Origin of the sequence: Methanolinea sp., from assembly GCA_030055515.1 — an archaeon.
Taxonomy (GTDB): Archaea; Halobacteriota; Methanomicrobia; order Methanomicrobiales; family Methanospirillaceae; genus Methanolinea_A.
In genome coordinates, this window is sequence record JASFYI010000004.1 from 92,442 (window position 1) to 196,321 (window position 103,880).

The 103,880-nt window shown below is 62.7% G+C and carries 94 protein-coding genes and 2 tRNA genes; 47 read left to right on the plus strand and 49 right to left on the minus strand.

Features of this window, described 5'->3' with window-relative positions:
* Nucleotides 1–2: 2 nt before the first annotated feature.
* Nucleotides 3–2,435 (minus strand): SBBP repeat-containing protein, encoded by a 2,433-nt coding sequence (locus QFX32_08000; protein ID MDI9633977.1) that lies wholly within the window; start codon nt 2,433–2,435, stop codon nt 3–5.
* 356 nt (nt 2,436–2,791) lie between these two features.
* Here QFX32_08000 and QFX32_08005 point away from each other — a divergent pair, with 356 nt between their 5' ends.
* The 5 genes from QFX32_08005 (at nt 2,792) to QFX32_08025 (ending at nt 9,084) form a co-directional block, all read left to right on the plus strand.
* Complete coding sequence (locus tag QFX32_08005) at nt 2,792–3,559, plus strand: hypothetical protein (protein ID MDI9633978.1); 768 nt, start codon at nt 2,792–2,794, stop codon at nt 3,557–3,559.
* Nucleotides 3,556–4,323 (plus strand): metallophosphoesterase, encoded by a 768-nt coding sequence (locus QFX32_08010; GenBank protein ID MDI9633979.1) that lies wholly within the window; start codon nt 3,556–3,558, stop codon nt 4,321–4,323. The genes QFX32_08005 and QFX32_08010 overlap by 4 nt, the downstream gene beginning before the upstream one ends.
* A complete protein-coding gene (locus QFX32_08015) occupies nt 4,301–6,991 on the plus strand; it encodes a DEAD/DEAH box helicase (GenBank protein ID MDI9633980.1) in 2,691 nt (896 codons plus the stop codon). The genes QFX32_08010 and QFX32_08015 overlap by 23 nt, the downstream gene beginning before the upstream one ends.
* Before the next feature lie 249 nt (nt 6,992–7,240).
* Nucleotides 7,241–8,941, plus strand: a complete 1,701-nt coding sequence (locus QFX32_08020) for an AMP-binding protein (protein MDI9633981.1) — start codon at nt 7,241–7,243, stop codon at nt 8,939–8,941.
* Nucleotides 8,942–8,999: 58 nt separating this feature from the next.
* A tRNA-Leu gene (locus QFX32_08025) sits at nt 9,000–9,084 on the plus strand.
* 25 nt (nt 9,085–9,109) lie between these two features.
* Here the strand turns inward: QFX32_08025 and QFX32_08030 are convergent.
* A complete protein-coding gene (locus tag QFX32_08030) occupies nt 9,110–10,447 on the minus strand; it encodes a PEGA domain-containing protein (protein MDI9633982.1) in 1,338 nt (445 codons plus the stop codon).
* Between the two features lie 160 nt (nt 10,448–10,607).
* Here QFX32_08030 and pyrC point away from each other — a divergent pair, with 160 nt between their 5' ends.
* From pyrC to QFX32_08050, 4 genes are all read left to right on the plus strand, one after another.
* Entirely contained in the window at nt 10,608–11,915 is a 1,308-nt protein-coding gene (gene pyrC, locus QFX32_08035; protein MDI9633983.1) for a dihydroorotase, read from the plus strand.
* Nucleotides 11,916–12,078: 163 nt separating this feature from the next.
* Nucleotides 12,079–12,402 (plus strand): DUF167 domain-containing protein, encoded by a 324-nt coding sequence (locus tag QFX32_08040; GenBank protein MDI9633984.1) that lies wholly within the window; start codon nt 12,079–12,081, stop codon nt 12,400–12,402.
* A 160-nt stretch (nt 12,403–12,562) separates the two neighbouring features.
* The gene (gene dnaG / locus QFX32_08045) at nt 12,563–13,801 is read left to right on the plus strand and encodes a DNA primase DnaG (GenBank protein ID MDI9633985.1); all 1,239 of its coding nucleotides are present in this window, start codon (nt 12,563–12,565) and stop codon (nt 13,799–13,801) included.
* Nucleotides 13,802–13,863: 62 nt separating this feature from the next.
* Nucleotides 13,864–14,148, plus strand: a complete 285-nt coding sequence (locus QFX32_08050; GenBank protein ID MDI9633986.1) for a UPF0058 family protein — start codon at nt 13,864–13,866, stop codon at nt 14,146–14,148.
* A 36-nt stretch (nt 14,149–14,184) separates the two neighbouring features.
* Here the strand turns inward: QFX32_08050 and QFX32_08055 are convergent, their stop codons facing one another.
* A complete protein-coding gene (locus QFX32_08055; protein ID MDI9633987.1) occupies nt 14,185–14,979 on the minus strand; it encodes an ATP-grasp domain-containing protein in 795 nt (264 codons plus the stop codon).
* 132 nt (nt 14,980–15,111) lie between these two features.
* Between QFX32_08055 and QFX32_08060 the strand changes: the two genes are divergently transcribed.
* On the plus strand, nt 15,112–16,047 hold the full coding sequence (locus tag QFX32_08060) for an ornithine cyclodeaminase family protein (protein ID MDI9633988.1): 936 nt from the start codon (nt 15,112–15,114) through the stop codon (nt 16,045–16,047).
* 103 nt (nt 16,048–16,150) lie between these two features.
* Here QFX32_08060 and QFX32_08065 read toward each other — a convergent pair whose 3' ends face one another.
* Nucleotides 16,151–17,629 (minus strand): radical SAM protein, encoded by a 1,479-nt coding sequence (locus tag QFX32_08065; protein MDI9633989.1) that lies wholly within the window; start codon nt 17,627–17,629, stop codon nt 16,151–16,153.
* A gap of 134 nt (nt 17,630–17,763) precedes the next feature.
* Between QFX32_08065 and QFX32_08070 the strand changes: the two genes are divergently transcribed.
* From QFX32_08070 to argF, 4 genes are read left to right on the plus strand one after another with little or no spacing between them, the layout of a single operon-like run.
* Nucleotides 17,764–18,264 carry a CDP-2,3-bis-(O-geranylgeranyl)-sn-glycerol synthase gene (locus QFX32_08070; protein ID MDI9633990.1) on the plus strand — a complete coding sequence of 167 codons (501 nt, stop codon included), beginning with the start codon at nt 17,764–17,766 and terminating at the stop codon, nt 18,262–18,264.
* Nucleotides 18,258–18,791 (plus strand): orotate phosphoribosyltransferase, encoded by a 534-nt coding sequence (gene pyrE / locus QFX32_08075; GenBank protein ID MDI9633991.1) that lies wholly within the window; start codon nt 18,258–18,260, stop codon nt 18,789–18,791. The genes QFX32_08070 and pyrE overlap by 7 nt, the downstream gene beginning before the upstream one ends.
* Before the next feature lie 19 nt (nt 18,792–18,810).
* The gene (gene purD, locus QFX32_08080) at nt 18,811–20,100 is read left to right on the plus strand and encodes a phosphoribosylamine--glycine ligase (GenBank protein ID MDI9633992.1); all 1,290 of its coding nucleotides are present in this window, start codon (nt 18,811–18,813) and stop codon (nt 20,098–20,100) included.
* The gene (gene argF, locus QFX32_08085) at nt 20,101–21,045 is read left to right on the plus strand and encodes an ornithine carbamoyltransferase (GenBank protein MDI9633993.1); all 945 of its coding nucleotides are present in this window, start codon (nt 20,101–20,103) and stop codon (nt 21,043–21,045) included.
* Here the strand turns inward: argF and QFX32_08090 are convergent.
* Both QFX32_08090 and QFX32_08095 read right to left on the minus strand, forming a co-directional pair.
* Nucleotides 21,032–21,319 (minus strand): hypothetical protein, encoded by a 288-nt coding sequence (locus tag QFX32_08090; GenBank protein MDI9633994.1) that lies wholly within the window; start codon nt 21,317–21,319, stop codon nt 21,032–21,034. The two genes, argF and QFX32_08090, sit on opposite strands and share 14 nt — an antisense overlap.
* 13 nt (nt 21,320–21,332) lie before the next feature.
* Nucleotides 21,333–22,832 (minus strand): methanogenesis marker 14 protein, encoded by a 1,500-nt coding sequence (locus QFX32_08095; protein ID MDI9633995.1) that lies wholly within the window; start codon nt 22,830–22,832, stop codon nt 21,333–21,335.
* Between the two features lie 237 nt (nt 22,833–23,069).
* Between QFX32_08095 and QFX32_08100 the strand changes: the two genes are divergently transcribed.
* From QFX32_08100 to QFX32_08120, 5 genes are all read left to right on the plus strand, one after another.
* Complete coding sequence (locus tag QFX32_08100) at nt 23,070–23,264, plus strand: hypothetical protein (GenBank protein MDI9633996.1); 195 nt, start codon at nt 23,070–23,072, stop codon at nt 23,262–23,264.
* Nucleotides 23,265–23,340: 76 nt separating this feature from the next.
* Nucleotides 23,341–23,586, plus strand: a complete 246-nt coding sequence (locus QFX32_08105) for a hypothetical protein (GenBank protein MDI9633997.1) — start codon at nt 23,341–23,343, stop codon at nt 23,584–23,586.
* Nucleotides 23,587–23,805: 219 nt separating this feature from the next.
* The gene (locus QFX32_08110; GenBank protein MDI9633998.1) at nt 23,806–24,078 is read left to right on the plus strand and encodes a glutaredoxin family protein; all 273 of its coding nucleotides are present in this window, start codon (nt 23,806–23,808) and stop codon (nt 24,076–24,078) included.
* Nucleotides 24,075–24,581, plus strand: a complete 507-nt coding sequence (locus tag QFX32_08115) for a ferredoxin-thioredoxin reductase catalytic domain-containing protein (GenBank protein MDI9633999.1) — start codon at nt 24,075–24,077, stop codon at nt 24,579–24,581. The genes QFX32_08110 and QFX32_08115 overlap by 4 nt, the downstream gene beginning before the upstream one ends.
* 85 nt (nt 24,582–24,666) lie before the next feature.
* Nucleotides 24,667–25,026, plus strand: a complete 360-nt coding sequence (locus tag QFX32_08120; protein ID MDI9634000.1) for a hypothetical protein — start codon at nt 24,667–24,669, stop codon at nt 25,024–25,026.
* Here the strand turns inward: QFX32_08120 and QFX32_08125 are convergent.
* Complete coding sequence (locus tag QFX32_08125) at nt 25,010–25,591, minus strand: carbonic anhydrase (GenBank protein ID MDI9634001.1); 582 nt, start codon at nt 25,589–25,591, stop codon at nt 25,010–25,012. The genes QFX32_08120 and QFX32_08125 overlap by 17 nt on opposite strands.
* Nucleotides 25,592–25,783: 192 nt before the next feature.
* Between QFX32_08125 and QFX32_08130 the strand changes: the two genes are divergently transcribed.
* A complete protein-coding gene (locus QFX32_08130; GenBank protein ID MDI9634002.1) occupies nt 25,784–26,530 on the plus strand; it encodes a heparan-alpha-glucosaminide N-acetyltransferase in 747 nt (248 codons plus the stop codon).
* A 26-nt stretch (nt 26,531–26,556) separates the two neighbouring features.
* Here the strand turns inward: QFX32_08130 and QFX32_08135 are convergent, their stop codons facing one another.
* The 3 genes from QFX32_08135 to ade all read right to left on the minus strand — a co-directional run bounded on the left by QFX32_08135 (nt 26,557) and on the right by ade (nt 31,655).
* Complete coding sequence (locus tag QFX32_08135; GenBank protein ID MDI9634003.1) at nt 26,557–28,374, minus strand: ATP-binding protein; 1,818 nt, start codon at nt 28,372–28,374, stop codon at nt 26,557–26,559.
* A 120-nt stretch (nt 28,375–28,494) separates the two neighbouring features.
* Nucleotides 28,495–29,847, minus strand: a complete 1,353-nt coding sequence (locus QFX32_08140; GenBank protein ID MDI9634004.1) for a tetratricopeptide repeat protein — start codon at nt 29,845–29,847, stop codon at nt 28,495–28,497.
* A gap of 125 nt (nt 29,848–29,972) precedes the next feature.
* Nucleotides 29,973–31,655 (minus strand): adenine deaminase, encoded by a 1,683-nt coding sequence (gene ade, locus QFX32_08145; GenBank protein MDI9634005.1) that lies wholly within the window; start codon nt 31,653–31,655, stop codon nt 29,973–29,975.
* Nucleotides 31,656–31,811: 156 nt separating this feature from the next.
* On the opposite strand from ade, the gene QFX32_08150 reads away from it, so the two are divergent.
* Nucleotides 31,812–32,306 carry a hypothetical protein gene (locus tag QFX32_08150; protein ID MDI9634006.1) on the plus strand — a complete coding sequence of 165 codons (495 nt, stop codon included), beginning with the start codon at nt 31,812–31,814 and terminating at the stop codon, nt 32,304–32,306.
* Nucleotides 32,307–32,409: 103 nt separating this feature from the next.
* Here QFX32_08150 and QFX32_08155 read toward each other — a convergent pair whose 3' ends face one another.
* The 13 genes from QFX32_08155 to QFX32_08215 form a co-directional block, all read right to left on the minus strand.
* Complete coding sequence (locus tag QFX32_08155; GenBank protein MDI9634007.1) at nt 32,410–33,624, minus strand: phosphoglycerate kinase; 1,215 nt, start codon at nt 33,622–33,624, stop codon at nt 32,410–32,412.
* Between the two features lie 19 nt (nt 33,625–33,643).
* Nucleotides 33,644–34,270, minus strand: coding sequence for a V-type ATP synthase subunit D (locus QFX32_08160; GenBank protein ID MDI9634008.1), 627 nt, complete (start codon nt 34,268–34,270; stop codon nt 33,644–33,646).
* A gap of 6 nt (nt 34,271–34,276) precedes the next feature.
* Entirely contained in the window at nt 34,277–35,668 is a 1,392-nt protein-coding gene (locus tag QFX32_08165) for an ATP synthase subunit B (protein MDI9634009.1), read from the minus strand.
* Complete coding sequence (locus tag QFX32_08170) at nt 35,665–37,431, minus strand: ATP synthase subunit A (protein MDI9634010.1); 1,767 nt, start codon at nt 37,429–37,431, stop codon at nt 35,665–35,667. Before QFX32_08170 ends, QFX32_08165 begins: the two co-directional genes overlap by 4 nt.
* On the minus strand, nt 37,422–37,724 hold the full coding sequence (locus QFX32_08175) for a V-type ATP synthase subunit F (GenBank protein MDI9634011.1): 303 nt from the start codon (nt 37,722–37,724) through the stop codon (nt 37,422–37,424). Before QFX32_08175 ends, QFX32_08170 begins: the two co-directional genes overlap by 10 nt.
* A complete protein-coding gene (locus QFX32_08180; GenBank protein ID MDI9634012.1) occupies nt 37,724–38,779 on the minus strand; it encodes a V-type ATP synthase subunit C in 1,056 nt (351 codons plus the stop codon). Before QFX32_08180 ends, QFX32_08175 begins: the two co-directional genes overlap by 1 nt.
* 12 nt (nt 38,780–38,791) lie before the next feature.
* A complete protein-coding gene (locus tag QFX32_08185; protein ID MDI9634013.1) occupies nt 38,792–39,370 on the minus strand; it encodes a V-type ATP synthase subunit E family protein in 579 nt (192 codons plus the stop codon).
* Nucleotides 39,371–39,380: 10 nt separating this feature from the next.
* Complete coding sequence (locus QFX32_08190) at nt 39,381–39,647, minus strand: ATPase (protein ID MDI9634014.1); 267 nt, start codon at nt 39,645–39,647, stop codon at nt 39,381–39,383.
* Nucleotides 39,648–39,649: 2 nt separating this feature from the next.
* Nucleotides 39,650–41,623: a V-type ATP synthase subunit I gene (locus tag QFX32_08195; GenBank protein MDI9634015.1), complete on the minus strand. Its 1,974-nt coding sequence runs from the start codon at nt 41,621–41,623 to the stop codon at nt 39,650–39,652.
* On the minus strand, nt 41,610–41,939 hold the full coding sequence (locus tag QFX32_08200) for an ATPase (protein ID MDI9634016.1): 330 nt from the start codon (nt 41,937–41,939) through the stop codon (nt 41,610–41,612). Before QFX32_08200 ends, QFX32_08195 begins: the two co-directional genes overlap by 14 nt.
* A 137-nt stretch (nt 41,940–42,076) precedes the next feature.
* Nucleotides 42,077–42,634, minus strand: coding sequence for an alpha/beta hydrolase (locus QFX32_08205; protein ID MDI9634017.1), 558 nt, complete (start codon nt 42,632–42,634; stop codon nt 42,077–42,079).
* 9 nt (nt 42,635–42,643) lie between these two features.
* Nucleotides 42,644–44,578: a type II secretion system F family protein gene (locus tag QFX32_08210; protein ID MDI9634018.1), complete on the minus strand. Its 1,935-nt coding sequence runs from the start codon at nt 44,576–44,578 to the stop codon at nt 42,644–42,646.
* On the minus strand, nt 44,575–46,170 hold the full coding sequence (locus QFX32_08215) for a type II/IV secretion system ATPase subunit (GenBank protein MDI9634019.1): 1,596 nt from the start codon (nt 46,168–46,170) through the stop codon (nt 44,575–44,577). The genes QFX32_08210 and QFX32_08215 overlap by 4 nt, the downstream gene beginning before the upstream one ends.
* 242 nt (nt 46,171–46,412) lie before the next feature.
* Here QFX32_08215 and QFX32_08220 point away from each other — a divergent pair, with 242 nt between their 5' ends.
* Both QFX32_08220 and QFX32_08225 read left to right on the plus strand, forming a co-directional pair.
* On the plus strand, nt 46,413–47,270 hold the full coding sequence (locus tag QFX32_08220) for an ATPase domain-containing protein (protein ID MDI9634020.1): 858 nt from the start codon (nt 46,413–46,415) through the stop codon (nt 47,268–47,270).
* The gene (locus tag QFX32_08225; GenBank protein ID MDI9634021.1) at nt 47,267–47,968 is read left to right on the plus strand and encodes a KaiC domain-containing protein; all 702 of its coding nucleotides are present in this window, start codon (nt 47,267–47,269) and stop codon (nt 47,966–47,968) included. The genes QFX32_08220 and QFX32_08225 overlap by 4 nt, the downstream gene beginning before the upstream one ends.
* A gap of 33 nt (nt 47,969–48,001) precedes the next feature.
* Here QFX32_08225 and QFX32_08230 read toward each other — a convergent pair whose 3' ends face one another.
* The 4 genes from QFX32_08230 to lonB are packed head-to-tail and all read right to left on the minus strand — an operon-like array spanning nt 48,002 to nt 52,791.
* Nucleotides 48,002–48,268, minus strand: a complete 267-nt coding sequence (locus tag QFX32_08230) for a pro-sigmaK processing inhibitor BofA family protein (GenBank protein ID MDI9634022.1) — start codon at nt 48,266–48,268, stop codon at nt 48,002–48,004.
* Nucleotides 48,265–49,551: a metallopeptidase TldD-related protein gene (locus QFX32_08235; GenBank protein MDI9634023.1), complete on the minus strand. Its 1,287-nt coding sequence runs from the start codon at nt 49,549–49,551 to the stop codon at nt 48,265–48,267. Before QFX32_08235 ends, QFX32_08230 begins: the two co-directional genes overlap by 4 nt.
* Nucleotides 49,538–50,878, minus strand: coding sequence for a TldD/PmbA family protein (locus tag QFX32_08240; protein ID MDI9634024.1), 1,341 nt, complete (start codon nt 50,876–50,878; stop codon nt 49,538–49,540). The genes QFX32_08235 and QFX32_08240 overlap by 14 nt, the downstream gene beginning before the upstream one ends.
* Nucleotides 50,875–52,791, minus strand: coding sequence for an ATP-dependent protease LonB (lonB, locus tag QFX32_08245; protein ID MDI9634025.1), 1,917 nt, complete (start codon nt 52,789–52,791; stop codon nt 50,875–50,877). The genes QFX32_08240 and lonB overlap by 4 nt, the downstream gene beginning before the upstream one ends.
* A gap of 88 nt (nt 52,792–52,879) precedes the next feature.
* On the opposite strand from lonB, the gene QFX32_08250 reads away from it, so the two are divergent.
* From QFX32_08250 to thsA, 5 genes are all read left to right on the plus strand, one after another.
* Nucleotides 52,880–53,734: a ribose-phosphate diphosphokinase gene (locus tag QFX32_08250; GenBank protein MDI9634026.1), complete on the plus strand. Its 855-nt coding sequence runs from the start codon at nt 52,880–52,882 to the stop codon at nt 53,732–53,734.
* Nucleotides 53,722–54,723 (plus strand): RNA 3'-terminal phosphate cyclase, encoded by a 1,002-nt coding sequence (gene rtcA / locus QFX32_08255; GenBank protein ID MDI9634027.1) that lies wholly within the window; start codon nt 53,722–53,724, stop codon nt 54,721–54,723. The genes QFX32_08250 and rtcA overlap by 13 nt, the downstream gene beginning before the upstream one ends.
* The gene (locus QFX32_08260) at nt 54,698–55,162 is read left to right on the plus strand and encodes a nucleotide-binding protein (protein ID MDI9634028.1); all 465 of its coding nucleotides are present in this window, start codon (nt 54,698–54,700) and stop codon (nt 55,160–55,162) included. The genes rtcA and QFX32_08260 overlap by 26 nt, the downstream gene beginning before the upstream one ends.
* Before the next feature lie 21 nt (nt 55,163–55,183).
* Complete coding sequence (locus QFX32_08265; protein ID MDI9634029.1) at nt 55,184–55,807, plus strand: orotate phosphoribosyltransferase-like protein; 624 nt, start codon at nt 55,184–55,186, stop codon at nt 55,805–55,807.
* An 83-nt stretch (nt 55,808–55,890) separates the two neighbouring features.
* Complete coding sequence (gene thsA / locus QFX32_08270; GenBank protein MDI9634030.1) at nt 55,891–57,498, plus strand: thermosome subunit alpha; 1,608 nt, start codon at nt 55,891–55,893, stop codon at nt 57,496–57,498.
* 90 nt (nt 57,499–57,588) lie between these two features.
* Here the strand turns inward: thsA and QFX32_08275 are convergent, their stop codons facing one another.
* From QFX32_08275 to QFX32_08285, 3 genes are all read right to left on the minus strand, one after another.
* On the minus strand, nt 57,589–58,161 hold the full coding sequence (locus QFX32_08275; GenBank protein MDI9634031.1) for an archaemetzincin family Zn-dependent metalloprotease: 573 nt from the start codon (nt 58,159–58,161) through the stop codon (nt 57,589–57,591).
* A gap of 69 nt (nt 58,162–58,230) precedes the next feature.
* The gene (locus tag QFX32_08280) at nt 58,231–59,028 is read right to left on the minus strand and encodes an EFR1 family ferrodoxin (protein ID MDI9634032.1); all 798 of its coding nucleotides are present in this window, start codon (nt 59,026–59,028) and stop codon (nt 58,231–58,233) included.
* 76 nt (nt 59,029–59,104) lie between these two features.
* Complete coding sequence (locus QFX32_08285; protein ID MDI9634033.1) at nt 59,105–59,314, minus strand: thiamine S protein; 210 nt, start codon at nt 59,312–59,314, stop codon at nt 59,105–59,107.
* 43 nt (nt 59,315–59,357) lie between these two features.
* On the opposite strand from QFX32_08285, the gene QFX32_08290 reads away from it, so the two are divergent.
* From QFX32_08290 to QFX32_08300, 3 genes are all read left to right on the plus strand, one after another.
* Nucleotides 59,358–59,442: transfer RNA gene (locus tag QFX32_08290), tRNA-Ser, on the plus strand.
* Between the two features lie 216 nt (nt 59,443–59,658).
* Entirely contained in the window at nt 59,659–60,345 is a 687-nt protein-coding gene (locus QFX32_08295) for an Ltp family lipoprotein (GenBank protein ID MDI9634034.1), read from the plus strand.
* An 85-nt stretch (nt 60,346–60,430) separates the two neighbouring features.
* Complete coding sequence (locus QFX32_08300) at nt 60,431–60,922, plus strand: hypothetical protein (protein ID MDI9634035.1); 492 nt, start codon at nt 60,431–60,433, stop codon at nt 60,920–60,922.
* 106 nt (nt 60,923–61,028) lie between these two features.
* Here QFX32_08300 and QFX32_08305 read toward each other — a convergent pair whose 3' ends face one another.
* Genes QFX32_08305 through QFX32_08315 form a run of 3 tightly spaced genes read right to left on the minus strand, consistent with a single transcriptional unit; the run spans nt 61,029 to nt 64,011 of the window.
* Entirely contained in the window at nt 61,029–61,733 is a 705-nt protein-coding gene (locus tag QFX32_08305) for a glycosyltransferase (protein ID MDI9634036.1), read from the minus strand.
* Nucleotides 61,730–62,704 (minus strand): glycosyltransferase family 4 protein, encoded by a 975-nt coding sequence (locus QFX32_08310; protein MDI9634037.1) that lies wholly within the window; start codon nt 62,702–62,704, stop codon nt 61,730–61,732. Before QFX32_08310 ends, QFX32_08305 begins: the two co-directional genes overlap by 4 nt.
* Nucleotides 62,701–64,011 carry an FAD-dependent oxidoreductase gene (locus QFX32_08315; GenBank protein MDI9634038.1) on the minus strand — a complete coding sequence of 437 codons (1,311 nt, stop codon included), beginning with the start codon at nt 64,009–64,011 and terminating at the stop codon, nt 62,701–62,703. The genes QFX32_08310 and QFX32_08315 overlap by 4 nt, the downstream gene beginning before the upstream one ends.
* Before the next feature lie 167 nt (nt 64,012–64,178).
* On the opposite strand from QFX32_08315, the gene QFX32_08320 reads away from it, so the two are divergent.
* Nucleotides 64,179–64,580: a DNA polymerase ligase N-terminal domain-containing protein gene (locus QFX32_08320; protein MDI9634039.1), complete on the plus strand. Its 402-nt coding sequence runs from the start codon at nt 64,179–64,181 to the stop codon at nt 64,578–64,580.
* A 17-nt stretch (nt 64,581–64,597) separates the two neighbouring features.
* Here QFX32_08320 and ilvN read toward each other — a convergent pair whose 3' ends face one another.
* From ilvN to purH, 5 genes are all read right to left on the minus strand, one after another.
* Entirely contained in the window at nt 64,598–65,101 is a 504-nt protein-coding gene (gene ilvN / locus QFX32_08325) for an acetolactate synthase small subunit (GenBank protein ID MDI9634040.1), read from the minus strand.
* Nucleotides 65,098–66,774 carry a biosynthetic-type acetolactate synthase large subunit gene (gene ilvB, locus QFX32_08330; GenBank protein ID MDI9634041.1) on the minus strand — a complete coding sequence of 559 codons (1,677 nt, stop codon included), beginning with the start codon at nt 66,772–66,774 and terminating at the stop codon, nt 65,098–65,100. Before ilvB ends, ilvN begins: the two co-directional genes overlap by 4 nt.
* Nucleotides 66,771–68,255, minus strand: coding sequence for a 2-isopropylmalate synthase (locus QFX32_08335; protein MDI9634042.1), 1,485 nt, complete (start codon nt 68,253–68,255; stop codon nt 66,771–66,773). Before QFX32_08335 ends, ilvB begins: the two co-directional genes overlap by 4 nt.
* Before the next feature lie 198 nt (nt 68,256–68,453).
* Nucleotides 68,454–69,155 (minus strand): DUF4013 domain-containing protein, encoded by a 702-nt coding sequence (locus QFX32_08340; protein ID MDI9634043.1) that lies wholly within the window; start codon nt 69,153–69,155, stop codon nt 68,454–68,456.
* Nucleotides 69,156–69,253: 98 nt separating this feature from the next.
* A complete protein-coding gene (gene purH, locus QFX32_08345; protein ID MDI9634044.1) occupies nt 69,254–70,738 on the minus strand; it encodes a bifunctional phosphoribosylaminoimidazolecarboxamide formyltransferase/IMP cyclohydrolase in 1,485 nt (494 codons plus the stop codon).
* Between the two features lie 289 nt (nt 70,739–71,027).
* On the opposite strand from purH, the gene QFX32_08350 reads away from it, so the two are divergent.
* The 5 genes from QFX32_08350 (at nt 71,028) to QFX32_08370 (ending at nt 76,431) form a co-directional block, all read left to right on the plus strand.
* Nucleotides 71,028–71,576, plus strand: coding sequence for a nucleotide exchange factor GrpE (locus tag QFX32_08350; GenBank protein ID MDI9634045.1), 549 nt, complete (start codon nt 71,028–71,030; stop codon nt 71,574–71,576).
* Between the two features lies 1 nt (nt 71,577).
* Nucleotides 71,578–73,434, plus strand: a complete 1,857-nt coding sequence (gene dnaK, locus QFX32_08355) for a molecular chaperone DnaK (protein ID MDI9634046.1) — start codon at nt 71,578–71,580, stop codon at nt 73,432–73,434.
* A gap of 5 nt (nt 73,435–73,439) precedes the next feature.
* A complete protein-coding gene (gene dnaJ / locus QFX32_08360; GenBank protein MDI9634047.1) occupies nt 73,440–74,570 on the plus strand; it encodes a molecular chaperone DnaJ in 1,131 nt (376 codons plus the stop codon).
* 36 nt (nt 74,571–74,606) lie between these two features.
* Nucleotides 74,607–75,566 (plus strand): methyltransferase domain-containing protein, encoded by a 960-nt coding sequence (locus QFX32_08365; GenBank protein ID MDI9634048.1) that lies wholly within the window; start codon nt 74,607–74,609, stop codon nt 75,564–75,566.
* A 97-nt stretch (nt 75,567–75,663) separates the two neighbouring features.
* Nucleotides 75,664–76,431 (plus strand): protein phosphatase 2C domain-containing protein, encoded by a 768-nt coding sequence (locus QFX32_08370; GenBank protein MDI9634049.1) that lies wholly within the window; start codon nt 75,664–75,666, stop codon nt 76,429–76,431.
* A 177-nt stretch (nt 76,432–76,608) separates the two neighbouring features.
* On the opposite strand, the gene QFX32_08375 is transcribed toward QFX32_08370, so the two are convergent.
* The 3 genes from QFX32_08375 to QFX32_08385 form a co-directional block, all read right to left on the minus strand.
* The gene (locus QFX32_08375; GenBank protein MDI9634050.1) at nt 76,609–77,325 is read right to left on the minus strand and encodes a DUF169 domain-containing protein; all 717 of its coding nucleotides are present in this window, start codon (nt 77,323–77,325) and stop codon (nt 76,609–76,611) included.
* Nucleotides 77,326–77,402: 77 nt separating this feature from the next.
* Nucleotides 77,403–78,215 carry an NAD(+)/NADH kinase gene (locus tag QFX32_08380; protein ID MDI9634051.1) on the minus strand — a complete coding sequence of 271 codons (813 nt, stop codon included), beginning with the start codon at nt 78,213–78,215 and terminating at the stop codon, nt 77,403–77,405.
* Between the two features lie 19 nt (nt 78,216–78,234).
* Entirely contained in the window at nt 78,235–79,011 is a 777-nt protein-coding gene (locus QFX32_08385; protein MDI9634052.1) for a bifunctional fructose-bisphosphatase/inositol-phosphate phosphatase, read from the minus strand.
* Between the two features lie 89 nt (nt 79,012–79,100).
* Here QFX32_08385 and QFX32_08390 point away from each other — a divergent pair, with 89 nt between their 5' ends.
* Nucleotides 79,101–79,484 (plus strand): translation initiation factor IF-5A, encoded by a 384-nt coding sequence (locus QFX32_08390; protein ID MDI9634053.1) that lies wholly within the window; start codon nt 79,101–79,103, stop codon nt 79,482–79,484.
* Between the two features lie 77 nt (nt 79,485–79,561).
* Here QFX32_08390 and QFX32_08395 read toward each other — a convergent pair whose 3' ends face one another.
* The gene (locus QFX32_08395; GenBank protein ID MDI9634054.1) at nt 79,562–80,308 is read right to left on the minus strand and encodes a hypothetical protein; all 747 of its coding nucleotides are present in this window, start codon (nt 80,306–80,308) and stop codon (nt 79,562–79,564) included.
* A gap of 170 nt (nt 80,309–80,478) precedes the next feature.
* Here QFX32_08395 and QFX32_08400 point away from each other — a divergent pair, with 170 nt between their 5' ends.
* From QFX32_08400 to QFX32_08435, 8 genes are all read left to right on the plus strand, one after another.
* Nucleotides 80,479–80,910, plus strand: a complete 432-nt coding sequence (locus QFX32_08400) for a ribonuclease HI family protein (protein MDI9634055.1) — start codon at nt 80,479–80,481, stop codon at nt 80,908–80,910.
* 82 nt (nt 80,911–80,992) lie between these two features.
* The gene (locus tag QFX32_08405; GenBank protein ID MDI9634056.1) at nt 80,993–81,877 is read left to right on the plus strand and encodes an Mrp/NBP35 family ATP-binding protein; all 885 of its coding nucleotides are present in this window, start codon (nt 80,993–80,995) and stop codon (nt 81,875–81,877) included.
* Nucleotides 81,878–82,186: a hypothetical protein gene (locus QFX32_08410; GenBank protein MDI9634057.1), complete on the plus strand. Its 309-nt coding sequence runs from the start codon at nt 81,878–81,880 to the stop codon at nt 82,184–82,186.
* A 158-nt stretch (nt 82,187–82,344) separates the two neighbouring features.
* Nucleotides 82,345–83,877, plus strand: a complete 1,533-nt coding sequence (locus QFX32_08415) for an MBL fold metallo-hydrolase (protein ID MDI9634058.1) — start codon at nt 82,345–82,347, stop codon at nt 83,875–83,877.
* Nucleotides 83,878–83,999: 122 nt separating this feature from the next.
* Complete coding sequence (hxlB, locus tag QFX32_08420) at nt 84,000–84,599, plus strand: 6-phospho-3-hexuloisomerase (GenBank protein MDI9634059.1); 600 nt, start codon at nt 84,000–84,002, stop codon at nt 84,597–84,599.
* Nucleotides 84,600–84,612: 13 nt separating this feature from the next.
* On the plus strand, nt 84,613–85,722 hold the full coding sequence (locus QFX32_08425) for a pyridoxal phosphate-dependent aminotransferase (protein MDI9634060.1): 1,110 nt from the start codon (nt 84,613–84,615) through the stop codon (nt 85,720–85,722).
* 5 nt (nt 85,723–85,727) lie between these two features.
* Complete coding sequence (locus tag QFX32_08430; protein MDI9634061.1) at nt 85,728–86,765, plus strand: M42 family metallopeptidase; 1,038 nt, start codon at nt 85,728–85,730, stop codon at nt 86,763–86,765.
* Between the two features lie 390 nt (nt 86,766–87,155).
* Nucleotides 87,156–91,322, plus strand: coding sequence for a PKD domain-containing protein (locus tag QFX32_08435; GenBank protein MDI9634062.1), 4,167 nt, complete (start codon nt 87,156–87,158; stop codon nt 91,320–91,322).
* 145 nt (nt 91,323–91,467) lie between these two features.
* Here QFX32_08435 and uvrB read toward each other — a convergent pair whose 3' ends face one another.
* Genes uvrB through uvrA form a run of 3 tightly spaced genes read right to left on the minus strand, consistent with a single transcriptional unit; the run spans nt 91,468 to nt 97,750 of the window.
* On the minus strand, nt 91,468–93,399 hold the full coding sequence (gene uvrB, locus QFX32_08440) for an excinuclease ABC subunit UvrB (protein MDI9634063.1): 1,932 nt from the start codon (nt 93,397–93,399) through the stop codon (nt 91,468–91,470).
* Nucleotides 93,396–94,946 (minus strand): excinuclease ABC subunit UvrC, encoded by a 1,551-nt coding sequence (gene uvrC / locus QFX32_08445; GenBank protein MDI9634064.1) that lies wholly within the window; start codon nt 94,944–94,946, stop codon nt 93,396–93,398. The genes uvrB and uvrC overlap by 4 nt, the downstream gene beginning before the upstream one ends.
* Nucleotides 94,943–97,750, minus strand: coding sequence for an excinuclease ABC subunit UvrA (uvrA, locus tag QFX32_08450; protein ID MDI9634065.1), 2,808 nt, complete (start codon nt 97,748–97,750; stop codon nt 94,943–94,945). Before uvrA ends, uvrC begins: the two co-directional genes overlap by 4 nt.
* A 292-nt stretch (nt 97,751–98,042) precedes the next feature.
* Between uvrA and QFX32_08455 the strand changes: the two genes are divergently transcribed.
* Complete coding sequence (locus QFX32_08455) at nt 98,043–99,668, plus strand: putative manganese-dependent inorganic diphosphatase (protein MDI9634066.1); 1,626 nt, start codon at nt 98,043–98,045, stop codon at nt 99,666–99,668.
* Nucleotides 99,669–99,674: 6 nt separating this feature from the next.
* Here the strand turns inward: QFX32_08455 and QFX32_08460 are convergent, their stop codons facing one another.
* The 4 genes from QFX32_08460 to QFX32_08475 all read right to left on the minus strand — a co-directional run bounded on the left by QFX32_08460 (nt 99,675) and on the right by QFX32_08475 (nt 103,845).
* A complete protein-coding gene (locus tag QFX32_08460) occupies nt 99,675–99,959 on the minus strand; it encodes a hypothetical protein (protein ID MDI9634067.1) in 285 nt (94 codons plus the stop codon).
* A 182-nt stretch (nt 99,960–100,141) separates the two neighbouring features.
* Nucleotides 100,142–100,948 (minus strand): hypothetical protein, encoded by an 807-nt coding sequence (locus tag QFX32_08465; GenBank protein ID MDI9634068.1) that lies wholly within the window; start codon nt 100,946–100,948, stop codon nt 100,142–100,144.
* 215 nt (nt 100,949–101,163) lie between these two features.
* On the minus strand, nt 101,164–103,329 hold the full coding sequence (locus QFX32_08470; GenBank protein ID MDI9634069.1) for a kelch repeat-containing protein: 2,166 nt from the start codon (nt 103,327–103,329) through the stop codon (nt 101,164–101,166).
* 312 nt (nt 103,330–103,641) lie between these two features.
* Nucleotides 103,642–103,845 carry a transposase gene (locus tag QFX32_08475; protein ID MDI9634070.1) on the minus strand — a complete coding sequence of 68 codons (204 nt, stop codon included), beginning with the start codon at nt 103,843–103,845 and terminating at the stop codon, nt 103,642–103,644.
* Between the last annotated feature and the right edge of the window lie 35 nt (nt 103,846–103,880).

The window sequence follows — 103,880 nt, forward strand, 5'->3', positions numbered from 1 at the left end:
CGTTACCCCGAGGTGACGTTCGCGGAGAAGTCAGCGGTGGGCGGGGTGCAGGGCGGTCTCACGAGGACGTACGCGGTCTTCGTCTCGGTATCCTCGCCGCAGTCGTTTGCGACCGTGAGGGAGACCGTGTAATTCCCGGGCTCGGTGTAGGTGTGGGTGGGGTCTTTCTCCGCGGAAGTGGTGTTGTCGCCGAAGGACCAGGAGTAGGAGAACGGCTCTGTTCCCGTCACGGTGCTTTCGAACGCGATGGTGAGGGGTGCGTACCCCGAGGTGACGTTCGCGGAGAAGTCAGCGGTGGGCGGGACGCAGGGCAGGCAGGAATCGTCCTTCAGGACGAACAGGAACCCCCCCGTACCCTTCGGCTCGAACGCGGGGGGGTACGGGTCGGAGAAGGGGAAGTCACTCGAATCGGAAAAGCCTGTGAGGTAAGCGTTCCCGCGGCCGTCGGTCGCAACCGCGGTGCCGGTATCCATCCCGCTCCCCCCGACGTACGTCGCGTAATCGGGTCGTCTCTCGCCCGGGCAGAATTTCACGAGGAACGCGTCGGTATACTTGTGGTCCCAGTTCCCGAGGTAGGGCTGGAACGGGTCGACGACGGGGAAGTTGATCGACCCGGTGGTACCGGCAATGAAGACTGTGTCAGTTTGGTCCACGACGACGCTGGTCCCCCAGTCATTGCAGAACCCGCCGAGGTATGTGGAATAGGCGAGTTCGCGCCCGCTGGGCGAGAGGACACTGTAGAAGGCGTCTATCGCGCCGCCGGACGATGACTGGAACGCGTCCTTCACCGGGAATACCGAGAGGAACGTCGATCCCGTGACGTGTGCCCGGTTCTGGGAATCGACGGCGATCGAGTATGCCGCGTCCATCGAGGGACCACCGAGGTAGGTCGAGTAAACGAACCTCTCGCCACCGGGTGCCACCTTGGTGACGAACGCGTCGCTCCACTGCCCCCCTCCCAGGGTGGACTGGTACGCGTTCGCGACAGGGAAATCGGCCGAGAAGGTCTCGCCCGTCACGTAGGCATTGCCATCGCGGTCGACTGCCACTCCTTTCCCGGAATCCTTCTGCCTCCCCCCGATGTATTCTGCATAGAGAATCTCACTCCCGTCTCCTGTCAACTTGAGGACGAAGGCATCCTGGTTCCCGCGGTACTCCGTGTGGGTCGGGTGGTCCACGTCGGGCATCCTGAACGACGAGGTGTCGCCGGCGATAACGATGTTCCCTGTGGGGTCGAGGGCTATTGCATTCCCGGAGTCCGCGCCGGTCCCGCCGAGGTACGTGGAGAAGAGGAGGTCCGAGCCGTCGGGCGAGAGCCGGAGCGCGAATGCATCCGTGTTCCCCGCGAGGTAGCCCTGGACCGCTCCCGCGAGCGGGAAGTCAACGGACTCCGTGGTTCCCGTGAGGACAGCCTCGCCGGATGGATCGATGGCGATTGCGAGCGGGGTCTCGTTCCCGCTCCCGCCGATGTACACGACGTAGACGGGGGACGTCCCGCCGGGATTGACCTTCGCGACGACGATGTCGGTCCCGCCGCCGAGGGGACCGAGTATTTTACCCTGCGGGGAATAGAGACCTGCGAAGGTTTCGCCCGTCACGTACGCGGACCCGTCCCGCGACGCGGCGACACTCCTCCCGTGCGCAAGCCCGAGACCTCGCAGGGAGACCCCGTACTTCATGACGGGGTCGATGACGAGCGTGTGGCGTGGATCGTGGGGGCCGATGGAGAAGCCGACCCTGTTCCTGCCAAGGAGCGCGAAGGACGCGCGGACGGGGACTGTCGTGCCGTCAATCACCTGGTACGAGACGGGAGGGGACTCGGTAATCGTCCCCGCGGGCGTGTGGATCTCGAGGGACCCGTCCTCTGCGAGGGAGAGGCCGGATATCCCCGAGTACTCGATGGCGATGGACTCTGCCCTCGCCCCGGGGGACACGAGGAACGTGCTCTTCAGGCCGTCGGGCGTCCCGGAGTACTCGAGGTCGATCCCGGGGTAGAGGTCCCCGTAGACGATTGCCCGGTAGGCGGGCACGCCCGTGTACCACGAGGAGGGATCATTCCCGAGGAGGAAATTCACGGTCGTTTGTGCGGGTTCAAGACCGGAGATCTCCGGGCAGGGATTCGCGCCGGGGAAGCGGTACCCAAGCCCCGTCACCGTGTGTCCCCCCTCACCCAGTGCGGCGAGTTTCACCGATACGCCCGCGGGTGCAAAGGAGAGGGATCCCCCGTCCGTGAGGGCGACGAATCTCGTTCCGTCGCCGGCCTGCCCCGCGTTCTCGACGAAGAGGAGGGGGAGTGCCTGCAGGCTCCCCGGTGCCCCCCCTCCCCCGGGAACAGCGGCCGGGTCGCCGTCCACGGATGGAACGGGCAGGGCGGAGACCCCGCATGCGATGACAATGACTATGAAAATGATCCAAGCGAGCCTTTCTGTCCTCATATAAACCCTGTACACTCACTGGAGGAAGTCACACTATATAAATCTATGCGTAAAAATGACAGATACTGACTCCATTTTCCGATCCGTCTCTGTAAAAAGTTCCATGTGCCCGGGGAATTCATCGTTCGCGCGTGGATCTTCCCGACCCCCGATCCCCTCAGTCCCTCCCCCCCGGGACCATTCCTCCACCGTTTCACGCGGTGCGTTTCCCGAAATACGGCGGGGAGACCGCGTGGGGGGACCGGGTCGTTTGCGGTCCATTCTCCGATGAATACGGATATGTGGAATGCACGCACACATGATGTGCACAGGACCGGGAAAAGGAGGCGGCTGGCCGCCTGTTCCCGCAGGGCGTGATGTTCCAGAGGGTTTTTGCCGCGGAGTTCAACTCGGCATCGATACACTATCCCCCGGGGTCATCCCACGCGGAGGCCCCCGTGCTCACACCGGGAGGTGCCCTCCTCTCGCTCGTCTACTTCGCGGGAGCCCTCCTCGAGGCCCACGGGTGCGGGGGCGGGACGGTCCACGCCCGCGTGGCGGACCCGACCGGTGCGATCTCGCTGCAGGCCGATTCCCGGTCTCCGGACGTGTGCACCCTCCTCTGTTCCCTCGCCCCGCCCTGTTTCATCTCCGTGGTCGGCAGGCCGGTCCTCGCGGGCACGGGGCAGTCGGCCCGCTGCATCCTCCGCGTCCTCGACGCGAGGGTCGTCGACCGGTACGTGAGGGACGCCTGGGTCCTGCGGACGGCAGAGGACACTCTCGAGAGGATCGCGAGGCTGGAGGAGTCCCTCCGGTCCGGCGGCGGGGATCCCGTCGCCCGTGCAGTGGCAGATGCGTACGGCCGGGATCCCGAACGCCTGCGCTCCCTCCTCGGGGCCGTGAGGGGCGCCCTCCTGAAGGTGGAGAGACCGCGTCCCGCAGGAGCGCCCAGTGCCAGTCCCGAGGAGATCGTCCTCTCCATCATGAGGGAGCACGGCGGCAAGACGGGGATATCCCTCGAGGAGATCGCGAGGAGGGCCGCTGCGCTTGGGCTCTCCGCGCGGGACGTCGCCGCGGCGGTCGAGACCCTCTGCAGGGAGGACGAGTGCTACCAGCCGAGCAAGGGAGTTTTCAAGCTCTTATGAGGCTCGACTTCATCGAGGAGGGACCTGCACTGGTCGTGGAAAACGAGAGGAGGATCCTCGTCGCGGGAGACCTCCACTTCGGGATCGAGGCGTCGCTCTCCGGCCAGGGAATCCACATAAGGAGCAAGAGCAGGGAGAGGATGGACCGCCTTCTCGCCTGCATCGAGAACGCGGGCCCAGACCTCCTCCTCCTCCTCGGGGACATCAAGCACAGTGTCCCCTACACCACGAGGCTGGAGATGAGGGAGGTGAGAAAGTTCTTCGAGGAAGTGAGGGGGAAAGTCGACCTCCTCGTGGTGCCCGGGAACCACGACCCCGGGATCGAGGATTTCCTCGCGCCCGGGGAACTTGCCCCCCGCGACGGGATCGTCCTCGACGGTGCAGGGTACCTCCACGGCCACACGTACCCGAACCCGGCGCTGCGGGGGCACCTCATCGTCGCGGGGCACCACCACGTGATGCTCTCGGTGAGGGACGAGGTGGGGTGCGCGTTGCGGGCACCCGGGTACCTCCTCGCGGCACTCGACGAGGCATGCATCCAGTTCCCGGGGGAAAGGCGGGAAGGAGAGTCCCCCACGAGGGTCCTCTTCATCCCGGCCTTCTGCGAGCTCGCGGGGTATGACATCGTCTCCATGGGACGCGACCCGATCAGCCCGCTCTCCCGCTGCATCGACCTCTCGACGTCGGAAGTTTTCCTCTCCGACGGGACATTCCTCGGCCCGTACTCTCTCCTGGAGGAGAATGGATCCCACAGAGGACCTTGACCCGCGCGTGAGGCAGCTCATCCGGGACCGGGGTTTTTCCCGGATGTCCCCCATCCAGCAGGCCGCGATCCCCCTCGCGAGGGAGGGCAAGAACCTCCTCGTCATCGCCCCGACCGGGACGGGGAAGACGGAGAGCGCGATGATACCCGTCTTCGACGGGATGCTCCGCGTGAAGGGCGGGGGAATCACTGCCCTCTACGTGACGCCGCTGCGCGCCCTCAACAGGGACATGCTCTCGCGCCTCTCGTGGTGGTGCGAGAACCTCGGTCTCTCGGTGGGGGTCAGGCACGGCGACACGCCCGCATCGGAGCGGCGGAAGCAGGCCCTCTCCCCGCCCGACCTCCTCATCACGACCCCCGAGACGCTGCAGGCACTCCTGATGGGCAAAGTAGTGAGGAAGCACCTCTCGACGGTGCGGTACGTGGTCGTCGACGAGATCCACGAGCTCGCGGGGAGCAAGCGGGGAACCCAGCTCGCCGTGGCCCTCGAGAGGATCGTCGAGTACGCGGGAGAGTTCCAGCGCATCGGTCTCTCGGCAACCGTCGGGAACCCCGGCGAGGTGGGGAAGTTCCTCTGCGGCGCGAGGGATTTCTCCGTCGTCTCCGTCCCTGTCGCAGAAAGGCTCGACGTGACCGTCGAGTACGCGGGGGACTCGTTCGAGTCGCAGTGCAGGTGGATATCCAGTGCGATTGACAGGCACCCTTCGACCCTCGTCTTCGTGAACACGCGGGTGACGGCGGAAGCCCTCGGCCACTGCCTCTACCAGAGGGGCGACGTCGAGGTCCACCACGGGTCCCTCTCGAAGGAGGTGCGTGTGGAGGCCGAGGAGAGGTTCAGGAGGGGGGACGTCCGGTGCCTCATCGCGACGTCGTCCATGGAACTCGGGATCGACATCGGGAGGATCGAGCACGTCATCCAGTTCGGGTCGCCGCGCGAGGTGATGCGGCTGGTCCAGCGCGTGGGGAGGGCAGGGCACCAGCTCGACACGGTCTCGAGGGGGACCGTGCTCGCGACATCTTTCGACGACCTGCTCGAGTCGGCCGTGATCGCGCGGCGGGCGCACGCGGGCCAGATCGAGGAGGTGGCCATCCACACGCGTGCCGCCGACGTCCTCGCGAACCAGATCGCGGCACTCGCCGTCGAGTACAGGGAGATCTCCCGGAAGAAGGTGAAGGAAATCACCTGCAGGAGCTACCCGTTCCTCGGCGCGGAATCACTCGTCGACGAGGTGTGCGCCCAGATGGCGGAGCACCGCCTGATCAGGCTCGACGGCGACCTTGTGCGGGCGGCCGCGCGGTCGCGCCGGTACCTCGCGGGGAACCTCTCCATGATCCCGGACGAGAGGAAGGTCGTTGTCTTCGACATGGTCTCGCGCAGGTCAGTGGGGACGCTGGACGAGTCCTTCGTCGCGGGTTTCATCCACACGGGGGTCGTCTTCGTGACGAAGGGACAGCTCTGGAGGGTCCTTGACATCGGGGACGGGCAGGTCACGGTCGAGCCGGCCCGGAAGGCGAAGGGGGAGATCCCGTCGTGGGAAGGGGAACAGATCCCGGTCCCCTTCTCCATCGCCCGCGAGGTCGGTGCCCTCCGGCGGACGAGGGACTTCTCGTCGTACATGCTCGGGGACGGCCCGGCCGGGTACGCGAGGAAGTTCCTCGAGGAGGTGGAGAAGAACCGGACCCCCGTCCCCGACGACACGCTGATCACGCTCGAGAACGTCCCGGAAGGGGTCGTCTGCAACGTGTGTGCCGGCCACAGGGCAAATGAGGCGCTCGCGCGCGTCCTCTCCATCCTCATCTCGGCGCGGTTCGGGACGACCGTCGGGATCGAGATCGATGCGTACCGCATATTCCTCCGCCTCCCGCCGGCGGTGAGGGCAGCCGACGTGAGGGAGATCCTCCTCTCGCTCGAGCCGTCCCACCTCGAGGTCATCCTGCAGCTCGCGATGAAGAGGACGGCCCTCTTCCGGTGGAAGATAGTGCAGGTGGCAAAGAAGTTCGGCGCGATCGACCCGGACGCGGACTACGAGAAGATCCCCCTCTCCCGCCTCGTGGAGACGTTCGAGGGGACGGTCGTCCAGAAAGAGGCGTACCGCGAGCTCTTCTCGGTCTACATGGACGTCCCTTCCGCCGCCCGGATCGTCTCGCTCGTGCGGGAGGGTGCCATCCGCGTCGTGATCTCGCCGCCGAGCATGATCGGGGCGGCGGGTCTCTTCTCCTCCCGCGACACGGTCCCCCCGCCCGCCGCGGACCAGGCCGTGATCGCGACGCTCCGCCGCCGCCTCGACCAGCAGGAGGTGATCCTCTTCTGCATGAACTGCAGGAACTGGAAGTCGAGGACCGTGGTGGGCCGCGTGCCCGACCGGCCCGCGTGCCCGCGGTGCAACGCGAGGTTGATCGCCGTCCTGAAGCCGTGGGAGGAACCGCTCATCGGGAGGATCGCCGGGAAGGCGAAGACCGAGGAGGACCGCGCGGTGGAGGCGAGGCTGCTGCGGAACGCAAACCTCGTCCTCTCGAGCGGGAAGAAGGCGGTCATCGCGCTCGCGGCAAGGGGCGTGGGACCGGAGAATGCCTCGCGGATCCTCTCCACGCTCGCGGACGGAAACGCGTTCTACGCCGAGATAATCAGGGCAGAACGCAATTACATCCGGACGAGGAAGTTCTGGTGAGCCGGGGGGGCCGGGACACTCGTGAAAACCCCGGGTACGCGGCGGTCGGCAACCTCCCTCCCCCGGGGATGACCTGCCGGGTGGGGGACGGGGGGGAGGGCACCTTCTGGGGGATCTAGGGACCGGGCCGGGAGCGTGGGATCGTGCCGGCAGACGGGTTGCATTTTCGTGGATGGTGGGAAGGGCGGGTGGTTTCCCAGGATGAAAAAGACACCTTAATGAATCGGCTCCCCCCATTATCTGATTCATATGGCTGTTTCAGGACACAACATGCGGGACTACCGGGAAGTCTACGATACGTTCTCGCTGGAAGTGCCGGAATACTATAATTTTGGATTCGACGTCATCGACAAGATCGGGGAGAGGGACCGGAACCGGCTGGCGATGATATGGGTGAACCAGGAGGGGAAGGAGAGGACCTTCACGTTCCGCCAGCTCTCCAACCTCTCCAATTCCGCGGCCAACATGCTCCTCAAGTACGGGATCGTGAAGGGGGACCGCGTCATCATCATGCTTCCCCGCGTCCCGGAGTGGTGGATATTCGCACTCGCCTGCATCAAGCTCGGCGCGGTCTTCTGCCCCTGCCCGACGATGCTCACCCCAAAGGACCTCAAGTACCGGATAAACGCGGCGAAGATTCGGATGGTCATCACCGACAGGGAGAATTCGGGGAAGATCGAGGAGATCTGCAGCGAGTGCCCGACGCTCCAGTCGCGGCTCGTCGTGGACGCCGAGCTCCCGGGGTGGATCAGCTACCCCGTCGAGCAGGAGTACCCCGCGCCCGTCTCGCGGACGCTCGTCTCGATCGCGGGCATGGAGAGGACGAAGTCGACGGATCCCCTCGTCATGTACTTCACCTCGGGTACAACGGGCGAGCCTAAGATGGTCCTCCACACGCACGCCCTCCCCCTCGGCCACGTGACGACGGGCAGGTTCTGGCTCGACCTCACGGAGAACGACCTCCACTTCACGCTCGCGGACACGGGGTGGGCGAAGTCCTCGTGGGGCAAGTTCTTCGGCCCGTGGATCCAGGGGGCGTGCATCCTCGTATACGACATCAGGGGCAAGTTCAAGGCGACGGAGCTCCTCCCGATTCTCGAGAAGTACGAGGTGACGGTCTTCTGTGCCCCGCCCACGGTGTACCGCATGCTCATCCTCGCGGACCTCAAGAAGTACGACTTCAAGGAACTGCGCCACTGCACGAGCGCGGGGGAACCTCTCAACCCGGAGGTCATAAGGGTGTGGAAGGAGGGGACGGGTCTCACCATCCACGAGGGGTATGGCCAGACCGAGACCGTGCTCATCATCGGGACGTTCCCCTGCATGGAGGTGAAACCGGGTTCCATGGGCAAGCCGGCCCCCGGGTGGCAGATCGAGCTCCACGACGACGAGGGCAAGCCGGTCCCCAGGGGAGAGGTCGGCAGGATCGCGGTGAAGGTGAAGCCCCGCCGGCCTGTGGGGCTTTTTGAGGGCTACCTTTACGACGAGGAGGCGAATTCCGCCGTTTTCGTGGGCGATTACTACTACACGGGTGACAAGGCGTACGTGGACGAGGACGGGTACTTCTGGTTCGTCGGGAGGGACGACGACGTCATAAAGAGCTCTGGCTACCGGATCGGCCCGTTCGAGGTGGAATCCGCCCTCCTCGAGCACCCCGCGGTGAGGGAGGCCGCGGTCGTGGGGTCGCCGGACGTCATCCGCGGCATGATCGTGAAGGCGTTCATCGTCCTGAAGGAGGGCTACGAGCCCACGGACCAGCTCGCAAAGGACATCCAGAAGTTCGTGAAGAAGATCACGGCGCCGTACAAGTACCCGAGGGCGATCGAGTTCGTCGAGGACCTGCCAAAGACGATCTCGGGGAAGATCAAGAGGAACGTCCTGCGCGAGAGGGAACTGAAAGGAAAATCAGGCCACGAGTACAGGTCGGCAGGGAGAGAGGAAGAGGTGTGAACGCCGGCGTGCGGTCTCGCACACTTTTATTTTCCCTGCCACCCAAAGATGTTGGAGAGCGAGGGTAGCCAAGCCAGGTCAAAGGCGACAGATTCAGGGTCTGTTCCCGAAGGGGTTCTTGGGTTCAAATCCCATCCCTCGCATCCCACCAAAAAGGGGGGAATTTCTTCAATCTCTTTTCCACCGCGCGAGGAAGAGCCCGGCGGCGAGTGCTCCCGCTGCAACGACGGGCGAGAGCGGTGTCTTCGTGGGGGTCGGGGTGGGGAGGAGCGAGAGGGTCCCGCTCACCGACGTGGTCTGTCCGCCGGCCACGTCCACCGCGATCTGGAAGTCGCTGTAACCCTTCATCCGGAGCAGGACCGCGTGGGAGCCCGGCGGGACGTCGTGGAGGATGACGGGGGAAAAGCCCTTGAACGCGTTGTCGAGGTACACCTCTGCTCCCGACGGCGTGGACCCGACGGAGATCTCGCCGTTCGCCGGCGGGACCGGGGCCGGCGAGAGAACCGCGGAGACCGTCGTCGTGCTCCCCGCGGCCACGTTCACCTCGGCGGCGTAATCCCGGTAGCCGGCCTTCACGAGGACTACCCGGTGCGACCCGGGAGCGACTCCCGTGATGTCGAAGGGATTGTTCGCGGTCGTCCTCCCGCGGTAGTTCCCGTCGATGTAGATGGCGGCCCCGTCGGGGAGGGAGGTCACGACGATGTCGCCCGTCGAGGGCCGGGAGACCGGCGTGAGCGAGACGGTGACGACTGACTCGCTCCCCTCACTTATGTCAACGCCCCGCGTGTAGTCCTGGTATCCCGAGAGGTGGAGGCGGACCGCGTGCCTCCCGGTGGAGAGAGACCCGACGGTGAGAGGGGTGTGGCCCCTGTAGATCTCGTCGACGTAGACCTCGGCTGACGACGGCGAGGACGAGACGAAGAGCGAGCCCGTCGTTTGCACCGGCGTGAGGGACGCGCTCACGCTCGAGGTTCCCCCCGCGGTGACGTTCACCGAGGTGCTGAACGGGTAGTAACCGGCGAGCGCGATCTCCACGGTGTGGGTGCCGGGGACGACGTTCTGGAACGTGCCGGGAGTCACGAGGGTCTGGCCCCCGTCGAGGCGGGCGACCGCGCCGGCCGGGGACGAGCTCACCCGGATGGAGCCGGTCTGCGCGACGGGCTCGAGCTCCGCCGTCACGAATATCGTCTCGCCCTTCCCCGGGTTCCCCGTGTAACTCCTGGCCCACGTCCTGTAGCCGTACATACGCACCGAGATGGTGTGCGAGGGTGGCGCGGTCGTGTAGACCTTCACCATGACCGGCGTCTCCCCGACGAACGTCCCGTCGAGCTCGACTTCGGCTCCCTGCGGGACAGAATCGATGGCGAAGTAGCCGACGTCCCCCCCGATGACGGGGCCGGGTATTTCGGGAGTCTCGATGGTCGGTACCGGTTCGTCTCCTGCCACGGGCATGACCGCGAGGAGCGCGAGGGCAGAAACGAGAATCGCGAGTCGTTTTGAATCCATGCGGTAACCTTCTTTGATGGGGTAAGAATGAGGGGCGACCATTCTTAATACTTTCAAGTGCCGTTCCGCCGGGTGCCGGGGAGAGGGACACCCCGGCCGCGTGACGCGGGGGACCGGGAATGTAAAACCTCATCATCCCGGCAACAGTATCTCTCCAGTCATGGAGACTCCGTCCCGCCGGTGCGACCTCGTCCTCCGCGACGTCCTCCTCCCGGGGGGGAGGGTCGCGGACATCTCCGTGAGGTCCGGGAGGGTCTGCCACGTCGGGGAGGGGTACCCCGCGGAGGAGAGGATCGAGTGCCGGGGCAGGACGGTCCTCCCCGCGGCGATCGACATGCACGTCCACATGAGGGGGTGGGCACAGAGGGAGAAGGAGGACTGGGAGAGCGGGAGCAAGAGTGCACTCGCCGGGGGCGTGACGCTCGTCGTGGACCAGCCGAACACCGTCCCCCCGATCGTCACTCCCGGCGTCCTCTCCCGGCGCGTCGCGGAGGCGCAGGAGGCCTCGCTCTGCCACTTCGCCGTCAACGCCGGTGTCGTCCCGGGAGTGGACCTCGAATCCCTCTATGCCGCGGGGGCGATGGCGTTCGGCGAGATATTCACCGCGGAATCCAGCTACGGCCACGGCGTTCCCCTCCACGAACTCGGCAGGGTATTTCGAACAGCCCGGGAACTTGGCGCCCTCTGCACGGTCCACGCCGAGGAGGTGGTGGGTGTGCCGGGCACCGACCTTGCCGCCCACCACGCCGCGAGGTCACCCGCCGGCGAGGCCCGCGCGGTGCGGCGGGTCCTCGAACTGAACGGCCCGGGCTGCAGGCTCCACTTCTGCCACTTGAGCTCTGCATCCGCGGTGGCGAGCGCGGGTGGGGCGACGGTGGAGGTAACCCCCCACCACCTCCTCCTCTCCATCGATGGATTCTCCCCGGGGGATGCCCGGGGGAAGGTCAATCCCCCCCTCAGGCCGGAAGCGCTCCGGAAGGAACTGTGGTCGGCCTGGGACAGGATCGACGTCATCGCCTCGGACCACGCCCCCCACACGGCCGCCGACAAGGACCGGACGTTTTCGGACGCGCCGGCGGGGATCCCCGGCGTGGAGACGATGGTGCCGCTCTTCCTTGCGGCCTGCAGGAGGAGGAAGATCCCGATCACTTCCCTCGTGGAAAAGACGATGACGAATCCCGCGCGGATCCTCGGGATTCCGCCGGCAGGCTTCTCCGTGGGTGACAGGGCAGACTTCGCGGTGTACCCGGGCAGCGAGTCCCCGGTGAGCGCGGACCTGCTCCACTCGAGGGCCGGCTGGACGCCGTTCGAGGGGATGCCCGCGGTGTTCCCGGAGGTCGTCGTGATGGCAGGCGACATCGTCTACGCCGGGGGGGATTTTATGAGGGGCAGGCCACGGTGGTTCCATGGGAGAGGTTATATGCCGGGGGTACAGACAGGAAATGGTGCCGATACTGCGCGGCCATAGGTCCCCGGGAGACTGTCTGGCGGGATGCCTGGGGATGACCCACGGGACAACCCGGTCGCGCGACAGGCACCGCCCGGCAATGGGATCAGACGCGGGAGGGACGGCAGCATGCCACCGGTGACCGGCCGTCGTTAATGCCGGGCGACACGTTCCTCTTCCCCGTATGGACGAGTACAGGAATGCCATAACCCCGTCACGGGACGGGACCATCATCGCCCTCGAGGTGACCCCGGGTGCCCGGGAGACCTCTTTTCCCGCGGGTTACAATGCGTGGCGCAAGAGCATAGGGTTCCACGTGCGGGAACCCCCGGAAGGGGGGAGGGCGAACGCGGAGATAGTGAGGTACCTCTCGAAATTTTTCTCTGTTCCACCGGCGAGTATCAGGATCCTGTCGGGGCAGTCCTCGTCCCACAAGAGAATCCTCGTGCGGGGCGTGGACCCGGATGTTGCCCTCGCCCTCGTTTCCACGCGAAGTAACCCTCGCTGAAGTCCAAACGGCTCTATGCGCCAATTTGAGAATTTTCCCGCCGTTCTGAAAAAATATATTCATATCATATAAAATGCAACATATATTTGTCACATGACTGATGCGTCACCCCGAAATGGCACACGTTGCGTGACACTTCATGATCCACGGAGAGGAGTAGATGTACTCCAGCGATACCACGAAGTACCTGATTCACATTCACCTCGAGGCGGAGGGGGTGGTCGAGAAACCTGACGTCGTGGGGGCGATCTTTGGCCAGACAGAAGGGTTGCTCGGCGACGACCTCGACCTGCGTGACTTACAGAGGACTGGGCGGCTCGGGCGGATAGACGTCCAGATCACGAGTAAAAAAGGAGAGACGAAGGGCGATATATACATAGCCTCGTCCCTCGACAGGGCCGAGACTGCAATCCTCGCGGCATCCTTCGAGACGATCGACAGGGTGGGCCCCTGCGCGGCGAAAGTCCGCGTCGAATCCATCGAGGACATCCGGGTGAGCAAGAGGAAACAGGTGGTCGCCCGGGCAAAGGAACTCCTCATGGACGCGTTCGAGGACGGTTCTATCGACAGCACCCAGCTGATCGAGGAGGTGCGCGAGGCCATGAGGATGGAGAAGATCGTGTCCGTGGGCGAGGAGAAGCTCCCCGCCGGGCCGAACGTGCTCGACTCGGACGCGATCATCGTCGTGGAAGGGAGGGCCGACGTCCTCAACCTCCTGCGGTACGGGATAAAGAACGCGGTGGCGGTCGAGGGATCCCGCATCCCGAAGACGATCATCGACCTCTGCGAGAAGAAGACCGCGACGGCGTTCTTCGACGGCGACAGGGGGGGAGACCTCATCCTCCGCGAGCTCCTCCAGGTGGCAGAGATTGACTTCGTCGCGTACGCGCCGCGGGGAAAGAGCGTGGAAGACCTCTCCCGCAAGGAGATCGTGAAGGCACTCAGGAACAAGATCCCCGCCGAGTACTTAAGAGAGGAGGAAACCGCCGAGGAGGAAGGGGAGAAGCCCGCGGCAGCAATCCCGGCGGCGCCCCGCGAGGAGACCGGGCAGGGGGAGGGAGAGACCGGGACGCGCAGGAAGACTGGCACGCGCCGCCACGCCGGGACACCGGGGGCAGGTCCCCGTACCCTCCCGGAACACCTCGCCGAGGTGAAGGGCCAGCGCATGGCAAGATTCCTCTCCGGGGACTACGCCATCCTCCGGGAGGTGAAGCTCGAGGACGTCGAGCGGGCGCTCGAGGAGCTGAACGGGGATGCACGGGGTCTCGTCACCGACGGCGAAGTGACCCAGCGGATGCTCGACCGCATGGCGGGCAAGGGCTTCGAGTACGTCGCGGCACGGGAGTACAGGGGCATTACCAAGCGCCCTCTCTCGATGCGGCTCATCAAAATCTCCTGATTTTTCACCGGGGTTACCTATTTATCCCAGACCCGCATACTCTCCTTTCCTGAGGTGGGTGTATGCACAAGGAGGAACTGATCGCTCTGCACCAGATGCTCTACGAGATCAAGGATTACTTCGAGGCCATAAACTCCGACCTGAAATTCACCAATTACTATTCCCTCAAGATCAACCCCTCGCAGATGCACAAGAGCAAGATGGAGCACAAGTACGCCATCTTCGTCCTTGGGAACGAGCTCGCGGACGCGATGAAGGACGTGGAGTTCTCGGCGTCCGGCCGGATATCCGCCCGGATGAAGGAACTCGCCGCGAGGACCCTCAGGGAAATGGAATACGCCCAGTAACCCCTTTTCTCACCCCGGCACGGGAGGACGGGAACGTCACCGCCGGGTCGCCCTCTCCTGCTCGAGGAGGTACATCGCGAGGAGCGCCGGGATGTTGACCCCCATGCAGTGCCAGTTCGGCGTCCCGTTCACCTCGAGGACGCAGTAATCGTCGCCCCTGCGCAGGAGGTCGACACCGCCGTAGTCCACGCCCACCGCGCGGGCAGCGGCCACGGCGCGGTCTGCCATGAGGGGGTCTATCTCGACCGGCCTCCCGATACCCCCCTGGTGGATGTTGTGGGCCAGCGTGTCAGAGACCCTCTCGATCGCGCCCACGGCCTCCCCGTCGATGACGAACACCCGGAAGTCCCTGTCGTTGGGGACGTACTCCTGGAGGTAGTACGGCGGGGAACCCAGCTCCCCGGGCGACTCGACGAGGACGACCCCGTGCCCGTCGTAGCCGTACACGGGTTTTGAGACGACGCGCCCGTGCCGGGAGATGAAAGCCGCGGCGATATCCCCCGACTGGGTGAAACACGTCTCGGGCGTGGGAATGCCGTTCTTCACGAGGAGCGAACTCGTGAGGACCTTGCTCGCGCAGGTGTAGATGGAGAGGGGAGAGTTGATGACCCTGTTCTCCACGGCGAGTGCATTGATGACCTCGAACTGGACCTCGTCCTGGGCAATCCCGCACACCCAGATCAGGGAGCCCGAGATCCCGGTCGAGAAGGGATCGATCTCCGCGGGATCGATGAGGGTGTACTCTCCCCCCATCCTCGCGATCTCGCGCGCGACCATCGCCGTCGAGTTGTCGTCGGGCGTATCGGTGGGTTTCGGGACGATGTAGATCATATCAAGACCGGACCCTGCAGTGGGTGGATATCTGAGCCCGCATGGGTATTAAGGGTGCTTTTGCATCACCGGCATCCCGGCGACCCGCGTGCAGGTAGATTCATCTCTCCGGCAGCTGCATACCCTCCCTTCATGCGGTACTATCCGGATCCCGGGAGGAACATCGACATCTCGCGCGCGAACAGGGTCATAGAGGAAGCATTCGCCGAGCACGGGCACGGGCGGGTGCAGATGCCCCCGAAGATCTACGTGACCCTCGAGAAGGGGGATTTCCGGACGATGCCCGGGTACATCCCCTCGCTTAGAATCGCCGGCGTCAAGATCGTCAACGTCCACCCGGGGAACCCCGCCCTCGGCCTTCCCACCGTGATGGCGCTTACCATCATCCTCGACCTCGAGACAGGCCGCCCCGTCTCCATATTCAACGCGACCGAGCTCACGGATATCCGGACGGGGGCGGCGGGTGCCGTGGCCGCGAAGTACCTCTCCCCGAGGAGGAAGGTTCGCCTCGGCCTCGTGGGGGCTGGCCGCCAGGCCCGGGCGCAGGCAATCGCGATCTCAAGGGAGCTCGAAGTCACCGAGATCCTCGTGTGGAGCAGGAACAGGGCAAATGCCGAGAGATTCTGCGAGGCGCTCGGCCTGCCGGGCTGCAGGAGCGAGGACTTGAAGACCGTGTGCGACTGCGACGTCCTCGTCACGACGACCCCCTCGCGCGAACCCCTCGTCATGGACGCGTGGGTCCACGAGGGGACACATATCAACGCGATAGGTGCGGATGCGCCCGGCAAGCAGGAACTCGACCCCGCGATCCTCCGGAGGGCATCTGTCTTCGTGGACGACCCTGCCCAGGCCATCCACTCCGGGGAGATCAACGTGCCGATCGCGAAAGGTCTCTACTCCCCGGGGAGCATCGCGGGGACACTCGGCGAGGTCGTGATCGGCCGCAAGGGCAGGAGAGATCCATCAGAGATCACGGTCTTTGACTCGACGGGCCTTGCCATCCAGGACCTCGCGATCGCCGCGATCGCGGCGGAATCGGCAGAGGGGATCGACCTGCCCTTCCCCTGAACGTCGCGAGAATATGGCGGCGAGTAACGGGGAAATTGCGGCGGCAGAAGGGGAGGGAACATGAAAACCGTGGATTGCTTGGCCGGCGAAGGGAGAAGAGAATTCACCGGGGATTTCCGGGCGGACGGCTCCACTTCTTCCAGACCACTTCCCGGTAGACGGGGCCGCTATTGTAGGTGCAGAACGGGATGAGCGTCCCGTCTGGTGTCGCGTAGTGGATGCAACAGCGCTGGACGCGGGAGAGGTCGTAGTTGTACCTGTCCATGAAGTGCATCGTTCCCACGAAGAGCGCGTTCCAGTGGAACTCGCGGAGTGCATCGAAGTTGTGGAATACGAGCGTCTTGCCGAGGAGCTTCCACAGTTCCCTCCCGGTCTTGTGCCCGTCCTTCTTCACGGACTGGTTGAGCTCCGAGATGATCGAGAGCAGGGCGCGGTACTTCATCAGGAACCCCCCGCTCTTCAGCTTCTCCGCGGTCTCGGAGAGGGCCGAGAGGAAGTGCTCGACGTCGACCATCCTGTTGACGGGCGTCATGCCATCGTCGTTGACGAAGACGTACGTGGCCGCCCCGCAGTGCTGGTGCGCGGTGAAACGGATCTGCGGCTGGCCCGTGAAAGCCTCGACGAACTCGGAGATGGGGACGACGCAGGGGACAGGGTAGAAATCGTCCCTCTTGATGATCCCGCCGGTCTGCTCCTCGATGGCCTGGAGGAGCTCGGGGATAGTGATCCTCTCGCGCGCGACGTCTTCCTGTTTTGCAGCGCCCGTGAACGCGATGGGCTGGAAATTGACCCCTCTCACCGCCCGGATGTGGTCCGCGGCGAACCTGATGATCGCACCCACCTCGTGGTCGTTCCGCCCCTTAATGACGGTGGGAACGAGGACGACGCCGACGCCGAGTTCCTCGCAGTTCTCCACGACCTTCAAGTCCGTCGCGATCTTGAAGTTCGTCTCCCTCGTGACCCCGTCGAAGTGGAGGTAGAGCGTGGAGAGCCCTGCCTCCCGGAGCTCGCGGAGGTACCCTATGTCCCTTGCGAGGGAGATGCCATTCGTCGCGACCTGTACCTGCGGGAACCCCATCTCCTTTGCCGCCGCGATGATACGGGGCAGGTCCTCGCGCATCGTGGGTTCGCCGCCGGAGAACTGGACGGCGGGGGTCGGGACGGGTTTCTCCTCGCGCAGGAGCCGCAGCATCGCGATGACCTGCTCGTAAGTGGGTTCATACACGTACCCGCACGCCCGCGCGTTCGCGAAGCAGAAATCGCAGTTGAGGTTGCACCTGTTCGTCAGGTCGATGTTAGCAAGGAGCGTCGCGGACTTGTGGTTGGTGCAGATCCCGCAGTACGAGGGACACCCGTCCGGCGGGGCAGTCCGGTGCGGGTTCTCGATGCCCTTCCCCACCGACTCGAACCGCTCGAATTTCTTCCAGAGGTCCACGTCTGACCAGTACAGGTCACGGAAGTGACCGTGCTCCGGGCAGGTGCGTTCGAGCCAGACTTTGCCCCCGTCCTCGAGGATTGCCGCATCTAGCACCGCGTTGCACTCCGGGCATATGCTCCTCGTCTTCTTCAGTATTGCCGGCATGACACCAATCCACCGTCAGGTTGATAATTTCTGGGATATCTTAATGCTTATAATTACGCCTCATTACAGTGACCGGGGAGCATATTATTAGTCTCGATGCACTCGCTGTACCGCTGGCGGCAGCCCTCTGGTGCATGCTGCCGGCATACGTTCCAAACTCCGTGGCCGCGTGCTTCGGGGGCGGGAGACCGATCGACGGGGGAAGGGTCCTCTCCGACGGGGAGAGGATCCTCGGGGACGGGAAGACATACCGTGGCCTCTTTTCCGGCATCGCGGGGGGTATCCTCGTCGGCCTTGCCCAGCTGTGGCTGCAGGGGACCGTCGAATCGTTTCCCCTCCCCGCCCACACCCTCTCCTCGGTCGTCCTCTTCTCCGTGGGAGCACTGGCAGGGGACCTCGCGAAGAGCTTCCTCAAGCGCAGGCTGGGGAAACCGAGCGGTGAGAGGTGGCCGGTCGCGGACCAGTACGACCTTGTGGCGGGGGCTTTCCTCCTCGCCGGCATCTTCGACCCGGCGTGGCTCCTCTCGGCCGTCACCCTCCCCGTGCTCCTCTGGATCCTCGTCCTCACCCCCCTGCTCCACAGGGCGGCAAATGTCATCGGGTACCTCGCCGGAGTGAAGGATGTCCCATGGTAAACGAGGTCGTAGAACTCCTAAAGGAGCACGGCGCACTCGAATTCGGGGATTTCGTCCTCTCATCGGGTGAAAGGAGCCCCTACTACCTCGACGTGAAGAAGGTCGTGACGAACCCCGTCGCGCTCCAGAGGATAGGGGCGATCATCGCGGGTGCCCACGAGTTCGACGTGGTGGCAGGCGTCGCGGTCGGCGGGATCCCTCTCGCCGTGGCCGTCGCCCTCGCGAAGCAGAGGCCTTTTGCGATCGTGAGGAAGGAGGAGAAGGGCCACGGGAAGGCGGGGAAGATCATCGGCGACGTGGGGGGCAGGCGCGTCCTCCTCGTCGAGGACGTGACGACGTCGGGGGGATCCGCCCTCGACGCGGTGAGGGCCCTGCGGGCAGCGGGGGGGACCGTCGAGCTCGCGGTCACCGTCGTCGACCGAGAGGCGGGTGCGGCAGCGAGACTCGCAAAGGAGGGGGTCCGGCTGGAAGCCCTCGCGAGGGCCTCGGAGATTCTCAGGGCCGTGGAGGAGAACAGCAACCGTTAACAGACGGAAATTCCGATACATGACTATGAAGATCCTTGTTGTGGGGAGTGGTGGCAGGGAACACGCCATTGCCATGGCTCTGTCCCGCAACACCGACGCGGAGATCTACGCGGCGATGGCGCACGAGAACCCGGGCATCGCGCGACTCTGCCGCAAGTTCCACGTCGGGAAGGAGACCGACGTCAGGGCAGTCACGCAGTTTTCACGGGAGAACTCCATTGATTACGCGATAATCGGGCCCGAGGCCCCCCTCGAGGCAGGTATCGTCGACGCCCTCGAGTCAGCCGGGATCCCCTGCGTCGGGCCGACGAGGGCGGCAGCCCGCCTCGAGACGGACAAGGCCTTCTGCAGGGAGATGATGGAGAGCCACGGCATCCGCGGCTGCCCCCGCTACAGGGTCTTCCGCGACCCGGACGACGCGGTCGCTTTCCTCCGGGATTACCCCGGCGACCTCGCCATCAAGCCCATCGGCCTCACGGGCGGCAAGGGTGTCAAGATCGTGGGCGAACACCTCGACAGGGAGGGCGCGGCAGAGTACATAAGGAGCCTCTCGGGGGGCGTGGTCCTCGAGGAGAGGCTGCACGGCGAGGAATTCACGCTCCAGGCGTTCTCCGACGGGAAAGATGTCGTCCCCATGCCCCTTGTACAGGACCACAAGAGGGCCTATGAGGGGGACAAGGGTCCCAACACGGGGGGGATGGGTTCCTATTCCCTCCCCGACCACGGTCTCCCCTTCGTCTCCCCGGCCGACAGGGAGGAGGCACTCGGGATCATGCGGTCCGCGATACGGGCGATGGAAAAGATCGGGACACCCTACCGCGGGATCCTGTACGGCCAGTTCATGAACACGCGGAACGGCCCTATGGTCGTCGAGTTCAATGCCCGGTTCGGCGACCCGGAGGCGATGAACGTCCTATCCATCCTCGAGACGGACCTCCTCTCCATCGTGGAGGGCATCGTTGGAGGTACCCTCGCCCGGCTCCCCGTCTCGTTCTCGAGGAAGGCAACCGTCTGCAAGTACGTCGTCCCCGAGGGGTACCCGGAATCGCCGCTCCGCGGCGAGAGGATCACCCTTGGCCCGTACGAACCTGCCTTCCTCTACTACGCGAACGTCACGGAGAGGGACGGCGCTCTCTACACGGGGTCTTCGCGGACGCTCGCGTTCGTCGGCGTGGGCGAGACCCTCGCCGATGCCGAGAGGATCGCCGAGGCCGCGGCATCGGGCGTGAGGGGGAGGGTGAGGCACAGGAGGGACATCGGCACCCCCGCGCTCCTCGAGCGACGGATTGCACACATGAGGGAACTGTAGATGAAGCGCGACATCGTCTCTATCCTCGACATCACCGCGGGGGAACTGGACCGCCTCCTCGAGGAGGCCGGCCGCCTCAAGAGAATGCGCAGGGAGGGAAAGCCCCACCCCTACCTCGAGGGCAAGTCCCTCGCCATGATCTTCGAGAAATCATCGACCCGCACCCGAATCTCCTTCGAGGTGGGGATGGCCGAGCTCGGGGGGACCGCACTGTTCCTGAATGCACAGGACCTGCAGATCGGGAGGGGGGAGGAGATACGCGACACGGCGCGCGTCGCATCCCGGTACGTCTCCGCGGTGATGATCCGGGCGTACAGGCACTCCACGATCGAGGAGTTCGCGCGGTACGCGACCGTTCCCGTCATTAACGGCCTCTCGGACCTGGAACACCCGTGCCAGATCCTCGCCGACATAATGACGATAAGGGAGAGGTTCCACAGGACGGAGGGGATCAGGGTCGGCTGGGTGGGCGACGGTGACAACGTGTGCAATTCCCTCATCCTCTCCTCTGTCCTGACGGGGATGGACATCACCGTCGCGACACCGGAGGGATACTCGCCCCCGCCGCGGATACTCGAGGTCGCCCGGGGCCGCGGGGGCAAGGTGAGGGTTGTCAGGGACCCGAGGGAAGCGGTGAGGGATGCCCACGTGGTCGTGACCGACACGTGGGTCTCCATGGGAACCGAGGCCGAGCGCGACGCGAGGCTCCGGGCATTCTCCGGGTACACCATCACGGAAGAGCTCATGGAGACCGCGGCGCCCGACGCGATCTTCATGCACTGCCTGCCCGCCCACAGGGGACAGGAGGTCACGGACGGGGTGATCGAGGGTCCCCGGAGCGCCGTCTTCGACGAGGCGGAAAACCGCCTCCATGCCCAGAAGGCCCTCCTCGTCTTCCTTATGCGCGGGTGGGAGGGGGGGGAAGGGCCCCTCACTCCCCGATGAACTTCTTCAGCTCGTAGTAGAGGTAGTCCTGGACCTCTTCCATCGTCTTCTTCTTCCCCCTGAACGCGAGCAGCTCCCTCTCGTCGCCATCCATGTTCGCGAAGTACAACCGCTGTTTCCTCTCCACGAGCTGGACGTCGAATTTCCGGATGATTTCCGCGATGATCGAGCGCGGGACACCGGGAGGGATGAGGAGGTCGTAGAGCTGTTCTTCCCCGCCGGGTTCTTCCCGCGGCCCGGTATGTTCGTTATCCTCTCTCTTTTCTTCTGTCATGGTGCACCATTCTTCACTTCCCCGCCTTTATCCTGCGGGACATGATACAGGGTCCCCCGCGGACACCCCCGATGGGATTCTTCGGTTTTCCAAGGGAATTCATGCACCGCCCCATGAGCGCTGCACCCCTCGCGAGGCCGTCGTCCACGAAGACCACGTGGTCGTTCGGGTTCGGGAAGAGGCGCCTCTCCGCGATTCCCTCGAGGATGTACTCGGGTTTCCGCCCTGAGATCGCTGCCCTCCCGGTAAAGCCGATGCTCGACCTTGGGTAGACGAGGCCGAGCTCGTGCGCGACGTCCACGAGCCGCAGGGCCATGCGTGCGCACACCCTGTCGATCACCTCGTTGAGGAAACCAAGGCCGTGCTTCTCGTAGATCTCCCTCCCAAGTTCCGAGAGTTCGGGGAGCGTGCTCCCGTTCACGCCCGCATCGCAGCCGATCAGGGCGATTCCGGACTCCTTCGCGACGTCGGCGAACACGGGGACCCTCCCGAACCTCCGCCTGTCGGGAGGGACGAGCCGGATGTCGATCAGCTCGTGGGCACGGTCGACGTACTTCCGGACGGCCTCGCTCTGCCCCCTCCGTACGAAATCGCCCACCACGCTCCTGTCGCCGAAGACCTCGAGCGCCGTCCCCGTCCGCGGGTCGACGAGCCCCGTCCCCTTGATGATCGCGTCGGGGATCGCGCCCGCGAGCCCGCAGAAGTTCCCGATGGTCTTCGCGAAGGGGTTGGGATCATCCGGGGCGACGTCGCTCGTGATCCTCCCGTCGAGCGTTGTACCGAAATCGATGGATATGCAGGGATTCCTGAAGTCGACAGGGGTCCACTTCGCGCCCTCCTTGATCCCTGCCATGGCGAGCTCGCCCTCCATCTCGTTTGCGACCATCTCGACCCCGGTGCTCCCGACGGGGGGAATCACGCCCGCGACAGCGCCCACGAAGACGACCTTGTCGGCGAAGCTGTAGGGCTGGAGTTTGGGGGCCTGGTTCGCCTTCGACATGGGGGGAGTCATCTTGCGCGGGGGAACCCCCGCCATGAGGCAGCCGTTCGCGAGCGCGAGGACGAATTCTCCCACCTGGTCAGGGGAGTCCATCGCGGCGACGACCCCGGTGCTCCGCACCACGAAATCGAGGTCTTTCTGGATGTCGAGGTGTGCCTCCCTGTGGCACTGGATCAGCGTGTCCCTGACGAGTTCGGTCACGGATTCGCGCGTGAGTTTCGTGCCATCGAGGGTCTCCCCGAAGATCTCCTCGCCGGGCTTGGGTTTCCGCACGTCCCTGCTCATCCGGACGGTCTTGTGGATGACGTAGCTCATCCCCGTCTCGAGGTTTACCCCCGTGAGGATGCACTTCGTCGTCGTGTTTCCCATCTCCACGGACGCCACGATGAAGTAAGGCTTTACCCTGAATTCGGGGACGTACACGCCCGGTCCGTGTGCGATGGACGGTGGAGGAGGACTTTCCACGATGTGTGGCCTGGGTTTAAAAAATCGTTCAAAAAAACGCGCACACATGTATATCGAATGAGAAGCTCGGGTGGAATATATCTTTCGATTTGCATTAAAGGCCTGCTAATTCGGTTTTTTTCCCGCGGCTGTGCCCGCGGATGCTTTGGGAAATGGGGGAGATATCCCCCTCAATCCGGTACCGCACGCGGGCGGGGATCCGAAGGGATGGGCCCCATGGTGGCGGGCCCCCGTCTGGCCCGTGGAACGCAACATTTTTAAGAGGACACTGTGAAAGGGCATAACATGGATTTAAATGACCCCCGGGGGTGGGTCTTCTACTACCTGATCTGCTTCGTGGCCCTGCTCTGGGTCGGTTTCCTCTCCGCGCAGGGAGTCATGCTCTTCGTGAGCCTTTTCCTCACCCTCATCGTCCTCGGATTCTCTGTCATCCTCTGCGTGATGCTGATCCTCGAACTGAAGAAGGAGAGGTCGGGTTGAATGGCTCGCGGGGAATGGGAAATTTGAGGGCAATCGATTAAATAATCCAAGGTGCGATCCATTCGTGGGGGGTGCAATGCGGGCGAGTTCGGCAACGATGCTGCTGATTGCGGTCCTGATGATCATCATCATCCTTGCCCTGATCGTGATCATAGGGCTCACCGTCAGGCTCCAGGCCGGCTGCGGGACAGGCCAGGGAGATGGGGCGATCATGCAGTTCGTCTCGTTCTCGCAGGATCAGGTCGTCTGCCTCTTCGACGCACTCAGGCAGTGGTTCGAGTTCCTGATGGCCCAGATCCAGAAGGTCTCCGAGCACCTCTGAAAATTCGAAGTACCATCCCGAAGACCGCCGGGTGACGATCCCGTGGTCATCCGGTTCTCAACCACCGGCGTGGGCGATCTTCCCCGCCGGTCTGTCCACCGTGTCCTGGATACCCGAAACCCGGGGTTCCCGCTTCCCGGGGACCTCCCCCAGTGAAAATCTTAATGCGTCTGCCGCCAATGCCTTGAGATACCGGCAGCGAGTTGAGTTTGCATGGAAATGGTCAGGGTCAGCGGCAGGAAAAAGGGTGATGTCCGCCTCTACGCGCTCTCCACGTGCGGGTGGTGCGCAAAGACAAAGGACCTCCTCAACTCCCTCGGCGTGGAGTACACGTACGTCTACGTCGACCTCCTCTCGGGGGAGGAATTCGAGGAGGCACTCTCCGAGGTCGAGAAGTACAACCCCGCGGGATCGTTCCCCACGCTCATCATCGATGGCTCGCGGGTGATCGTGGGCTACAAGGAGAAGGAGATCAGGGAGGCCCTCGCGTGACAGGCGGTGGGATAGGGGAAGAGGTCGTCGAGGAGAAGATCAAAACGCTCAGGAGAGACGCGGAGGCCGGGGGATACATCCTCAACCCGGACGCCGAGATGGTGAGGAAGCTCGCGGAAGGACTCTGCGTCAACGAGGGGAGGTACGGGTATCCCTCGTGTCCCTGCAGGCTCGCGTCCGGTTCGCGCGAGGACGACAGGGACATCATCTGCCCGTGCGACTACCGCGACCCCGACCTCGAGGAATTCGGGGCCTGCTACTGCGCGCTCTACGTCTCTCCTGCCGTTGCGCGGGGAGAGCAACCCCTCGTCCCCGTCCCGGAGCGACGTCCCCCGAGGTCCGCCCGGAAGGGACGCGCGAGCGTTGCGCGGAGCGGAGTGGCCGGCCTTGCGTACCCCGTGTGGCGGTGCAGGGTGTGCGGGTACCTCTGCGCGAGGGAAAGACCGCCCCTCGTCTGCCCGGTCTGCAAGGCCTCTCAGGACCGGTTCGAACGCTTCATGTGAGGTGGGATGCCGGAGGTGCGTACGTGGAGGGCGGGTTGTGCACGCTCAAGTAGGCTCAAGTATCCATGGGACCAAGGTGTAGGACATGCCCGGACCGATCGAGATAGAGGTCGTGGGACTCGAGGACTCGGCCTGTTCCCCGTTTCCCTGCGACAACACGCGAACCTGCGGCCTCCACGAGTGCTACCCGTCGGGAAAGCTCGTCCCGGCATTCGAGGCCCTCAGGAAGGAACTCCTGCGGCAGTACGGGGACGCGGTGAGGGTGACCCTGATCCTGATCGACAGGGAGGTTCCTGCCCGCGTGAGGGAGATCATCGCCGAGAGGTACCCTCCAATCCCGTTCGTCCTCGTCGACGGAACGCTCGTCCCCATGGGGAGGATCTCGCTTCCCCAGATGCAGAGGGAGATCGAGAAGAGGATGGGGGAAATCAGGCGATCTTCGTGAGCTCGCCCGTCTCCATGTTGTAGTAGAGACCGTGAATACTGATTTTCTTGTCGAGGAGTGCTTCTTTCACGATCGGGTAATTCTTCAGGTGTTCAATCTGGAGGATGACGTTCTCCCTCTCGATCATCGCCAGTTTCGCCCTCTCCTCTTCGGGTGACGTGGGGGGTGGAATGCGCGCCTCCACGCGCCTCTTTGCCTCGGTAGCATTGGCAAGCCAGAGGGGTATGTACTTGTCGTCCGTCTCTTTTCCCAAGGCCTTCATGGCCCCGCAATCCGAGTGACCGCATATCACGATGTCCTTCACCTTGAGGTGGCGGATAGCATATTCAAGAACCGTCGCGAAGTTCCAGTCGTGGAGAGGAACGATATTTCCGATATTCCTGTGCACGAAGAGCGTTCCTGGCATTGTCTGCGTGATGTGCCCGGACTGGATGCGCGAGTCCGAGCACGTGATCCAGAGGACCGATGGATTCTGTCCCGCTGACAGTTGCCTGTAGTGTGGGAGGTTGTCCTTGAAGAAACCCTCCCGAAACCTCCTGTTGCCCTCGAGGAGTTGGTCTATCATGGATAATTGCCTCTCTTTGCCATGGGGAAGGGACAGCACTGGATGATCTGTGACCTGCCATCCCCTCTCACAGGGGAGATTGACGGGGGAATATATAAAGAAGTGATATTTATTCCGCCGTCCCATCTCTCGCAGGGAGATGCGACGGGAGCGTTCATGCCACCATTGTTACCTGGAGAGGATACCGAGTCCGTGAGGACTCGGACATCCCGGTACTGGGAAATCGACTTCGCGAGGGGTATCGCGGTCACGATGATGGTGACATACCACGTGGTCTTCGACTTCGCATACCTCGGGGTCACCGATGCCCGGGCGTCGCTTGGTCAATGGAGGCCCCTCGCATTGGCGACGGCAACGCTCTTCCTCCTCCTCGTCGGGATCTCCCTCACCATAAGCAGCGCGAGGGTCGAAGGGAAGCTCGCGGGGCGGGCCTACGCGCTCAAGTTCGCGAGGAGGGGAGCGGGGTTATTCCTCGCCGGGCTTTCTCTCACGGCCATCACGCTTGTCGTCGTCCCCGCGTCCCCGATCCTCTTTGGAATCCTCCACCTGATTGGGGTCTCGGTGATGCTCGCACCCTTCTTCCTCCGCTACAGCCGGGCAAACCTCGTGGCCGGCCTCTCGCTCGTTGCGGCAGGTCCTTTTGTCGGATCCCTCGAGGGGCCGCTCCCCCTCCTCTGGATAGGGCTGCACCCCGCGGGTTTCTCGAGCCTCGACTACACCCCTCTCGTCCCGTGGCTCGGTGTCGTGCTCGTCGGCGTCTTCGCGGGGAAGGTGCTCTACCCGGGGGGAGAGAGGAGGGTCCGGGTCCGCGGGGACGTCCCCCCATTAGGGGGAGGGATCTGTCTCCTCGGCCGGCATTCCCTCGCCATCTACTTCCTGCACCAGCCCGTCATCCTCCTCGGGATCGCACTCTTCTTTGGAATCCCCAGACCCGCGTGAGTGGCGGTCCCGGCGGAGGTCCCCCTTCAACTGTCTTTTACCGCGCGGAGTTCCACGCGGAAAGAGGCTCCCTTGGAATGATCCCCCGGGATCCTGTCGCACACGCTGATATCCCCCCCGTACCGGGAGGCGAGCATCTTCGCGATGTAGAGTCCGAGGCCCTTCCCATGCTCCCCCGGCTCGATCTTCGAGAAGCGCATGAATATCACATTTTTGAGGTCGTCGGGGATGCCGGGGCCATTGTCAGAGACGGTGACGACAACCTTCTCCTGCGTCGGTCTCTCGACAGAGACGCATATCTTCACGCCGTAACCACCGAATTTCACGCTGTTCCCGATGAGGTTTGCGAATACCTCCCCGAGCAGTTCGTCGGCCCACACTTTCACGGGAAGGCCGCTGTACGTGATCGCGACGTCGGGGTACGCGCGGATCTCCTTCTTTATGACCGCGTCGAGGTCCACGGGCCGCAGCTCGGGTCTCTTCCCGTGGACTTTCCGGATCGTCTCCACGTTCCTGATGATCTCCCGGCTCTTCCTTATGCCCTCCCTCATCTTGCGGGCAATGGTGGCTGCCTCGCCGGAAAGCATCTCGAGGAGGAGGTCGCCGTACCAGAGGGACGCGAGGTTTGCGTTGTTGATGTCGTGCATCAGGATGTCGAGGTAGAGGTTTGCCTGCCGGTTTGCCTCCGCAAGCTGTTCCATGAGGGAGATCCGCGTGGTTGCCGCCGCGATCTCGCCCGCGAGGGCTCTCACCAGTCCTTCCGCAGCGTGGAAATCCGGATCCCTCGAGATGACAAAGAAGGTTCCAAGCAGCGTCTCCCCGCTCCGGAGGGGGACGACCATCCCCGCTCCCGGGATTCCCTCGCGGCCGCCGCCGTACTTCCTCCCCCACGCGAGGGGTGCGACCCCCTTCATCGCGTCCTCCCACTCTCTGCCCCCCATCGCGTCGAGGAGGCCCGCGTCTCCCGACGAGAAGAGCGAGGGGGTTTGTCCCTCGCGGAAGAGGGAAACGCCGCAGGTGTCGCAGCCCAATGACTCTCGCGCGTGGGCGAGGACGGAGCCCATCATCGACGCGGTGTCGGGGGCAGTGGACGCATCGGCAATGACCTTGTTGAGGAGGGAGAGCTGCCTGTTCTTCTCCTGGAGTTCCTTCTCCTGCGCGATCCGGCCGGATATATCGATGACCATCAGGACCATTGTCTTCTTGGGCAGCCTCGCCCCCGATATCAGGACGGGCACAGTGGACCCGTCCGCCCGGACGAGGGTCGTCTCGAGCTGCGGGACCGTCCCTGAGGACTCCATCTCGCCGAGGAATGCCCGCCGCGATGGCTCGTCCCTCCAGAAATCCGTGAATTTCTTCCCCACGAGGTCCCGGGCGTGCTCCATGAGTATCGCGCTCCCGCGTTGGTTGACCTCCTCGATGACGAGGTCATCCTCGCCGTTCCTCGCGATGAATATCCCCGCGTCGGAATTGTCGAAGATCCCCCTGTAACGCGCTTCCCTCTCGTTCCGTTCGCCCGAGAGGGACGAGATGACCACGGCGACGGCGACGAGGACGTAGAAGCTCGCGGTCGTGATCGCGAGGGTGATCGCGGAGAGGTCGGGATTGGGGTGGAAGTACACCGAGAAGACCTCGAGGATCCCCACGGCCACCGCGAATACCACGCCGTTCCGGGGGAACCAGTAGGCCGCGAGGATGATGGGGAAGTAGAAGAGGAGGGGCGTGAAGAGCGAGAGGGGACTCCCGATCACCGCCGCGTAGGCGAGGAACGCGACGAGGGTGATCGCGGCGAGGGCAAGGAGTTTCGCATCTTTCCCGTCGAGAAAAGGCGTCGGGTCTCCCATCGGCGGTCTCCGGAGTCTAGTATAAATGTACCCTGAAGTGATTTAAAGCATGAGTCAAGTGAAGACGTGACCCGGGGTGGTCGAAACGGTGACCGATAGACCGCGGAAGACCAGCGCCGCTCAACGGGAGAGGGTCCTAGGGTTCATCCGGAGGATGGCGTGGGCCTTCTCGAAGGAACGCCTCGCCTCCTCGTACCTCCCGAGCTCCTTGAAACAGACACCCCTGTAGTTCCACGCGTTCACGTTGTCGGGCTCTTTCTGGATGACGATGTCGAAGCACTCGATCGCCTTCTTGTACAGGGTGAAGTCCCCCCTCTCGCGCCCGAGCCTCTCGAGTGCTTCCCCCCTCGCGTAGTACGTCGCAGGTGTCCGGTCATTGAGGTCAAGGACCCTGTCGAAACACTGGAGCGCCTCCTCGTACCTCCCGAGCTCCTTGAGGCACACGCCCTTCTCCCTCCACGCGTCGACGTGGGACGGGTCCATCTCGATGACGCGGTCGAAACACTCTATCGCGTCGAGGAACCGGCCCTGCCTGTAGTAGAGGTCGACACCCTTCTTGAACCAGCTTGCAGTCGACTTCCCGAATATCCTGTCAAAGAGCCCTATCTCCCTCTCCCTCGCGATCTCGGCCGCCTGCGTCTCGGTCACCCGCCTGATCTCCGTGATGTCGCGGATGGTCTCGATCGCGCCGATGGGGTTGCCCTTCCTGTCGGAAATCAGGGTCGCCCTCGACCAGAGGACGGCAGGCCTCCCCCTGAGCAGTCCCCTCGGGATCTCCGCGGTCAATGAGTTCCCCTCCCTCTTCACGTTCTGGTAGCCGAAAGCCGCGATCTCCTCGTCGGGGCTATTGAAGAGGTTGACGAGCGACGGGCGACGTTCCCCGAAAAAGGCGAGGGAGTACTCGAAGTTTCCCTTCCCGGTCACCCTGCCGGAGGGAATCCCCGTCAGGTCCTCCATCGCCCTGTTCCACGCGATGACCCTTCCCTCGCGGTCGATGGCAAACGTGGCGTCGGGGAGGTGGGCGACGATGTCGGCGAGCTGGCGGTCCGCCGAGGTGAGGGATTCCTCCGCGGCACGGCGGCTGATGGCCTGCCGGATCATCCGGTCGAGTTCCCTGAACTGGGCCTTCGGGTCCTGCCCCTTCGAGAGGTAGAAATCCGCCCTGTTGTTGAGGGCCTCCACGACGACGTGTTCCCTCCCCTTCCCTGTGAAGACGATGAAGGGCGTCGTGTCCCCCTCTGCACGGAGTATCTTGAGGAGGACGATTCCATCCATCAGCGGCATCTCGTAATCGCAGACGATCGCGTCGTAACTCTTTGACTTCAGGATCTCGAGGGCCTCTATGGCAGAACGGCACGTATCCACCACGAGTTCCCCTGACCTCTCGAGGAACAATTTCGTGATCTCGAGGAGGGCCGGCTCGTCGTCGATAAAGAGGACCGATATCTTCCCGTTTCCGGACCCTTGTGCCATCTCCCGCAGAAAAGTATCCTGCTCGTCGTACTTAATCCTTTCATCCGGAGCAGGGTGCGCGTACCGGCACAAAAAGGGAAAAAACCGGGGAATTCCCGGAGGGGCGGGGGGATCTCTACCGGTAGTCAGAGGAATAGCGGGACATCCCGGAACTCCCTCGCGTCGAACAGGCCCCTCTCGGTGATACGGAGTTCCGGGATGACGGTCAGGCTGAGGAAGGAGAGGTACATGAAGACCCCCGGGATCGCCCCCGCCGATTCCGCGACCTCGTGGAGTGACCCGAGCCTGCGGATGACCTCCTCGGCGGGGAGGATGGACATCAGGCCCGCGCACTCGAGCGGGAGGACGACCGTCTCCCTCCCGCGCACGACTGCAAGGCCCCCGCCGCCCCGGAGGATCGCCGAGAGTGCCCGCCTGATCGAGGTATCGTCCGCGCCGACCGCGACGAGGTTGTGGGCATCGTGGGCAACGCTCCCCGCGACGGCACCCTCCTGCAGGGAAAACCCGTGGACGATACCCACGGCAGCCTTCTTTTTCCTGTAGCGGCTGCAGACGACGACCTTGAGGAGATCGCGGTCGGTGTCCGGGATTCTTTCCCCATCGACCTCGTACACGAGCGACTCGGTCAGGATCTCCCCGGGCACGATGCCGATCACCCTCGCGGCACCGCTGCCCGCGAGAGCAAGTTCCCGCGGTGGAGGGACCCGTGCTTCCATGGGCGACCCGATGGACCGGGGCTTCCTCCCGGGAAAAGACGAGGCCGGACGCCCCCTCGAGTACGTGGCCTTGACGCAAAACGGTGACTCCTCGTCGAGGATGCAGAAATCGGCCCTCCTCCCGGGCGCGACTGCCCCCCTGTCGTCGAGGAGGAACCTCTCGGCGGGGGAGAGCGTTGCCATCCGGAGTGCGACCTCGAGTTCGATCCCGTGCTCGAGCGACTTCCTGATGCAGTCGTCGATGTGCCCCTCGCGCGCGATGTGGTCGGCGTGGCGGTCGTCTGTCGCGAACGCGAGGCGCGGGGCGGTACGGGACGTCGCGAGGGGGACGAGTGCCCGGAGGTTCCGTGCAGTCGATCCCTCGCGTATGAATACGTACATCCCGCGGACGAGCTTCTCCCGCGCCTCGGATAGACTACTCGCCTCGTGGTCGCTCTGGATCCCGGCGCAGATGTAGGCGTTCAGCTCGCGGCCGGAGAGGAGGGGGGCGTGCCCGTCCCTCACGCGCGAGATCCCGAGCTTCTCGTAGACCTGCGGGTCGCCGCCGAGGACTCCCGGGACGTCCATCACCTCCCCGAGCCCGACCACCCCGTCCCTCTCCGTGAAAGGTGCGAGGTCGCGGGCGGTGAGCGTTGCCCCGCCGGTGTCGAGGGGGGTGGCCGGGACGCAGGAGGGGAGTGCGAGGAGGATGTCGACGGGGAGGTCTTCCCTCTCCCTCAGCATGTACTCGATTCCCTCCGCGCCGCAGACGTTCGCGATCTCGTGGGGATCGGCAATCACTGTGGTCGTCCCGTGCGATGCGACGAGGCGCGCGAACTCGGACGGGACGAGGAGCGAGCTCTCGATGTGCACGTGCGCGTCGATGAGGCCGGGAACGACCCGTCTCCCTTTGAGGTCGCAGGTGTCCTTCGCCCTGTAACCCTTGCCCGTCCCGACGACCCAGCCGCCGCTGACCGCGATGTCGGTCTCCACCCAGTCGCACGTAAACGGGTCAAAGAGGCACGCGTTTGAAAAGAGGGTGTCGGCGGTTTCCCGCCCGAGGGCACGGTCCACGCACGTTCTCCGCGATGCGGGCGGGAAAGTCTCTCTCATCAAGGAGTTCCTGTGTCGTGGCAGGACAAATGCTTTGGCATGCGGGGGTGCACGCGGGGTGGTGGCCGGGGAGAAGATACAAGACCATCCCCCGCCCCATAAGTAAGTGATGGCCCGGCAACTTCCGTCTCCCGCGGGGTGCATGGAGGGCGCAGCATGAACGAGATCCTCGTCTTCGGCGTGGTGATCGGGGGAGTATTCTCGGCAATAGGGAGCGCGGTACTCGTCCACCTCGGGGAGACGATAGACCGGTTCCCGCGGGAGGGCGATGAGAAGAGGGTGAGGAGCGTGTGGAGCCCGAGGGAATTCACGAGGTACGCGGTGGCGATCTACTGGCCCCTCTACCTCGCCGGTGCAGCGATGCTGCTCCCGGGGACGCGCCTGCTGACCGTCGCGGGGATCGCCACGATCTTCGGGCTCGTCCTCTTCATGGTCACCGCCCTCGTCTTCTCTGTCGCGACCTACCACCTCATGCAGTCTGGCGGGAGGAAGGAGTCGCCGAGAGTGGGGCTGTTCTCGTCGTTGCTCGCGGGAAAGCCTGTCAGCCCGTACCCGCGCGGGCGGCGTTCGCCCGGGACGGGGGGCAAGGGGACCGGGTCTCCTGACAGGGAGGCCCCTCGGAAGGGAGACGAGCGGAAGGACGACACGTAAGGGGCAGGGGGAGGCAAGCTCGCGCCGCCCCGGCGCGGGGTGGAACGGGTCTTCCCGGGTTCCCGCGGTGCGCGAAAAAACCGGTGGGGACAGGGAGGGTAGATCACCCGAAAATCTCGCGGGACCTCTCGAGGGCCTCCACGGCGGGGAGTTTCTTGCCCGTGAGGAACTCGATGCAGGCGCCGCCCCCCGTCGAGATGTGGGAGAAATCCCTGTCGATTCCCATCTTCTCCGCGACGGCGGCAGTGTGCCCCCCGCCGATGATGGAGAACTCCGACCTCGATGCGGCTCTCAGGAGCTCGTAGGTCCCCGTCGCGAAGTCGGGGTCCTCGAAGACCCCCGCGGGCCCGTTGAAGACGACTGTCCGGCACGAGCGGATCTTCTCCGCGAGCGACGCGATCGCATCAACGCCGACATCGAGGATCGTCGCGTCGCCGGGGATGGCGTCCACGGGGTACTCGACCCTCCTGCCCTCCTCCCGCACGGCGACGGTCTCCGGGAAAGCGATCCTCTCGCGGTAGGACGCGAGGAGGCGCCGCGCCCTCTCCACCTCCCCCTCGTACCCGAGCTGCTGGACGAGCTGGAGCGAGCCTTTCCCGATGGCGTGACCCGCGGCGAGGAGGAAGACGTTCGCGACGACACCCGTCACGATCACGGTGTCGGCAATGCCCTTCTCGAGCACGTGTTCCGCGACGGAGAGCGAGTCGTCGACCTTCGTCCCGCCGAGGACCATGCAGACCGGCCCGGGCGCACTCCCGAAGATCCTGCCGAGGTACGTGATCTCCTTCTCCATCAGGAGCCCGGCGACCGAGCGCATCACCATCGGGAGACCGACCATCGTGGGCTGCGAACGGTGCGCCGTCCCGAAGGCGTCGTTCACGAAGATGTCGCCCATGCGCGAGAGCCTCTGCACGAGGTGGGTTTTTTTGGCCTCCTCGGGCTTCACGGTGAGGTTCTCCTCTGCATTGAACCTCACGTTCTCGAGCATCAGGACGTCACCGTTCTTCATCCTGCGGACGGCTTCCCTCGCGCACTTCCCGAAGATGTCGTCGATGTATTCCACATTCTGCTGGAGGAGGGTGCCGAGCCTCTCGGCATGGCCCTCGAGGGTCGTGAAATCCTTCTTTCCGGGCCTGCTCTGGTGGGTGACGATCACCACCCGCGACCCGGAGAGAGCCTTGATCGTGGGGAGGTGCTCGCGGAAACGCTTGTCATCGAGGATCCGGCCCGTCGCGGGGTCGATGGGGGAGTTGAGGTCAAGCCTGAGGAGGACCGTCTTGTTCTCGACCTTCGCGTCCTTCAGCGTCCCTACCGGCATCTCGTCCCCTCCCCGCGGATCACGCGTTCCGCGCCTTTATCTTCTTCAGGCGGAAGAGTTCCTCCCTCTCCATCTCGTCGAGGCGCATCTTGATGAAGTCCCGCGCGGCAGTCATCTCCGGGATGACCTTGAACTCGAGGGCGTTGACCCGCCTCTTCGTGGACTCGATCTCGTCGAGGAGCCTCTTCATCGTCGTCTCCACCTCGGCACTCCGGATGATCGCCTCCACGAGCTCCTCGAAGGCGAGCGCCGTCTCGTCGATTACCGATGAGGTCCCGAGTATCCCGTAACCCCTCTCCAGCAGCCCTTTCCTGACCTTCGTCGACTCGATCTCCGGGACGACGACACCCATGATGTTCTTGCTGTGGACCGAGATCGAGGGGACCTCCTTCACGGAGAATGCGGCTGCCTTGACGCCGATCGCCCCTTCCACGGTGTTTGCGACCGCCATCAGTTCCCTCGCGCGCTCGTACTTCTCGTTGAGCACGTCGCGGCTATCCTTCGCCTGCTCGAGCACCCTGAAGAACTCCATGATGAGCCCGTCCCTCTTCATCTTGAGGATCTTGTATCCCCTCTCCGAGAGGGCAATCTTCTTCTTGAGATTGATCAGCTCGGAGCGGGTGGGCTTGATATCTCGGAGTGCCATGGAGACCTATCCCCCGGCCTTCGCGGCCTGCCTGAACTTGGGGTGGTACTTGTGGATGAGCTCGCGGTCGATGCGGACGAGCTGCTCGACGGGCAGTGACGCGAGGAGTTCCCACCCGAGGTCGAGCGTCTCCTCGATGGTGCGGTCCTCGTTGGGTCCCTGCCGGACGAAACGGTTCTCGAAGACGTCCGCGAATTCGAGGAACATCCGGTCCCGCTCCGAGAGGGCCTCCTTCCCGACGATCGCGACCAGGCCGCGGAGGTCGTTGCCCTCTGCGTACGCGGCGTACAGCTGGTCGGAGACCTTTTTGTGGTCCTCGCGGGTGTGGCCCTTGCCGATCCCGAGGTTCATGAGGCGGGAGAGGGACGGGAGCACGTTGATGGGCGGGTAGATACCCTTGCGGTGGAGTTCCCTGCTGACCACGATCTGACCCTCGGTGATGTACCCCGTGAGGTCCGGGATCGGGTGGGTGATGTCGTCGCCCGGCATGGTGAGGATGGGGAACTGCGTGATGGAGCCCTTCTTGCCCTTGACGATCCCCGCCCTCTCGTAGATGCTCGCGAGGTCCGTGTACATGTACCCGGGGTACCCGCGGCGGCCCGGCACCTCCTCGCGCGCGGCCCCGATCTGTCTCAATGCCTCGCAGTAGTTCGTCATGTCGGTGAGGATGACGAGGACGTGCATCCCGAGGTCGAACGCGAGGTATTCTGCGGTCGTGAGGGCGAGGCGGGGCGTGATGATCCGCTCGACGGCAGGGTCATCCGCGAGGTTGAGGAATACCACCGCACGCTCGAGGGCACCTGTCCGCTCGAAGTCCTGCATGAAGTAGTTTGCCTCTTCTTTCGTGATGCCCATCGCCGCGAAGACCACCGCGAAGCCTTCCTTAGAGCCCGGTACCTTCGCCTGCCGCGCGATCTGGAGCGCGATCTGGTTATGCGGGAGTCCCGCGCCGGAGAAGATCGGGAGTTTCTGCCCCCGCACGAGGGTGTTCATCCCGTCGATTGTGGAGATACCCGTCTGGATGAAATCGTTCGGCGAACCGCGCGCGTACGGGTTTATCGCTGCCCCCGTGATGTCGAGGCGTTTCTCGGGGACGATCTCGGGTCCACCGTCGATCGGTTTCCCGCCGCCGGAGAGGATGCGCCCGAGCATGTCGCGCCCGACGGGCATCTTGATGGTCTCGCCCGTGAAGCGGATCCCGCTGTCCCTCCCGATCCCGGCGGTCGTCTCGAATACTTGGACCACCACGAGCTCGTCGCTCGTGTCGAGGACCTGCCCGCGCTTGACGGTACCGTCGAACAGGACGATGTTGACGAGTTCCCCGTACCCGACGGGCTCGGTCTTCTCCACGAAAACCAGCGGACCCGCGATCTGGGTGATTGTCCTGTATTCCTTCATGCTGCCGACCTCAGTGCATTGAACTCGGACTCCATGTCCGCCTGGACCTTCGCGAGGAACGGTTCGTAGTCCTTGATGAACTTGACCTGCGGCAGCTCGTTCTTGGATTTCACGGAGAGTATTTGCTGGGGTGTCACGCCCGCGTTCTGAGCCGCGTAGGCAAGGTCAGAGAACTGGCGGATCGCTTTCATCATCGCGTACTGCTTCTTCATGTCGCAGAAGGTATCCACGGGGTCGTACGCGTTCTGCTGGAGGAAGATCTCCCGGATCATCCGCGCGACCTCTATCGTGATCTGCTCGGTCTCGGGGAGCGCGTCGGAGCCGACCAGCTGGACGATCTCCTGGAGTTCCGCCTCCTTCTGGAGGATCTCCATCGCCCACGACCGGAGCGTGTTCCACTCGGGCGAGACCTCCCTGTCGTACCACTCCTGCAGGCTCTCGAGGTAGAGGGAGTACGAGTTGAGCCAGTTGATGGCCGGGAAGTGCCGCCTCTGGGAGAGCTTCGCGTCCAGCGCCCAGAAGACCTTCACGATGCGGAGGGTGTTCTGCGTCACGGGCTCGGAGAAGTCACCGCCCGGCGGGGAGACGGCGCCGATGACCGAGACTGAGCCCATCCTCCCGCTCAGGGTCTTCACCCTGCCCGCGCGCTCGTAGAACTCCGAGAGGCGTGCGGCAAGGTACGCGGGATACCCTTCCTCGCCCGGCATCTCCTCGAGCCGGGACGAGATCTCGCGCATGGCCTCGGCCCAGCGGGACGTCGAGTCTGCCATCAGGGAGACGTCGTACCCCATGTCCCTGAAGTACTCCGCGATGGTGATCCCGGTGTAGACCGATGCCTCCCTCGCGGCGACCGGCATGTTGCTCGTGTTCGCGATGAGCACTGTCCTCTCCATGAGGGGTTTCCCGGTCTTTGGGTCCTCAAGCTCGGGGAACTCGGTGAGAACCTCTGTCATCTCGTTGCCGCGCTCGCCACACCCGATGTAAACGACGATCTCTGCGTCGCTCCACTTCGCGAGCTGCTGCTGGGTGACGGTCTTGCCGCTCCCGAAGGGCCCGGGAATGGCGGCAGTACCCCCCTTCGCGATCGGGAAGAGACCGTCGAGGATGCGCTGCCCCGTGATCAGCGGGATGGTCGGGTTCATCTTCTCGAGGACGGGCCGCGGCACGCGTACCGGCCACTTCTGCATCATGGTGAGTGTCGTCCCGTCGTCCAGCGTGCAGACGGGCTCGTCTACCGTGAACGAACCGGCCCTTATGGTCTTGACCGTCCCGCCCTTCACGTTCGGGGGGACGAGGATCCTGTGGACGATGTTCGTCTCCTGGACTTCGCCGATGATGGATCCGGGCCCCACGGTATCGCCTTCCTTCACGACGGGGCGGAACTCCCACTTCCGCGAGTGGTCAAGGCCGGGCGCCGAGACACCCCTGTGGATGAAGTCGCCCATCTTCGCGACGAGCACGGAGAGGGGCCGCTGGATCCCGTCGTAGATACTGGTCAGGAGGCCCGGCCCGAGTTCGACGGCAAGGGAGAGCCCCGTGTTGACCACCGGCTCGCCCGGGCGGATCCCCGAGGTGTCCTCGTAGACCTGGATGATGACGTTGTCCCCCTGGATCTTGATCACCTCGCCCATGAGCTCTTCCTTGCCGACCTTCACCACGTCGTACATGTGGGCCTCGATCCCCACCGCGGTGACGACGGGACCGGCGATACGTTTCAGAACTCCTGTCTTTGCCTTTCTTGTCTCCTGTTCTTTCACTTCCACAGATCAACACCCACTGAACGCTTTATCCTCTCCCTCATGGAGAGTCCCCCTTCCTCTGCACCGATCGTGATGACTGTCGGTTTCACGGACTCCTCGAGGGTCATCTGCAGTCTCCGCGGGATCTTCTTCACGTCACCACTCTGCAGGACGAGGATTCCCACGTCCGGGTCCTCGAGGACCCGGTTGATGTATTCCACGAGTTTCTCCTCGTTCTCTGCCGGGTACGTCTTCCGGATACCTGCCAGCCGGAAGCCGAGGATGAACTCCTGATTTCCTATCACCGCGATCTCCATTATACCACCAGGTAACCCCGTATCCTCTCGGGCGCAAGCCCGGATTCCTTGCCCCGCGCGAGGGCTCGGAGGTTGAAGATCTCGTACTTCTTCTTCTCAAGGTATACGAGAATCGGATGGATGGAGAACGGCTGGAGCTTGGACATGGTCTCCATCTCGGAAAGCTGCACCTTGATGAGTTCGTTGTCGATCTCCCGGAGCGACATCTCCCCTGCGAGCCTCGCGAGGAGTTCCCTCAAGGGCTTGACCTTGACGAGGGGCACGAGGGCGTCGATGAATTCCCGCGTGTCCTTTATCGGGAAGATGCGCTGGAGTGATTGAGGAGGAATCGTCCCTCCCTGGATGAGAATGTCCGAGATGTCGGTCACGGAGGGATCCGCCCTCACGCGGAACATGGTCCTGATGTTCGTGACGTCGATATCCAGCGTGATGTACTCGAGGAACTCCCGGCCACCCTTTATCCCGCTCTGGGCGTACGCGATGAGGTCGGCGTAGAATTGCTTGTAGAGCTCGTTCTCCACCTTCGGGAGTACCTCCTCCTTGAGACCCCCTTCCGTCATCCGCGCGAGCACGGGAAAGATTCCCTTCCCCCGGAGGGCTTCCACGACCCTCTCCGCGGTCGGCTCTTCGAGGAGCCTGTCGAGGAACGCCCTGTCGAGTTCCCCTGCAGGTACCAGGATCTCCTTGATCTTCCCCTTCTTCTCCCCGTGGAGCTTGCCCCGGATGATCGTCAGGACGTTCTGAATGTCCCAGCGCCGGAGGTATGCCCGCGTGAGGTCCTTGAGGGTGCCGGGGGTGATCTTCTGGACATTCTGGTACTCCTTCGCGAGGTTCCACGAGAGCGCGATCTCGATGAGGTCGATCCCCCTGAAGGATGTCGCGAGTTCGTCCACTTCCTTGCGGTACTGCGTCTCGCCCACGAACCGCGTGATCTCGTCGAGCCCCATGTTCAGCATCCGCATATACTCTTCCCGGGGGATGAGCTTCGACTTGCGGACACGCATCCTGGTACAGACGTAGATGAAGGGGACGGGTCCCGCTCTTATCTCGGCCACGGGCGCACCCCCTCACCCGAAGAGCAGGTCAGAAGCATCCTTGAGTCCCGATTCCCACACGGCATCGAGGAACGTCCGGTAGCTGTAGTCCAGTTTCAGGCTGCCGTCCCTGCTCTCGACGATCACGCCCCCGTCGATGTCCACGTCGGTTCCCACGGAAAAATTCCGGAATTCAGGGTTCTGCGAGAGGACCTGCTCGAGGAGTCTCCTGTCGCGGGAATTCACGTGGACGATACCGTCCCCGATCTGGGTCTTTGCCTCCCGGAGGAGGTTCGCGAGGGCCTCCCTGTGGAAATTCTCCGGGAGGCCCGCGATGGCCTCCCTCGCGTGCTGGTAGACCTGGTCGAGGAGCTCCTTCTGCGTGTTGAGCAACTCCCTCTTCACCTGGAGGTTTGCGGCCGAGACTTCCTGGTCCATGAGGTAGGCGGCCTGCCTCTCGACCTCCTCGCTGGCAGCCTGCTTGATCTTCCCTGCGCGTTCCTGGGCAGCCGTGAGAACCCTCTTCGTCTCCTCCTGGCTCTCCCTCCGGATCCTTTCCACTTCCTGCCGTCCTCGTTCGCGGATCTCTTCCAGGACTGCCTCCAATCCCATGGTCCGCTCCCTAGAAGAGTAACAGGAGTCCGACCACAAGACCGAAGATCACGATGGTCTCAGGGATGACGGTGAGCAGGAGGACGAGCCCGAAGATGTCCTTGTTCTCTGCCGTGGCCCCCACGGCGGCAGAACCGATCGCCATCTCGGCAAGGCCGGTTCCTATGCCCGTGAGTCCCACGGCGATCCCTGCCCCGAGCGCTTTCATCCCAAGCTGCGATGCCTTGACCATCTCGACAGTCATTTCCGTTGCTGCGACAGCTGTTGCTTCTGCCATTTTCAATCCTCCACGAATTTTTTCCTCATTCCGAAAGGAGTGTACTTCCTGCCTCCACCTTTGTAGAACTTGGTGAAGAATTCGACATACTGTAACCTGAGAGACTGGAGCGCCCCTCCGAGCATCCCGAGCACCGTGTTCAGGATGTGCCCGACCACGAGCACGATGCCGCCGATCACGATGATGACGGCCCCCAGTGCACTGGGAGACTCAAGCTGCGGTTCGATGATGAGCCCGATGGCGATGAAGTTCACCACCATCGCGATGGCCACCGAGGAGAGGCCGACGCCGACGAGACGGGCATAGGAGAGCACGTGGCTCATGATCGTCGGGAGTTCGACGACCTCGAGGGGTGAATCCATGACGATGAAGAGGACGCCGAGCACGATCATGGAGAGGCCGCCGATCATCGTGGCGTTCATGCCCGCTGCCACCGGCGGCATGCCCGTGAAGTCGGGCATGAGCGGCATCGAGAACGACGACCAGATCGAAAACAGGATGCCCCAGAGGACCATGATCCACCCGAGGTTGGCGAGGACTGCCTTCACCCTGTGCGCACCGTGGTCCTGCCTCGCGTGGTTGACCATCCCGAACACGCGCCCGAGGGTGATCTGGAGGACACCGATCCATATCGCCATGATCATGAGCCCGGTCACGTCCGGGCCGTGCCCGCCGGCATGGCCGCCGATGTTGAGGTGCCTCGAGAACAGCACGGGATCCCACGGGAGCGCGAAACCGAAGAACTCCGAGAAGAGAACCCCAAAGAAGATACTCGAGAGGCTCCCGTTCCGGAGGATAATGGCGAGGCGGCGGCCGTCCTCGCTCCGGAGGACCCTGTGGAGTGCGAGGCTGAGCGCGAGGAGAACCGCGCCGTACCCCACGTCACCGAGGATGATCCCGAAGAAGATGGGGAAGATGATGGACACGAGCAGGGTCGGGTCGAGCTCGGTGTACTTCGGGCGCGAGTAGATGTCCATCAGCATCTCCGTGGGCTTCGCGAAGCCGGGGTTCCGGTATTCGGTGGGTGGCGACTCGGTGAATTCGTCGGGCTTGCACTCGTAGACGAAGACCTTCCCGCCCGTCGCGTAGTGAATACCCTCCTTCAGCCGCTCGAGGTGGGCAGTGGGGACCCACCCCTCGACCACGAATGACCGGCCGGTGGTCGCAAACCTCAGGGGAGCCTCGGCCATCTCCACGTCCGCGGTGAGCAGTTCGTGGCACGCGAGGAAGAGATCGTGGTGCTTCGTCCGGATCTCTTCCAGCTTCCTGTTGATCTCCTCGAGTTCGCCCTTCCGGGTGAGGATCTGGCCCTCGTAGAATCCCATGCGTTCCGAGGGGACCCCCTCCTCGTCCGGGAGGGCAACCGCCTGGAACTGGACATCCAGCAGTGCCTGCTCGGCACTGGCCTTCATCTCCTGCGGAACGATGAGGATGATGAACTTCCCCTTCTTCGTCTCCGCGGTGAAGATCTCGTGCGGCATTTTGAGGTCGGGGACCTTCGCCACGTACCCGCAGAGGACAGAGAACCTGTGGAATCCCCGCAGGAGCGAAATGTCGAATGGGACGTCCTGGAACGGCCGGAGAGCCTCGATCTTCTGCTCGTACTCCCTTATCTGGGCGTCTATCCGCGTCTTCTTCCCGAGGAGTTCCTCGGTCTCTTGTTCGAGGAGGGGAAGTTCCCTCTCGATGACCTGCCTTAGGCGGGCAGCGTCCACTTTCCGGTCCGCGGGGATCTCCTCGTCCTCGCGAATGCCAAAGGAACTGGTGATTCCCCGGAGCCTGATGAGCTCGCGGGAAGTCTCGTTTGCCGCGGGAAGGGGTGTTCCGATCCGATACCCTTCGTACTCCCTGCTGTCCTTCTCGACGAAGTCCTCGATGTGGAAGACATTCTGCCTGTACAGTTCCCTGATGACAGGCTCCATCTGGGACCTCGTGGCCGCGATGAGGACACGGGTCATCTTTTCAGGAGTGAACATGGAGCCGCTCCTTGAACCGCGAGACGAGGAGCGAGGCGGCCTTCTCGAGGTTGCGCAGGCCCCGCTGCCTCATCTCGGCGGCGCGGATCCTGCCCTCCCGGAGAATCTCCTCGCGTTTCCTTGCCGCATCCTCCCTCACCTCGGCCAACCTGGCCTTCTTGTACTCCTCCGCGTCGTGGGCTGCCTTCATGACGAGGTTGTCGGCCTCGAGTTCGGCGTGGGCAATGGCACGCTTGCTCTCGGCGAGGGCCTCGCTGACCATCCTCTCATACTCAGATTCAGTCTGTTTAATCTTCTGCAAGACCTCAGTCTTCATCAAACCCTCCTCTCACGGCAATGAAGTGTTAGACGGGAATTGTTCTTATATCTGTTGATATTTTTTCGGGGAAAAAGGGGTAACGAGCGACTCAAAATCAAAACAGAAGTTTTATTAAAGGAAAACGGCGTGACGCGTCATCCTCCATCCCGCGGGACGCGGTCCCCCTCTCTCCGGACGCCCCTCTCCACCGGCGGCCAGGTGTCGGCCGTGCCCTCGAGGAACTTCACGGGGAGGGGTATCACGGACAGGTCGACGCCCGGGGGAACCTGTGCGACGCGGATGCCCCGTGTCTCCCCCTCGAGTGACATTCCCCCCATTTCCTCTGAAGAGCACAGGACGTCCTGCTCGGGGTGCGTCCCGCGGGCAATGGTGCAGGAGAGGAGTATCCGCTCCCCCGCGGAGACCACGTAGCGGACTCTCCTACACCCGGGGTGATCTCGCGGCAGGACGAGGAGGGGGACGCGGTGGTCGCGGACGAGGCAGAAGAGCATCGCGGCTGCGGAGAGAGACCCGCCCTCGGGCGCGGAGACGGCGATGACGTGGTGGGGCCAGATCGACTGGCAGTGCTCCCCGCCGGGAGTCTCGATGCAGATGCTGAAACGCGACCCGGCCTGCCCCGCGACGAGGAACGAGCTCCTCCCGCGGACGAGGAGGAGCTCCCCTGCCGCCGGCCTGAATACTCTATCTGGCATTCCCCACCTTCAGAGAACGAGGTTGAAGATGACGAGAGCGATCACGAGCATGATGCAGGAGTGTTTTACCCCTGCCTTGAGCGACCCCTCGCCCATCTGGCCCGCGATGAGACCCGAGAGGACAGCCTGCAGGACGACGGCGTGGTACATCAGCCGGAGGATCGGCTTGACCGAGGGTGAACCGAGACCCGAGAGCGGAGTCCCCTGCGGGATTGTCCCTCCCCCGACGTTCCCGAGGATGGGCAGGAAGCTGTGCGAGATGACGCCCACCACGAAGACGAACACCACGAATGCCATGTAGATGATCGCCGTGTAGATGAACATGTCGGAGAGGCGTTCCCGCTTGAGCAGGTCCGACATCTTCGCGTCGCTCGCGGCAATCGCGAGGACATCCCCGATCGACCCGCTCATCTGGCTCGCTTTCGTGATGAGCGAGACGGTCCGCGCGATCAGGGGGGTCCTCACGCGGTCCTCGAACCGTATGAGTGCATCGGTGAAACTCGCACCCCAGTCGATGTCCCTCTTTATCCTCTTTATCTCGTAGGAGAGGAGGCCGAGGTTCGTGTTGACCATGATCGAGATCGCCTGCGCGATTGTGAGCCCGACCTGGTTGATCCCCGCCATCCTCTCGAGGAAATCGGGGATGAGTGCCTCCATCCCCTCGATGTTCCGCCGCCACATCTCGTAGAAGAACGAGTAGGGGACGAGCACGATGAGGAGCGCGATCATGACGTGGTCGTCCACTACGTCGATGTAGAGCTCGACGTCGTGGTAGCGGGGGACCACGAGGAAGAGTGCGACGAGGTAAATGACCGCGATCGGCACGGTGAAGAGGAGGGTGTGGCTGTAGTTCTTGACGAAATACTCGAACGGGTGGCGGACGAATTCCCGCAGCTTCCTCACTTTGTCGTAGTGGGCAAGGCGCGAGAAGAAAGGCTCTTCCCCCTCCTTGTGGTAGACACGCACGTCGCTGTACTCGTGGAGGAGCTTTGCCCTCACGAACCGCTCGACAACCTCGGTCTTGAGTGATATGAGGTCGATGAGGAGGATGAATATCGCCGACCCGATGGGAAAGACGAGGTACACCACGGCGGTCAGCTGGAGGAGGGCAAGCCCCCCCATCATCCCCATGACGACCATGATGATGATGAGGAAGAGGGGCCCGGCGACGAAGAGGGTGACGTAGGCCTCGGCGACGAGGGAGAGGAACTGGAGGAACTGCTTCTGCTCGAACCTCGCCTCCTCCTGGTAGAGCCGGACCCTCCCCCCGAGGAAACCGACGAGGTCCCCGCCGCTCTCGATGACCGAGACGAGGTCCTCGAGGAACTGTTTCAGCTTCTCCGAGGGCGTTGTCTCCATCAGGTGCCGGAGGGCCGTGATGACGTCGTAGCCGAAGAAGTCCGCGTCCCTGACGACCTGCCGGAACTCGAGGGCAACCTCCCCGTAGATCTTCGCGTTCTCGGAGAGCGACCGGAATATCGTCATCATCTGTGCCCCGCCCTTCCTCATCGCGTACATGTAGGCGACCGCGTTGTGGAGGGTGAGGTTGATCTTCATGGCCCTGTTCTTCTTCTGCATCCCGGGATACCGGAGCGCGAGGAGGTAGGAGAGGGAGAATCCGATTACGAACGCGACGGCCGCGCCGATGACCTGCAGGGGGATCGTGTAGATCGACCCCGGCTCTATCCTCTCGGGGATGGGGAGCGAGAAGACGTTGTAGACGTTGAGGTACCCCATTTCCTGCGCCGTGGAGATAGCAAATCCCGTGAGCAAGAAGCCGAGGATTGCAAACAGCATGCCCGCGAGTACCGCGGCCTGGATTGCCCGCGTGAGGTAGTGCTCCACGGTCACCCCGAGGCGAGCCGACTCGATGTCTGACGCGAGCTTCTGGTACTTCAGGGGGTCTGCCTTGACCCTCTTTCTCAGGAACGCGTTGAGATTCATTCAAGGACCCTTGCGAGGTCGTCGAGGTTCTCGATCACGGTCTCGGGGCTGATGCTGTAGGCCTGGAAGATCCTCGATGCCCTCACGTAGTCGACGATCCCCTGCCTTTCCATGGCGAGGAGCACCTTCTTGCGCGTCTCGACCTCGGCATCGAGCCTCTCCCGGCTCCACCCCCGCCGCTCGGCGATGTCCGCGTACACCTGCGACCTCCCCCTGTAGGTGAACGTGTCGTGCACGGGATCGTAGGTGAAGACCGTGTTGACCCGGAGGTTCCCGGTCGAGGGATCAATCCCCGCGATCTCGACGATCTCGAGCGACCTCCTCACCCGCTCCGTCCCCCTGTAGACCAATGCCTGGACGCTGACGATGTTGAGGGCCGTGATCATGTTCCGCGGCACGTTGAGGGGCTCGTTCTCGAGGCGGTGGATCGCGGCGTCGACGCTGCCGGCGTGCATCGTGGAGAACGTCGTGTGCCCCGTGTTCATCGCCTGGAAGAGCGTCTGGGCCTCGACCCCCCTCACCTCGCCGACGAGGATGTACTCGGGGCGCTGGCGCATTGCCGCGCGGAGGAGGTCGAACATCGTGATGACATTTGCGCCCTCGGAGACCATCTCGCGGGTGACGCTCGCGATCCAGTTCTCGTGGTAGAGCGTGATCTCGCGGGTATCCTCGATGCTCACGACCTTCGCCATCGGGGGGATGAAGAAGGAGACCGCGTTGAGCGAGGTTGTCTTGCCCGAGGCGGTGCCCCCGATGAAGAGGAGGCTTTTCTGGTTCTCGATCGCGAGCCAGAAGTAGACGAGTTCTTCCACGCTGAACGTCTTCTTCTGGAGGAGCTCGACGGGCGAGAAAGGTTCCTCCCGGAACTTCCTGATCGTGAAGGACGTCCCGCGCGTGGTCACCTCGGTCCCGAGGGTGAGCTGGAGCCTCGAGCCGTCGGGGAGCGTGGCATCCAGCATCGGTGACCCCGTGGAGATGTGCTTCCCGGACCGCTGGGCGAGCGTGATCGCGAGCGAGTTCAGGATCTCGGGTTCAAACACGATGTTCGTCTTGACATTATGGTACTTCCTGTGGTAGAGGAAGAGGGGGATCCTGTGGCCGTCGCACGAGATGTCCTCGAGGTTCCTGTCCTTCATGAGCGGGTCGATCCTGCCCCACCCGATGAAGTTCCGCGTGAGGTAGTATTGTATCCGGAACAGGCTCTCGTTCTCGAGGGTGACGCCGTACTCGTCGAGGAGCTCGTGCATCTTCTCGAGGAGCAGTGCCCTCTTGTCCATCGCGACCTCCTCGTCGGTCAGGATGAGGGCAGACCGCATGTCCTCGTGGAGCCTCTCGAGGAGCTCGTACTCGAACTCGGAGAGCTTCGGCTCGAAGAGGAGGTACTCGTACTGCTTCGTCTTCTCGTTGAGGGCGATGACGACGAGTGACCTCCCCTCGTCCACGTAGTACCTCTCGATCTCCCTGTAGCGCGGGGGGATCTCGGCGTCCACGAGCGGCCCGTCCCTTCCAAAGTCGTATTCCGGGACGAGGGGAGCCTTCTTCCTCTTTTTCAGCAGCTGGACAAAAGAGAATTCAGGTGGTGCAGTCTCCACCACGTCACTCCCACCCGAGGGCCGAAGCCTCCTTGCGATGCCCTGGATGTCTGGTATCTTGAGAGCCACGGACCGGACCTACCCTGCGCCCTCGAAATCGGCGCGTAAATATTCAGGATGTGTTTTCCATGTATGTATATATAAATCATGGCGAAGGAATGGCCGGAGAGGACGTGGATTTTCCCGGAAATGTCCCCCCCGCAAACCGGGTGACAGAAATATAAATGTACCTCTGAAAACCCATGATACGACAAGGGTGCGGGAAGGTTCTGATGGACGGGAACGTGCGCGAAGGAATGATGCCGACGGGTATCCCCTCCCTCGACCCTGTCATAGAGGGGGGCGTTCCCGCCGGGACCCTCGTCCTCCTCCTGAGCGATATCGGCGCCGGCGGGAACGAGTTTGCCTACACGTCCGTGATGCTCCTCTCCCGGAGGGCGAGCGATTCACCCGGGGGAGACCTCGCGATCCCGCGCGAAATATGTTACGTGACGTTCACGAAGGGGAGCAGGGACGTCCTCTCGGAGATGAAGCTCGCGTTTCACCAGGACCTGACGAGGGGTCTGGGACAGGTCAAGTTCATCGACCTCTCGAACATCTACTTCGACTCGAGCATCGTCCCGCTCGAATGGTACTCGGAAAAGGACCTCTTCCGCCGTCTCCAGTCGAGGGGAGACCACGATACCCTCCTCGGGGCCCTCGCGGCCAGGCTCGGGGACGTCCCGCACAAGAGCCTCGTCGTCCTCGATTCCCTCACGGACCTCGCGACCCAGTACACGAGGGAAGGGTACTGGCACGACTTCGCGGCGTTCCTCCGGGGCCTCCAGCGGGTGACGAAGGAGTGGGACACGACCGTGTACCTCATCCTCACCAAGGGCATCCTCGAGGTCTCCCGCGAGAGGGAGATATCGGACATCTGCGACGCGGTGATCTCTTTCCGGTGGGAGGAGACGACGGGCGGCCGGCGCCAGAGGGTAATGTACTTCGAGAAGTTCCGGGGCCTCATGCCCCACCTCGAGGAGAACGACCTCGTGAAATTCGCCGTGCGGATATCCTCTAACGAGGGCTTCGACGTGAGCAACATCAGGGTGGTCGTGTGAACGGCGGCCAGCGCGTGAGAATCGGCATCGAGGGACTGGACCAGATGATGGGGGGCGGCCTCATCCCCGGGACCATCTGCGCGATCATCGGGACCTACGGGACGGGGAAGACCACATTCGGGTTGCAGTTCGCGTGGGAGGGGCTCGTAAGCGGCGAGAAGGTCATCTACATCAGCCTCGAGGAGCGCGAGGACAGGCTCCTCCTGTACATGAAGGACAAGGGATGGGACATCGGGCAGTACCTCGACGGCAGGTTCACGGTCTTAAAGCTCGATCCCTCCGACTTCAACCTCGCGATCAACAGCATCAAGAACGAGCTGCCCGCCCTCGTCCGCCAGATGGGGGCAAAGAGGGTCGTCATCGACCCCATCTCGCTCTTCGAGGATCTCTTTGACCGCAACTCGGACAGGAGGAGGGAGATGTTCCGGCTGATCGACACGCTCCGGGAACAGAACTGCACGATCGTGATCACGAGCGAGACCGACAAGGACAACCCGTTCACGAGCCGGCACAACCTCATCGAGTACCTCGCCGACACCGTCATCCTCCTCCGCTACGTGAGGCCCTCCGACCTGACCGACGTCCACCTCGCGCTCGAGGTCGTCAAGATGAGGCTCTCCCCCCACTCGAGGGAGATCAAGCCCTACGAGATCCAGCAGAACCAGGTCCTCGTGTACACGGAGGCAAACGTCTTCTGACGGGGAATGGGGCCTGCTCTCCCCACGCTCTTTTCAGAAATCCCCTATCCCGAGGAGGTGGAGGACGATGACGATGAGCGCCCCCGGGATGCCGCCGAGGATGCAGAGGATGACGGTGACGAGGGAGTAAGGGATCTCAGGGCGCCCGAGGAACTCCATCACACCGGAAACGTTCACGAGGAAGAGGGTCAGGAGGCCGAGAACCGAGTTGACGACGAGTTTCAGGATGTCCTTGAGGAGGAAGAAGAGGGCGACTGCGATGAGGATCCCCGCGGCGAGAACCGTGTAATCGGCGTTCATTCTCCATTACCAATTATTCTCTGGTTTTTTAATCTTATCGAGGGGAGGACGCAGCACCCAACGACCTTCTCTTCAACGGAGAGACCCCCCGTCTCGCGCAGCATCTCAAAGACGTTCCCCGCGAGCATGGCCTTCCTCACCGAAAACTCGTGCACCCCGCCGCGGGTGTAGTAGGCGTTCGCGAGTTCCACGGAAAAATCCCCGGTGAGGGGATTTGCGGTGTGGCCCCCGACGACGTCGTGCACCCACAGCGCGTCCCGCTCGAGGATGTCCCGGCGGGGACCGTCCACCGTGACGCAGTGGAACCCGACCGTCACGCCGCCGGGCCCGGACCGGACGGCGCTCCCCGTCGTCGCTGCCCCGAACTGGTACGCGGTCTTCAGGTCGTAGGCGAACGACCGGAGGATCCCCCCCTCGATGAGCGGGAGCCGCCGTGTCGGGGTCCCCTCCGCGTCCCACAGGCAGCTCCCGAGCCCCCGGGGGTGGAAGGGGTCGTCTGAAAGGGAGAGCGACCTGTCGCACACTTCCTCCCCGAGGTGCCCGGCGAGCCGCGACCGCCCGGTGTGGACATTCCTCCCGGAGAGCGCGGGGAGGAATACATTCCCGAGCAGCTGGCCGAAAGCGTCCGGCGAGAGGACGACATCGTAGTTCCCCGTCGGGATGTCCCTCCCCCCGTGGGAGGTCGCGGCGAGGTATGCCGCCCTCTCGCCGACGGAGACGGGGTCAAAGTCCATCTTCCACGACGCCACGTACTCGTACCCCGTCGACTGTTCCCTTATCGCCTCGAGTCCCGCGCTGACGGCACTCTCCCTCTCCTCGCAGTAGAGCCCCCTGCTGTTCGCGAGAATCGTCTGGTACTGGGATACCTGGGCACTCCCTGAGACGATCTCCACGGGGTATCCCGATGCGCCCTCCACCATGCCGGCGATCAGCGCGCGCACGCGCCCCGGCTCGGGGACGAGCGACCCGTCGTAGTTGAGGGATCCCTCCCTCGTTTGGAGGGGGCCGGGCAGCCCGCCCCACTGGAGCGGCGCGGCGAGCGCGGAACTTTTGAGCGCGGCCTCCAGGCATTCCTCCCACCTGTCGGGGTTCCCGGTCGACGAGGCTCCTATCCTCCCCCCGGAGATTACCCTGACCGAGAGGACGCGGTGTTCTAAACCCGCGGCACAGGAGATCTCCTCCTTCTTCAGCCTCGCGGAGACGGTCTTCCCCGTCGAAAGGAAGACCTCGACCTCGTCTGCCCTCTCCTCTCCTGCCTTCAGGATATCCTCAATTATCTCCACTGCCACCCACCACCGCGTCGCGGAGGAGGACATGCGGCGCGCCGTCGCTCACGGGGACCGTCTGCCCCCCTTTCCCGCAGTACCCCGGGTGCATCTTCCGGTCCCTGCCGCAGAGGACGATGTTGTGCAGGGTGGCGAGGATCTCCCCGGAGAGCGAGACGTCCCGGAGCATCGTGCGGCATTCCCCCCCCTCGACGAGGTACCCGTACTCGGCGTTGAACTGGAAGACACCCCTCCCGGGATCCACCTGTCCGCCCCGCGACCCGCACAGGAGGACGCCCTCCCGGCATTCCCGGAGAATCTCCTCGAGGGTCGCGTCCCCTCCCTCGATGTAGGTGTTGCTCATCCTGACCTGCGGGGGTTTCCCGGGCATTGCCCTCGCGTTCCCCGCGTGCCCGAATCCCACCTCGGGGAGCGTCTCCCTGCTGTGGAGGAACGACTTCAGGATCCCCTTCTCCACGATCGTTGTCCTCTCCACCCTGCTCCCCTCCGCGTCCACCGGTTCGAACCCGAATTCGGGGAGGGTGGGATCGTCGACGATCGTCACGGCCTCGCTCCCGATCCTCTCCCCGATCTTCCCGGCGAGGACCGAGCCCCCTTCCTGCACGATGTCGGCCTCGCTCGCGTGCCCGATCGCCTCGTGGGCAAAGACCCCCGCGAGCTCCGGGTCGAGCACGGCATTCATCACGCCGCCCCGGGGTCTCTTCGCGTCGAGGAGGGCGATTGCCCTGCGGGCCGCCGAGAGGCCGTCCTCCTGCCGGTGGTACAGGGGGAAGTCCTGGAGGGAATGCCTCCGCTCGTACCCCATCTGCATCTCGCCATTCCGCCCGGCGACCGCGAGGACGGAGTAGCCTGACCGGACGACGGAATAGGTGTGCTCGTTCCCGCCGGAGTCCTCGAAGTGGACGTTCTCGAACCTCTCGGTGTACGTGGCCCTCGTGCTCCTGATCCCGGGGATTCGTGCAGCCTTCTCTATCTCGAGGAGGAGCCTCCCCTTCTCCTCGAGGTCGACGGAGAGCGGGTCGTTTTTCAATGGCGGAACGGGAACCATCCCGGGGACGGCATCCGCGAGGACAACCGCTTCTTCCGTGAGGTCCGCGAGGGCCGCTGCTTTCCCGAGCAGTTCCTCGAATTTCTCGCCGCGGGGGCGGACGTAGTGGTCGACGGCGAGGACACCCCACCCCCTCGGCCCGAGGACCCTGACGACGGCCCGGTCGACGAAGCTTGTCCCGGCAGACTCGATGCGGGAATTCTCGATCTCGACCTGGGTGATGCTCCCGCTCACGTGGCGGATGTCGTAGTACCTTATCCGCGGCGTCTCTCTCATGCGGGGGTCGTGGGGATTCCCGCGCCCTCGAGGAAACTCCCCGACGGCGCGGTCGCGAGCCTCCGTAGCTTGTTCAGGAACCCCTCGCGGTTCTCGGGGACGAGCGCGATCTTGAGGACATCGTCGATGTGGTCGACGGGGACTATCGTCACCATCGAGCGGTAGCGCTCCTCGATGAGGACATCGTCGAGGTTTGCCCTCGGGATGAGGACGGTCTTTATCCCCGCCTTCGCCGCGGCCTCGATCTTGAACGTGACGCCGCCCACGGGGAGGACGTCGCCCCGCACGGAGAGCGAGCCGGTCATCGCGATGTCCTGCCGGACGGGGATGTTCTCGATGGCACTGATGACGGCCGTGGCAACGCTTATCGAGGCCGAGTCCCCCTCCACGCCGCCGTACGTGCCGATGAACTGGATGTGGATGTCGATGTTCTTGATGTCCTTGCCCGTGAACTTCTTCAGGATCGCGCTCACGTTCTTTATCGACTCCTGCGCGATCTCCTTGAGCATGCCCGTCGCGATCACGGTCCCGCTCGCACCCTGCGCGGGCGTGACCTCGGCCATGATCGGGAGGACCGAGCCCGAGTCGCTCCCCATGACCGCGAGGCCATTGACCCTGCCCACGCGTGTCCCCTCGACGACGGTGAGCTCGTACTCCCTGCTCCGCCGGATGTACTCGTCGGAGACCTGGTCCTCGATGGACCGCGCGGTCTTCTTCGCGGCGATCACGTGCTCGGCCGTCGTGAGCTCGGCGCCCTGCTGGCGTGCGAGGTCTCCTGCGACCCTGATGAGACCCCCCATGTCCCTGAGCTTGAGGGTGAGGTGACCCTTCCTGTTCGACCGGCGGCGGGCTTCCCGTATGACCTCCTCGATCGCGCTCCTGTCAAAGTGGGGGATCTTGCCGTCCTTCTTGACCTCCTGCGCGATGAAACGGATGAATTTCTCGCGGTTCTCGGGCGTGTCGGGCATTGTCTCGCTCATGTAGATCTCGTACCCGTACCCCCTGATGCGCGACCGCAGTGCGGGGTGCATCTGCTGGATGGCATCGAGGTTCCCCGCGGCGACCATGATGAACCTGCAGGGGACGGGCTCGGTCCTCACCATCGCGCCGCTCGACCGCTCGCTCTGGCCCGTGATGGGGAACTCCCCCTCCTGCAGCGCCGTGAGGAGGTTCTGCTGGGAGTGCATGGAGAGGGTGTTGATCTCGTCGATGAAGAGGACGCCCTTGTGTGCCCTGTGGATTGCCCCCGCCTCGACGCGTTCGTGGCTCGGTGTCTCGAGCCCGCCGCTCTGGAACGGGTCGTGGCGGACGTCGCCGAGGAGAGCACCCGCGTGGGATCCCGTCGCGTCGATGAACGGGGCAGTCGCGGTCGCGTCGTTCGAGACGAGGAGCTTGGGGACCATCGCCTCCTCGCGCGGCGTGGCATACCGGAGCGCCATGAACACGAACGCTGCCGCGAGGATACCCATGAGCCACTGGCCCTGGATGAACGCGTAGCCGAGGATCCCGATGAGGAGGAGCATGAGCAGTGTATTCCGGAACTGGATCTTCTTCTTGGCCTCGGCCTTGTGGGCGGCCACGATCTGCTTCCCGCGACCTGCAGGGACGGTTCTCACGATGGGGTTGTTCGGGTCGTCGGAGTTGGGGTACACGAGGATGTCCTGCAGTTCCTCCTTCGGGAGGAGTTCTGCCATTGCCTTCGCGAGCATGGACTTGCCCGTCCCCGGGCTCCCTATCATCATCACGTGGCGCCTCTGGATCGCCGCCTTCCTGATGACCTCGACGGCGTGGTCCTGCCCGATGACCTGGTCGATGAGGGACGAGGGGACTTCGACCTTCGACGAATCGGCAACCGTTACTTCGACAGGAGCCTCTTCATCCCGGACCGTGCCTGCAATCGCATCGTCTGACATTAATAGAATTATCCCTCATTCCCCGAACAGGGAATGTGATGTAATTTATTCCTGCTCGTTTAAGTACTTTCAGCATGAGGCTGGATACATGCTGGTCGTGAGCACGGAGTATTCCCAGGTCCTCGCGGGGAGGATAGCGGGGGCCCTCTCCTGCCCCCTCGGGACCGTCCGGTTCTCCCGGTTCCCGGACGGCGAACATTACCTGCGGCTCGGGGAGGTGGACCGGGAGATGGTCGTGGTGGGGAGCATCCCCGATGCAGATGCCCTCGTGGAACTCCTCCTCCTCGTGGACGCGTGCGAGGGAGCGGAGGTCACCCTCGTGGTTCCGTATTTGGGTTACGCGAGGCAGGACAGGAAATTCCACGAGGGAGAACCCCTCAGCGCGAGGGCGATCTGCAGGGCACTCTCGTGCGGGGTATCCCGCGTCATCACGGTCCACGTGCACGACCCCTCTGTTCTCTCCCATTTCCGCGTCGCCGCCCACGACGCGAGCATCGCGGAGGAGATAGGGAATTACATCGCGCAGCTCCCCGCGGGCGACCCCCTCGTCCTCGCCCCCGACGACGGGGCACTGCCGTTCGCGCGGGCAGTCGCGGGGACCCGCGACTGGGACGTCGACCACCTCGAGAAGACCCGGATATCAGGGGAGGAAGTCCGGATCGAACCGCGGACGCTGGATGCGGACGGGAGGGACGTGGTCATCGTGGACGATATCATCTCCACGGGCGGGACGCTCATCACCGCTGCAAGGATGCTCCGCGAGCAGGGCGCGGCGAGGGTGTACTCTGCCTGCGTCCACGGCGTCCTCGCGGAGGGGGCGTACTCACGCCTCGTGGCCGGCGGATTTGCAGAAGTGGCCTGCAGCGACACCCTCGAGCGGGCCTGCAGCAGGTACTCCGCGGGCCGCGCGGTCGCGGAGACGATACTCGGATGCTCGAGGTAGACGGGTCCACGCTGGAAGGGGGCGGCCAGATCGTCAGGACGGCGGTCGCGCTCTCGGCGATCACGGGCAAACCCTGCCGCATCGTGAAAATCCGGGCGGGGAGGAGGGAACCGGGCCTCGGCCACCAGCACATCGCCGCCGTCAGGGCGGTCGCGGACCTGTGCGACGCGGAGGTATCGGGCTGCCGTGCCGGGAGCGGCGAGATGACCTTCATCCCCGGCCCCCTCGCCGAGAGGAGCGTGAGGGTGGACGTCGGGACTGCGGGGAGCATCCCGCTCGTCCTGCAGGCATGGCTCCCCGTCGCACTCGCCGCGGGGGGAGAGATCACGGTCCTCGGGGGGACGGAGGTCCAGAGGAGCCCGACCATCGACTACACGGCCCGCGTCCTCGTTCCCTTCCTGCGGGAGCACGGCGCCGACATCTCCCTCGAGATCCGGCAGAGGGGCTATTACCCCCGGGGAGGGGGGGAGGTCTCCGTGCGCGTCCGCCCGTCCCGGATTGCGCCGCTCGATCCCACCCGCTCCCGGCAGGCAGAACCCCGGGGGATCGTCTCGTGCAGCGCGGGGCTCCCGGACCACGTGACAGAGAGGCAGGCCGCCGCGGCATCGCGCGTTCTCCACGAGGCAACGAAGTTGGAGTTCCCCGTGGAGAGGGATGTCCGTCCCGGGCCGGGGACAGGGAGTTCCGTGACGGCGTGGATGGGCTGGAAGGGGGGGACCGCGCTCGGGAAGCCGGGGTACCGCGCGGAGCGGGTCGGCAGCGACGCGGCATCGGCCCTCCTCGCGGAACTCGGTGCCGGCGGCCTCGTCGACAAGTACCTCGCCGACCAGCTGCTGGTCTACTGTGCACTGGCAGGGGGATCCTTTACCACCCACGCGTGCACCCTCCACGCGAGGACGGTGTGCTGGGTGCTGGGACTCTTTGGGTTCCGCGTGCGCGTCACGGAAGGAGAGACGGTGACCTTTGCGGCAGAGAAGCAGAGTCCTTGACGCGACAGCATTCTTCCTCGATATCCCGCTCGAGGGCGAACTCCTCACGACGCCCGGAGTGGTCGGGGAGGTCGTCGACCTAGAGTCCAAGTGCCGGCTCGAGGTCCTCCTCGCCGCGGGCCTCGCGGTCAGGACCCCTGCCGCGGCCTCACTTAAATCAGTGGAAGTTGCAGCGGTCGAGACCGGGGATGATCCCGTTCTCTCCGCCGCGGACCGCGAGGTGCTCGCGCTCGCGCTCGAGACGGGATCGGAGATAGTGACGGACGACTTCGCAGTGCAGAACGTCGCGGCGCACCTCGGAATCCCCGTCGTCCCCATCCAGCAGAGGAGAGCGAGGAAGCGGAAGTGGAAGTTCCGGTGCCCGGCCTGCGGGAAGGCGGCCGACGGGCCCGGTGACTGCCCGGTCTGCGGATCTCTCCTGAAAAGAACACTTAAGTGAGGCGGTGCATATCCTTTTCCCATGTCGTCTCTCGACGAGCTGATAGAGAAGGCGAGATCTCTCCTCTCGGAGGGCCATAGTCCGGGCCAGATCGCAGACGAGCTCTCACTCTCCATGGAGACTGTCACGTGGCTCCTGACCCAACAGAAGGGCGTGGCTGTCCCCAAGGATGTCCACATCGACTGGACGAGCGTGAGCGGCCGGGGACCACTCCTCGACGGCCTCGCGATGATGCTGCTGCGCCAGTACTACGTCTCGCTCGAGGAAGAAACGGCGAGGGAAGAGGGCCGTTCCGATCGTTACCCCACGCTCGTCGTGGGGATCGCGGTCTCCGGCATCCCCCTCGCGACACTGATCGCGGTCGAGGAGGACATCAAGCTCGCAATCTACCATCCCGCGAAGCACAGCACGAGGGACCCGCCCGTCGGTTCGATCAGCGGGAACTTCGCCTCGGTGAGCGGGGAGCGGTGCCTCATCGTGGATGACGTGATCACCTCGGGGAACACGATGCAGGACGTCGTGAAGTACCTGCGGAAGCACGGCGCAACCCCTGTCGCGATCTGCGTGATCTTCGACAAGCGCGGTCTCCGCGAGGTGGATGGCGTTCCCGTCTATTCTCTCTTCAAGATCTCCCGGATCGACTGATACCATCCATTTTTCCGCGCGGTGGAATGGATTAATTTATATAGAAGTTTAATTCCATCTTTTACAGCATTGGAGGAACTGCTATGCTTGGAGGACAACCGATCATCATCCTCAAGGAGAACGTGGAGCGCAACAGGGGTCTTGAAGCCCAGCGCTCGAACATCGCGGCAGCCAAGGCGATCGCGAGCGCTGTCCGCACGACGCTCGGACCCCGGGGAATGGACAAGATGCTCATCGACCCGACCGGTGACGTGACGATCACCAACGACGGGGCGACGATCCTCGAGGAGATCTCCGTCGTCCACCCCGGCGCGAAGATGGTCATCGAGGTCGCGAAGGCACAGGACGACGAGGTCGGGGACGGGACGACGACGGCCGTCGTCATGGTCGGCTCGCTGATGGAGAAGGCCGAGACCATGATCGAGAAGAAGATCCACCCGGCCGTCATCGCGGAGGGTTACCGGCTCGGGATGAAGAAGGCGCTCGAGATCGTCGAGGACCTCTCGATCAAGATCGACCCGTTCGACAGGGAGATGCTCATCAAGATCGCGGACACCGCGATGACCGGCAAGGCGATCGAGTCCGTGAAGGACAAGCTGAACGGGATCGCGGTCGATGCCGTCATGGCAATCGCGGAGAGGGACGGGGACAGGGTCATCGCCGACGAGGATAACGTCCTCATCAAGAAGCAGGCCGGGGACAGGATGGACGACGCCGAGCTCGTGAGGGGGGTCGTCATCGACAAGAAACGCGTGAGCGAAGAGATGCCCCGGAAGGTGAAGGACGCCCGCGTCGCCCTCATCTCGAGCCCCCTCGAAATAAAGAAGACGCAGGTCAAGGCGAAGATAAAGATCAAGTCGAGTGACATGGTGAGCGCGTTCTCCGCGCAGGAGCGCGAGACCCTCAAGAAATACGCGGACACTATCATCGCGAGCGGCGCAAACGTCGTCCTCTGCCAGAAGGGGATCGCGGATGCCGTGGCCTTCTACCTCGCGAAGGGCGGTGTCCTCGCCGTGGAGGACGTCCCGGAGAAGGACATGAAATTTGCCGCGCGTGCCCTCAATGCCCAGATCGTCACGAAGCCCGAGGAGCTCTCGCCCGAGGTCCTCGGCCGCGCGGAGCTGGTCGAGGAACTCGAGGAGAGCGAGTTCATCAAGATCTCCGGCTGCCACAACCCCAAGACCGTCACCATCCTCCTCCGCGGGTCGACCCAGTACCTGCTCGACGAGCTCGAGCGGGCTGTCATCGACGGGACGAGGGTCGTCATGGACGCCATGGAGGACGGCAAGCTCGTCGTGGGCGGCGCCGCGGTCGAGACCGAGATCATGATGAAGGTCAGGGACTACGCGGCGAGCGTCGGGGGGAGGGCCCAGATCGCGATCGAGGCCTTCGCGGACGCGTTCGAAGTCATCCCCGTCACCCTCGCCGAGAACTCGGGATTCAACACGGTCGACAAGGTGGTCGAGCTCAAGAATGCCCACGCGAGGGGAGAGAAGTACGCCGGGCTGAACGTCTACACCGGCCAGGTCGTCGACATGCTGAAGGAAGGTGTCCTCGAGCCACAGCGTTCCAAGAGGCAGGCAATCCAGAGTGCGACAGAAGCGGCAATCCTCCTCCTCCGGGTCGATGACATGATGATCACCCGGGAGGAGAAGAAAGAGGAGAAGGAATCAGAGAAGTCCGCAGAATAAATACATACGGGCATTGACCCGCCATAACTTTTTTTAGGGGGAAGGACGTCCCCCAATCATCCCGGTGCCTGCAGCACCGCCACTTTTTGATCACCGCGTGGAACCATTCCCGGCGAGGGATTTGCCGGGCGCGATTCCGAGGATCCTCGCACACCTGAAGCAGAGCCCTGGTCCCTTAAGGTCGGTGTCCCCTATCCAGTTCGAGAAGTACATCGCGCACGCGGGATGCTCGCAGTGGGGGAGTCCCATCGCGTGCCCGAGTTCGTGGACCGCCTCGGTGAGGAGACGCCGCCGGAAGAGTCCTTCCCTGTCGTGCATTCCGTAAAATTCCGGGTCGAGGCGGAACGTGGAAACGAGTGCATTCTGCCGGCACGCGATTCCGAACACGAAGTTCAATCCCGGGGAATAGAGGTCTGCCGAGGTGATCCCGAGGGGGAGGACGTCGCTCCCGCGGGGGATACACGCGATCTCCGCGAGGATCCCGTCCGCGAGGTACTGTCTCCTCTCCACGCTGTAGTACCGGGCCGGGAGCGGGAGCGGGGAGAGGACGGAAACACCCGTGGGAAACACGGTGGGGAGGCCGGCGCGGAGCCAGCCAAGGTGGGTTGGATCGACGTCTCCCACCGCGACGAGACCGATCTCGGGGAGACCTGCACTGGACATGGACGACGGAGATTCTCCATTTCTTCGCGGGGGTCACGACGGGCGTGGCGCGAAGATGAAGACCAACCCCTACCCCCGCCGTTGCTCCGCGAGGTCCCTCTCGGTGACGAGCGGGTGGTGGTACCTCCTCCGCCTCTCCGTTCCCCGTGCCTGGATCGCGGAGGCGGGACAGAACTGGATGCATGCCATGCACATCTCGCAGCGGTGGAGCCAGACCGGGCGGTCGTTCTCGATCCTTATGTTCCCCACGGGGCAGACCGCCGCGCACGTCCCGCACGCGGTGCACCTCTCGTCCGCGGTGAACTTCCTGTCCTCCCCGTGGACCCGCCGGGAGAATCCCGGGTAGACCACGAGGTGAACGAGTGAGGCGAGGGGCGAGAACGGGACGGGTACCTTCTGTTCCGCGCGGACCATCCCGGCAATCCTCGCGACCGCCTCGTCGGCCTCCCCGAGGATCCTCCCGATGGCCTCGTTTCCCGGAGGGTCGTAGAGGAGGATGTTGTTCCCCGGCATCCTGACGGTGAATGCAGCGTCAAGCCCCCTCTTCCCCGGCCCCTCCGAGAGGATTCGGTGAAGCTGCCGGTGGGCAGCGGGTGCACCCATCCCCCCCATCGTGAGGACCGAAAAAGCGTACCGCGCGCGCGAGAGGTCGAGCCGCCGGGCGAATTCCGCGACGGCCGCGGGGAGGCCGAAGTAGTAGACCGGGCAGACGAGCCCCACCCTCTCCGCGTCCGGGGCGATCGTCCCGGGTCGCTCCGCCTCCCGGACGACCGGGACCATCGTGCACTCCCCGAGGAGGGAGGATAGGGCCCTCCCGACCGCGAGTGAGTTCCCCGTGCCCGTGAAGTAGTAGAAGATCGTTCCCATGGATACCCGGCAACTGTGTGGGTGAGGAGACGAAAAAAGGGTTACCGCGTGGCCTCCCACCGTGCCGGCCAGAGTGTCAACCCCTCGAGCATGTGGACACGATGTCCACCTCGTCCTCCCCGATGGGAGCGTCCTGCGGGAGGCTTTCGCCGCGGTGGAGGATGAGGACGGTGTCCGGGATTATCCCCACCGATACGAGCGCTTCCTCGTAGGTCGTCCCGTCCGGTGCCTCGAACTCGATGGTCTCGTCGCCGGGAATGAGGCGGAATCTGCATTTCCTTCCCATTCGATAGCATTATACGGGACGCGGGGTAAAATATCTACCCCGTGCCGAGGTAGTCTAGTCCGGGAAGGCGGTAGCCTCGAAAGCTACTGGCGCTCTGCGCCTCGGGAGTTCAAATCTCCCCCTCGGCGCTTAATTCTAAATAATTTCAAAAGACTCATGATAATGATATAAATTTTTGAAAAATGTTTCTTCAAAATTAAAAGATATAGCCCCCCTCAAATTATCATTCAGGCAGTTGTTAAAATTGAATTTTACTGCCAAATCCCAGAGAAATTACATAAGTTATTTTCGAAAATACCTTTATGTGTATAATTGAAGAAAACTATCATTTATTTTTTTTTTGAGTGAAAAATCAGGAGGGAAATATATCAGGAAGGAAAAATATACGATATTATAAAATCATAACCTTTATAAAACAATATCAATATGTTCAGTTTATGAAAAAACTGATGAATTATTTTATTGTTCTATTAATAACCATTGTAATTATTGGAAGTGCTGGATGTGTAAATAATTCATCAAATCCATCTTCTTCAGTATCAACATCAAAAAATCAGTTTTCAAAGCAAGTATCTGAAACCAATGAAAAATTTGGTAAAATTACACTGGGAGAAAAGAATGCAGCAAGAAAGGCATTAGAATATCTTAAAGTCATGCCTTTTTCAAGAGAAGGATTAATCAAACAACTTGAATTTGAAGGATTTACTCATCAAGAAGCTGTGTTTGGTGTCGATCAATCTGGTGTTGACTGGAATGAACAAGCAGCCAGAAAAGCGAAAGAATATTTAAAATTAATGGCGTTTTCAAGAGAAGGATTAATCAAACAACTTGAATTTGAAGGATTTACTCATCAAGAAGCTGTGTTTGGTGTCGATCAATCTGGTGCTGACTGGAATGAACAAGCAGCCAGAAAAGCGAAAGAATATTTAAAATTAATGGCGTTTTCAAGAGAAGGATTAATCAAACAACTTGAATTTGAAGGATTCACTCATCAGCAAGCAATATTTGGTGTTCAATCTGTTGGATATTAATTAAATTTGAGTCTCTTTTTTATAATGAGGTATAAAAATAAAGAATGGAGAAACATCTTATAATCCGGCAGTGAACCAATAATCCATGAAGAAATCACTCTGGTTCCTGACTGGCCTCGTTGCATTCCTGTGCATCCTCGTGGCCGGGTGCACGCAGACCCCGCAGGGAGGTGTGACGCCCGCCCCGACGACGCAGCCGACGACCGTTGCAGCGACACCGACACAGGTCCCCGCAACCCCGGCAACGCCGGCGCAGCCGGGCTTCATCGACGGGCCGGTCCCGGCACAGTACGCGGTCGACGTCCAGGTGGACAGGAACACGGTCGCGATAAAGCCGACGATCATCGTCACGTTCCGTGGCGGGAAGGGGATAAACTTCGTTGATTCGATGGACGTCGTGGTCTCCCGCTCCGACGGCCAGGTGGTCACGGGATCGCTCCAGAGGCCGAGCGTGAATTCCCAGCTCGAGCTCGAGGGAACGCGCGGGACGGACAGGGTCGAGGTCTTCATCAACCTCGTGACGGGTGACCGCTACAGGGTCTACAACCAGGCACTCCCATTCCGGAGCTACAGCTGACCTCCACTGAACCGCAGGGACATCCTGCCATCCAATTTTTCTGTCTCCGGCGGGTCCCGGCATATTTTCATGGTGGGACCACGGGAGGAGAGGGGGACCGTAGACTTCACTTGTAGTTGCGCCGGGTATACTGGTACTTTTCCGATGTTCCACCCTGCGCGACGATCCTCGCCCACTCGTAGAGCGATTTCAGCGTCCCGAATTTCTCGTACCTCCGCATGGAAAACCCGACGCGCATCCGGTTGTCGAACACGATCCTCCCCTGCCTTGCCATCCGCACCGCGATCTCGAGGTCGTCCCCCGCGTCGATGCACCGGTACATCCCGGCACGGACGAACGCGTCCTTCCTGAAGGCCGTGTTGCAGCCGAGGGTGTAGTAGAATGTGCCCGTGGAGTAGCCCACCCGCGCGAAGGTGTTCGCGAGGGCGAGCGAGAGGTGATTCTTGAAGGTCTTCTCGATGGGATCGACGGGCCCGTAGAGCTGGACGGCGTCGGGGAACCTCGAGAAATCCTCGAGGATGACCTCGAGCCACGTCGGCGAGACGATGCAGTCTGCGTCGGTGGTCGCGACGATCGGGCTTTTTGCCCTCTGGATCCCGTCGTTCCTCGCGCCCCCCACCCTCCTGCTCGTCTGGACGAAGACGAGATCCGCGAGGGGCTCTGCCTCCGCGATCGTCGCGTCCGTGGAGCCGCCGTCAACGACGATCAGCTCGTAGTCGGTCCTTGGGATGGTCTGGCGGGAGAGCGACGCGAGGCAGCGCCCGATTGTACCCGCCTCGTTGTACGCGGGGACGACGACGGATACTCTCATTCGAGGATCTCCCTGTAGAGGCGCACGTGCTGCCGTGCGATGTCCCTGATGTCAAAGCTCGCGGAAAAATCCCTCGCGCCGCGGGCGCAGCGCTCGAGCGATGATTCGTCCTCGAGGAGGGCGGGCACATCGCGCGTGTCGGAGAAGTACAGGATGCTGTCCCCGTAGATATCGCGGAACTCGGGGATGTCCCTCGCGATGACGGGAAGGCCGCACGAGAGTGCTTCAAGGATCACGAGGCCGAATGTCTCGGCGTAGGACGGCATGAAGAAGACGTCGGCCGCGCTGTAAGGCCTGATGATGTCGTTGACGTGGCCGGGGAAGATGACGTTGCGCCCGCAGCGGAGCTTCTGGTGCTTGATCTTGTGGTAGTCCTTCGAGAAAACCCCGTAGGGAAAACCGCCTATCCACACGAAGGTCTTGTCGGGACACGCGCGCGAGAGGGAGAGAAAGTCGTAGAGACCCTTCCTCGGCGTCTGCTGCGCGACCGTGAGGACGACTTTCCTCTCCGGCGGAATGCCGTGGTCCTCACGGAACGATTGCCCCTTCTCCTCGTCCCTCCTGAAGAACTCGCGGTCTATTCCATTCGGGATGAGCGTGACGGGCATCTCGGGGACCATCGCGGTCACCTCCTCGTGGCAGGGACGGGATATGGTGATGATGTGGTCAAAGCTCCTGTATATCTGCGGGTACCTCTTGTTTATCGCGCGGGCGAGCGCGATGTTGTCCATGTTGACCCGCGGCGTGGAGTGGGCGGTCAGGACCTTTTTCCCCCTCGAGAGACGCCGATTGAGGGCGGCGAGAGGCCCGAACGTGTGGAAGTGCACGATGTCCGCGGAGTTCGCAAACGCCTTCCACGTGACCTCGAGGCCCGGGATCTCCCGGAGCGAGCGGCAGAGAGTCCTCGCGACCGTCGCGCACCCGATGTACCGGAAGAAAAGCATGTCTTCGACGTAGAAGTTGACCTTCAGGTCCATCCCTCCAGCAACTCCATGGCCTGCCGGATACAGCCGTCCATGTTCAGGTACTCGAACCGCGAGAACCTCCCCGCGAGTGCGATGCCCTGCTCCGCGAAGAATTCCCTCAGGACCCGGATGTTCCCTAGGTACTCGAGGTCGTACACGACGTACGCGTATTTCTGCCTGTCGACAGCGGTGTAAACGACTCTATCCGCAGCGAGGAACCCCATCCTCTCCAGCGAATCGATCACCACGGCGGCGAGGTCGCCGTCGGTCATCGCCGATATCCCGTCCCCCTCGTTGTACGTGACCTCGGCGAGGATCGACGAGTGGCCCTCGGGGGCGACGTGCCTGCTGTAGTTCGAGGGGAAGGAGATGCGGTTTGCGGGCGAGAGATGCCTGTCGGGGACGTAGACCCACGAGAGCGGCGGGACCGTCCCCCGAAGCCCGATCTGGATGCACGCGACAGAGTTGTACTTGAGGCGTTTCGCGGCGGCGGAGACCTCCGGCGGGACGCCGTCGAGGCATTTCACAAGCTCGGGGAGGGGAATCGTGCTGATGACCCGGTCGCCCCTCACGGTCCTCCTCCCGTCTCCCGCCTCCCACGTATTGCCCGCGCGCCGGAGAGACTCTACACGGAAACCCGTGAGTACCTTTCCCTCGAGTCCCGCCGCGAGGCCCCTCACGAGTGCCTCGATGCCCCCGGTCGCGGGATAGGTGAAGACCAGCTGGTGGGTGTACCCTTCCGTCTCGATCCCGAGGGCGGACTTTATGACGTCCTCGACGGGTGGCATCGGGATCCTCCCCTCGACCCAGTGGGCAGACATCCGCTCGGTGGGGAAATTCCAGATCTTCTCGTTGTAGGGGACGAGGTAGAGTTCCGCGATCCCCTTCCCGAAGGTCGCATAAATCCACTCGCGGAAGTTGGCCGGGACCCCGGTCTCTCCCTTCTCCCTCTTCACGTACGCCTTGATGTACTCGTTGAGGCAGAAGAAGCGGTCCTCCGGGGGGAGGTCTCCGAGACCGTTCTCGAACGGGTACTTCACGAGGATGCCCTTGTAGTAAACCTTCGTGTTCCTCCGCCGTTCCTCCCTGTTCTCGCCGAGGACTCTCTTCATGAACCCGAGGACTTCGCTGTCCCGGGAGAATATGACGTGCGATCCGCCGGTGTCGAAGGTGAAACCTCGGGCAGACCGCGACCGGCAGAGGCCCCCGATCCTCTCCTCCCCCTCGAGTACGAGGACATCGTGGCCGCGCTCGTGCAACAGGCGTGCGAGCGTGATTCCCGTGAGGCCGCCGCCGAGGATGAGTGTGCGCACAGGCAGTACTATGCGACCGCTGGCGTTATATGGTTGACCGTCCAGAAGTCCCACGGGGAAAAAAGCCGTGGACGGGACGGGAAGCGGGGTGGAGTGGGGCGTTCCTGCCGGGATGACGGTACCCGCTTTTCCTCTCGGCGTGGGGAACGGCGGGGAGAAGTGACCACGTGAGGGAGGGAGGAGGCAACACGGACCGTGGCGGCATCTTCGTCGTCCAGGAGCACTTCGCCCGCACCCACCACTACGATTTCAGGCTCGAGCGTGACGGTGTCCTCAAGTCGTGGGCAGTGCCGAAGGGCCTGCCGGAGGTGCCGGGCGACCAGAGGCTCGCGGTAGAGACAGAGGACCACCCGCTGGATTACGCGGGATTCGAGGGCGTGATCCCGGAGGGGGAGCCGGGGGCAGGGGAGGTCTCCCTCTGGGATACCGGGAGGTACACGGAGATCTCGTGGGGGGAGGACAAGATCGAGGTCGTGCTCGAGGGGGAGAGGACGCGCGGGAAATACGTGCTCGTCCGGTTCAGAGGCGGGAAAGGGAAGGACTGGCTCCTGATCCGCCCCAGAAAATGAGGGTTTCCCCGCACCCCTCACTTCGCGCTCTTGACGGTCTTTGAGCCGCGGAGAATCGCAATCGTCCCTGTCCGGACGAGCTCCTTCACGCCGTACTGGCGGAGGAGCTTTTCGAGCGCGTCGATCTTCTTCGTCTCCCCTGCCACGGAGAGGACCAGTGTCTTTGCCCCGACGTCGATGATCTGGGCGCGGAAGATGCTCGCGAGCTGCATGATCTCGGCACGGCTGCTCCCGGGCTCCGCGTTCACCTTGATGAGGGCAAGCTCCCTCTCCACCCGGTCGTTCTCTGTCAGGTCTGAGACCTTGATCACGTCGATTAGCTTGTTCAGCTGCTTCATCACCTGCTCGATCTGGGCGTCGTCCCCGATGCAGACGATGGTGATCCGGCTCGTCCCGGGCTCCTCGCACACCCCCACGGCGAGGCTCTCGATGTTGAAACCGCGGCGGGAGAAGAGCCCGGTGACCCGCGAGAGGACGCCGGGCTTGTTCTCGACGAGGACGCTCAGCGTGTGCGGTTTCATTCGCACGGACCCCCGATCATCTCGTTGATGGCGGCCCCGGCGGGGACCATCGGGAAGACGTTCTCTTCGCGTTCGATCCGGAAATCGAGGACGAATGGACCCTCCGTCTCGATCGCGGCCTTGAGCGCGGGCCGGACCTCCGAAGGGTCTTCGACCCTCATCCCGTCGATGCCGTACGCGTTCGCGATCTTGACGAAATCCACGGGGGGAAGCTCGGTGTAGGAGTACCTCCTGTCGTAGAAGAGTTCCTGCCACTGCCTGACCATCCCGAGGAACCTGTTGTTCAGGATGGCGACCTTGACGGGGATCCTGTAGTGCGAGACCGTCCCGAGCTCCTGGATGTTCATCTGGAAGCTGCCGTCCCCCGCGACGTCAAAGACGGTCTCCCCCGGCCTCGCGAAGTGTGCACCCATCGCGGCGGGGAACCCGTACCCCATCGTCCCGAGGCCTCCCGACGTGATCCAGCCCCTCGGTTTCTTGAAGCAGTAGTACTGGGCAGTCCACATCTGGTTCTGTCCCACCTCGCTCACGATGATCCCCTCGCCCTTCATGAGAGCCGAGAGTTCCTCGATGACGTACTGCGGGCGGAGGGCACCGTCTTTCCGGTACCGCATCGGGTACTTCTCCTTCCAGCTGCGTATCCGCTCGTGCCACTTCGCGTAGTCTTTCTTCTTCTGGACGCGGGCGATCATGTCCTTGAGGACGGACTTCGCGTCCCCCACGATCGGGACGTCGACGCGCTTGTTCTTCCCTATCTCGGCGGGATCGATGTCGATGTGGATGATCCTCGCCTGGGACGCGAACGTGTCGATCTTTCCCGTCACGCGGTCGTCGAACCGGACGCCGATGGCGATGAGGAGGTCGGTCTCCGTGACCGCGTAATTCGCGTACCGCGTCCCGTGCATCCCGAGCATCCCGAGGTTGAGGGGGTGGTCGCACGGGATTGCCCCAAGCCCCATGAGCGTCGTCGTGACCGGGATACCGAGCGTCTCCGCGAGCTGGACGAGCTCGGGGGACGCGTCCGAGGAGATGACGCCCCCGCCCACGTAGAGGAGGGGTCTCTCTGCCTCGAGGATGAGATCGACGGCCTTCTCGATCTGCTTCGGGTGCCCCCGGTACGTGGGCTGGTAGCCCCGGAGCGAGACGGTCTCGGAGTCCGAGTACTCGAATTCGACCTCCCTCGTGCTGACGTCCTTGGGCAGGTCGATCAGGACGGGACCGGGGCGGCCTGTCCTCGCGATGAAGAAGGCCTCCCGCACGATGTGGCCGAGGTCCTCGGTCCTCTTGACGAGGTAGTTGTGTTTCGTGATGGGCATCGTGATGCCGGTGATGTCCGATTCCTGGAACGCGTCGTTCCCAAGGAGGCTCGTGGGAACCTGCCCGGTCAGGGCGACGATGGGGACCGAGTCCATGTAAGCGGTCGCGATCCCCGTGACCAGGTTACAGGCTCCCGGGCCGGAGGTTGCCAGGCATACGCCCACCCTCCCGCTCGCCCTCGCGAACCCGTCGGCGGCATGGGCTGCTGCCTGCTCATGCCGGACGAGGATGTGCCGGATCGGCGAGTCGTAGAGTTCATCGTAGATGGGCAGTACTACACCGCCGGGATATCCAAAGATGGTCTCGACCCCTTCGCGTTGTAGTCCTTCGACGAGTATCCTGGCTCCGGTCTTCATTCTTCTCTCCTTAAGAGTCTGTTCATGCCGGCGATCACCGCTTCCACGCTTGCCATGATGATATCCGTGCGGGCGCCGCGAGACGTAATTATCTTTCCGTCTTTACTTAATCTTACCGTCACGTCCACGAGAGCGTCCGTTCCCCCGTGTATCGCGTCCACGCGGTATTCCTCGAGGCGTATGTCCCCCACGGCCGCGACCGACTTCCGGAGTGCCTGCATCGTCGCGTCCACGGGTCCGTTCCCGGTCGAAGCCCCCGTCACTTCCTCGCCCTTCACGAGCAGGGTGACGGAAGCCGTGGGGATGACGTGGCTCCCGCTCACGACGGTGAACTGCTTCAGCTCGAGCACGGGCTTGCACTCGATCGCCATCACGGCCTCCGCGATCGCGATGAGGTCGTTGTCGGTGATGCGCATCCCCTGGTCGCCGAGTTCCTTTATCCGCTTGAGGATCTCCTTGAGCTGGGCCTCGTTCGGGTGGAGATCCATCTCGGCGAGTGCAGCCTCGACCGCGGCCGACCCGGAATGTTTCCCGAGGAGGATGCGGCGTTTCCTCCCCACCATCTCCGGGGGAACCGGCTCGTAGGTGCTCGGTTCGCGCAGGACACCGTGGGCGTGGACGCCGCTTTCGTGGGTGAATGCCATCTCTCCCACGATTGCCTTGTTCGTCGGCAGGGGGACGCCGGTCATGCGGGAGACGATCGAGGAGAGGTGGTACAGGTTCTCGGTCTTGATCCCGGTCCGGTAGTCGTAGAGGACCTCGAGTGCCATGACGAGCTCCTCGAGCGGCGTGTTCCCCGCCCTCTCCCCGAGGCCGTTGACGGTCACGTGGGCACAGTTCGCCCCGGCACGGAGGGCCGCGACGGTGTTTGCCATTGCCATCCCGAGGTCGTCGTGGCAGTGGATGGAGAGGGGGGCGAGGCAGAGACCCGGGATCACCTCGCGCACGCGCTCCGGCGTGAGGAGACCCACGGTGTCGCAGAAGCAGAGCCGCTCCGCACCGCGCTCGATTCCCCCCGCGTAAACCTCCCGGACGAAGGCCGGGTCGGCACGGGACGCGTCCTCCCCCGAGAGCTCCACGACGAGCCCGCGGTCCTTCGCGTACGTGACGGCCTCAAACGCCATCTCGAGGATCTCTTCCCTTGACTTGCGCATCTTCTTCGTGATGTGCAGGTCGCTCACGGGAACGACGAGGTGAACGGAGTCTGCCCCGAAATCGGCCGCGTAATCGATGTCCTGTTTCACGGCCCTGACGTACGTGCTGATCTCGGCATCGAGTCCCGCGTCCGAGATGAGCCGGAGGGCTTTCCTCTCACCTTCGGATGCCGCGACAGAACCCGCTTCTATGACGTCGACACCGATGTCAGAAAGGAGCGTCGCGATCTCGAGTTTCTGTTCTGGATTCAGGGAGACACCGGGGGTCTGCTCGCCGTCCCGGAGGGTGGTATCAAAGAACCGGATCTTCCCGGTGAATAAAACAATCTGTCATGGACGATCCACCACGAGATCTCCTATTGTCCGGATATCTCATAAATGAGATGGATGCGGGGATTCCGGGAGTGGAGGGCAGGGGAACATCGCTCTGCCCCGTGATTTTTCCCGGGTGATTGGGCGGTGGGAAAAGCCGGTTGTCGAAAAAAAGCTGGAAAAAATTGGGCGTTTATAGCCTGTAAATGACAGTTAGGCACTGCCCTGGGTCACTGGTTGCTGCTCCCCGGCGCTCTCGTAGACCATGCAGATGTAGCGTGCCTCGAAGATGATGAGGAACGGCAGCAGGACGATCCAGAGGATGAGCCCCACGTAGGGGATACTCCCTATCAGGTTCAGGACCAGTCCTATGATCCCCGCGACGATGAAGAGGATGATGACCGCGATGATGTAGCTGCCCCACCCTATCCTCCTGATCGTGTCGAGGATCGCACCGAAGTTAAACGCCTCTCCAAAGCGCTCGGTCCTCGCCATGCGGACGAACCCGATCATCGAGAAGAGCCCGATGATGAATCCGACGATGAGTGCGATGATCACGCCGACGAAGAATCCGCCAACGAGCGGCATGAGTTCTGCGGCGTGCGTGGTGAAGTAATTCGGGTCCCCGGACATCGCCGCCTTCTGGAGTGCCATGAAGAGGGCAAATCCGCCGAATACGAGGATGATCAGGAAGACAGGAATCGCGTAGATGATCGTGGCGACGAGGAGTTTGAGGCCATCGATGAAGAGCTTCCCCCATTGCTCGGGGTCCGGTGCAGGCTTCTTCCCCCTCCATATCTCCATCGTGTATCCCATCATGAGGGGGAATATGATGGTGGATATGACGAGCAGTATCCACCTCTTCCAGTGGCCGACGAGACCGTCTTTTGCGTATCCCAGGGAATCTCCTAACATGTTTCCATAATCCATTTGAATCACCTGTGGCGTGCACTGACTAATCTTACCGAAACGAATTTAAACTTACCCCCTCCCCGCCACCGGTTTTCCGCCCGCTAGTGCCTGAAATGCCGGATACCGGTGAAAACCATCGCCATTCCGAGCCTGTTTGCAGCCTCGATGACCTCCGTGTCGCGGATGGACCCGCCGGGCTGGACGATGGCGGTCGCGCCTGCCGCGGCGGCGATCTCGAGGGTGTCGGGGAAGGGCAGGAACGCGTCGGACGCGACGGCGGAACCTGCGAGGGAGAAGCGTGACTTCTCGACGGCGATCTTCGCGGCATCCACCCTGCTCATCTGCCCTGCCCCTATCCCGAGGGTCCTGCGGGTGTCTGCGAAGACGATCGCGTTGCTTTTTACGTGGGTACACACCTTCCATGCAAACCGCATCGCCCGGAGCTCCTTGGGCGTGGCATCGCGGTCTGTCACCACCCGCCACTCCTCCCTGTAGGGAGGGGTCTCCTGGACGAGGATCCCCCCGTCTATGGACCTCACCTCGCGGGAAGGGCAGGGCGCGGACAGGGGTATCACCCTGAGGTTCTCCTTCTTCCGGAGGATTTCCAGGGCATCCTCCGAGAAAGAGGGCGCGGCAACGACCTCGACGAACGTGCGCGTGATCTCCTCGGCGAGGGGGCCGTCCACCTCCCCGTTGAGCGCGACCACGGACCCGTACGCGGAGACCGGGTCGCTCTCCCGGGCGAGGACGTACGCATCGAGCAGGGAGTCCGCCGTCGCGGCACCGCAGGGATTGTTGTGCTTCACGATCACGGCCGCGGGCTCGGAGAATTCCCTCGCGACTCCCGCGGCGGCATGGAGGTCGAGGTAATTGTTGTAGGACATCTGCTTCCCCTGGAGGGGCTCCTGCCCGGCGAGCCCCGCCGCGCCGTACACCGCGCCCTTCTGGTGCGGATTCTCCCCGTACCTGAGGGTCCGGCCGTTGGTGAACTGGAGCGTGAGAACGTCGGGGAAATCCTTCCCGAGCGCGTGGAGGTAATTGCTGATGGCTGCATCGTACGCGGCGGTCCTCGCGAAGGCGGCCTTCGCGAGTGCGAGCCTCTCGTCGGGGGAGAACCCTCCCCTCTCAAGCGCCCCGACCACGAGGGGGTACTGGCCGGGATCGGTGATGACGGCAACGTCGCGGTAGTTCTTCGCTGCCGCCCTGATGAGCGCCGGCCCCCCGATGTCGATGAATTCCACGAGCTCCTCGAGGGGGAGACCCCGCGCGGCCATCTCCCCGAAGGGGTAGAGGTTGACGACGAGGAGGTCGATGGGGACTATCCCGTGTTCGCGCATCACGGCGTCGTCGGTACCGCGCCTGCCGAGGAGTCCGCCGTGGATCCTCGGGTGGAGGGTCTTTACCCTCCCGTCCATCATCTCGGGGAAACCCGTGTAGTCCGCGACCTCCGTGAAGGGGATGCCGGCGGCCCTGAGGAGGGACCCGGTCCCGCCCGATGACATGATGTTCACGCCGTGGCGCGAAAGGTGGGTGGCGAGTTCCACGATTCCTTCCTTGTTCCACACGGAGAGGAGTGCCCACTGCATACTCGATAATGAGAGTGGATGGCATAAGAGCCTGATGCAGGGCGGACCCGGGGGAACGACGGTCTCCCCTTTCCCCGCCTTGGGGCCGGGTGATGGCCGCGGGTCCATGGCAGCCGGACCACGGCATGCGCGGGCCCGGGAGACGGTGGGAAGGCTGGACGATGCGTCCGCGAAACGACGTGGTACAACCGTATTTTACCCTGAAATCATACGGCGGGAGGATATTCGCGCCACGGCAATTTAGACAATTTTATATAGAACCACAATGCAATAAATATTCGATAGACGTATGGATCCGTCCCAAGGGGAGGAATTTATTGACCCTGATCGAAAAAAGGAGCAAGACTCTCCCGACACGGGAGAGGGAAACCCCCTTGCGAGCGACCCGTCCCCCGCGGACATCGCGGACCTCAGGGAGAAGTACGCCGCGCTGAACGACCGGTTCCTCCGCCTCGCCGCTGATTTCGACAACTACCGGAAACGGGTGGAACGCGAGATTCACGAGCGGTCGACGCGTGCGCTCGCGGCGTTCGCGACGGATCTCCTCGAGGTCGCGGACAACTTCGAGCGGGCTCTCTCCGCAGACCCTTCGTCCGCGTACGAGGGCCTTGAACAGATCCACAAGCTCTTCCTCGCTGTCATGGAGAGACACGGGGTGGTTCCCATCAGGGCGAGGGGGAAGAAGTTCGATCCCACCGAGCACGAGGCGATCGCGTGCGTTCCGTCCAGCGAGGAGGAAGGGACGGTGATAGACGAGATCTGCTGCGGTTATAGGATGCACGACAGGATCATAAGGTGCGCCAAGGTGACAGTCGCAGGCAAGAAGGAGGGAGAGTGACATGGCAAAGGAGAAAGTTCTCGGAATCGATCTCGGGACCACGTTCTCGTGCATGGCCATCATGGAGGCCGGAAAGCCCGTGGTGATCCCGAACGCGGAGGGGCAGAGGACAACGCCGTCGGTCGTCGCATTCACCAAGGACGGGGAGAGGCTCGTGGGCAGCCTCGCGAAGAGGCAGGCGATCACGAACCCCACGAGGACCATCCAGTCCATCAAGAGGAAGATGGGGACGAACGAGAAGGTGAGGATCGACGACAAGGTCTATACCCCGCAGGAGATCTCTGCCATGATCCTCCAGAAGCTCAAGGCAGACGCGGAAGCCTACCTCGGGGAGAAGATCACGAAGGCGGTCATCACTGTCCCCGCGTACTTCAACGATGCCCAGAGGCAGGCGACGAAGGATGCAGGCACGATCGCGGGGCTCGAGGTCCTGCGCATCATAAACGAACCCACCGCGAGCGCCCTCGCGTACGGGATTGACAAGGAGAACGACGCGACGGTGCTCGTCTATGACCTCGGCGGGGGTACCTTCGACGTCTCGATCCTGACCCTCGGCGACGGCGTCTTCGAGGTGAAGGCGACGGCAGGGAACAACCACCTCGGCGGGGATGATTTCGACAACAGGATCATCGACTACCTCGTCGAGGAGTTCCAGAAGAAAGAGGGCATCAACCTCCGGTCTGACCCCATCGCCATGCAGCGGCTGCGGGACGCCGCGGAGAACGCGAAGATCGAGCTCTCGCAGAAGATGAAGACGAACATCAACCTCCCGTACATCACGACGGGACCCGATGGCCCCAAGTTCCTCGACATCGACCTCACGCGCGCGAAGTTCGAGCAGCTCATCGCCGACCTCGTGGAATCGACGGTCATCCCGGTCAGGCAGGCACTGGCTGATGCCAAGCTCACGCCGGAGCAGATCGACCACGTCCTCCTCGTCGGCGGGTCGACGAGGGTGCCCCTCGTGCAGGAGACCGTGAGGAGGATACTCGGGAAGGAGCCGGACAAGGGGATCAACCCGGACGAGTGCGTCGCGATCGGTGCCGCGATCCAGGGAGCGATCCTCTCGGGCGAGACGAAGGACATCGTCCTCCTCGACGTGACACCGCTCTCCCTCGGGATCGAGACGCTCGGGGGAATCGCGACGAAGCTGATCGAGCGGAACACGACCATCCCGACGAGGAAGAGCCAGATATTCTCCACCGCCGCCGATGGGCAGACGAGCGTCGAGATCCACGTGGTGCAGGGTGAGAGGGCGCTCGCGAAGGACAACTTCACGCTCGGGCGGTTCCAGCTCACCGGCATCCCGCCCGCCCCGCGCGGTGTCCCCCAGATCGAGGTGACGTTCGACATCGACGCGAACGGGATACTCCACGTCTCGGCAAAGGACCTCGGGACCGGGAACGAGCAGGCGATCACCATCAAGGGTGCAAAGAAGCTCTCCGAGGACGAGATAAAGCGGATGGTCGAGGAGGCGCGGAGGTACGAGGAGGAAGACCGGAAGAAGAGGGAGGAGATAGAGCTCCGGAACTCCGCGGACATGGCCATCTTCAACGCCGAGAAGCTCCTGAAGGAGAACGCGGCCTCGATCGAGCCGGCCGACAGGGAGAGGGTCGAGGGAGGGATCGCGGAACTCCGCAAGGCCCTCGAGGGGGACAAGACCGAGGAGATCAGGGCAAAGATGGAGAGCCTCACCGAGGCAGTCTACAACATCACGACGAAGATATACCAGAAGGCACAGGCAGAGCGCCACGCGTCGGCCGGGGCATCCTCGAATCCCGGGGGAGGTTCCGGGAAGAAACCGGAATCAAGGGACGAAAACGTCGTTGACGCGGACTTCAGGGTCAAAGACGAGTGAGCCCCATGCCGGGGGGTGACTACTACGAGATCCTGGGTGTTCCCAGGAACGCGGACGAGAAGGAGATCAGGAAAGCCTACAGGAACCTCGCGAGGAAGTACCACCCCGACGTCTGCAAGGAGCCGGGGGCGGAGGAGAAGTTCAAGCAGATAAACGAGGCGTACAGCGTCCTCTCCGACCCCCAGAAGAGGGCCCAGTACGACCACCTCGGCCACGAGGCGTACACCGGCGCGTCGAAGGGATCGTACACGGGAGGCGGGGGATACTACGGCGGTGGATTCTCCGCCGATTTCTCTGGTTTTGGAGATATATTTGACTTCTTCGGGGGTGGTTTTTCCGGGTCGCGCCCCATGGGACCGAGGCCCGGTGCCGATCTCCTGATGCGGATGCAGGTATCCCTCGAAGACGCGGTCTTTGGCGCCGACAAGGATATCGAGGTGAATCACACCGAGGCGTGCACCCACTGCCACGGGACCGGGAGCGAGACGAGGAAACTGGTCCACTGCCCGAGGTGCGGGGGATCCGGCCAGATGCGCCAGATGAGCCAGACGGTGTTCGGCCAGTTCGTCCGGATGAGCACGTGCACGGAGTGCAGGGGCCTGGGGCGTATCCCGGAGAGGAAGTGCACCGTGTGCAGGGGCTCGGGGCACATGCAGGTGCGCCGCAAGGTGACGGTCCACATCCCCGCGGGCATCGACACGGGGATGCGTCTCCGGATGGAGGGGTTCGGGGAAGCGGGAGAGTACGGGGCCCCGAACGGCGATCTCTTCATCGAGGTCCAGGTGAGGCCGCACCCGAAGTTCAGGCGGTCGGGTGACAACCTCGAGACGGACATCGAGGTGAGCCCTGCCCAGGCTGTCGTGGGTTCCACTGTCGAGGTGGAGACGATCGACGGGAAGAGAGTGGAGCTCGTCATCCCCCCCGGCATCCAGCACAACGCGGCCCTGAAGATCCCGGGCGAGGGTGTCCGCCGGCGGGGGAAACCCGGGGACCTCCTCGTCAGGGTGAAGGTCGTCATCCCCAAGCAACCCAAGGCGGAGATCCGGAGCCTCTACGAGAAGATCCTCGAACTCGAGGGCCACAGGTTGCCGGACACGAAGAAGGGTTTCTTCTCGTCGTTCATGGGGAAGAAATGAGCCGCTTTTTCTCGGGCGGGAATACATTTTACTCACATGGACATCCTCGTGGAACTGGCCGGCGACCACCCCGACCTCCCGTACGCGGAACTCGACCTCCTCGGCCCCGTGAAGGAGAGGTCTGACCGGGTCGCGGTCGTGGACTGCCGGTTCCCTGAAGATATCCCGAGGCTCGCACTCGCCCACGCCGCGATGGAATACCTCGGGTCCTGCCCGGCCAAAAAGGGCGAGATCGCCCGGTTCCTCGATGGGCTCGCGCTCTCCGCGGGGGATACGTTCGCGGCGAGGGTCCACAGGATCCCAGGTTCTGCGGTCGACGCGGATACCCCGGAGCTCGAGCGGCTGGTAGGATCGAAGGTGCGGGGGAGGGTCGACCTCTCCCGGCCGGCAGAGGAGTTCCGGGCGGTCATCTCGGGGTCGCGCTGCTACCTCGGGCGCGTCGTGTGGAAGGCTGACCCCGCGCGGTTCTCGGGGCGCAGGCCGGGAGACAGGCCATTCTTCCACCCCGGGGTGATGATGCCCCGGTTCGCCCGCGCGCTCGTCAACATCGCGTGCGCGAGGAAGGACGAGTGGGTACTCGACCCCTTCTGCGGGACCGGCGGGATAGTGCTCGAGGCCATCGCCGTCGGTGCCCGGGCGGTGGGGAGCGACAGGGATCCCCTCATGGCCCGCGGGAGCAGGAAAAACCTCCCGGGCGAGGACATCGTGCTCGCGGACGCGACGAGCCTCCCGTTTCCCGACGCGAGCTTCGACGCCGTGGTCACCGACCTCCCGTACGGGCAGTCAGTCTCGATTCACGCACGCAGCATCGGGGACCTCGTCGCGGGAGCCCTCCGCGAGATCGGGAGGGTGCTTAAGCCGGGCAGGAGGGCAGTCATCGTGTACAACCGTCCCTTCACCATGTCCCCCGCGGATAACCTGAAGATTACCTCTGTCTTCCCGCAGCGTGTCCACAGGAGCCTCACCCGGTACATCCACGTGTGCGAGGGGAAATAAGGCGGATCCCGGGAGGTCGATTCTCGTGGCTGGCAATCATTATATCCGCTTCAGCCCCCTGATCACTGGAAGACCCTCTCCGGGGGATTGAGGAGTCATGGAGACCGGCACGGGGTGCAACGGGACCGGCCTTTTAACCTGTTCCCGCACGGAGCGCGGGGCAAGGGAGAAAAACGAGGATGCGTGCGGGATATTCTCCATCCGCTCCCCCTCGGGACCGCTCTGCCTCCTCGCGGTCGCGGATGGGCTCGGGGGACACCCCGCCGGGGAGGTCGCGAGTGCACTGGCAGTCCGCGCCCTCGCCCAGTCGGTCTCGCAGGGTGCCCTGTCCTGTGACCCCCGGGACAGCCAGTCCCTCCGCGCGATCCTCGCCGCGGGGTTTTCCCACGCGAATGCGACCGTCTGCAGGTACCAGAGGGAGGACCCCGCATGCAGGGGGATGGGAACGACCCTCGTTGCCGCGCTCCTCGCGCAGGGGGGAATGGGTGTCTGCGGGAACATCGGGGACAGTAGGGCATACCTCGTCGGGAAGGCGATCACGAGGATTACGAGGGATCACTCCGAGGTACAGGAACTCGTGGACAGGGGAATCATCCCGGTCGAAATCGCGGAACGACACCCCCTCAAGAACATCGTCACGAGGATCATCGGGCGAATGGAGGATACGCCCGACTTTTACAGCTTCACGCTCGGGGAGGACTGCCTCCTCCTCTGTTCCGACGGCCTCCTCGACGGCATTTCAGAGCGGCAGATCCACGAGGCGGTCAGCACTGCACCATTCAGGGACCTCTGCAGGGTCCTCGTCGAGGCAGCCCGGGGGAGGAGCAGGGACAACATCACGGTGGTTGCCGCGCGACTGCCGTGAGACCCGCCAATCCGTCGTTTCCCGGGGACGTCCCACATCCATCCCTGCCCTTCGGGGGCCGGTGCAGCCTTCCGACTGGATTTCACGGCAGTTTGAACACTGCTGGTTCGACCGTTCCGCCGCAGGTCGTGGAGAGAAAAAAAGAGGGGTTGGGTGTGGCCGCGGTTTGGTACCCCCTCACTTTTTCGAGCCGGGTGCCGCCGTGACGACCTGGATTGCCTCGACCATCTCCGGGAGCATCTCCGCGGGGAATCCCATCACCATCTCGCCGTCCTCGATCCCGGAGAATTTCCGCGACCCGTCGCACCCGAGGGAGTAATTCGCGGTTCCCGTGATGAAGGTCTGTGCACATGCATCCGCGCACACCGACTGGATCCCGGAGAATTCCGACGTGATCCTCCCGCCGAGGCGGAAGAGGGTTGCCTGCGCGAGCTTGAGCATCGCGCGCGCCTCCGCGATGACGAGGACGATGTGGGGCGCGAAGGGTGTCTTCTCGAGGGGCGCGTAGAGCGTCGCGTAGGTGAGTCCTGATTCCACGTGGGGGATACGGTCGATGGTCCGCTTGCAGGCGGCATTGCTCGCGAATTTGCCGAGCTTGAAGTAGAACTGGCCATTCCTGAGCGTCTCGGTGATCTCCCGGAGGCCGAGTGCCCACGCGCCCCCCATGCACTCGTGGTTCTCGACCGTCGCGTAGAAGATGCGCCCTTCCTTCCTCGCGAGGTTCACCATCTGGCAGTGGCGGATCTTTCCCTCGAGCTTCTCCATACCTTCAGGTATCTCGTCCTTTTCCATCGCGAGCCTCACAGCCACGGGGGGATACTTCAGGCCGAGCGACCGGACGAGGACAGATGACGATTCGCGGTAGTCGATGTCTCTATGGATCGTGGAATTCATATCTCACGTTTCCTCCCGTCTTTTTGGTATGCTGGCTCTTGGAAGAGATAAATCTGCTCCTATGAGAAAGAATTGATTCACAGGCGTCTCAGCTTGTGGTCGACCTTCCTGAAGAAATTCTTGCCGGCGTCCACGAAAAGGGCGGGCTGTTCGGCCATGATCACCTTGAGGCGCGCCCTCGTCCCGAGTTCGAGGGTCTTCTGCCCGTCGATGACGAGCGTTGCGGGTTTCGCACTCTCGATGCAGACCTCCAGGTCCCTGTCATTGCTTATCAGGTGGGGGCGCGAGGAGAGCATGTAGGGCGCGAGGGGGACGAGGAGGAATCCCTGGATCCGGGGATCGACGATGGGTCCCCCGGCACTCATCGCGTACGCGGTAGACCCGGTCGGTGTACTGACGAGGAGGCCGTCGGCCCTGAAACTCTCTGCCTCGATCCCGTCCACGAAGGTGACAAACCGGAGCATCTTCGCGGGGCGGCTCGTCACGACGAGGGCCTCGTTCAACGCCTCGCCGAGCACCGTGCCCCCCGACACGAGCGCAATCCTCATGCGTCGTTCCGTTCCAAAGCCCTCCCCAAGCCTCTCGAGGAAGGGTATTGCCTCCTGCGGCTCGAGGTCTGCGAGGAACCCCACTTCCCCCCAGTTCACGCCGATGACGGGGACCTGCCGGTGCATCTGCTGGATCGTGTGGAGTATCGTGCCGTCACCGCCCACGACGATGACGATGTCGACGCTCGCGTCGAAGTGCCACGCGGGTTCGATCCCGAGGGCACTCGCCGTCGCCGGTTCGAAGGAGACGTCGTGTCCCAATGTCCTCGCCTTCTCACCGAGACCCTTCGCAAAAGAGAGTGCCCCTGGTTCATCGACCCGGGCAACGAGCGCGATCCTCATGGCACACCCCTGCGACCCATCAACGGAGGTACTCAATCACCTTGTGGTGCAGGACACCGTTCGTGGCGACCATGCACCTGCCGATGGTCACCTCGTCCGGGAACCGGATGGGCCGGCCCTCGAGGTCGGTCACGATTCCCCCGGCCTCGGTGCAGATCAGCATCCCGGCCGCGGCATCCGTCACCTTCAGTGTGCCCCGCAGGTCAATAAACCCATCTATCCTCCCGCACCCGATGTACGCGAGCTCGAGCGCCGACGCCCCGAGCATCCTCCAGCGGCGGATCTTCTGCCCGATGTGCATGACGCGGCGTGGATCGAACTTCCGCCCGTAGACGCTCATCGCGCTCTCGTCGAGGCGGGATGTCCGGGAGACCGAGATGCGCCTGCCGTCGAGGAACGCCCCTTGTCCCCTGACTGCCGTGAACGTCTCCCCGCCGGCGAGGTCGTGGACGAACCCCTCGAGGACCACCCCGTCCTCCGCGTACGCGATGGAGATGGCATAGAATGGGATCCCCGCGACAGCGTTGTACGTCCCGTCGATCGGGTCGAGGAAGATGGTCCCCTTCTCCCCCCCGCACTCCACCCTGCCAGCCTCCTCGGAGACGAGGGTCCTGCACAGGGGGTTCTCCTCCAAGAACGAGATTACGCATTCCTCCGCGACCCTGTCTATCTTCTTCGTCGGGGTGCCGTCGGCCCCGATGCAGAGGGTGGTCCCCCCCTCCCTCGTCCCGACCAGCCCGCGTATTCTCTCGCGGATATCCCGGGCAAGGTGGTGGCAAGCCTCGAGAAACTCCATCGTGCCAGATCCGACCGTTTCTGTAGGAGTATTTATCTGGTGATATAAAGATACATCATGATCGCATTTTTGCGCGAGAGTGAACCCAGATGAAGGAACAGACCGAAATAGGGAAGCTCAAGGAAGGCCGGTACATGGTGATCGACGACGAACCGTGCAAGATCCTCGGTATATCCATCTCGAAGCCCGGCAAGCACGGTGCCGCGAAGGCACGCATCGACGCGGTGGGCCTTTTTGACGGGGTGAAGAGATCCATCGTCCAGCCTGTCTCGGCAAAGACGTACGTCCCCGTCGTGGAACGAAAGAGCGGGCAGGTCATCACCATCTCCGGGAATATCGCCACACTCATGGACATGAAGGATTTCACGAACTTTGAGATCGAGATCCCGCCGGACAAGGCAGACAAGATCGAGGTCGGGAAGGAAGTTCCCTACATCGAGGCACTCGGGAAGAGGAAGCTCGATATTGAATAGCCACGGGAATATATCCCCCACGTTTTTCCCGCGGGCGGACCCACCCGTCGCGTCCGTCACCACGGAGGCCCGGTTTTTCAATATTTTCCGAGGTACCGCTCGGGGACCTTGACCTCCATCTTGAACGAGTGGATCATGTGCGTGGTGATGACAAAGTAGTATGACCGGGGGTAATCGACCTCGTAGAATTTCTCTACCCAAGGCCTCGGGTCGTAATCCTTGTTCTCCTTCCAGAATTTCGCGTTCAGGCCACCCTGTGGTTCTATCCTCCGCACGAGCGAGCCGTCTTTTGCATCTCTCACCTCTATCGAGAACGAGGGGAATACCTCCGAGGCGAGGTAATCTGCAACGCCACCCATCTTCGAGGACGTCTGGCCCACGAACGTCGTCTCCCACGGGTCCACCGTGTAGTGGAGTTCCCAGTAGGGGAAAGGCATCGTGATGGTCTGGGTGATACCCCCGGCGTTCGACTGGATCGTCGCGTAGGTGAGTAATTTCTCGACCGGGGGAGTCATTTCAGGGAGTCGGGTGAAGGAAGGTGTCGTCGGCGGCGGTGTCAGCGCGACGTACCCGAGTGTCTGGGGCTTCCCGCTCCACGTGGGCGTGGGGGAAGGGGTGGTGGTGCGCGGGGGGTAGGTCACCGTCGCCCGGGGAACCTGCGTGGGGGGTGCCGGGACGGGGGGCGTTTCCGCCGGGGAGAGGCCCGGGATGGGGGGGAGGCTCATGTCGATGGGTTTTCCCGTCATCATGGGCTTGACGACTCCCGCGAGGATGACCATCGCGGCGAGTGCCACGAGGAGGATGGCGACATCCCTCCGCTCCATACCGGATTATTTCGCAAGCGTGTTATATAAGGGAGACGCCGGAGGAAGGTGCACGCGCCCGGCAACACCCGCTCGATTCGCGCCCGCGGAGACAGGGAAGAGATTTTCCGGGAATCCCACATTTTTTCCCCACCGGGATTCAAATAACCTCCTAGAGGGGGAGGAGCGAGGTGACACGGGGAAAAACCCTTGCCTGCTACACGGACGGGGCCTCCCGCGGGAACCCGGGACCGGCAGCCGCCGCGTACCTCGTGGTCGACGGGGAAGGCGGGGTCTTGGAGAGTCACAGTACTTTCCTCGGTGTGAAGACCAACAACGAGGCAGAATACCACGCGGTCATCGCTGCCCTCTCGGCGGCCGGGAAACACGGGGCGGGAAATGTCCGCGTCTACTCGGACAGCGCCCTCGTCATCAGGCAGCTGCGTGGGGAATACAGGGTGCACGAACCGAGGCTCAGGGCCCTGCACGCGGAGGTGAGGCTGCTTGAGCGTCCCTTCGCGGAAGTCGAATACGTGCACGTCGCCCGCGACAACCCGTGGATACGGCTTGCCGACAGGATGTGCAACGAGACCCTCGACGGGGTACCACCGCGAGGAAAATGAAGGAATCGCCAGAATGATCTACATTTTTCTCCCTTTCTGCACAATGTTATTGCCGCATGATGTACTATCACCGGGGATTCCCATGACTGGAGAGGCAGACAAGAAGCGGGAAGAGTGCGGTGGAGTTTGCGAAGGGTGCCCCAGTGCACAGAGCTGCGACAGCGAGAAGAAGACGGCGAGGGGTCTCCCCCCGAAAGCCGAGATCGACGTCGACCACGTGATCCTCGTCCTCTCTGGGAAGGGTGGCGTGGGCAAGTCCACCGTCGCGGTCAACCTCTCGTTCGCCCTCTCCACCCACGGATACCAGGTGGGACTCCTCGACCTCGATATCCACGGTCCAAATGTCCCCAAGATGCTCGGACTCGAGGGTCACCACCTGACGACCCTCGGCAGGATGATCCAGCCCGTGAGGGTGACGGGCAACCTCGCGGTCGTTTCCATGGCATTCCTCCTCCCCGACAGGAGCACTCCCGTGATATGGCGCGGTCCGATGAAGATGAGCGCCATCAGCCAGTTCCTCTCGGAAGTTGACTGGGGCCACCTCGATTTCCTCGTCGTCGACCTGCCACCGGGAACGGGGGACGAGGCGCTCTCCATCGTCCAGCTCGCACCGAACGTGAGGGGTGCGATCATCGTCACAACCCCGCAGGAGGTGGCCACGATGGACGCGATGAAAGCCGTCAAGTTCGTCGAGAAACTCGGTGTCCCCGTCCTCGGGATCGTGGAGAACATGAGCGGCCTCGTCTGTCCCCACTGCAAGCAGGAGATCGACCTCTTCGGCAAGGGTGGGGGAGAATCGATTGCGAGGGAACTCGGCGTGCCATTCCTCGGGAGAATTCCCCTCGACCCCGAGGTGCGGAAGGCGGGCGACGAGGGAAAACCATTCATCGTCCTCCACCACGACAGTCCCACGCGAAAGAGCGTCGACAAGGTCATGGAAGAACTCGTCAAGGTGGTCGAACAGTAGATGGACATGCGGGACGTTCTCACGGGTGGCAGTGAACCCCTCGACATATACGACGACATCCTCCCGGTCCTCGAGGATGTCGCCCTCCTCCCGTGGAAGATCGAGAGCATCTACCGGAAGGCGAGCACCTACGACGAGGGCCGCCTCGATCGCCTGAGGTTTGCCCTCGTGAGGATCCAGGTGTACGCGGATGTCCACCGCAACGAGGACATGGAGAGGGCACAGGCGATCAAGTACGCGTCCGTCGTCCTCGAGAAGGTGATATTCGGCTCCCTGATGCTCGGCCACGAGGAGATGGAGAGGGAGTGATCGGACGCTCACCTCCCCTCCGGGCAATCCACCCGTGCGCTCTCCTCGTGGCCGCGGGAGAGTGCAGGACAAGCCACAAGGCCCGTGATTTTCACATGAATTTGGCCATTCCTCCACGGGTATAACCAACCCGCGCGGCAAACCGGAGGCCACCTGCCATGACCGGGACGGAAAAATACTCTTTCATGGCCCGGGTTCCCGACCACCCCGGTGCACTCCAGAGGGCTGTCCTCGTCATCTCGGGGAACGGGGGAAATATCAACCGTATCCAGTTCGACAGGAGAATAGATCCCACCACCGTCTTCTTCGAGGTGAGTTCGACACCCGCTGCATGGGAGGCCATCGCGTCGGGACTCCGAAAGATGGGCTACCTTCAGGCAGACCTCAGGCCCAAGAGGACCCTGAAGATCTCTGTCCATATCCCCCACGTTCCGGGAGCCCTCGCCGAGTTCCTGAATTACACGACGGCCCACAGGGCAAACATCAACCTGATCGATTTCGATGACCGGGGGAGCAAGCCAAACCTCCTCACGGTGGGCCTGAACCTCGAGGACGAAGAGGAGATTGGACAACTCCTCGACGAACTCAAGTCACGGTACCGGATAGAAGTCGACGAGTACGAGACAGACGGCCACTACCTCGACGACACGGTCTTCTACCTCCGGTTTGCCCAGTCACTCCGCGAGATCATCGGGGGAGCAGAGGATTCCTTCCTGCTCTCCCTCCTCGGTGATATCAACCACGTCGCCCAGGAACTCATGAACAGGGGGCAGGACCCGCACGTGGTCTTCGAAAGCGTGAGGAAGACGGGGGAGACACTGAAGAGAACGCACGGGCCGGGTTTCTACGCGGATGTCCAGCGGGTCCCCCTCGCCGACGACCTCGTCCTCCTTTGCATCCAGCCCCCGTGCGGCGGCTCGGTATTCCTCCTCGACTCTCCCGCGGAATGCGTGATGGTCGATACCGGGTACGGGATCTACGCGCACGACATGCAATGGCTCGTCCAGAAGATTGCCCCCGGAGCACTCGGGAGACTCACGCGGATAATAATCACGCACGCCGATGCCGACCACTGCGGCGGGGGCGGGTTCTACGATGTCCCGGCATTCATGCACCCGGGGACAAGGGAGATCATCCTCGTCTCGAACAGGGCGTACGGTTCCCGCAACCAGGCGTCGGTGCTCGAAGAGGTCTACACGTCCCTCATCAACCTCTTCTCCCGGTTCACCCCGCCCCTCTCCCCGGTGCTCTTCCCGGCGGGAAGGAAGGGAATGAGGGGACCGTTCCCTATTCTCGACACGTGCACCGTCGGGAGGCACTCGTTCGAGGTCCTGGAAGGCCTCGGGGGGCACCTCTACGGCCAGGTATACCTCTTCTCCCCCGACCTCGGCGTGTTCTTCGCCGCGGACACGTTGATCAACATGGACTTCCTCACACCCGAGAGAGCGGAGTACAATTCCCTCGCCGTGAACCTCGTGACGTCGGTGAACGTCGACAGCGAGAAGGCACGCGAGGAGAGAGGGGCGATCGTGGAGATCGCGCGGGCGATCTCGGGGCCTTTCTCCCACGGCCGGGTGAGATGTCTCCTCTGCGGCGGGCACGGCCCCGTTTCCGTTCTCAGGGATGGGCGCCTCGTCCCCGCCGTCCCGTGCGAGAGGATCGCTGCAGGAGGCGTGAGCGGTCACCCGTGAGCGAGCAGGGCCACGAGACTGCCCTTGGGGAAAAATCCCGCGGGTGACATGTTGCAATGCACCTCTCCCGAGCGTATCCATATATCTATCATAGAGAAAGGACAAGATTTCCCGGGGAAGGAATGACATCCAACAGGGTCCAGGAGATGATGTGCCTCATGGCAGAGCGCATTGAGGCCATCGCGAACTCGCTCTCGGACGAGGAGGTGGAGGAGTTCCTGAACGAGATCCTTGGTGCCCGGCGGATCTATGTCATGGGAGCCGGGAGGTCGGGACTCGTGGCCAAGGCGTTCGCCATGCGCCTGATGCACCTCGGCCTCTCGAGCTACGTGGTGGGAGAGACGATTACCCCGGCCATGCGCCCGGGAGACCTCGTTGTCGTCTTCTCGGGTTCGGGAAAGACAAAGACGGTCGCCGATATCGCGGAGACCGCAAAGGAGATCGGGGGGAGGGTGGCGCTCATCACGTCCGACAGGAACTCGCGGATCGCGAAGATCGCCGATACCCTCGTCATCATCGAGCACCACAGGGACAAGGTGAGAGACGAGGGCGCGGAGTTCGAGATCCGGCAGGTCATGGGCGAACACAAGTCATTCGCGCCCCTCGGCACGCTCTTTGAGACCGCGGCAATGGTCTTTGCGGATGCAATCATTTCCCGCCTCATGGAAATTACCAAGACGGACGAGAGGGAACTCAAGGACAGGCACGCGAACATCGAGTGAGGAGGAGTGGTTCATGGAGAAGGCAAGGTGCACGGAAAGGTGCCGGAAGATAGAGATCTCGGGAATCAGGAAGCTCTTCGAATCCGCGGGGCCGGATTCCATCAACCTGGGCCTTGGACAGCCCGATTTCGATACGCCGGCGCACATCAAGGAGGGCGCGATGGCCGCGATCCGTGAGGGGAAGACCGGGTACACCCCGAACATGGGAATCCCGGAGCTCCGGGAGGCACTCTCGCGCAAGTTCAAGGAGGAGAACGGGCTCTCGTATTCCCCCGACCAGATCATCGTCACCGCGGGCGCGAGCGAGGCACTCCACATCACCATGCATGCCCTCGTCGAGCGGGGCGAGCGCGTGCTGTACGCGGACCCCGGGTTCGTCTCTTACGCAGCACTCGCGGTCATCGCGGGGGGGAGGCCCGAGGGTGTCCCGCTCGATGCAGAAATGCACATCGACGTGGAAAAAGCAAAAGAAATGATGGACGGTGCCCGGCTCTTCATCCTCAATTCCCCCGCGAATCCCACCGGTGCAGTGGAACCGGAAGAGAACATCAGGGCAATCGTCGAGTATGGCAATGACCGGGGTGTCACGATCGTGAGCGACGAGGTGTACGAGCATTTCATCTACGGGCCCCCGCACAGGAGCGCAGCACTCTTCGGGGAGGACGTGATCACCGTGAACGCGGCGAGCAAGACGTTTGCCATGACGGGCTGGAGACTCGGGTATGTCGCGGGGCCGCGTGAATACATCGAGGAGGCACTCAAGGTCCACCAGTACTGCCAGGCGTGCGCGACCTCGATATCCCAGTACGCGGCGCTCGCGGCGTACACGGGGCCCAAGGACTGCGTCGCGACGATGAGGGACGAGTACCGGGCGCGGCGGGATTACCTGTACCGGGAGTTGCGCGACATGGGCTTCTCGTTCCCGCAGCCCGAGGGAGCGTTCTACATGTTCGTCCCGTTCGGCGAGGATCTCACCGCGAAGATATTGAAATCGGGGGTCGTCGTCGTCCCGGGCAGCGCGTTCGGATCCAATGCCCCGGGGCACGCGAGGATTAGTTACGCAGCGAGCCGCAGCACGCTCCGTGCCGCGGTGGAGAGGATGAGGGCTGCCATCGGGGGGTGAAGAACGTGGTGAAGGATCTCCTCGTCAGGCTCTCGAACGCCCACGGCGTCTCCGGGAGCGAGGAAAGTATCGCGTCGATAGTGAAGAAAGAGCTGGAAGGTTTCGTGGACGAGATCACGGTGGACCGCATGGGCAACGTCGTCGCGGTCAAGAGGGGGGGACCGTTCCGCGTCATGCTCGCTGCCCACGCAGACGAGATAGGCCTGATGGTCAAGTCAGTCGACGAGAAAGGATTCATCAGGTTCGTCACCCTGGGGGGCTGGTATGCCCCGACCCTCTACAACCAGAGGGTGATCCTCCACGGGTCGAAAGGACCCGTGACGGGCGTGCTCGGGGGGAAACCCCCCCACAAAATGGACGAAGAGGAGAAGAAGAAAGGCGTCAAGGTCGAGGACATGTTCATCGACGTGGGTGCCCGTTCACGCGAGGAAGTGGCAGAGCTCGGTGTCACGGTCGGCACGCCGGTCACCCTCGACCGCGAGGTCGCATTCCTCGCCAACGGGCGGATCACGGGAAAGGCATTCGACAACAGGGTGGGAGTCGCCCTCCTCGTGAAGGCGATGCAACAGGTCGAGTCGCCCCACACTGTCTACGCCGTCTTCACGGTCCAGGAAGAGGTGGGCCTGAAGGGGGCACGGACCAGTGCCTACTCGATCAACCCCGACTGCGCCATTGCGACGGACGTCACCATACCGGGGGACCACCCCGGGATAGAACTGAAAGACGTCCCCGTGGAGATGGGAAAAGGCCCCATCATCACGATAGCAGACGCGAACGGCCGGGGCCTCATCGCGAGCCGCGCGATGGTCAAGTGGCTCGCGGACACGGCCTCTGCGTGCGAGATCCCTGTCCAGTTCGAGGTCGGGAGCGGGGGGACGACCGACGCGACCGCGATCCACCTCGAGAGGGGGGGTATCCCGAGCACGACGCTCTCGATCGCGAGCCGGTACATCCACTCTCCCGTCGAGGTCGTCGACATCTCCGACATCGAGAACGGGGTGCGGCTCCTCGTCGAGGCGCTCAGGACGAAACCAGCGCTCTGACAGGCCACCCGGGGCCCGGGGACTGCTGGTGCGCGATATAGTACTCGCGCACCGGATTGTGACCTAGACCCCCGTCACCTTGGGATAGCCTTGCGGGACCCGGTTCATGGCCCCCGGGTACCGCAGGTATCCTTTGTTTCCCGGTTAAATTCCCCGTTTTTCCACGAATTTTTCCCCGGGATCGGGAACCGTCCAGGCTCGCACCATTCCGGGATCCGCGTTTTTGCCATGTCGGAAGCGTGAAAAAAACTCTTTTACTCACGCAGAAGAGAGAAAGTTTTAAATAGATAAGGGAAGAGGATATGGTGAATACATCTGTTTGGGAATCGGAGTGATTCACTTACGATTTCCATTCGGGGAATGTATACAAAATGCACTTGAGGTACCCGTATGACAAGTGGAAGAGGGCTGCAGATAGTCATAGCCATGCTCATGCTTTTCCTGTGCGTGCTCCCGGTCGCGGCGGCACTTGGCATCACAGGAATCAACCCGCCCGTGGGGCTGAACACGGAGGAACTGTTCATCGCCAATGTCTCGGGAACTGACTTTCCCGGGCAGGCCGAGGTCTCGGTACTCCTGAACAGGACGGGAGAAGCGGACATCGCGGCGAAGAGTGTCGTCGTGTCGACACCTTCCTGGATCATCTGCATTTTTGACCTCCGGGAACAGAAGGCAGGGCCGTGGAACGTGGTCGTGGTCAATACCACGAGCGGCCAGACGGCGGTGCTCGAGGGTGGTTTCCAGATCGAGAACCCCGCTCCCACGGTCACCTCCATCACGCCGGACTCGGGGGAGAATGCCGGGTGGTCCGAGATCACGGAGATCTCCGGGAGTAACTTCCTGCCCAACGTTGCCGTGAACCTGACGAGGGGCACGACGGTCATCCCGGGCGCCAACGTGACGCGGGCGAGCCCCACGAAGATCACCTGCCTCTTCAACCTCACGTCCGCGGAGACCGGGCTCTACAACGTCACGGTGACGAACGAGGACGGGAAGTCCGCGACGCTCGCAAACGGGTTCCGGGTCCGATACCCAGTCCCGGTTGTCACTTCCATTCAACCCGCATCGGGGAAGAACAACGAGGTGATCGGGATCACGAACCTCTCGGGCTCGGGGTTCATGCAGGGGGTAAACGTCACGCTGCGGAGGACGGGGCACGCGGATATCCCCACCATAAACGGTGCGATCGTCGAGTCTCCCCGCAAGATCCTCTGCTTCTTTGACCTCAACGGCGCGCACGTCGGGCAGTGGGACGTGGTCGTGGTGAACCCCGACGGGCAGAACGGGACGCTCCCGGCCGGCTTTACGATTTACTACCCCGATGCCCCCGCCGTCACGGGGATAACCCCGGGCACCGGCCCGAACACGGGGCTCGTCTACGCGAACGTGACGGGCAGCGGGTTCCAGGAGAACGCGACGATCGTGCTCACGAGGGGACCGGTCGTCGTCCCGGGAACCGTTCTCTCCACGGCCGGGACAACCCTCGGCGTGAGGTTCAACCTCACGGGAGTCCCCGCGGGGACCTACGATCTCACCGTGACGAACGAGGACGGCCAGGGGAGCACGAAGGCCAATGCATTCACCGTCACGAACCCGCCCCCCACGGTCTCTGCCGTCGATCCTGAATCCGGGCTCAACGACGGGCACGTGACGATCGACGTCTACGGGACGGGTTTCCTCCCCGGCGCGTACGTCTCGCTCTGGAGGGGCGCGGTCTCTTTCGGGGACAACGGCACTGTATTCAATAGCACGCACCTCCGGCTCACCGTCTCGCTGATAGGAAAGCAGGCGGGTCTCTACAACGTCACCGTGACGAACACCGACGGTCTCTCGGGGACGAAGGCGGACGCCTTCACGATCCTGAACCCTGCACCCCGCGTGATATCGGTTGTCCCGGCAACGGGAGAGAACACGGGACCGATCAGCGACGTCCTCGTCACGGGGGAGAAGTTCCTGCCGGGAGCGAATGTGACCCTGCGGCGCACGAACGAGACCCCTGTCCGGGCCGATCCCGCGACGTGGGTCAACTCGACTGCAATCCGGTGCACGTTCGACCTGACGGGGATGACCGCGGGAATCTGGACGCTCGAGGTGGAGAACCCTGACGGACGGACCAGCACGGAGCACGTGACCTTCACCGTCACGAACCCCCCGCCGAACCCGCAGGCGATAGTCCCCGACTCCGGGCTGAATAACGGGTCCATCCTCATCACGGGCCTCACGGGGAGCGGCTTCCTCCCGGGAGCGAGCGTGAAGCTGAGCCGGGCAGGGGTGGGTGATATCCAGTCCACGTGGGTCGATGTCAACGCAACCACGCAGACGATCATGTGCGTCTTCAACCTGAACGGAGCTCGCGTGGGGTACTGGGACGTGGTGGTGACGAACACCGACGGCCAGTCCGGATCGCTCCCGAACGGTTTCTTCGTCCGGTACCCGGCAGCCCCGTCCGTGTCCGCGATCGAGCCTGCATTCGCCCCGAACACCGGACCGGTCGCAATCACGAACCTCTCCGGTTCCGGGTTCCAGTCCAACGCGACCGTGAAACTCGTCCGGACAGGACACACTGACATCGTCGCGACGGCTGTGAACGTCGTGGACCAGGGGAGGATTACCTGCACGTTAAACCTTTCAGGGGCCAATCCCGGCACGTGGGACGTCGAGGTGACGAACGAGGATGGCCAGTCCGGGACACTCCAGAACGGGTTTGAGGTCCGGTATCCCGCACCGGCCGTGACGGGCATCGAGCCGAACAAGGGGAACAACAACCAGGTCGTCGCGATCACGAACCTCTCGGGGAGTAACTTCAGGAGCGGCGCGACCGCGAGGCTCGTCCGGGCCGGGCACTCCGACATCGTCGCTGCCGGAGTGAACGTGGTCAATTCCGGGAAGATCACGTGTTCGTTCAACCTGACCGGCAGGGAGGTCGGGAACTGGGACGTGGTCGTCACGAATACCGACGGCCAGTCCGGGACGCTCGCGAACGGGTTCACGATCGAGTATCCCGCACCTGTCGTTTCCTCTGTCCAGCCCTCCAAGGGTGCGAACGACGGCCTCGTGGAGATCACTGCCATCACGGGCAACTACTTCAGGGAGGGTGCGACCGTCACCCTGACGAGGACAGGAGTCGCGCCCATCCAGGCAACGAACGTCACCGTCATTAATGCGACGGCCATCAACTGCACGGTAAACCTCCTCGGGAAGACCGTCGGACTCTGGAACGTGATCGTGACGAATCCCGACGGGAAGTCCGGCCAGCTCACGAACGGGTTCCAGATCCTCCCGCCGCCGCCCGTGCCTGACTTCACCGCGAGCCCGGTCTACGGGACAGTCCCGTTGACCGTCCAGTTCACGGATCTCTCCACGAACAACCCGACCGCATGGATCTGGGACTTCGGCGACGGGACCCAGAGCGGAGTCCTCGACCGGAACCCCGTCCACACCTACAACGCCATGGGGACCTACAACGTCACGCTCACGGTCTTCAACCAGGGTGCACCGGAGGGACGGAGCACCACGAAGAGCGGCTACATCACCGTGGTGAGGACGCCGGTCGCCGACTTCACTGCCACCCCCACATCGGGCAACGCCCCCCTGCTCGTCCAGTTCACCGACACGTCGATGGGCAACCCGACGGGGTGGACGTGGAACTTCGGCGACGGGAGCATATCCACGCAGCAGAACCCGTACCACCTCTACACCAAGCCCGGCACGTACAACGTGACGCTGGCCGTGAGGAATTCGGCCGGGAGCAACTCCGTCACGAAGACCGGCTACATCACGGTGAGAGCACTGCCGGTCGCTGACTTCTCTGCCAACCGGACTTCCGGCGCAGCACCGCTGGTCGTGAAGTTCACCGACCAGTCGACAGGCGGCCCCACGGCGTGGACGTGGACATTCGGGGACGGGAGCGAATCCACGGAGCAGAACCCTGTCCACACCTACGCTGCGCCGGGCATCTACACGGTTAAGCTCGAGGTCGCAAATGACGCGGGAACGTCCTCGAAGACACGGACAGGGTACATCACCGTCGGCGAGGGGCTGCTCGCCGCGTTCACGTACACCACGAGCAACCCGGGGAACTACGCCCCGCTCACGGTCGCGTTCACCGATGCCTCGACCGGTTCGCCGTCCCTGTGGACGTGGACCTTCGGTGACGGGCGCATGACGACAGAGAGGAACCCCATCCACACCTACACGGCGATTGGGAACTACACGGTCACGCTCACGGTCTCGGACGGGTTCAGGAGCAATTCCACGTCCCAGACGATCGAGGTGAAACCGAGACTCGTCGCGGATTTCAAGGCGGAACCCTCAAGGGGATCCGCGCCCCTCCGCGTCCAGCTCACCGACCAGTCAATCGGGTCGCCCAACTCGTGGAGGTGGGTCATCATCCGTGACGCCTTCAACATGACGGTCTTCGATCCCGGGAATGCCGTTGAGACTTACACGTTCAACGAGCCCGGCTCGTACGACGTCCTGCTCACGGTCTCTGACCCTTACGGGAATTCGGACTCGATCCTCAAGCACGACGTCGTGCACGTCATCCCCTTCCCCTGATTGAAGGGGAAAATTCTCATTTTTCTCGAGTAATCGGGTTTTCGTGAATTCGAAAGAGCCCATTTACCGCTCAAACGCACCTTTTTCCCACGGTGAGTGTCCGGGGGACTATATCCACGCGAGGAAAAGAGATTTTCCGGGGCGGTCACCCTCCCGCCTTCGCCTTCAGCTCCCTTATCATGTCCCTGAACCGGATCGCCTCCTCGAAGTCGAGCCGCTCTGCGGCCTGGACCATCTTTGCCTCGAGTTCCACAATGACGTTGGGGATCTCCGCCCTCGGGACGTGGCGGGTATCCCTGATGTCGACTTCCTTTTTCGGGACCGGTTTCCTGATGGTCTGGGGGACGATCCCGTGCCGGGCATTGTACTCCATCTGGATGGCCCTCCTCCTCTCGGTCTCCGCGACCGCTGCCCGGATCGAGTCCGTGACGGTATCCGCGTAGAGAACCACGCGCGAGTGGGCGTTCCGGGCGGCCCTCCCGATGATCTGGATGAGGCTGCGCGTGTCCCGTAGGAACCCCTCCTTGTCGGCGTCCAGTATCCCGATGAACCCTACCTCCGGGATGTCGAGACCCTCCCGGAGGAGGTTGATCCCCACGAGGACGTCGAACTTCCCCAGCCGGAGTTCCCTGATGATCTCCACCCTCTCGAGGGTGTCGATCTCCGAGTGGAGGTACCTCGTCCGTATCCCCTTCTCGGACAGGTAATCTGAGAGCTCCTCGGCGAGCCTCTTCGTGAGTGTCGTGAGGAGGACGCGGTCGCCGCGGGCGATCGTCTCCCTTATCTCCCGGATGACGTCGTCAATCTGCCCCTCGGTGCCGCGGACGACGACCTCGGGGTCGACGAGGCCCGTGGGGCGGATGATCTGCTCCACGACCTGCTGGGAGTGGGCAAGCTCGTAGTCCCCCGGCGTGGCAGAGACGAATATCACCCTCCGCATGAACTGCTCGAACTCGTGGAACGTGAGCGGCCGGTTGTCGTACGCACTCGGGAGGCGGAACCCGTAATCGACGAGTGCCTTCTTCCGGGACCGGTCCCCGTGGTACATGCCGTGGAGCTGGGGAATGGTCTGGTGGCTCTCGTCGATGAACATCAGGAAGTCGTGGGGAAAGTAGTCGAGGAGGCAGTACGGCCTCTCCCCGGGCCGCCGGAAGTCGAAGTGCCGCGAGTAATTCTCGATGCCCTTGCAGGTCCCCGTCTCCTCGATCATCTCGATGTCGTAGAGTGTCCTCTGCTCGAGGCGGTGGGCCTCGAGCATCCCGAGTTGCGGCAGCCTCTCGCCCAGTTCCTGCCTGATGGACTCGATTGCCCGCTTCTGGACCTCGCCGGGCAGCACATAGTGGCGCGCGGGGTAGACGTGGAAGTACTTGAGTGCCTCCTTCACGGTCCCGGATGACCGCTCTATCTCGAGGATCCTGTCCACCTCGTCGCCGAAGAGCTCGATCCTGATGATATCGTGGTAGTACCCCGGGACGATGTCGACCGTGTCTCCCCTCACCCTGAACCTGCCGGGCTGCAGCTCGAGGTCGTTGCGCTCGTACTGTGCCTGCACGAGCCTCTCGATGAGTTCCCTTCGGGATACCCTGTCGCCGACCTTCAGCTCGAACCCGAGGTTCCGGAAGTGGTCCGGTCTCCCGAGGCCGTAAATGCACGAGACAGAGGCAACGACGATCGTGTCAGGGCGGGAGAGGAGGGACGCGGTCGCCGAGAGGCGCATCATCTCGATCTTCGGGTTGACCTGGGCGTCCTTCTCGATGTACTGGTCTTTCTGGGGTATGTAGGACTCCGGCTGGTAGTAATCGTAGTAAGAGACGAAGTACTCGACCCTGTTGTCGGGGAAGAACTCCCGGAACTCGTTCCACAGCTGCGCGGCGAGGGTCTTGTTGTGGGCGATGACGAGGGTCGGCTTCTGGACCCTCGCGATCACGTTTGCCATGGTGAACGTCTTGCCCGAACCCGTGACGCCGAGGAGCGTCTGGAAACGGTAGCCCTTCTCGATACCCGCGACGAGCTTCTCGATCGCTTCCGGCTGGGAACCCCTTGGGGGGAAATTCGCCCTGAGCGAGAACGCTGTCACCGGATCACCCTCTTGGACCTAAGGAGCCTGTGGTATGTGATCGCAAACCTGTGCGCCTCGTCCCTTATCTGCTGGAGGAGGAGCGATGCCTCGTCGTTCTTTTCAATCGCGAGGGGATACGAAGATCCCGCCACGTAGACATTCTCCTCCCTCTTCGCGAGGGCAACGAGGGGAACGTCGACGTTCAGGCCCCGTAGCCGCGCTTGGGCCGCGCGGAGCTGGGCAATACCCCCGTCGACCACGACGAGGTCGGGGAGATCCCCACCCTCCTTCAGGAGCCGGCTGTACCTCCTCTCCACGATCTCCCCTATGGCTGCAGGGTCATCCACGCCCTCCACCGTCTTGATGCGGAACCGCCTGTAATTTTTCTTATCGGGGCGGCCGTCGTGGAAACGGACCATCGATCCCACGACTTCGGTCCCCGACAGGTGGGAGACATCGAAACACTCGATCACCCTCGGCAGCACGTCGAGACCGAGCTTCTCCTGCAGCTGGACGAGCCGGAGTTCCTCGCCGAGGTGCGCGACCTCGATGTTCCTGCGGACGAGCGAGAGGAGCCGTTTCTTCGCGCCAATCTTCGGGACGGTCACCGTCACCCTGCTCCCCCTCCGGAGAGAGAGGAACTCTGCCATGTCCTCGCCGGGATCGTGCGGCAGGATGACCTCCATTGGGGGGGCGGTCTCCGAGTAGTACTGGACGAGGAACTCCTCGAGGACCTCGTCGCCCTCCTCGAAGATGAACTCCTTCTTGTCGACGACGGTACCTTTCGAGAGGGAGAAGACCATCATGTAGACCGTTCCCTCGTGCACGACGTAGTTGACGACGTCCTCGTCGACGTCCCGCCTGCGCGAGACGTCCTGCCGCTGCGAGAGGTGCTCGAGCGCGGCGATCCTGTCGCGGAGGACGATCGCGCGCTCGAAGTCGCAGGCCCGCGCGCATTCCCGCATCTCGTCCCGGAGCGCTTTGACGAGGTCAGAGGCCTGCCCCTTCAGCACCGTGGAGGCCTGTCGGACGAGGCGGGAATACTCCCCGGGCGAGATCTTGCCCCTGCAGGGCGCACTGCAGGTCCCGAGTGACGCGCGGAGGCACCCCTTCTTCCGGAGCGTCCTGCAGCTCCTCAGGCGGAATACCTTCTTCACGACGGAGAGTACCTGGTCCCTCTCCTCCGCGGAGGTGAACGGGCCGAAGTAGGTCCCTCTCCCCTCCATCTTCCGCGCGATGGTGATCCGCGGGAATTCCTCGTCGGTGAGGAGGATGTACGCGTAGCTCTTCGCGTCCCGGAGGTTGATGTTGAAGCGGGGCTGGTGCGCCTTGATGAGGCTGTTTTCAAGGACGAGTGCTTCGACCTCGTTTGCCGTGACGATGAAGTCGATGTCCGCGATCAGGCTCACCATGCGACCGATCCGCTCGCCGAGGTCGCGGCGCGAGAAGTAGCTCTGGACGCGTTTCCTCAGGTTCTTTGCCTTTCCCACGTAGATGGTCGTGCCCGCGGCATCGCGGAAGAGGTAGCAGCCGGGGAGCTCGGGGAGAGTGTCTGGACCTTTCATCGGCGCTCGAGTACTTTCCGGAGGAATTTCCCCGTGTGGCTGCGCGGGTTCTCCGCGACCTCCTCGGGGGTGCCGGTCGCGACCACGTACCCGCCGTCGTCTCCACCCTCGGGGCCGAGGTCGATGACGTAGTCCGCGGACTTGATCACGTCGAGGTTGTGCTCGATGACGACGACGGTGTTGCCCTTGTTGACGAGCTCGTTGAGCACCGCGATCAGCTTCTTCACGTCGTGGAAGTGGAGGCCCGTGGTGGGCTCGTCGAGGAGGTAGATGGTCCTCCCGGTCCCCCGCTTGGAGAGTTCCCGCGTGAGCTTTATCCTCTGGGCCTCGCCGCCGGAGAGCGTCGTCGAGCTCTGGCCGAGCTTGATGTACCCGAGCCCCACGGCGGAGAGTGTCTCGAGCTTGTGCCTGATCGAGGGGATGTGCCCGAAGAGCTCGAGGTTCTCCTCGACCGTCATGTCGAGCACCTCGGCGATGTTCCTGCCCTTGTACTTGACCTCGAGCGTCTCGCGGTTGTACCGCGTCCCCCTGCACTCCTCGCACTCGATGTACACGTCGGGGAGGAAGTTCATCTCGATTTTTATCATGCCATCGCCCTCGCAGGCCTCGCACCGCCCTCCCTTCAGGTTGAACGAGAACCTCCCCGGCTTGTAGCCCCGCGCCTTTGCTTCCTTCGTCTCCGCAAAGACCCTCCGGATCTCGTCGAAGACCTTCGTGTAGGTCGCGGGGTTGCTCCTCGGCGTCCGCCCTATCGGGCTCTGGTCGATCACGAGGACCCTGTCGATGGGCTCGTCCATAGTGAGGGACTCGTATTTCCCCGGGTTCGCGCGTGACCTCGCGAGGACCTTCTGGAGCGCGGGGTAGAGCGTGTCGTAGATCAACGTGGACTTCCCTGAACCGGAGACACCCGTGACGACCGTGAAGACGCCGAGGGGTATCTGGACGTCGATCCCCTTGAGGTTGTTCTCCCTGCAGCCCGTGATGCGGAGGAACTTTTCGCTCCTCCTCCTCTCCGCCGGGACCTCTATCTTGAGCTTGCCCGCGAGGTACTGGCCCGTGAGGGATTCGGGGTTCTTCTCTATGTCTTCCGGCGTGCCCTCCGCGACGATGTACCCGCCGTGGATCCCCGCTCCCGGCCCCATGTCGACGACCCAGTCCGCGCTCCTGATCGTGTCCTCGTCGTGTTCCACGACGATGAGGGTGTTCCCGAGGTCGCGGAGCGTGCGGAGGGTGTCGATGAGCTTCTGGTTGTCGCGCTGGTGCAAGCCGATCGAGGGCTCGTCGAGCACGTAGAGGACTCCCACGAGGTTCGATCCGATCTGGGTTGCGAGGCGAATCCTCTGGGCCTCGCCGCCGGAGAGTGTCCCCGCACTCCGGGAGAGCGTGAGATAGCCAAGGCCGACCTTCTCGAGGAACTCGAGCCGGGCGATGATCTCCTTGAGGATCTGCCGGGCGATCTCCTGTTCCTTCTCGCTCAGCGGGAGGTTCCGGAAGAACTCGATCGCCCTGCTGACCGGCATGTCGGTCACGTCCGCGATGGACTTTCCCGCGACCCTGACCGCGAGGACCTTCTCCTTCAGTCTCTTCCCCCTGCACTTCGGGCACTCGGATGTCCGCATGAACTTCTCGAGTTCCCTCTTCCTGTACTCGGACTGGGTCTGGCGGTAGAGGCGTTCGGCCTGCGGCACGAGTCCCTCCCACTCGCCCGTGTGCGACCACTGCGCGTTGCCGCTCCTCGTGTTGAGCGAGAACCGGATGCGGTCGCGCGACCCGTACATGAGGATGTCGTATTGTTCGGGCGTGAGATCCCTTATCGGCGTGAGGACAGAGAACCCGTGGTGCCGGGCAACTGCCGCGAGGTACTGGTTCCGGTACCCGTCGAGGTAGTTCCTGTAGAGGGCGACCGCCCCCTCCGCGATCGACTTCGAGGGATCGGGGATGATGAGCTCGGGGTCGAACTCCATCTTGATCCCAAGGCCATTGCACTCCTCGCACGCACCGAACGGGCTGTTGAACGAGAACATGCGCGGCTGGAGTTCCTCGAAGGTGAGGCCGCAGACCGGGCAGGCGAGGAGGGAGGAGAATATCCTCTCCTCGCCCTCGCGGGAGAGCACGACAACGAGACCCCCGGATTTCCTCAGCGCGTTCTCGCACGCCTCCACGAGCCGGGACCTGTCCCCCGTGTCCAGCCTGTCGATGACGACATCGATGTCGTGTTTTTTGTACCTCTCGAGGGGAACCTCCTCGTCGGTCCGGTGGATCTCCCCATTGATGCGCACCCTCGCGTAGCCCTCCCTGTGGAGATCCTTGAAGAGCTGCTGGTACGTCCCCTTCTTCTGCCGGACGACGGGAGCGAGGACCGTGACGGTCCCCCCGATCTCGGACTGTATCCTGTCCGCGATCTTTTCGGGGGACTGGGCCTCGATGCGGGTGCCATGCACGGGGCAGTAGGGGACACCGATCCGCGCGTAGAGGAGGCGCAGGTAGTCGTAGATTTCCGTCACCGTCCCGACGGTGCTCCTCGGGTTCCTGCTCGTGCTCTTCTGCTCGATGGAAATTGCGGGGGAGAGTCCGGTGATCGCGTCCACGTCGGGCTTGTGCATCAGGCCGAGGAACTGGCGGGCATACGCGGAGAGTGACTCGACGTACCTCCTCTGCCCCTCGGCGTAGATGGTATCGAATGCGAGTGTGGATTTCCCCGAGCCCGAGAGCCCCGTGATCACGATGAACTTGTCGCGCGGGAGTTCGACGGTGATATTCTTGAGATTGTGCTGCCGCGCGCCCCTGACGATGAGCTTCTTCATCCCGTGTCGAGAATATCATGTGGGCGCGGGACGATATAGGGATGTCCGTCGGGGTATCGGGGTGGTGAATACAGCACGGGCGTGGATAATTTCCTTGGTAAAAATTTTAAAAAATTCGAGATTTTCAATCTCTGGGACAGGAATTGCATTTTCATATGCAAGGTTTGAAACGCGTCGCGTGAATGTATTTAGCCTTTCCCGACTCACCTATTACCATTTTCCCGTAACGAAGTACCGGCGCAATTGCAAAAAGTCATCACCCCATGAAAGGATTGCAAGAAGGGATCACTCCATGAGCCGCGTCTACGTGATTGGCCACCGCCAGCCGGACACCGACAGCATCGCGAGCGCCATCGGATACGCGGAGTTCTGCAACCGTCGTGGCAACGGGGAGTTCGTTCCGGCGACGTGTGGTCCCGTTCCTGCGGAGGCTCTTTTTGCCCTCTCCACGTTCAAACTCGAACCCCCCCTTCTCATCGAGAGCGTCGAGCCGTGCGTGGGGGACATCCCGTCGTTGTTCCCTGAGAGGGCACCAGCGGGGATGCCCACGATCGATGTCGTGGCCATGATGGAACGATACGACGTGCGGAATATCCCTGTCGTGGACGAGGCCAACCGGCTCCTCGGGATAGTATCGGAACATGGACTCGCGAGGGCATACGTGACACCGAGGATTGAGTTGCCCCTCACGATCGGGCCGATACCCCTCGAAACGATTGCCCGCATCCTCAATGCGAGGGTCTGCCACGCGGGGCACGATACACTCCACGGGAACGTCTCCATCATCATCGACGCGCTCCACGTGGCACTTTCCCGTCTCTCCCCCCGCGATATCGCGATCGTCGGTGACAACGAGCCGACCCAGCTCGCGCTCATCTCCGCGGGGATCGCGGCACTCGTGATCGCCGAGGGTGCCCCCGTAGGAGAGAGGGTGTGCGAGGCAGCAAGGACGCGGGGAACGTCCATCCTCTCGACGCCCCTCGACGCGTTCTCCGTCGGCAGAATGCTCCACCTCTCCCTCCCCGCAGAGAAGGTCGTCGCCACGGACGTCCCCGTGGTATCGCCGGAGGATACCCTCGCACACGCAAAAAGGTTAGTGACAGATTCGAAGTACCGCGCGGCATGCGTCGTGGGAAAAGACGGGACCCTCCTAGGGATGATCTCGCGGAACACGTTCCTCGAGGAGGTGCAGAAGAAGGTGATACTCCTCGACCACAACGAGTTCTCCCAGGCCGTCGACGGGATCGAGTCCGCAGAGATCTTAGAGATAATCGACCACCACCGCCTCGGTGCACTCTCCACGCTCAAGCCTGTCCGGTTCCTGAACGAGCCTGTCGGTTCGACGTCCACGATCATCGCGAGGAAATTCATGGAATCCGGGAATCCTCCCACGCCCCAGACGGCTGGAATACTCCTCGCCGGCATCCTCTCGGACACACTGGTCTTGAAAATGTCCACGACGACGGGAGAGGATGTCTCAGCCGCCGAGTACCTCGCGGGAATCGCGGGGGTAGATATACGGGAGTTTGGATCAGCCCTCATCCAGAGTGGCATGAACCTCGATGGGATTCCCATTGACCAACTCCTCACGCGCGACACGAAACGTTACAGTCTTTTCGGGAAGGATGTCATCATCGCCCAGGTGATGACAGTCTCCCGGGACTACGCGCGAGAACATGCGGGAGATATACAGGCCGGACTCGAGAGGAAGCGGAAGGAAAAGGGGGTGGACCTGTACCTTGCCCTGTTCTCTGACATAATGGAAAATTGCAGCGATTTGTTTGCAGCCGGCGACATGGCCACCCTCGCGGCACTCGGTTACGCGCAGCAGCCAGTCCCGCACCCCGGTGTCATGTCCCGGAAAAAGGACTTCCTCCCCGTGTTCGGGCGCAAGCTGCGGGATTTACAGGAAGGGTAAGGATAATTATTCAACGCTCTCTCCTTCTTCTTCACTCACGATCTGCAGGTCCCACTCTTCCTCGTCGAATTCAAGTGTACCGGCCCCCTCGCAGACAGGACAGGGAATCTTTTCAGGGATTCCATTGCAGGCATCGGGTGGTATCTCGTCGTCCGAGTTTTGCAGGTCTTCTGCCTGCATGTGGAAGTACTTTTTTACCTCTTGCGACCTGAGTTCCTGGCATATCCTGAACTGCTCGTTGGGGATCTCCCCGGTTCCCCTGCAGAGTCGGCAGCGGAGGAGGATAGTCATATGACCTGCACGAGGTACTCAGGGCAGCGAGGAGGCGTTAAATTTTTCGAAAATTACCTTACACATTGTGCCGAATACCAATTGGAAAATCCGGAAGGGAAGGACGTGATGAATGAACAGTGAAAGGGGTGACACGGAGTAGCCCCGCGAGTTCATCCCTCCAGTGTTCCTTTTTCCTAATATCACCGGCATATACCCGAATTGAAGTGCATTTCCTTGGAAAATTTCCTGATAACCCCCTCTGCCCGTGTATATTCAGCGTATTCGATCCACGAAGGTTCCACGGGCACGAATCCCGGGAGGTGCGGGACTTCGTCGAACCCGGGTGAAACGACGCGGACCATGAGCCCTCCTCCTGCACGTGCCCGAACGAAAGCCTCAAGAACCCCCTCTGTTCCATTTGCATCGTTGAGTATCATCTGATCGCCCGAGGAGACTGAATAATCCACTGCGACGTGAGATCGAATGGGGTGGCGGGAAAACCCTGCCGATGCCTCCGTAGCAAATGCTCCATGCGCGATCAGGATCCTGCTCCCCGTTTCCACGAATTCGCAGAACGGCGGGTTGAATGGGGAATCATCAGGCAGGAAAGTACTTGACACGGCATTCTGTTCTGTCGTGTGTGCCGCTGCCGCGTCAAGCGCGAGGTCTTCCGTGAAGATTGTCGTCCCCATATCCTTTTCCGGATGGAATGCCACGTGGGTCACGGAAGCAATGTTACCGCGGTTGTCGCCAACGGAACTGGCACGGATGGCTCTTGCCAGTGAAGTATTCCCACGCCCGGTCTGGAGGACGGCTACGTATCCCACGATGGTGCGTATCTCTCCCGGTGGCATGGGTTCGCCCAGGATTTCGGCCAACTCGGGATCTGCAGTCCAGCCGTAGTGCGGATAGCCCTCCGCATCGAACCAGACCACGAAGATACCGCCAGTGTCAAGGGGCGGATCGTGGAGGGACGTGCTTGACTGTTCCCACTCGACCGTGTTCACGTGTGATATTACTCCCTGGCAGGAGAGGGATGTGGCCGTGTCGATGGAATCCCCAGTCATCCCGTATAAGTTGGAAATCGCTGCATTCGCAGGACTGATAGCGACCGCGATGATGGCAATCACAGTCACGGCAAAATATTGGAATAGGATAGGTGTAGTATGAATTGCTGCACAGGAGTTTCCGTGGGTGCTTATCACTTTAATGTGATCCCTCCTCACGCGATGGTAATCGCATTAAACCGAGTGCACTCGCCCCCGTCAGGATTTCTCACGCTGATCGACCAGATCCCCCTTGCGGAAGGGGGCACGTTCACATACCCTGCGATCTTTGTCGGGGGAGATATCGTGGTGACAGTGACCGGAATAGAACTCGAACCTTGGAATAATTTCGCGTATGCTCCTTTCTGGAAATTGTTCCCGATTATCGCGACATTCGTCCTCGTCCCCTTTCTCAACTTTGCGGGAGCGAACGCCGATATCACGGGCAATGGACCGCGTGAAACGAGAATATAATCCCTGCGAGTGAGGGAACTTTGGCCGCCGTTATTTCCCACAGTGAGTGTCACGGTGTAGCTTCCGGGGGATGAGTAGGTATGAACGGGATCTCTCTCACTGCTCGTTGTCCCGTCACCGAAGGTCCAGTTCCAGTTCATCGGATGATTCTGGGATGTGTCCGTGAATGTGACAGTGAGAGGAGCTCTTCCTGCGGATGGCGACGCGGTAAAATTTGCCACGGGAGGGGATTGAAGGATGGTAAAGCCGGACGGTAGGACTCCGGTCTTCCCATCGGGGTTCGTCACGACCACGTCCCGCGGTCCAGCAACGTGACCTGCAAGGAGGAAGATGCAAGAGATCTCTGATGAAGTAAGAGGAGTGACGTTCCTTGCGTGGATATCCGGTCCCCCCGGCATCGTCAGCTTCACAGAGGGCGGATTGCAAGTATCGAAATTTGCTCCCGATATGTTCACGGCGAGGAATCCGGCTGAGTCCAGACATTTGTCCGGCGTTATTCCCGTGACAATCGGGGCAGATAGGGGTGGATAAACAATTACATAATCCTGCACGGTCGTCGTATTGAGTCCGTCTGGTCCGGAGACAAGGAGGCTCACGGAATAGGTCCCTTCCTCGGAATACGTGTGAACTGGATTTTTAAGTCCTGACGCTGTATCCGTGCACCAGACATCGCTTTTCATGGATGTGTCATTCTGTCCTCCGAGAAGGACGAGCTTTCCATCCGGGAATAGAGCACAAATGTGCAAATACCTGGCAACGGGCGAGGGTATCTCATTCCTCTCGATCGACCAGTTCTCTTTCTTGTTCACAAGCCGGACCATGTCATTTATTGTTCTCCCGGAATTCTCGCCGCCCACCACGAGTATGCTCCCGTCTGGCAGAGCGACTGCACTGTGATAGCACCGCGGGAAGTAAAGAGAGACGTTCATGAGGACATATCTCGTCCAGGATCTTCCGCGATCAGCAGAGAGCCAAAGGTCTCTTGCGTATGAAGAAGAGGGGGATGAAATTCGCCCGGCGCTTATGGCAATACGACCGTCAGGGAGAACGACGCTCGCATGCCCGTAGCGAGGTGTCCAATTGGCGCTTGCGGTCTGCAGCGACCATGTAGCGCCGCCATCCTCGGAGAGCCAGACGTCGTTCTTTGGAGTTTTCCCGTCAAACCCTCCCATGAGAACGATGCATCCGTCCGGGAGCGCAACCGAGGTATGTTTCATGCGTGCAGGCCATGGAGCCTGAGGATTTTGGAGTGTCCAAGTATTCCCATTGTCAAGGGAACGCCAGGTATCGTTAAAATAGTTCTTCCCATCGTAACCCCCCATGAGGACAATACTCCCATCAGGGAGAAGGGCGGTAGAGTGAAAACCGCGGGCTGACCAGCCAGAATTTCCATTCACGAGGGTCCACGTCTTCCCCTTGTCCGCTGATTTCCATACGTCGTTCCTGTAATCACCGCCTCCCATCACGCCTCCGACGAGAATGAGGCTCCCATCCGGCATTGCCACTGCAGAGTGTCCGTATCTGGTGCCCCATGGGGTATGACAGGCTAGTTCCTTCCACTCCGCATTGGAATAGTTTTCATCTCCAAAGTACCATGCCCACGTGGCAATGTTACCGGCCGAGAGGTCTGTGAAATTAACGGTGAGTGGCGCATGACCGTGGGTAGGAGAGGCGGTGAAAGCGGCGATGGGAGTTGCATTACCTGGGAGAAAGAGGAGAGGAATGAGACAGATAACGACAATTGAGATTTCTCGTAAATTTGTCATTGAACGATTTACCTCCCAATTTGGCTTTAATAGTCCAATCGCGACGAGAACGTGGTACCTGTTGATTATCCGGTTAATCGAAAAATCAAACCTTACATTCAACCGGGAAACTTCATTAATTTTATGGAATTGTTCTTATTACCTGAACTTTACTTTCGCCGAAATAGGCGTCATCTACCATGCGGCCGCGGTACCGTCCCTAATAAGCTGTAATTTCAGATCCTGTATCCGCAGAAGATATCTGACGATTTCGAAAAACCTGTGACATCGAAATAAGGAGAACGCTCTCTCGAAATTTGAGAACTCAAAATGGGAGAATTCCCTAAAGATTTCACCAAATTATCGGGATTTTCTCCCGATTTTAAGAAGTCTTCGATAGCTTCCGCTACCAAGCTCCTTTTCGTTTGAGAGTACTCAACTGGACCAGATTGAACAAAAACGATGCAAACACGTTTTTGACATGCACCTCTCCACAGTCGTCACGAGAACGTGATCGTAGTGGAATGTCCGTTTGATCACGGCGAAGACCCGTTCAATCGCTCTCCGTATCCTGCTGATCGCACGATTTCTCCGGGTATCCTTGATACTCAATGGACAACCGCGGACTGCCCTTCTCATTGTTTTATCGATCGAGGCACGGGGTTTCACGCCGA

Bases quoted from the DNA above. Each gene is read 5' to 3' on its own strand.
- QFX32_08280 (MDI9634032.1), bottom strand. From the start codon at position 59,028: ATGGGAACGATCTTCTACTACTTCACGGGCACGGGGAACTCACTCGCG.
- QFX32_08160 (MDI9634008.1), bottom strand. From the start codon at position 34,270: ATGGCACTCCGAGATATCAAGCCCACCCGCTCCGAGCTGATCAATCTC.
- QFX32_08210 (MDI9634018.1), bottom strand. From the start codon at position 44,578: ATGAATCTCAACGCGTTCCTGAGAAAGAGGGTCAAGGCAGACCCCCTG.
- dnaK (MDI9634046.1), top strand. From the start codon at position 71,578: ATGGCAAAGGAGAAAGTTCTCGGAATCGATCTCGGGACCACGTTCTCG.
- QFX32_08275 (MDI9634031.1), bottom strand. From the start codon at position 58,161: ATGTCCAGTGCAGGTCTCCCCGAGATCGGTCTCGTCGCGGTGGGAGAC.
- QFX32_08020 (MDI9633981.1), top strand. From the start codon at position 7,241: ATGGCTGTTTCAGGACACAACATGCGGGACTACCGGGAAGTCTACGAT.
- thsA (MDI9634030.1), top strand. From the start codon at position 55,891: ATGCTTGGAGGACAACCGATCATCATCCTCAAGGAGAACGTGGAGCGC.
- argF (MDI9633993.1), top strand. From the start codon at position 20,101: ATGAAGCGCGACATCGTCTCTATCCTCGACATCACCGCGGGGGAACTG.
- QFX32_08195 (MDI9634015.1), bottom strand. From the start codon at position 41,623: ATGTTCACTCCTGAAAAGATGACCCGTGTCCTCATCGCGGCCACGAGG.
- QFX32_08350 (MDI9634045.1), top strand. From the start codon at position 71,028: ATGGATCCGTCCCAAGGGGAGGAATTTATTGACCCTGATCGAAAAAAG.
- QFX32_08200 (MDI9634016.1), bottom strand. From the start codon at position 41,939: ATGAAGACTGAGGTCTTGCAGAAGATTAAACAGACTGAATCTGAGTAT.
- QFX32_08070 (MDI9633990.1), top strand. From the start codon at position 17,764: ATGCTGCCGGCATACGTTCCAAACTCCGTGGCCGCGTGCTTCGGGGGC.
- QFX32_08100 (MDI9633996.1), top strand. From the start codon at position 23,070: ATGGATTTAAATGACCCCCGGGGGTGGGTCTTCTACTACCTGATCTGC.
- QFX32_08455 (MDI9634066.1), top strand. From the start codon at position 98,043: ATGAGCCGCGTCTACGTGATTGGCCACCGCCAGCCGGACACCGACAGC.
- QFX32_08050 (MDI9633986.1), top strand. From the start codon at position 13,864: ATGCACAAGGAGGAACTGATCGCTCTGCACCAGATGCTCTACGAGATC.
- QFX32_08165 (MDI9634009.1), bottom strand. From the start codon at position 35,668: ATGAAGGAATACAGGACAATCACCCAGATCGCGGGTCCGCTGGTTTTC.
- QFX32_08415 (MDI9634058.1), top strand. From the start codon at position 82,345: ATGACCGGGACGGAAAAATACTCTTTCATGGCCCGGGTTCCCGACCAC.
- QFX32_08015 (MDI9633980.1), top strand. From the start codon at position 4,301: ATGGATCCCACAGAGGACCTTGACCCGCGCGTGAGGCAGCTCATCCGG.
- QFX32_08390 (MDI9634053.1), top strand. From the start codon at position 79,101: ATGAAGGAACAGACCGAAATAGGGAAGCTCAAGGAAGGCCGGTACATG.
- pyrC (MDI9633983.1), top strand. From the start codon at position 10,608: ATGGAGACTCCGTCCCGCCGGTGCGACCTCGTCCTCCGCGACGTCCTC.
- QFX32_08385 (MDI9634052.1), bottom strand. From the start codon at position 79,011: ATGGAGTTTCTCGAGGCTTGCCACCACCTTGCCCGGGATATCCGCGAG.
- lonB (MDI9634025.1), bottom strand. From the start codon at position 52,791: ATGTCAGACGATGCGATTGCAGGCACGGTCCGGGATGAAGAGGCTCCT.
- QFX32_08240 (MDI9634024.1), bottom strand. From the start codon at position 50,878: ATGAGAGAGACGCCGCGGATAAGGTACTACGACATCCGCCACGTGAGC.
- QFX32_08230 (MDI9634022.1), bottom strand. From the start codon at position 48,268: ATGAACGCCGATTACACGGTTCTCGCCGCGGGGATCCTCATCGCAGTC.
- uvrA (MDI9634065.1), bottom strand. From the start codon at position 97,750: ATGAAGAAGCTCATCGTCAGGGGCGCGCGGCAGCACAATCTCAAGAAT.
- QFX32_08135 (MDI9634003.1), bottom strand. From the start codon at position 28,374: ATGGGAGACCCGACGCCTTTTCTCGACGGGAAAGATGCGAAACTCCTT.
- QFX32_08040 (MDI9633984.1), top strand. From the start codon at position 12,079: ATGGACGAGTACAGGAATGCCATAACCCCGTCACGGGACGGGACCATC.
- QFX32_08375 (MDI9634050.1), bottom strand. From the start codon at position 77,325: ATGAATTCCACGATCCATAGAGACATCGACTACCGCGAATCGTCATCT.
- QFX32_08285 (MDI9634033.1), bottom strand. From the start codon at position 59,314: ATGGGAAGGAAATGCAGATTCCGCCTCATTCCCGGCGACGAGACCATC.
- QFX32_08000 (MDI9633977.1), bottom strand. From the start codon at position 2,435: ATGAGGACAGAAAGGCTCGCTTGGATCATTTTCATAGTCATTGTCATC.
- QFX32_08125 (MDI9634001.1), bottom strand. From the start codon at position 25,591: ATGATAGACCAACTCCTCGAGGGCAACAGGAGGTTTCGGGAGGGTTTC.
- QFX32_08055 (MDI9633987.1), bottom strand. From the start codon at position 14,979: ATGATCTACATCGTCCCGAAACCCACCGATACGCCCGACGACAACTCG.
- QFX32_08150 (MDI9634006.1), top strand. From the start codon at position 31,812: ATGAACGAGATCCTCGTCTTCGGCGTGGTGATCGGGGGAGTATTCTCG.
- QFX32_08185 (MDI9634013.1), bottom strand. From the start codon at position 39,370: ATGGGATTGGAGGCAGTCCTGGAAGAGATCCGCGAACGAGGACGGCAG.
- QFX32_08265 (MDI9634029.1), top strand. From the start codon at position 55,184: ATGTCGTCTCTCGACGAGCTGATAGAGAAGGCGAGATCTCTCCTCTCG.
- QFX32_08300 (MDI9634035.1), top strand. From the start codon at position 60,431: ATGAAGAAATCACTCTGGTTCCTGACTGGCCTCGTTGCATTCCTGTGC.
- QFX32_08110 (MDI9633998.1), top strand. From the start codon at position 23,806: ATGGTCAGGGTCAGCGGCAGGAAAAAGGGTGATGTCCGCCTCTACGCG.
- QFX32_08220 (MDI9634020.1), top strand. From the start codon at position 46,413: ATGATACGACAAGGGTGCGGGAAGGTTCTGATGGACGGGAACGTGCGC.
- QFX32_08425 (MDI9634060.1), top strand. From the start codon at position 84,613: ATGGAGAAGGCAAGGTGCACGGAAAGGTGCCGGAAGATAGAGATCTCG.
- dnaJ (MDI9634047.1), top strand. From the start codon at position 73,440: ATGCCGGGGGGTGACTACTACGAGATCCTGGGTGTTCCCAGGAACGCG.
- QFX32_08065 (MDI9633989.1), bottom strand. From the start codon at position 17,629: ATGCCGGCAATACTGAAGAAGACGAGGAGCATATGCCCGGAGTGCAAC.
- QFX32_08060 (MDI9633988.1), top strand. From the start codon at position 15,112: ATGCGGTACTATCCGGATCCCGGGAGGAACATCGACATCTCGCGCGCG.
- purD (MDI9633992.1), top strand. From the start codon at position 18,811: ATGACTATGAAGATCCTTGTTGTGGGGAGTGGTGGCAGGGAACACGCC.
- QFX32_08155 (MDI9634007.1), bottom strand. From the start codon at position 33,624: ATGCCGGTAGGGACGCTGAAGGACGCGAAGGTCGAGAACAAGACGGTC.
- QFX32_08095 (MDI9633995.1), bottom strand. From the start codon at position 22,832: ATGTGTGCGCGTTTTTTTGAACGATTTTTTAAACCCAGGCCACACATC.
- QFX32_08250 (MDI9634026.1), top strand. From the start codon at position 52,880: ATGCTGGTCGTGAGCACGGAGTATTCCCAGGTCCTCGCGGGGAGGATA.
- QFX32_08010 (MDI9633979.1), top strand. From the start codon at position 3,556: ATGAGGCTCGACTTCATCGAGGAGGGACCTGCACTGGTCGTGGAAAAC.
- QFX32_08005 (MDI9633978.1), top strand. From the start codon at position 2,792: ATGTTCCAGAGGGTTTTTGCCGCGGAGTTCAACTCGGCATCGATACAC.
- QFX32_08475 (MDI9634070.1), bottom strand. From the start codon at position 103,845: ATGAGAAGGGCAGTCCGCGGTTGTCCATTGAGTATCAAGGATACCCGG.
- rtcA (MDI9634027.1), top strand. From the start codon at position 53,722: ATGCTCGAGGTAGACGGGTCCACGCTGGAAGGGGGCGGCCAGATCGTC.
- QFX32_08205 (MDI9634017.1), bottom strand. From the start codon at position 42,634: ATGCCAGATAGAGTATTCAGGCCGGCGGCAGGGGAGCTCCTCCTCGTC.
- QFX32_08090 (MDI9633994.1), bottom strand. From the start codon at position 21,319: ATGACAGAAGAAAAGAGAGAGGATAACGAACATACCGGGCCGCGGGAA.
- purH (MDI9634044.1), bottom strand. From the start codon at position 70,738: ATGCAGTGGGCACTCCTCTCCGTGTGGAACAAGGAAGGAATCGTGGAA.
- QFX32_08365 (MDI9634048.1), top strand. From the start codon at position 74,607: ATGGACATCCTCGTGGAACTGGCCGGCGACCACCCCGACCTCCCGTAC.
- QFX32_08190 (MDI9634014.1), bottom strand. From the start codon at position 39,647: ATGGCAGAAGCAACAGCTGTCGCAGCAACGGAAATGACTGTCGAGATG.
- ilvN (MDI9634040.1), bottom strand. From the start codon at position 65,101: ATGAAACCGCACACGCTGAGCGTCCTCGTCGAGAACAAGCCCGGCGTC.
- QFX32_08120 (MDI9634000.1), top strand. From the start codon at position 24,667: ATGCCCGGACCGATCGAGATAGAGGTCGTGGGACTCGAGGACTCGGCC.
- QFX32_08405 (MDI9634056.1), top strand. From the start codon at position 80,993: ATGACTGGAGAGGCAGACAAGAAGCGGGAAGAGTGCGGTGGAGTTTGC.
- QFX32_08340 (MDI9634043.1), bottom strand. From the start codon at position 69,155: ATGTTAGGAGATTCCCTGGGATACGCAAAAGACGGTCTCGTCGGCCAC.
- hxlB (MDI9634059.1), top strand. From the start codon at position 84,000: ATGACATCCAACAGGGTCCAGGAGATGATGTGCCTCATGGCAGAGCGC.
- QFX32_08370 (MDI9634049.1), top strand. From the start codon at position 75,664: ATGGAGACCGGCACGGGGTGCAACGGGACCGGCCTTTTAACCTGTTCC.
- pyrE (MDI9633991.1), top strand. From the start codon at position 18,258: ATGGTAAACGAGGTCGTAGAACTCCTAAAGGAGCACGGCGCACTCGAA.
- QFX32_08030 (MDI9633982.1), bottom strand. From the start codon at position 10,447: ATGGATTCAAAACGACTCGCGATTCTCGTTTCTGCCCTCGCGCTCCTC.
- QFX32_08435 (MDI9634062.1), top strand. From the start codon at position 87,156: ATGACAAGTGGAAGAGGGCTGCAGATAGTCATAGCCATGCTCATGCTT.
- QFX32_08410 (MDI9634057.1), top strand. From the start codon at position 81,878: ATGGACATGCGGGACGTTCTCACGGGTGGCAGTGAACCCCTCGACATA.
- QFX32_08380 (MDI9634051.1), bottom strand. From the start codon at position 78,215: ATGAGGATCGCGCTCGTTGCCCGGGTCGATGAACCAGGGGCACTCTCT.
- uvrC (MDI9634064.1), bottom strand. From the start codon at position 94,946: ATGAAAGGTCCAGACACTCTCCCCGAGCTCCCCGGCTGCTACCTCTTC.
- ilvB (MDI9634041.1), bottom strand. From the start codon at position 66,774: ATGAAGACCGGAGCCAGGATACTCGTCGAAGGACTACAACGCGAAGGG.
- ade (MDI9634005.1), bottom strand. From the start codon at position 31,655: ATGAGAGAGACTTTCCCGCCCGCATCGCGGAGAACGTGCGTGGACCGT.
- QFX32_08105 (MDI9633997.1), top strand. From the start codon at position 23,341: ATGCGGGCGAGTTCGGCAACGATGCTGCTGATTGCGGTCCTGATGATC.
- QFX32_08175 (MDI9634011.1), bottom strand. From the start codon at position 37,724: ATGGAGATCGCGGTGATAGGAAATCAGGAGTTCATCCTCGGCTTCCGG.
- QFX32_08395 (MDI9634054.1), bottom strand. From the start codon at position 80,308: ATGGAGCGGAGGGATGTCGCCATCCTCCTCGTGGCACTCGCCGCGATG.
- QFX32_08460 (MDI9634067.1), bottom strand. From the start codon at position 99,959: ATGACTATCCTCCTCCGCTGCCGACTCTGCAGGGGAACCGGGGAGATC.
- dnaG (MDI9633985.1), top strand. From the start codon at position 12,563: ATGTACTCCAGCGATACCACGAAGTACCTGATTCACATTCACCTCGAG.
- QFX32_08305 (MDI9634036.1), bottom strand. From the start codon at position 61,733: ATGAGAGTATCCGTCGTCGTCCCCGCGTACAACGAGGCGGGTACAATC.
- QFX32_08140 (MDI9634004.1), bottom strand. From the start codon at position 29,847: ATGGCACAAGGGTCCGGAAACGGGAAGATATCGGTCCTCTTTATCGAC.